Raw genomic sequence first — 95,975 nt, 5'->3', positions numbered from 1 at the left:
GCTGAAGGTCATGCTTGGGGTGCTCCGATATACAATCTTCAGCCTAACTTGCGTCGCCTCGGCGCGCAAACCGCGTACGGCCCGCTTTCGGAAAATAAACGAGACAAAAACCGGAGTTTTGACTAGAAAATATCGACATCGGACAGCTCGTCAGAAGCTTCGAGGAAACATCGGACATGCATATCGATCTGAGCGCCAAACGGGTGATTGTGACCGGCGCGAGCCGAGGAATCGGGCGGGCCACGGCCGCGGCCTTCGCCCGCGAAGGCGTGCGGCTGGCGATCTGCTCGCGCAACCCCGACACGCTGTCGGCCGTCGCTGAAGACATGCGCGTGCTTGGCGCCGCGGAGGTCATCGCAGTCGCGCTCGATGTGCGCAATACCGCCGCCGTTCGCGCCTTCGTCAATCAGGTCGCCGAAACCTGGGGCGGCGTCGACGTGCTGGTCAACAACGCCGGCCAGGGCAAGGGCGGCAGCCTCGAAACCTTGGAGCCCGAGGATATCCTCGACCACGCCAACAACATCCAGATCGCCCATTTCCGGTTCGTCCAGGCGGTCGTGCCTCACATGCGCGCGCAACAGTGGGGGCGGATCATCAACATCAACGCCCTGGCCGGGGCCCTGCCGACGCCGGACGGCATTCCCTCGGTGACCAACCGCGCCGCGGGGATCGCCCTGGCCAAGCTCTTGGGCCAGCAGCTGGCCAAGGACAACATCCTGGTCAACAGCCTGAACATGGGTTGGATCGATACGGGCCAGTGGGATCGCCACTACAAGGAGATGCCCCCGTCCATCTCGCGCGAGGAGTTCCTCGAAATGGTGGTCAAGGTCGTGCCCCTCGGTCGGTTCGGCCGTCCCGAGGAGGTGGCCAATGTCTGCCTGTTCTTGGCCAGCGACCTTGCGACCTTCCTGAGCGCGGCCTCGATCGATGTCTCGGGCGGCCTACAGGGCGCGATCGCCTACTATCCCACCCTCAAGCGCGAAATGCAGGAAATGGGGCTGGAGCGTCAGGCCACTCTCGAAGCGGCCTCCGCCGCCTAGGGCCCCACCGCGCCGGGTCGTCATCCCCGCACCGCCGCGGGGATGACGCATCGCGGCCTTGGAGAGGCCCGGCTTAGTGGGCTTCGCTTTGCGGATAGATCGCCAGGCGCGCGATGGTCGCGTGGTCGGCTGCTCAAGCATGAACCGGATGGCCCGAGCGAATATCTTCGGGATCGAGCGCGACCGGATCTTCAATCTTCGCCGCCGCCATCATCCTGTCGAACATCTCGCTTGAGGTCGAACCCGGCGCGATCGATCCGACCTTGACGCCAGCGCCGGCCAGTTCGATCCGCAGCGATTGGGTGAAGGCCTCGAGCGCATGCTTGAGCCCCCATAGACGCCGCCCGCCCGGGAGATCAGGTAGGCGCTGATGCTCGACACGTTGATGATCGCGCCAGACGACTGACCGCGAAACTCTCGAGCGAACACGTAGGACGAGCGCACCACGGCCTCGAAGTTAACCCGGATCATGTAGCTGACGGCGTCGAGATCGATGGTGTCCATCGTTCCGACGGCCATGACCCCGGCATTGTTGATCACCACGTCGGCGCGCGCCAAATCGCGCCTTGGCCAACGCCAGAAGTTGCTCTGGAACATCGGGCTCGGCGATATCCGCCGCCAGCAAGGCGCTGGGGCCCGGCAAGGTCGCGGCCAGCGCCTCGAGCTTCTCCAGCCGGCGGCTCGTCAGCACCAGATTGCACCGGCGTTGCTCAGATCGAGCGCCGTCGCCGCGCCAATGCCGGCGGAGGCCCCGGTCAGGACGACGGTTTTTCCCTTCAACTCCATTGGCCGGGCGCCTTTCTCATGCCTTCGATAGTGGGCCGCATGTCGGCCACGCTGGGCAGGTGCGCGGTGAACCCGCCGTCGACGGAGAGGATCTGGCCGGTGACGTAGGAGCTGAGGTCGGACGCCAGGAACACCACCATGTTGGCGATGTCGCGCGGGGTCCCCAGGCGCGGCACCAGGCAATGGCTCAGGAAGATGTTCTGGATGTGCGCGGGCAGCCGTTGCTCCATGCCCGGCTGGATAATCAGACCTGCGGCGATGGCGTTGACCCGCACGCCCTTGGGGCTATATGCGGTCGCCAGGTGACGGGTCAGGGCGTTCACCGCGCCTTGCCCGCCGCATAGGCGAAATTGCTGACGTCGCCCGAAAGGGACTGGCCCGACGAGATGTTGACAATCGATCCGCCGCCCCGCGCCAGCATCGACGGGATGGCGTGCTTGCAAAACAGCATCGGCGCGCGGGCGTTGATCGACTGGACCTGATCCCAAAGCTCGACGGGCATCTCAGGGATGTCCAGGTCGCGGGATGAAAAGCCCGTCGCGCCGGCGTTGTTGTCGAGGATGTCGACGCCGCCGAAGGTCGCGACGGCGAACTCGACCACCGCCCGGATGTCGTCCTCGTCGGTGATGTCCCCGACCTTGCAGGCCACCTCGTGACCTTGCGCCTGCAAGCGATCGGTGACCGCTGAAAGCTCCGGAGCCCGAAGGTCGGTCAGCACGACCCGCGCGCCCTTTTCGGCCAGCGCCAGCGCCGTCTCCGAGCCGATAGAGCCGGCCGCGCCGGTGACCAGCGCCACCTTGCCGTCCAGTAAACCCATCTGTGTCTCCCCTTGGACGGCTCTAGCCGCCTTGTTGTTCCATCTCCGCGACGTTCGGCGGTCGCGACTGGTAGCCTGGCATGTGCAGACCGCCATCGACGTTGATCAGTTCGCCGGTCACGAAGCGCGACATCTCCGAGGCCAGGAACACCGCGACGGGCGCGATATCCTCTTCAGGGTCGCCGTTGCGCAGCAGAGGCTTGCGCGAGGCCGCCATCTCGGCGAAGCCCGGCATGGCCTCGGCCATGCGGTGAAAGACCGTGCCCATCGCCGCCGGCGACAGCAGGTTGACCCGGATGTTGAACCGCCCCCACTCGTGGGCGGCGCTGCGCGTGAGGCCGCGGAGCGCCGATTTGGTGATGTTGTAGTCGGCGTTCAGCCAGGCGGCTGTCTCCACGTCGATCGAATAGAAGTTGATGATCGAGCCGCCGCCGCGGGCGGCCATGTGGGGCCGCGCGGCTTGCATGGCCCACCACCCCGCCCAGAGCCCGAATGCAGGGTGCTGTCCAGCATCTCGTCGGTCTTCTGCTCGAGCAGGACCTTGGGGCTGAGGGTGAAGGCGTTGTTGACGAGGATGTCGAGGCCGCCGAACAGATCGACCGCCTTCTGCACCGCGCCCTGGATCTGGTCCTTGACGCGCACATCGGCCTTAATCACTTCGGCCCGCCCGCCCAGCTCCTCGGTCAGCTCCGCCTTGATGGTCGCGCAATAGTCCTCGTTGAATTCGGCGACCAGGACGGTCGCGCCTTCCCGGATGAAACGGCGGGCGATGCCGCGGCCGATGCCGCCGCCGCCGCCCGTGACCAAGGCGACCTTGCCGTCGAGCAGCCCCATCAGCGCAGCTCCTCGGGCGTGCGGATGGTCGTGCCGAGGATGGGCCCGACCAGCTGGTGCCCCCAGTAGCTCAGGCGCTCGGCGTTCAGTTCGAAGGGATCGCCGGGCCAGGGGTGGGTTTCGGCGATCACTTCGACGGCGAAGCCCGAAGGGCTGAAGTGGTAGAAGGAGAAATGCGGGTCCTGGGTGTGTTGCCCCAGGGTCATCTGCACTTGGATCTGGCGCTTGTTGACGATGTCCCAGGTTTCGCCGACATCACGGAAGATCGCCGGTCAACAGGCCGATGTGCTGGATGCCCATCCGACCGGGGGCGTGGCCATAGCCGATGTCGTGGCTGGTCAGGTTGTTGAGCCCGGCGCGATAGAACCCGGTCCGGCCCTTGCCCGCGCCCGATCCATACCATTGGAAGCCCATGATATTGATCAGGAAGTCGTCCAGCTCCGGGCCATATTCCGGGGTCATCACCACGACATGGGCCAAAGCCCCGGCCGTAGGTGTTGAAGCCGCCATGGCGACGGCCCGGCACAAACGAGCCAGGCTCGCCCTTCTGGCCGTAGAACAGCTCGTACTGATAGCCCACGGGATCCTTGAATCGGACCACATCGCGCACCCCGCGGCGAACCTTGAGGTCATCGCCGCCCTGCTCCAAGGCGATGCCCGCGTCCTGGAGCTTCTTGACGGCCTTTTCGAACGCGATCCGGTTGACGCATTCCCAGCCGATATAGGCCAGCTTGTCGATCGGCCCAGGCTGGAAGGCGAAACGATAGCGCCGATCGTCCATCTTCAGATAGAGCGCGTCCGGCTCGTCCTCCGGCGAGGGCGCGATGGCCAGACCCAGGACTTCGGGTCCGTAGCTGCGCCAGGCCTCGATGTTGGGGCTTTCAAAGCCCAGATAGCCGATACCCCGGATATCCATGGTCCAGTTCCTCGTCTTGTCGCTTGGCTAACAGGCGGTCGTGCCGCCATCGATGATGATGTCCGCACCGGTGATGAAGGCCGCTTCGTCGGTGGCCAGGAAGGCGGCCATGCCGACGATATCCTCCGGCTCGCCTGGACGGCCGAGCGGAATATTGGCGGTCAGCTGGGCGCGGACGGTGGGGTTTTCGACAAAGGCGCGCGTTCCCGGCGTGACGACGAAGCCGGGGCTGATGCTGTTGGCGCGGATGCCGACCGCGGCGCCCTCCAGCGCCATCTGCCGGGTCATCGCCACCACACCGCCCTTGGTGGCGTTGTGGGCGATGGTTCCGTTGCCGCGCGAGCCCTGCCATCCCGCCGTGGACGCCACATTGATAATCACCCCGCCGTGCTTGGCCAGATGGGGCCAGGCGAACTTCGTCGTCAGGAAGACGAGGTCGAGCTCGTTTCGCAGGGTGTAGCGCCAGTCCTCGATCGAAAGCTCGGCGATCGAGCCGAACTTCGCGGCCGAGGCGTTGTTGTAGAGAATGTCGATCTTGCCGTAGTCGGCGACGGCCTGGTCGATCCAGGCCCGCGCGCCGTCAGGGTCGCCAAGATCGCAGGCCATGGTGGTCATCCTCCCGTCTGGGCGACCAGCCGCGCGGTCTCGGCGCGCCTCGGCGTTGACGTCGCATCCGCGACCACCGCGCCCTCCGCGACGACCGAAGCGCGGCGGCGGCGGCGGCCTGCCGCCCCCGGTGCCTGAGACGCGACGCGCCCGGCCGGGCGCGCCGCCGCGCCTGAGTCGCCGCGCGCGCCAGCGCCCGCGTCTCCGCTCGCCGCATCACGCGCGTCCAGCTCGAGGCGGATGGCCGCATGCTTTTCGCGCGTCAGCGGATAGGTGAAGGCCAGCCAGGCTCCCAGGAGAAACAGCGCCGCCGAAGGACCCGCGAACACCATTTCCAAGCCGGAGATGGCTTGTGGGGTGTTCGCGCCCAGAAGCGCGGGCTTGTAGCCGACCAGAGCCAGGGCGGCGAAGGCCAGGCCGACCGCCAGGGCGCCGCCCAACTTCCAGCTGCTGATCAACAGCGCATAGAGCACGGCGGTTTGATCCGAGCCGGATTCGAGCCGCAGTTCGTCGCCCGCATCGGCCATCATCGCGCGTGGCAGCAGGTTGAAGGCGCCGAACGACAGCCCCCAGCCCATCATGCCCACCGCCATCGCCGGCAGATTGTGGTCAGGCAGGAAGATGAACGCCACGCTGACGATGGCGGCCAGAAGGCCCGATATTCCAAGCACGAAATGCTTGTCGAGCCGCCGCGCCAGCCAGGCTACGGCGGGTACGGTGATCATGGCCGTGACCACCTGGGCGATCAGAACGACGCCGACGGCGCTGCGCTCCAGCCCCTTGGCGGCGGTCACGAAGAACACCAGCATCGCCGAGGCGGTGCCAAACCCAAGGCCAAACAGAAGGTCGATGGCGGCGATCCTGAAGACGGCTTTGCGGCCGACCACGGCCAGATAGGCTTTGATCCCGACGATATGCCTTTGGGTGACGAGCGTGGTCTCCGGGACGCGCCAGGCGGCCAAAGCCACCGCCGGCGCGGTCAGGACGATGATGATCCACCCCATGAGCTGGGTGGGCGGCAAGCCGGTCCCGCCAAGCTTGGCCGAGATGATGGGAAAACCCATCACGGTCAGAATGCCCAGCAGAGAGGCGAACTGAAGCCAGGCATAGACCCGCGAGCGCTCGTCGTAGCCAGCCGCCAGGCCGGAGGCGAGCGCCAGTTGCGCCAGCGACAGGACAGACCACCCCAAGAAACTGGCCGTCAGGGTCACCAGCAGATAGACGGGTCCCACGCCTGGCTTGGCCATGAACAACAGATAGACGGCCAACATGAGCGCCGGCGCGCCCAGGACCAGCCATGGGCGATAGCGGCCCCAGCGGGTGTGGGTTCGATCCATCGCCGCGCCGAGCAGCGGGTCAACGACGATGTCGAACACGCGCACGCTGGTGAAGATCAGGCCGATCAACGCCAGCGGCAGGCCCAGAACCGTCGCATAGTGTTCCGGAATCATGACGACGAGCGGCAGCGACAGCGCCGTTAGCGGCACGCCCAACAAGGACAGCGACAATAGCCCGGGCAGCCTGGGCCGGCCGGACGCGCGGGCTGGGGCGGCGACCGCGCTGCTCGCGGCGTCTGGGACGGCCGTCATCCCTCAACGGCTTCCACGACGATGGCGCCTTGGGGGCAGGACTCTGCGCCTTCGATCGCCCGTTCCAACAGCTCGGCGGGCACGATGTCGGTGGTCACAACCACAAGCCCCCCCTCGAGCTGATAGATCTCGGGGCAGATCTCCACGCAGGTGCCATAGCCGCAGCAGGCGCTTCGGTCCGCCCTGACGCGATGCGGGGTCGCTTCTGAACTCATAACCTTCCTCCGTGCCGGGCGCCCCTTTGGGGCTTCTCCGGAGGGCCAGCGGCCCGTCGTTCCTCACTGAATCGAACAGTTGCATTTTCTATACAGAAATGCCACCTCTGTTCAAAATTATATGGCGCCTAGCGCTGCGGAGGACACCCATGCTGGACCGGACACGGACGACGCTTTCCGACGGGACGACGATCGACGACTTGATCAACGTGCAGACGCGCGAGGTCCAACTTCGGGCGATCTCGGACCCGGAACTCTACGACATCGAGATGCGCAAGGTGTTCGGGAAGACCTGGCTGTTGCTGGGCCATGAGAGCGAGATCCCGAACTCGGGCGACTTCATCACGCGACTGATGGGCTCGGACCCGGTGCTGATCACGCGTCAGAAGGACGGCTCGATCCGGGTTATGCTCAACGTGTGCCCGCACCGGGGCATGCGCGTGTGCACCAGCGACGCGGGCAACGCCAAGGTTCACACCTGCATCTATCACGGCTGGGCGTTCAAGAACGACGGCGACTTCATTGGCGCGCCCGTCGCCGCCGAGCAGATGCACGGCACGATTCTGCCCAAGGAAAAGCTCGGCCTGACCCAGGCGCGCACCCACCTCTACGGGGGCCTGATCTTCGCGACCTGGAATCTCGACGGCCCCTCGTTCGACGAGTTCCTCGGCGAGATGAAGTGGTACTACGACATGCTGTTCCAGCGCACGGATCGGGGCCTGGAAGTTCTCGGCCCTCCGCAGCGCTTCACGATTAAAGCCAACTGGAAGACCGCCTGCGAACAGTCGGCCGCCGACGGCTTCCACACCCTGACGCTGCACCGTTGGCTTGGCGAGTTCGCCAAGTTCGGCGATGGCGACCTGACCACCTCGATGTACGGCACCGAAGTCAGTTCGCTCCAGGGCCATGCGCTGCGGTGCATGCCCGCCGCCAACAAGTTCAAGCAGGCCGCCGGCTTCCGCGACGGGAACCTGACGCTCGAGGAGAAGCTGGCGATCGTGCCGCCGCCCGGCATCACCAAGGAAATGCTGCCCCAGCTGATCCGCAACCTGACGCCTGAACAGCTGGGCCTGCTGGTCGACAGTCCGCCGCAGGTCGGCGGGATGTTCCCCAACGTCCTGATCGCCTTCATCTATGTGCCTCAGCCCGATGGCGAGATCATCGGCCTGACCTCCCTGCACACCTATATTCCTAAGGGGCCGGACGAGCTGGAGTTCTGCAACTTCATCCTGGCCGAGAAGGACGCCCCCGAAGAGCACAAGCAAAAGGCCCTGCAATTCGCGGTCCGGATGCTGGGCACCTCGGGCATGGTCGAGCAGGACGACTCCGACACCTGGCCCCACATCACCCAAACGGCCAAAGGCGCGGCCGCGCGCAACATCACGATGAAGTATCAGGCCGTCTGCACCACGCCTCCGCGGGCCGACTGGCCCGGCCCGGCCCTGGTCTACGAAGGCTTCACCAAGGACGACACCCAGTGGAACTGGTGGCTGGCCTACCGCGACCTGATGAACAGCTCGCTCTGATCATCGCCGCCATCATCAGGACCTGACCGCCATGACCATCGACGTCACCGCTACCGCCGACACCGCCGTCGCGCCGGACGCTTTCCGAGCCAATCGCGTGCCCGTGGGCTCGCCCGCCTATAATCAAATCGCCGAGTTTCTCTATGAGGAGGCCTGGCTGCTCGACGAGATCCGGCTCGCCGAATGGGTCGAGCGCCTCGACACCGATCTGCGTTACACCTGCCCGGTGCGCCAAACCCGGCCCCTGAGCCAGAACGCGGCCTCCATCGTCCGGACCGTGATGCACTTCGACGAAACCTACGCCTCGATCCGAGGCCGGGTCGGACGCATCACCGACACCCGCAGCGCCTGGGCCGAGGATCCGCCGTCTCGCACGCGACGTCTGATCACCAACATTCTGGTCGAATCGACGGACAATCCCGACGAGTTCGAGGTGAAGAGCTATCTGCTCTGCAGCCGCAGCCGCTTCGAGGAAACCAATCTGCTGTTCCTCAGCTGCGTCCGCCACGATCTGCTGCGACGCCATGGCGCCAGCTTCAAGTTGGCGCGGCGGGAAATCATCGTCGACCAGACGGTGCTGGGCTTCCCGAACCTCGCCATCTTTCTCTGAGCTGACACAGCTCTGATCGGCGGCGGTCTGGCTCACCAGACCGTCGCCGATCTTGGTTCCAAGACCAATCCAGGATTTGCCACATGCGCGCCGCCGTCATCTCCGGCAACGGAGTCGCTCCGGTCCTTCAGGATTTTCCCGAACCGACGGCGCGGGTGGGATCGGTCCTTATCGATGTCGACACCGCCGGGCTCGGAGGCTGGGACGTCCTGGGCGCCTATCGTCTCGGCGTTGAATATCCTTGCGTCATCCGCGGCGAGGGCGTTGGCCGCGCCGAGGATGGACGGCGGGTCTATTTCGGCGAACGCTCGATCGCGCCGTGGGGGGCCTGGGCGGAAAAGACCCTGGTTCCGGCGGCGGAGGTCTGGGATGTTCCCGACGACATCGACGATCGCACCGCCATCACCATGGGCATCGCCGGCACCGGGATTCTGGTGCCGTTGGAAGCGGCTAACATCCAGCCCGGGGAGAGCGTACTGATCCTCGGCGCCACGGGCGTCCTGGGACAGATCGGCCTGCAGTTGGCCCGAAGCCTCGGGGCGGGTCGCATCGTGGCCGCAGCCCGCAACCCAGCCGCCCTGGATCGGCTCGTCGAACGCGGCCTGGCCGACGCCGGCGTCGCCCTGGGCGGTGAGAACGACACCGAAGCGCTCAAGGCCGCCAGCGGCGGGGACGGCTTCGACATCGTGCTCGATCTTGTGTTCGGCAAGCCGTTCTTGTCGGCGGTCAAGGCCACCAAGTGGGGCGCGCGGCTGATCACCATCGGCACGGGCGCGGGCCGGGTGGTCGAACTCAACATCGGCGACCTGCTGTTTCGCACCCTCACCTGCATCGGCACCGGACAACGCCCGCCCGCCGATCGCGAAGCGATCTGGCGGCGGCTGCTGGCGATGCAGAAGGCTCAGAAGCTGATCATCGACTACGTCGACTATGACTTCGCCGACGCCGCGGCGGCCTGGGCCGCCCAGGTGTCAGGCCCCCACGCTAAGATCACCGCGAAGGTGCGCTAGGCGCCATGGCGAAGGGCCCTCCCCCCCTTCGCCATGGGCGGCGGACCTCAGTCCGCCGACAGCGCCTTGTCCACCGCGGTGACCAGACGCGGGTCGGCCGCGTCGATATCCGGCGCGAACCGGTCGATGACCTGGCCATCACGACCGACCAGGAATTTTTCGAAATTCCAGACCACCTCGCCCGGACCGCCCGTGGCGATACCATAGCCTTTCAGCCGCGCGCGCATCGGCCCATCGCCGGTCGCCTCCGGCTTCAAGGCCGTCAGCCCCGCGTACAGCGGATGGATGTCGTCGCCCTTGACGCTGATCTTGGCGTAGAGCGGAAAGGTGACGTCGTAGCTGGTCTTGCAGAAGCTGGCGATTTCGTCGTCGGCGCCCGGTTCCTGGCCGTTGAAGTTGTTGGCCGGGAACGCCAGCACCTCCAGGCCCTCGGCCTGCTTGGCGCGATAAAGCGCCTCGAGCCCCTCGTATTGCGGCGTCAATCCGCATTTGGAAGCGACATTGACGATCAGCAGAACCTTACCGGCGTGGTTGGCCAGCGTGTCCGGTTCGCCGCCGATGCGGGTCAAAGGGATGGCGGTGATCGCGTCGGTCATGGGGACTCCATTGATTGCCTGCGGCGCTTGCCGCCGTCAGCGCGCAGCCTAGCAAAGCGCCATCGGCATCGCGCGTCGAAATTAAATTCCGCCATCAGAATTCTTAAGGAACGCGCCCGATGAGCCGTGCGCCGATCGATATTATCCGGACCTTTCTGGACGCCTGGTCCGAGGGGCCCGAGCGGCTCGAGCAGGCGATCCGCGATCTTTTTCGGGCCGACACGGAATGGACCAATATGGGCCTGTCGCGCACGGTCGGCGCCGACGAGGCGCTGGCGCTGGGCGCGCAGTTCGAGGCCAGCATGGGCTATGCGACAATCATCGTGGAAACACTGCATATCGCCGCGACGGGCAATGTCGTCCTGACCGAGCGCGTTGATCGCCTCCTGGCCGCCGACGGGCGCGAGATCGGCGCCTTCTCGATCGCGGGCGTTTTCGAGTTGGACGACGACGGCCGGCTCGTTCGATGGCGAGACTACACCGACCCGGGCGCCGTCAGCGCGATCCACGGACACTGAAGGACCCAAAGCCAAATTCCCATGGACTTCTCTTCTAGAATACTATTCTGCATTTGAAATAATCTGAGTCCGCACAGCGGGCCGAACTTCCGGGAAGGAACACCGATGAGCACCGCCCAGATGGCTCCCAACAAGGATCTTGCCGACGGCTTCGCCCAGGTCGGCGCCCTGTTCGCGGGCAACGACAAGAACCTCGAGGCGATCTATCGCCACCATCGAAACAACCTGCCCGTGATGGAGGGCGACATCTGCGCCGAGCTGGGCGCGGCCTCCTTCGCGGGCCAAACGGGCCGGCCGATCTATACGATCTTCAAGCACGCCGACGTGATGAAGGTGTTGCGCGACACCAAGACCTTCACGAGCGGGATCCTGATGGAGACGGGCCTGGGTCCGTTCCTCGACGGGCTGATGATCACGGGGCTGGACGGCGATGAGCACCGGCAGCTACGCGGCATCTTGCAACCCTCGTTCACGCCCGCGGTCATGGAAGAATGGCGCGAGACCTATATCCGCCCCCTAATCAAGCGCTCGTTCGTTGAGCCGCTCGTGCCGCTGGGCAAGGCCGAGCTGATCGGCAGCGTCGGCGTGATGTTCCCCATTCACGTGGTCTACGCTGTCCTGGGCTTCCAGGACGACGATCCCGCTGCGCTCGAAGCCTTCGCCACCAAGGCGCTGAAAGTGCTGGGCGGCATGGCCAACGACCCGGAGGCCAAACGCGCGGCGTTCCAGGCCTTCCAGGAGCTCTATGACCCGACCCTGGCCGCCGTCCAGGCCCGCCGGGCTTCCGGCGCCGAGGGCGCGGACCTGATCAGCCGCCTGATCCGGGCCGAGTTCGAGGGTCGAACCCTGAACGATCATCAGATCACCAATTTCGTGCGGATGATGCTGCCCGCCGCGTCGGAGACCACCTCCAGGACCTTCGCGATCATGATGACCCACCTCTTCGACCACCCCGAGGTGCTCGAGCGCCTGCGGGCGGATCGGACCTTGATGCGGAAGGTCTTGGACGAGAGCGTCCGCCACGACGCGGTCGCCACGTTCAAGGTCCGCGAGTGCCAGACCGAGGTCACGCTGCAGGACGTGACCATCCCCAAGGGCGCGATCATTTCGGCCTGCGTCGCCTCGGCCAACCGCGACGAGGCCGTGTTTGACAATCCCGACGCGTTCGACATCGACCGCAAGCAGATGGCGGCCTTCGGGTTTGGTTTTGGCGCCCACATGTGCGTCGGGATGTGGCTGGCCAAGGTGGAGATCGAGGAGGCGGTCGGTCTCCTTCTAGACATGCTGCCCAATCTGCGTCTGGACCCGGCCCACCCCCGGCCGGAGGTGCGAGGCGTCTCCTTGCGCGGCCCGGACGCGGTCCATGTGGTGTGGGACGCCCCGTAGGCGCTCGCACCCCATTTCCCGCTGCGCCGCGGCGCGAAGCGCAGGGCCCCCATCGCGCGATGGGGGCCCTTTTGGCGTCGGCGAAACTCTTTTCGGCCGAACATTGCTTATGAAAAAAGCCGCCGACCGTTAAGCGGTCGACGGCCAGTCAGCCCCGAGCGGAACTGCGGGATTAGAAACGCTTGGTGAGGGAGGCTCCGTAGGTTCGCGGCTCGCCGATGAAGTCCGTCGCAAAGCCAAGACCCGCGGCATAGACGTCGGCGAACTGGCGGACGTTGTATTCCTTCTTGGTCAGGTTCTTCCCGTAGATGGCCAGTTCGATGTTGTGAGCGTCGAATTCGACGGTAAAGCGGGCGTTCAGCAGACCATAGCCTGGCGTGCGGGTCAGGACGTTCGCCGTCGCATAGATGCCCTGGGTCGTGGCCGATTGCTGGGCGGCCGGCGTGACCGGATTATAGAACTGCTTGCCCAGATAGGCGTAGTCGGCGTGCAGCGACACGCGCCCGAACGAGGTGGGCAGGGTCTGGGTGGCGCCCAGGTTGAATTGAACCTTGGGAAGCTGCGGCAATTCCTCGCCGCTCCGGTCCACCGGGCAGATCGACGAGGCGCCCGCGGCCTTGCAGCCCGTCAAGGACGCGCCCGGCACGGACTGCTGCTCGATGAACGATCCGCTCTTATACTTGCCGTTCATCAGGCTGAGGCTGCTGGTCAGCTCCATGCCCGTCCAAGGACGGTAGGCGCCTTCCAGCTCCACGCCATAGACCCGGGCGTCGCCGGCGTTGACGATGAATTGGGTGCTGGCCCCAGCCGGCGTCAGCGCCGCGGCGTTGCGCTGAACGTCCGACTGCCAGGAGTGGAAGACGGCGATGTTCGTGCGCAGGCGGTTTTCCAACCATGTGGCCTTTAGGCCCGCTTCGACGTCCCGCGTGGTCTCGGGCCGGAAGGCCGGAAGGCCGCCGGCGCGCGTGTTCCAGCCGCCAGACTTGGACGCCCGCCGCGTCTGCACATAGGCGAACACATCGTCATTGACCTGCCAGTCGATGCCGAATGTCCAAGCGGGATAGTCGAAGCTGGTCTTCTGGGTCTGGGCGCATACGCCCGCGACATCCGGGTTGGGCAGGTTGCACGTCGTGGCGACGCCCCAAGTGGAATAATTATACAGCTTGGTGTCGCGATCGTCCCAGGTCCAGCGAAGCCCGCCCGCGAGCCGGACGGCCTCGGTCAGCTGATAGTAGCCCTGACCGAAGACGCCGACCGAGCGATTGTGCACGTCGGCGAGGTTTTGCCCGGCCAGGCCGGCATAGGGACGGGTGGTGGCCGAATACGGCAGGAAGCCGAAGTTCTGCGACCGGCTGAATTCCTGGCCCTTCTCATCGGAGAAATAGCCGCCCGCGATGTAGGTGAACTTCTCGCCGACGCCCCCGTTGATCTGGAGTTCCTGCGACCATTGCTTGGAGCTGTAGCCGGCCCAGGTCGTCAGGATCGGGGCGGGCGTGCCGTCAGTGTCGACGACGCCGTCGGTATCGCTGAAGCGATAGCCAGTGATCGACTTCAGGGTCACGCCGCCCAGGTCCACCGAACCGTTGAGGCCAAAGCCATAGGCCTCCAGGCGATTGCCCAGCGGCATCGAGTACATGGCCCGGACATTGGCCGGCAGGCTGGCGAAGTTGGGATTGCTCGTCGGGACGAAGAAGCCCGTCGCGTAACTGTCGTAGAAGCCGCGATTGTGCAGGGAGGCGTTCAAGGTCGAAGCCAGACCGAACGGCCCGAACGAGCCGGTGGGCCCAAACAGCTCCGGCGCATAGGCATGCAGGGCGGTGAACTGGCCGTTGTCCTTGATCTTATTATAGTCGCCCGACAGGATCAGGCGAACCGAACCGTCTTCGTATTTGAGCTTGGCGCGAACGAAATCGCTGTCCTGGGCCCAGATGTCGCGGCCCAGCGGAATGTCCTGGCCGTACCCGTCGCGGCTCTTGGTGTTGGCGACCAGTCGGCCGGAGATCTTGTCGGTCAGGCCGCCATTAAGCACGAGGCTGGCGCCGTACTGACCGTAGTTGCCCGCTTCGATCTTCACCAGGCCGCTGTATTGACTGGTCGGGTCAGCGGACAGGATGTTGACCGCGCCGCCGATGGTGTTGCGGCCAAACAGCGTCCCCTGCGGCCCGCGCAGGACTTCGACGCGCTGCAGGTCGAGCAGGTCGGTGAGCCCTTGGGAGGGCCGCGGAATGTAGACGCCATCGACATAGATGGCGACGGCCGGGTCGTTGGAGACCAGGGCCTGCAGGTTGCCTTGGCCGCGCATAGCCACGAAGGCGAAACCCGACGCGGAAGGCGCGCCGGTGGCGATCGAGAGGCTGGGCGTTGTGCGTTGGAGATCGGTGACGTCGGCCACCTGGGCGCGCTCCAGCGCGGCGGCCCCGATCGCGGTGACCGCGACCGGCGTGCTCTGGAGATTTTCCTCCTGCCGGCGGGCGGTGACGACGACTTCTTCCAGCTGGTCCGACTGGGGCGAGGCTTGAGGCGCGGCGCTCTGGGCGAACGCAGGCGCCGTCAGCGCCGTGCAGGCCAGCAGGCCCAGCGCGCTTCCGCGCCACAGAAATTTGGACACAGGTTGATTGGTCCTGAATGGCATCGAAACCTCCCCTCGGGGGTCTAGCGCCCCGCATTTTTATGGCCGCCAGCGAGCGCCATATTTACAGTCAAACTAAACAGAATTGGAAATCTGTCGCAAGAATAAAAATCTGAGATAAGAAGATCATTCCAAAACGCGACGATCAGTCGCGCGCTCGCCACATGGGCGGCCAAGCCTCATCAAGCGCCCATCAAAGCCCCCACCTCCCCGCATACGGATGACAGACGAGACCGGCATGACAGACACAGCCACCCTTTCGGGAAAGAAGATCATCGTCACGGGCGCGGCGCGCGGCATCGGGGCCAGCGCCGCCAGGGCGTTGACCGCGGCCGGCGCGAGAGTCTGCGGTCTGGATGTTTCGGTCGCCGCGGCCGGCGCGCCTGAGGTCAGGGACGCTGGGCGGCTGACCTTCGATCTGTGTGACGTGTCCTCGCGCACCTCGGCGACGGCGGCCATCAATCGGGCCGTCGAAGAGATGGGCGGCCTTGATGTCCTGATCCACGTCGCGGGGGTCCAGCGCTACACGCCCGCGGAGGCGATCACCGACGAGGAGTGGGACCTGGTGGTTGGTGTCAACGCCAAGGGCACGATGATCGCCAACCAAGCCGCCTTCCCCCACCTCAAGGCGCGCGGCGGCCGTATCGTCAATTTCGCGTCCGCGGCCGGCGCCATGGGCCTGCGCGGCTGCGCACACTACGCCGCGTCGAAGGGCGCGGTCCTGGCCTGGACGCGCACGATCGCCCAGGAGTGGGGACGCTACGGCGTCTCGGTCAACGCGGTCGCGCCCGGCATGTGGACGCCGATGTACGACACGACCCGCGCGGGCATGTCGCCCGAGCAGCTCGAGGCCCACGACCGGGGCATGGCCATGATGATCCCGCTGGGCGGTCGGCTCGGCGACCCGGACGCGGACATGGCGCCGGTGCTGGTCTTCCTGGCCAGCGACGCCTCGCGCTTCATCACCGGCCAGACCCTGGCGGTGGATGGCGGTCTGATGATGGTGCGCTAGCTTTGGTCGCCCGCCCCTGCCCGGGGCGCGTCCACGATCGGATTGACCAGCGTCCCGACGCCCTCGATCTCCACGCGCACCACGTCGCCCGGCGTTAACCACTGGGGGCTGGCCGCCGCCGCCGCGCAGCCGGAAGGCGTTCCGGTGGCGATCAAGTCGCCGGGATAGAGCGTGAAGATCGTCGACATCAGGTGAACCAGGTGCGCGACGTCCCAATGCATTTCGGCGATGTCGGCGCTCTGCCGCAGCTCGCCGTTGACGTGGGTGGTGAGCCGCAAGCCCTTGCAGCCTGGCGGCAACTCGTCAGCGGTGACGATCTCGGGACCGAGCCCGCCGGTGTTGAGGAAGTTCTTACCGGCGGTGACCGCCGAAGGGATGTAGTTGTAGGCGCGGACGCTGCCGTCGTTGTGGCAGGCATAGCCGGCGACGTGCTCGAGCGCGCTTTCGCGCGGGATCATCCACCCGCCCCGGCCAATGACAACCATCAGTTCGCCCTCGTAGTCGAGGGTGTCGGAGACTTCCGGCCGCCAGATAGGCCGGTTGTGGGCGACCATGGAATCGGGCGCGCGCAGGAACATGCCTGGAAACGTCGACGCCTCGGCGTTCATTTCGGCGACGTGCTTCATGTAGGTCTTGCCCAGGCCGATGATCTTGTCCGGTCTAGGGATGGGCACCAGGTGGCGCACGCGCTCGAGCGGGTGACGGGCGTGGCCGGGCGCGGCGGCGGCGGCGCGTTCGGCCGCCGCCAGGGCCTGGGGACCAGCCGCCAGCAGCCCGCGGAGGTCTCGCGGCAAATCCGGCGCGGCGACGCCCAGATCGATCACCTCATCGCCCAGACGCACGCCAGTGGTCGGCGCGCCGTTCAGATCAAAGGACAACAATCGCATCGTGATTTCCTTGCGATCGGCGGGCGAGCCGGGAAGCGCGGTCCGCCCGGATCACCGCGCCGCAGAGTTTGGCGCGAGCCGGGCGCGGTTATCAGAAGGCGTAGGAGACACTGGCCCCGTAGGTGCGCGGCGCGCCGATCACCACCGTGTTGAAGTTGCTGGCGGCGAAGGATCCCGAGCGCGCGCCGAAATATTCGTTGGTGAGGTTCTTGCCGTAGAAGGCCACGGTGACCGGCGCCCGCGCCAGCGTGAAGGACGCCTGGGCGTTCAACAGCCCGTAGCCGCCCTGACGAACGGAATTTCGCTGAAAGTCGGTCAGGGGAACCGGGCCCGCGCCAGTGATGGTGACGGTGTTGAGGAAGTAAACTTCGGAGCGGTGATTGTAGTCGACATGCAGGTCCAACCGCCCGGCCGACAGGTCGACCGGGTAGTCGGCGCTGAGCGCCACGGTCGTCTTGGCCACGGTTGGCACCGCCGATCCCTTGTAGGGCCCGTCGGTGAATTCCGGATGGATCAAGCCCAGCGCCGCGTTGAGGCGCAGGCGGCCCACAAGCGCGGTCGCCTCGAACTCGCCGCCATAGATCTCGGCCTTACCCGAATTCAGCACGGCGATGATCACCGGGCTGGCCGAAAGAATGGCGTTCTGCTGAATTCCCGAGAAGGTCGAGAAATAGCCGCTCGCGCCGATCCTGAGGCGCTTGTCGAAGAAGGTGAGCTTGGCGCCGGCCTCATAGCTTCCCACGCTCTCTTCGCCGAATGGCGTGAAGAAGGCGGCGGTCGTGCCGCTGGCCTGCTGAAAGCCGCCCGACCGGTAGCCCTTGGAGAATTTGCCATACAGCAGACCATCTCCAGGGAGCCGGTAGTCGACGCCGAGCGTGAACGGAACGGTGTTGAAGTGGATGTCGCGCGGCGTGTAGAGGCAGCCGCCGGGCGCGGCGTTGAGGCCGATGGCCGTAAAGGGGCAGGCCGCCGGCGTCACCGCCGAGGCGGGCGGTTCGGGATTGGTCGAATTGGCCGCCGAGACGGCAAAGCGCGCGGGCGTATAGACCATGCTGCGCGTGTCCTTGACCGCCCGCAGCCCGGCGGTGAGACGCAGGCGCGGCAGGACTTCCAGGCCGATCTGGCCAAACAGGCTGACCGATTCATTGGTCGGTCGGATCGTGTTGTCCTGAATGGCGGTGGGCACGCGGGTGATGGGCGAATTGCGGATCTTCTCGCGGAAATAGTACGCCCCGGCGGTCCAGGTCAGCCGGTCGGCGAGGGTGGTCCCATAGAGTTGAAGCTCCTGCGAAACCTGGTGGCCGTCCAATTCGAAGGTGCGGACGTCAGCGGTCGGGAAGGGCGTGCCGTCCAGGTCCGCCGCGCCCTCGAAATCGATGTTGCGATACCCTGAGATCGCCTTGAGGGTGGCGAAGCCGAGGTCGGCGGTGAGCGTGCCGGTCCAGTCGTAGACCTTGGACTGGTTGAGGGGATTGTAGCCCGCGTAGCTGGTGCGCGACTTCGGCGCGGCCACATAGGGCGCATATTGCGCGGCCGTCAGGCCAGGCTGATAGGCGTTGAGCACCCACAGCGGCTGATGGTTGGCGCCGGCATAGTGATCGAAGCTGACGTCAAGCCGCATCCGGGAGGTCAGGTCCGCGCGGAGGCTGGCGCGGATATAGTCGTCGTTCTGATCTGCGACATCGCTCGCGAGCGTGGGATTGTAGCCGTATCCGTCGTGCTCGACGTGGCTGTAGACCAGTCGCGCCGCCAGCTTGTCGGCGATGATCGGCAAATTGACCACGCCGGTGCCGGAGATGGCGTTGTAGTTGCCGTATCCCAGCTTCAGCGACCCGCCAAAGTCGTAGGTCGGCTTGTTGGTCGTGATGTTCAACGCCCCACCGATGGTGTTGCGGCCAAACAGCGTGCCCTGCGGACCGCGCAGGACCTCGGCCGAGGCGATGTCCACCATGGCCAGATTGCTGCCCTCAGGACGGGCGTAGTAGATGCCGTCGACATAGGTGCCTACCGCCTGATCCACGTTGGGCAGGACGCCGCCGGGCGCGACGCCACGGATCGCCAGGATCAGGTCGTTGTTCCCATAGGGCGTGGCCGTGAAGGTGATCGACGGCGCGTTCTCGGTCAGGGCGCGGACGTCCGCGATCTGGCGCCGTTCCAGCTCGCGCGCGCCGAAGGCCGTCACCGCGACGGGCACGTCCGCCAAGCGCTCCTCCCGGCGCTGGGCCGTGACGATCACCTCCTCGAGGCCGGTGGGCGCGGCCTGAGGAGCGGCCTGAGGAGCGGCCTGAGGAGCGGCCTGCGCGCTCGCGATCGAGGGCAGGAAAACAAGCGAAACGCCCGCGCAAAGCGCCGATTTCCAGCTGGAATTGGTCATGGATCGTCCCTCCCTTGCGCGCTATGCGCGGCCGCGATCTGGACGATTTCAACGAACTCGCACGATCGCTTATGAGCGGAAGGGAACTCAGCTCCGCATCTAAGTCAATCGCTTTAGTCTGATGGGAGAATTTAATTCTGCTATCAGGATAAAATACCTCGCGGCTGGCCTCGAGTTATCGGCTTGGCTTGATGTCCGTGGTCTCGATGTCCCAGGTGTTTGGCGTCGCGCCCTCGTCGCGAAGCTGGAATTTCAGCACCCGCCCCTGCGGATTGACCGGCAGCTCCGCGCGAAACTCGATGTAGCGCGGCACCGCGTAGTAGGGGACGCGTTCGATTAGCCAGCGGCAGAGCGCCTCCTCCGACAAGACGGCGCCCGGCTTCAACTTGGCGGTCACCTTGAGATCGTCCTCCTGGAGCTTCGATGGCACGGCGTGCACGGCCACCTGCTCGATCGCTGGGTGGGCCAGGATCGAGGTCTCCATCTCGAAGCTGGAGATGTTCTCGCCGCGCCGGCGCAGGTAGTCCTTCTTGCGATCGACGAAATAGAAGAAGCCATCCTCGTCGAACCGGCCGATATCGCCGGTATGGAACCACATGTTGCCCATGACCTTGAGGGTGTCCTCAGGTCGACGCCAATAACCCTTGAAAATGATGTCCGGCATCAGCGGACGGCACACAACCTCGCCGGACACGCCGACGGGCACTTCGTTGTCGTTGTCGTCGAAAATGCGCACGTCCAGCTCTGGCGCGGCCTTGCCAGACGAGCCTTCCGCGTAGGCGCCGTCGGCCGGCATCGAGGTCAGCAATCCCTCGGTCAGACCATAGACGTTGGATCCGATCTTCTTGGCGCCAAAGCGCTCGCGCCAGATCTGCTTGATGTCTTCGGGAAAAGGATTGCCTTTCACCGTGTGGACCTGGCCAAAGCAGCGCGCCATGGCTTCATGCTCCTCGGCGCGCGCGAGCAAGGTCCCCAGCGAGCCCAGGATAGAGACAACGGTCGCGCCGGACGCTTCGATCGCCGGCCAGAAGCCGGAGACCGAGAACTTGGGCGCGAACGAAATCGTCGCCCCGACCAGCATCACCGACACCACCCCGGTGGCGATGGCGTTCATGTGGAACAGCGGCAGGGGCGTCCAGTAGATGTCGTCCGGTCCGAACGGCGCTGACCGCGTCAGCATGCGCGCGAAGTGACACATCTGATTGCCGGTGATCATGCACCCCTTGGAGGGGCCCGTGGTCCCCGAGGTGTAGATCAGCGCATTGAGCGCTCCGGGATCGGGCAGATCCTCGAACGCGCTGTCGTCGCCACCCCGGTGGTCGTCGAGCGAGACGATCGTCAGGGCCGAACCTGGCGCGGGCTCGAAGGCGCCGCGGACCAACACCGTCTTTAGCGCTGTCAGTTGATCCTCGATATCGAGGACGCGCTGCAGGTAGCGCGCCTCGCAGACCAGCAGGAGCGCGCCAGCGTCCTCGATCTGGTGGCGCAAAAACTGCCCGACCAGCGCGGTGTTCAGCGGCACGCTGATCGCGGAGATCTTGTTGGCCGCGATCCAGGTCGTGACCGCGTCGACATTGTTGTCGAGCATCGAGACGATCGGCGTTCCGGCGGCCAAGCCCAGGGCCTTCAACTCGTGAGCGAAACGGTTGCTCGCCAGATCGAACGCGGCGTAGGTGTGCTTTTCGCCACTGAAGTCCAGAAAGACCTTGTCGGGATGCGCGGCGACGGCGCGGCGCAAAGCGGCGACCGGCGTGTCGCGAGGGCCAGTCCGCCATCCTGCCTCGATCGTCTTGGTCATCTTGATCTTTCCGTCCACCTGGCGATCATCCGCCGCCCGTCGCCACAGCCCAGGCGGCGAAGGAGACAGACATCACGTTCCGTCCCTGGACTTGCGCCAACGCCATTCAGTTGCCCTGAAGGCGGGCCAAACCCGCGCGCTTCGCCATGCGAGGCCACTGGGTCACCCATAGTTGGGTGGGCCTCTTTGGTCCAGCACAATTCTGATATTAGTCTTTCGTTCTGTTTTCAGAACTCGATACGGTTACGACAATCTTGCCGGTCACACCCCGCGCGCCCAGCCGCGCGATCGCCCTTCCACCTTCCTCCAACGCATAGCGCTCGGAGATGCGCGGCCGGATCTTGCCCGCCTGATAGAGGTCCAGCAACGCCTTCATGTCCCGCGCGCCGGATTGAGGGTCGCGCGCCATGTAGGCCCCCCAGAAAACGCCGATGATCTGGGCGGCCTTGAGCAGGACGAGATTGAGCGGGATCGCCGGGATTCCGGCCGCAAAGCCCACGACCAGATACCGCCCCTGCGCGGCGATGGCGCGGAATGCCGGCTCTGCATAGGCTCCCCCGACCGGGTCGATGACGACATTGACCCCTTCCCCGCCGCTGGCGGCCCGCACGGCCTCGGTAAAGGCCCTCGCCTGAGCGACACCCTCGAACGCGCCCGGATAATGCACGAGCGCATCGGCGCCGGCCGCGCGGGCGGCTTCGAGCTTGTCGTGCGAAGACGCCGCGGCGACCACGCGAGCGCCTAGGGCCTTCCCCAATTCCACGGCCGCGAGGCCGACACCGCCGCCGGCGCCCAGAACCAAGAGCGTTTCCCCCGGCCGCATGCCTGCGCAGCCCACCAGGGCGTGAAAGACGGTTCCATAGGTCACCTGCAACGCCGCAGCTTCCTCGATGGGCATGGCGTCAGGCAGAACAGTGCACCGGTCCGCCGCCACGATGGCCACCTCGGCCATCGCGCCGAACGGCAGCGACGCCGAAACCCGATCACCCACGCCCGGCGCGGTGACACCCTCGCCGATCGCGCGCACCACGCCGGCCAATTCGCTGCCCGGCGAAAACGGCCGCGCCGGCCGCAGTTGATACTTATCCTCAATGACCAGCAGATCCGGGAAATTGACCCCGCAGGCCTGGACGGCGACAGCGACTTGACCTGGCCCAGGCGAAGGCTCGTCCACATCGCGGATCTTCAGGGTTTCAGGGCCGCCAGGCTCAAAGCTCGTCAGCGCGCGCACGGGAACCTCGCGTGAATGGCGCGAACGCCTGATGGTCCGCAGGACTCTATCTAGCCAGCGGACCGACGGGAAACAATCGCATTATTCTGATACCAGAAGTGCGTTTCGCTTGCCGAATTGCGTCGGCCGTTCTAGCGTCACCGAAAGAGACGCTGCCCAGACCGCGTCCGGAGGATACCCGTGATCGTCAGCCTACGCACGCCCCCCCAACCTCGTTGCCAACGCATGGCGGGCTCGCGGTCGTGAACGCGTCCCCTCCTCCCGCGCTGGTCAAGGGCGCCTGGTACACCCTTGTGATCCTGACACTCGTCTACGTCTCGAACTCGATCGATCGGACAGCCATGTCGATCCTGATCGAGCCGGTGAAGGCCGAATTCAAGCTCTCGGATGGTCAGCTGGGCCTGCTGACGGGGCTAGCCTTCGGACTAACCTATGCGCTGACCGGCCTGCCGATGGGATGGCTGATCGACCGGGTCAACCGGACCAAGCTGCTGGCGATCGTCGTCGCGGTCTGGAGCCTTTGCACCGCCATGTGCGGGCTTGCGCAAAACTACACCGCCTTGGTCTTGGCCCGGCTTGCTGTCGGTGCCTCTGAATCAGCGGCCGCGCCCACGGCGATGTCGATGATCGCCGACCTCTTTCCCAAGAGCCGCCGCTCCACCGCCATGGGCGTGTTCTGGACCAGCACCGCCTTCGGAACGGCCATCAGCCTCGTGCTTGGCGGCGTGATCGCCGCCCACTATGGCTGGCGAGCCGCCTTCTTCGTCGCCGGCGCACCGGGGCTGATCTTGGCGATCCTGATCATCCTGACTGTTCGCGAGCCGCGGCGGGAACGGGATTTGGCCCAAGGCGGCGCGGGCCCCGCGCCGTCCTTTCTCCAGACCCTGCGGTTTGTCTCCGCCAACCCAGCGGTCTTCCACGCCTTCGTCGGCATTGGCCTGGCCTCCTTGGCCATGTCGGGCGTGCCGGTGTGGGCCGCCTCCTTCCTGGTGCGCACCCAAGGCTTCACCCTCCCTCAGGCCGGCCTGATGGCGGGCCTGGGCGTGGGCCTCTTTGGCGCCTTGGGCTCTCTGGTCGGCGGTCCCGTTGGGGACGCGGTTGTCCGTCGCTGGGGCGTCCAGGCCTTGCCGGCCGCTCCAATGGTCGCGTGCGCTCTGGCTTGCGCTTCGGGTCTCGTCTTCGCCTTGGGTTCTTCCCTAACCGTCGTGGCTGTAGCCTTCATCGTCTTCGAGATCGTCTCGCGCGGGTTTACGGCCCCCGCCTATGCGATCTTGGTCACCGGCGTGGAGCCGCGCATGCGGGGCGTTGTCGTCTCCGCCGTGCAGGCCGTGACCAATCTTGTCGGCTACGGCGTTGGTCCGTTGGTCGTCGGCGTGGTCAGCGATCGCGTTGGCGGTCCCCATTCCCTGAAGATCGGCATCGCCGCGGTGATGGGCTTTAGCCTGTGGTCGGGCGTGCATTTTTTGGCCGCCTGGCTGGCCGCGCGCCGCTCCCAGCGCTTTGCCGTCGAGGCCGCGGCATGAGTTTCCCACCTCGCAATTCCCAGGACAGCGAATGCGGCCGCGCACGGCTGGCCGGTCGCGTCGGAGCATGATGACCATGGCGGATGGAGCCATCGAACAAACCGTCCAGATCGAGCGCGTCAATCGCGTGGGCTGGATCGTTCTGAACCGCCCTGGGCAGATCAACGCCATCAATCCCGCCCTGCGTCTCGAAGTCACCCAGGCGCTGGAGCAGCTGGACAGCGATCCCGAAATGGGCGTGATCGTCATCCGGGGCGCTGGCGAGCGCGGCTTTTGCGCCGGCGCCGACATCAAGGCGCAAAGCGACGCGACCTCCCTGCCGACGCTCAGGGCTGGGATGACTCCCGGCTGGATCGAGGCCTTGGATCGGGTCCGCAAACCGGTGATCGCCGCCATTCACGGCTTTTGCCTGGGTGGCGGCCTCGAGATCGCCATGGCGTGCGATATGAGGATCGCCGCGCCAAGCGCGGTGTTCGGCCTGCCCGAAACCAGCCTCGGCTTGATCCCGGGCGGCGGCGGCACGCAACGCCTGCCGCGGATCGTCGGCCTTGGCCGGGCGCTCGATCTCTTACTGACCGGCGAGCGGATCGACGCGGCGGAAGCCCATCGCATCGGCCTGGTTTCACGCTTGGCGACGGCGAGTGATCACCTGATCGACGAAGTCCAGGTCTTGGCCGAGCGCATCGCCGCCAAGCCCGCCTCGGCTCTGGCCTACGTCAAGGAGGCCGCACGCGATGGTCTTGAAATGGATCTTCGCGCCGGACTGAAACTCGAGAAGGATCTATTCGTCCTCCTGATGTCGACCGACGACCGCCGCGAAGCCGCCGCCGCCTTCAAGGAAAAACGCCAACCCGTCTTCACGGGCCGTTAGATGGCCGCCCTTCAACACATTCGGGAGGCGCGGCGATGAGAAAACTTCCCCTGCTCAACGCCGAGACGCAGCCGTTCTGGACCGGCGGCGAGGTCGGTGAACTGCGGATGCACCGCTGCGGGGACTGCGCGCAATTCTTTCACCCTCCAGCGCCGATCTGTCGCCATTGCTCCAGCCTCAACGTCGCGCCCACGGCGGTGTCGGGACGCGGTCGGGTGTTGACGTTCACCATCAATCACCAGGCTTGGACTCCCGACCTCAGCGAGCCCTATGTCGTCGCCATCGTCGAGCTGGAGGAGCAGGCGGGCCTGCGCTTTCTGTCCAACATCGTGAATTGTCCGCCTCAGGCGGTCGAGATCGGCATGCCCGTGACGGTCGTGTTCGAGAACATCGAGGACGTCTGGGTGCCTCTGTTCGAAAGGGCGCAAGCCTAATGGGCGCTCGAATCCTCGAAAAGGACGTCGCCATCGTCGGCGTAGGGCAGTCCGAAGTGGGCCGCCCATCGTCGCGTTCGGCCATGGAGCTGACGGTGGATGCCGCGCTGGAGGCTATCGCCGACGCCGGCCTCACTCCCAAGGACATCGACGGCGTCTGTTCCTGGCCTGGCGACAACGCCAACGGCAGCAGTTTCTCGCCCGTCGGTCCCTTGGCGGTGTTGAGCATGCTGGGCCTGCAATGCAACTGGTTCAGCGGCGGCTATGAGGCGGCCGGGCCGCTCGCCGGCGTGATGAACGGCGCCATGGCGATCGCCACGGGCCTGGCCAAGAACGTTCTGGTCTTTCGCACCATCACCGAGTCGAGCAACCGCCTGAGCGGCAGCAAGGACCAGAGTCTCGCGGCGAAGTCCGGCGCGCGCGACGGCAATTTCATGTGGCAGTGGTGCACGCCGTTCAACGTGCTGTCGGTGGTCAACATCACCGCCATGTACGCCCACAGCCACATGCGCAAGTACGGCACCACGCCCGAGCAATTGGCCCAGATCGCCCTCAACGCCCGTCGCAACGCCCTGCTCAACCCCAAGGCCGTCATGCGCAAGCCGATGACGATGGACGACTACTTCGCCTCGAAGATGATCTCCACGCCGCTGCGGATGTTCGACTGCGATGTCCACTGCGATGCTTCGACCGCCATCGTCTTGTCGCGCAAGGACATCGCCAAGGATCTGCGCAATCGACCGGTGCGTATCGAGGCGATCGGAGCGGCGATGAACCAGCCCTATCTCTGGGATCAGGTCGATCTCACCGCCAACGCAGCGCCCGACGCCGCCGCGGCCATGTGGGCTCGCACCGATTTCAAGCCCGCCGACGTGGACACCGCCCAGCTCTATGACGGCTTTAGCATTCTGACGCTGATGTGGCTTGAGGGGTTGGGCCTTTGTCCCGTGGGGCAGAGCGGCGCCTTCGTGGAGGGCGGCCACCGCATCGCGCTGGATGGCGAACTGCCCTTGAACACCAACGGGGGTCAGTTGTCGGGCGGACGAACACACGGGCTGGGCTACGTGCACGAGGCGTGCACCCAGCTTTGGGGGCGCGCGGGCGAACGCCAGATCCGCGATCCGCGCGTAGCGGTCTGCGCCGCCGGCGGCGGGCCGCTCGCGGGCAGCCTGTTGCTGGTCAGGGACTGAAGACAACGAACGGCCAGCGCGCCGCGCGGCCGACGCTAAGGGAGAACAAGATGAGCCTCTATGACCTGCTGCTCAGCGGCGATCTGATGGTCCACGACGCCGACAAGACGGCCGAACAGATCGTCAGCAAACTGGAAATCCACGGCCATGCGAACTGGCGCCAGGCCTTTCCGGGTCATCCCTATATCGCCCACTTCCTGAGGGTGCACAAATCGCTGGCGGTGTCGCCCACGCGCGTCGAACCCCAGGGCCACCTGGACTTCCCCAATCAGGGCGATCCGATGTTCCCAGGCTTTCTCAAGAGTCTCGAGGATTTTCAGGGGCCGTTCCGGCCCATCAAGACCCACGCCACGGTCCTGGTCTCCGACAACATCGGCGGCGTGATCGAGCACCTGCAGAGCAAGGGCCAGCCCTTCCGTCTGGCCCAGCTGACGCCGGAAATGCCGTTCGATCGACTGTGGGTCGGCTGCACGCCGGAAAAGCCCGTCTATGAGCCGTCCGTCGATGGCGGGCTGTGCATCGAGGTTATCCCCCTGGCGGCTATTCAAATGCCGGCCGAGGCGTTCAACGTCCCCCCGCCCCGCCCTCGCGACCCCAAGCCTGGCGACATGGTGCGGGTCGTCGGCCGTGGCTTCCTGGTGCGCGACCTCGACGATGTCCTGCGCCGTTTAGACCTGAACCTGGATCTACAACCGGCCGGTTCGGTCGAGCAATTGGACCGCGAGGGCTACAAACGCGCCCGCATCGGCTTCAATCTGGGAACCAGCGCGACGCTCGATGTCATCCAACCCACGAAGTGGGACAGCCCGACGGGCCGCTACCTGCACAATTGGGGGCCAGGGCCGCACTACATCCGCATTTCGGTCAACGGCCTTGAGGCCAAGGCTGAACGCTTGGCCGCCCTGGGCGTGAAATTCGAACACATCGAGGACTGCCAGGCCGTCGGCGGCGCTCTGCTGCGCGTCGATCCGGCCGAACTGGGCGGGGCGATCTTCGAATTCTGCGAAGACGAGGGCTGATCGTGGCCCGCGTCGCGCCCCTGCCCCTGGAGGCCCTGCCAGAACCGCTCAGCGCTTCGATCGAACGGGGAACCGCGACGCGGATGCTTTCCAACACCTTACCGGTGCAGATCTGGGCTCACCGGCCGGCCGCGGCCAACGCCTGGCTCGCGACGATGGCGGAGATTCACGAGCGCGGTGTCTTACCGGACCGCCTTCGGGAATTGGTCCGCCTGAAGATCGCCTCGATCACCACCTGTCCGGTCTGCCAAATCGCCCGCAAGTCCGACGACGTCAGCGAGGCTGACGTCGTCGCCTGCAGCGACTGGTCCGATCCGCGCTTCAGTCCGTCCGAACAGGCCGCCCTGCGTTTCGCCGAACTTTTCGCCGGCGATTATTTTTCGCTTGGCGACGAGGTCTACGACCATTTGCGCCTACATTTCAGCGAAGAGCAGATCGTCGAGCTCCACCTGTTCAGCGGCCTGATGCTGGCTGGCGGCCGCATGACCTATGTGCTGAAGGGTTATGAGGACACATCCGCTTGAAGGGCCCCTTCTCGCGCCTGGCGCCCAACGTTCAGGGCGCCGTGTGGCTGCTGCTCTCGGCCGTTACCTTCGTCGGCATGACCATCCTGGTGAAGCACCTCAGCGGCGACTACCCCTCGCACCTGCAGAACTTCTATAGGCAGACCGGGTCGCTGATCGTCGCCATCCCCTTCATGCTCCGCAGCCCGCGGCAGGTGCTGCTGGTGCCCCGCGCGACGATGCCCGCCCTGTTCGTGCGCTCACTGCTCGCCACGGTGGGCATGGTCCTGCTGCTCTACACCTACGAAGCCATGCCAATGGCCGAGGCCAACGCCCTGTCGTTCACCCGGCCGCTATGGGTCGTGCTGCTGGCGGCGCTGTTCCTTCGCGAAACGATCGGCCCAAGCCGGATCGCCGCAGTGGTGGTCGGCTTCATCGGCGTCGTCATCATCATGCGCCCTTGGGGCGCGGACACCGCCTTGGGCTGGCCTCACCTGGCCGCGCTCGTCTCGGCCCTGTGCTTGGCCGGCACGATCACGGGCGTGAAATCCCTGACCCGGGATCTGTCGGCGAGCTCGATCCTGGTCTGGTCCAGTATCATGGGCGAGTTGCTATGCTTGCCGTTGGCCCTGGCCGACTGGCGCTGGCCCAGCCCCGCCGATCTTATCCCGCTGTTTCTGATCGGCCTGCTCAGCGCCGCCAACCAAGTGCTGTTCATCAAAGGGATGGCGGTCGGCGAGGCCGCCGTCCTGGCCCCGATCGACTATGCTCGGCTGGTGTTGTCGATCATCGCGGGTCTGGTCGTATTCGGCGAATGGCCCGACGCCTTCACCTATGTCGGAGCCGGGGTGATCGTGGTCTCGACGCTCTACATCACGATCCGGGAAATCCAGAGCAAGCGGGCCAAGACGCTGGCCATCGACGCTGGCCAGCCGGACGCCTCGAACCCGCTGGGGCTCGGCGCCGCTGACGACAACCGGGCCGGCTGAAAATCTCCGCCCCTAGGAAACGGCCAGGGTAATGCCGGATCCGTTGATCGCCACGGCGGCGTCAGACAGCAGAAAGGCGATGACCTCCGCCGCGTCGGCCGGCTTGATCCATTCGGCGGGGTTGGCGTCGGGCATATCCTGGCGATTGGTCGGCGTGTCGAGGATCGTCGGCAGGATGGCGTTGACGCGAACGCCCGTGCCGCGAAGTTCGGCCGCCAGGCTCCGGGTCATGGCCATCACCCCGGCCTTGGAGGCGGCATAGGGCGCCATGCCGGTCGCTGGATCGATGGCGCCGGCCGCGCCGACATTGACGATCGCGCCCCCCTGCTTCAGCAGACTGGGAAGCGCCGCGCGGCTGGCCAGGGCGGCCGTCAGAAGGTTAGTGCGGAACATGCGATCCCAGGTGCCGGCTTCGCCACCGACGATTGGCTCCCAAACGAAGCCGCCGGCGATGTTGGCCAACCCGTTCACCGACCCCAAGGTCGACGCCACGGCCTCGAACGCCGCCCCCACCGCCGCGGCGTCGGCGAGATCCACCTTCGGCAGCACCAGATCCGCATCGATCTCCATGACGGGCGCGGCGTCCACGGCCGCGACGGCGAAGCCGTCGGCCTTCAAACGCATGACCACGGCCCGACCCAAGGCGCCGGACGCTCCGGTGACGATGACGACATTGGTCATGGCAGGCCTCTTCGTTGCTCAAGACGGAAATGGCGGCGTCTTCTCGCGCGCCATGGCGCGCTGAACGCCAGGCCGTTCGGCCATGCGACGCGCTAGCGCTGAAAAATGCTTCAACTCGGCCATCGGATAGTCGCCCGCGACGCCCCAGGCGTAGAACACCAGCGCATAGGCGTCGGCGACCGAGAGGCGATCGCCCACCAGCCAGTCTCGACCGGTCAGCAACCCGTCGACCTTCCGCAGATTGGCTTCGAACCGACGTCGCCCCTCGGCGCTCAGCGCCTCATGGGTCGTCTGGTCAGGCGTGAAGCGGAACGGGGCTCTCGCCATCCGGCCAGTGATGTGGACGGTGCTCGCGAACCAGGCGGTCAGAGACAGCGCGCTGGCCTGATCGAACCCATCGTCAGGCAGAAGCTGGGCGTGCGGCGCCAGATGCGCGACATGGTGGAGGATGGCGACGTTCTCAGTCAGCAGACGCTCGTCGCACATCAGCGCGGGCACCCCGCCCGCGGGGTTTGTCCGTCGCCAGATCTCGACCGCCTCGGGATCGTGAAGCCGCACCCGGCTGGCTTCGAACGGCAGCCCCGACTCCTCGAGCGCGACATGGGACGCCAGAGAGCAGGTCGTGGGCGTATAGTAGTAGGTGAGTTTGGGCATAGTCATACGACCGCGGGCGCGGCCGACGCGTCCAGATTTTCGTACACGGTGGCGGTCGCCAGGCCGCCAGCGCAGCAGATGGCCTGCAGCCCGTATCGTTGGCCGGTGCGGCGCAACTCGTGGATCAGGCTGGTGGCGATCCGCGCGCCCGTCGCGCCCAACGGATGGCCCAAGGCGATGGCCCCGCCGTTGACGTTCAGTCGATCGGCGTCCACGCCGGTCGCCTGCATCCACATCATCGGCACGCTGGCGAAGGCTTCATTGACCTCGAACAGCGCGATATCGTCAAACGCGAGACCCGCCAGCGCCGCCGCCTTACGGCTGGCGGCGATCGGGCCCTCCAGCATCAGGGTCGGATCCGCCCCGACGACGGCGACGGAGCGGATTCGCGCCAGCGGAGTCAGGTTGAAGCGTTTGACGGCGGCTTCAGAGGCGAGCAGCACCACCGCCGCCCCGTCGGAGATTTGCGAAGCGTTGCCCGCGGTGATGCGCCCCTGCTCACGGAAGCTGGTTTTCAGCGTCGAAAGTTTCTCGCGGCTGGTGTCGCGGCGGATGGTCTGGTCGGCCTCGAGAGGGTCACGCGGCCCCTCCCAGTCTTTTTCGCAGAGCTCGGCGACCGGAACGGCGACGGTTTCGGCGACGAAGCGCCCGGCGTCCGTGGCGGCGGCGGCGCGGCGATGGGACTCGGCGGCGAAATCGTCCAACACGTCACGATCAAAGCCATACTTATCAGCGATCCGCTCGGCCGCCTCGCCCTGCGAAGTCGTCTCGTAGCGATCCGAAACCATCCAGCCGAACGCCTCGCCATGGATGGCTCGATTGGATCCCATCGGCACGCGCGACATTGCCTCGGCGCCGCCGGCGACGACCAGGTCGCTCACGCCAGCGGCGATCTGAGCCGCGCCGATATGGATCGCGGCTTCCGACGATCCGCACTTTCGGTCCACCGTCATGGCTGGAATGCTCTCGGGCCAGCCCGCGCCGAGCAGCGAGGTCCGCGCGATGTTTGCCGACTGCTCGCCGATCTGGGTGACACATCCGAAGATCACGTCGTCGATGTGTTCTGCGCCCACGCCGGCGCGGGCGACCAGCTTATTCAGCGCGTGGGCGCCCAGGTGGTCGGCGCGCACCCCGGCCAACGCACCCCGGAACCGGCCGATCGGCGTGCGCACCGCGGCGACCACATAGACCGGGTTCACAGCTGGCTCCCGCGCATTCCCGAGCCTGGCACCTTCACGCCATTCTCGTACTTGTAGACGCCCCAGCCGACCTTGCGGCCGTAGCGGCCAGCCTTGACCATCTTGATGATCAGCGGACAGGGCCGGAACTTGTCGCCGAGGGTGGCGTGCAGATAGTGCAGCACCGACAGGCGCGTATCCCAGCCGGTAAGGTCGCCCAGTTCGAGCGGTCCCATGGGGTGGTTGAAGCCCATCCTCAAGGCGGTGTCGATGTCTTCGGCGCTCGCGGCGCCTTCTTGCAGCATCCACATCGCTTCGTTGCCGGCCATGGCCGACATCCTGCTCGTGGTCAGCCCGGGCGTTTCGTTGACGACGATCGCGGTCTTGCCCAGCTGGGCGACATAGTCACGGCATAGCGCCACGGCTTCGTCCGTGGTGGCCAGCCCGCGAACCAGCTCCACCAGCTTCATCTTCTGGACGGGGTTGAAGAAGTGCATGCCGATGACCCGCGTCGGGTCCTGGCAGGCGGCCGCGATCTCGGTCACGCTGAGCGCGGAGGTGTTGGTGGCGATCAGGCCCGTCGGGGCCATGACGGCTTCGGCCTTACGCACCACATCGATCTTGATCGCCAGATTTTCCGAAACGGTCTCGACCAGGAGATCGACGCCGACCGCCCCGTCGGACACGCTCTCGGAGGTCGTCAGCGCCGCCAGGGCGGCGGCCGCGACGCCTTCGTCGACCTTACCAAGCCGAACCCCGTCGGCGAGAATGCCCGCGATCGTCTTTTCGGCCTTGGCCAACTGCTCGGATGAAACATCGATCAGGCGCACCTGGTGCCCCGAGGACGCGAACGCGTGCGCGATCCCCACGCCCATCAGGCCAGCGCCTACCACTGCTACCTTGGCCAAAATGTCTTCCCCTTGTTGAACCGGACCGCTCGCGTTGTCGCGAGCGCCGATGCGCCGATGACCGCCGGCGGCGCCGGTCGCGTCAGACGCTGCTCCTCCCGTGCGCGACGGATTCACCGCCGCATCGCCCGCTGAACAGTAAGGGGAAACTCGACCCAGCCGCAAACAAAATTCTCTGTTCAGAACGATATTCTAGCGTGTATAAGTCCAGTCGCTCCAAAGAGAGCCGATCCAACGTCCCTGGGGAGCCCTCGTGAATCTGCTTGATCAGTTCGGCCCGCCTGTTTTGCCGCCAGGCCTGGAGCCGTTGCGCGCGGAGGTTCGCGACTTTCTGGCAAAATGGGGCGCGACCTATCCGGCGGAAAAACGCGCCCTGTCGTGGATGGGTTTTGATCCCGATTTCAGCCGCGCCTTGGGCGCGAAAGGCTGGCTCGGCCTGAGCATCCCGAAGGAATACGGGGGCCACGACGCCTCGCCTTTTGAAAGGTTCGTGGTCAACGAGGAGCTCCTGGCGGCGGGCGCGCCTGTCACCGCCCATTGGATCGCCGATCGGCAAAGCGCGCCTCTCCTGCTGCGCCATGGCACGCCGGCTCAGAAGCAACGTTTTCTCCCGGCCATATGCGCCGGCGAAATGTACTTCTGTATTGGGATGAGCGAGCCTGCGTCGGGCTCGGACCTTGCTTCGGTGCGCACGAAGGCTGAGCGTCAGGGCGACGGCGCCTGGCTGCTGAATGGCCGCAAGGTCTGGACCACCAATGCCGACCGATGCCAAGCCATGATCGCTTTGGTGCGCACCGACGCCGCCAGCGAACGCCATGACGGCTTATCTCAGTTTCTCGTCGATCTCGCGCTTCCCGGCGTGATGATACGACCGATCAAGGATCTGTCCGGCCACGAACATTTCAACGAGGTCACTTTCGAGGACGTGCGGCTGGACGCCGACGCCCTGATCGGGGTCGAGGGCGAGGGTTGGGCGCAGGCCACCTCGGAGTTGGCGTTCGAGCGGAGCGGTCCGGAGCGCTTTCTAAGCGCCATGACGCTGTTCCGCTGCCTTGTCGCGGCGGTGGGTCCCGAACCGGACGCTCGCCAGGCTTTCGAGATCGGGCGCCTGGCGGCCTGGCTGGTGGCTCTAAGGTCGATGTCGATCTCGGTCACCGCGCAGTTGGCGGCCGGCCACGATCCTGTCTGGGCCGCCTCGTGCGTGAAGGATATCGGCACCGGCTACGAGCAGGACACGGTCGAGGTGGCGATGCGGTTGATCGATTCTCTGCCGCCCGGCGCCAAGACCGCCACGACGCGCCGGGTCCTGGCCATTGTCCAAAGCATGGCGCCCTCGTTCTCGTTGCGGGGCGGCACGCGGGAAATCCTTCGCGGCATTCTCGCGCGCGGCCTGGGGGTTCGGTGATGCGATCCTTGCTTCAGAACAGTATTGAACGGCTCTTGGCCGACGCCGTAACACCGGACGCCCTGCGCGCGGCGGAAGCCGGCGCCTGGCCGGCCGATCTGTGGGCCAAAATCGAGGAACTAGGCCTTCCGCTCGCCGCCGTGCCCGAGGACCAGGGCGGCGCGGGCGCAAGTTGGACCGATATTTTCGTCGTCATTCGCGCTTGCGGCGCCGCCGCCGCGCCCGTCCCCCTGCCCGAGACTATCTTGGCCAACGCCCTGCTGGCCGCGGCGGGGCTGCCCCCTCCCGAGAGCGGGCCCGTCGTCTTCGCCAGCGGCGTGGCCGACGGGCCTTTGGCCGATGTCCCCTGGGGACGCCACGCGCAATGGCTGGTGCTCCATGACCCGCGCGCAGGGCGCATTTCGCTGCACGCCCTGACCGAGGCCGTTGTCGCGCCCGGCAACAATGTCGCGGGCGAACCGCGCGACACGGTCACCTTGGCCGCCAGGTCCAAGGTCGCCGAGGCGGCCGCCTCGGCCGAGACGGATACGGTGATGCTCGGCGGCGCCATGTTGCGATCGGCGCAGATGGCCGGCGCCCTGGGTCGCCTGACCGAACTCAGCGCCGACTACGCCAACGAGCGCGTCCAATTCGGCCGCCCCATCGGCAAATTCCAGGCCGTCCAGCAGCAGCTGGCGGTTTTGGCGACCCAAGCGGCCGCGGCCGTCGCCGCATCGGAGGCCGCCTTCCTGATGGCCGCGCCGAGCGCCCAGCGCGTGACCACCGCCTCGGCCAAGGCCGTGGCCGGCGAGGCCGCGGGCGAGGGCGCAGCGATCGCCCACGCTGTTTTCGGCGCCATTGGCTTCACCCATGAACACAGCCTGCACTTCCTGACGCGCCGCCTGTGGGCTTGGCGCGCCGAATATGGGTCCGACGCCTTCTGGACCGACCAACTGGGACGCATCCTCGCGGCGCGAGGCGACGAGGGCCTTTGGCCGCTCGTGACCGCGGCCTTTTGCGGAGACCACTGATGACCGATTTCCTGCTGAAGTCCCGCGAGGGCCCCGTGGCTATCTGGACCCTCAATCGGCCCGAGGCGCGTAACGCCTTCAGCAAGCCCGAGGACATGTTCGAGATCGAGGACGCCTGCGAGGAGGTTCGCGGCGATCCTTCGGTTCGCGTCGTCGTGCTGACCGGCGCGGGCGCGTCCTTCTGCGCTGGCGGCGACATCAAGGCGATGCGCGACCGCACCGGCATCTTCGAAGGCTCGCCTTACCGCCTGCGCAATCGCTATCGCGACGGCATCCAGCGCATCCCGATGGCGCTGTACGAACTCGAGACGCCGGTCATCGCGGCCGTCAACGGACACGCGATCGGCGCGGGGCTCGATCTGGCCTGCATGTGCGATATCCGCATCGCCTCGCAGACGGCGACCTTCGCCGAGAGCTTCGTCAAACTGGGCATTGTCCCGGGAGACGGCGGCGCCTGGCTCTTGCCCCGGATCGTGGGCATGCCGCGCGCCAGCCATATGGCCTTGACCGGCGACGCGCTGAGCGCTCAGACCGCTCTGGATTGGACGCTGGTGACCCAGCTGACCGAGCCGGAGGCGCTCCTCTCCACGGCGCTGGCGCTGGCCCATCGAGTCGCCAGCAGCCCTGGCCACGCGCTTCGCCTCACCAAACGCCTTCTGCGTGAAGGTCAACATATGCGCTTGGGTTCGCTGCTAGAATTGTCATCGGCCTATCAGGCGCTGGCCCATCATACGTCGGACCATGCCGAGGCGGTCGCGGCGATGATCGAAAAGCGTCCCGCCGCCTATACGGACAACTGACGAGTCATGACCATGCGCAAGGTGTTCCGCGACGACCACGAAATGTTCCGCGATCAGGTCCGGCGGTTCGTCGACACCGAGATCGTTCCACATCACGCTCAGTGGGAACGCGATGGCATCGTGCCCCAATCGTTGTGGCTTCGAGCCGGCGAGCAGGGTCTGCTGTGCGTCACCGCGCCCGAAGAATACGGCGGCCCCGGCGGTGACTTTGGCCACAGTGCGGTCCTGATCGAAGAGCTGGCGCGGGTCAACGCCACGGCCGTCGGCTTTACCACCCACTCCGACATCGCCGTGCCCTATCTGGTCAACTACGGCACCGACGCGCAGAAGGCGCGCTGGCTGCCGCGCCTGATCAGCGGCGACCTGATCGCGGTCATCGCCATGTCCGAACCGCAGATCGGCAGCGACTTGCGCGGCATGAAGACCAAGGCCGTCCGGGACGGCGACCACTACATCCTGTCGGGCCAGAAGACCTTCATCACCAACGGTATCAATTCGGGCTTGGCGATCGTCGCGGCGAAGGTCGAGGGCCAAGCCAACCCAAAGGACATCACCCTGTTCTGCGTCGAGGCGGGAACGCCCGGCTTCGACAAGGGCAAGAAGCTGGAGAAGGTCGGTCTTCGCGGCCAGGACACCTCGGAGCTGTTCTTCTCGGACGTGCGGGTGCCGGTCGAAAACCGCTTGGGCGAGGAAAGCAAGGGCTTCGGCTGTCTGATGACCGAGCTGGCCAAGGAGCGGCTGATCATCGGCATCCGCGCCGCCGCCTCGGTGGAGTCGATGCTCGACAAGACCATCGCCTACACCAAGGACCGCATCGTCTTCGGTAAGCCGCTGTTCGAGTTCCAGAACACGCGGTTCAAGCTGGCCGAAGTGAGAGCGCGGAGCCAGATGCTGCGCGTCTTCATCGACGACTGCCTGCAGAAGCTGTTCGACGGCCAGCTGACGGCCGAGACCGCCGCCATGGCCAAACTGACCAGCGCCGAACTGCACGGCCAGTTGCTGGATGAACTCCTCCAGCTTCACGGCGGTTACGGCTATATGAGCGAATACGACGTGGGACGCGCCTGGGTGGATGCGCGCGTTGCCCGCATCTACGCCGGCACGTCCGAGATCATGAAGGAAATCATCGCCCGCACGCTCTGAGGGCGATCTGGAGCACGCCCATGGACCTTGGCATCGCCGGAAAGCGCGCGCTCGTCTGCGCCTCGTCGTCGGGCCTTGGAAAGGCCTGCGCCATCTCGTTGAGCGTCGAAGGCGTCGAGGTGTGGATCAACGGCCGGGACGCCGATCGCCTGGAGGCGGCGGCCCTCGAGATCGAGACCCTGACCGGGCGGCGGCCGCATACGATCCTCGCCGACATCGACACAGCGCAAGGACGGACGACGGCGCTGATCGCCTGCCCCGAGCCCGACATCCTGGTCTGCAACAGCGGCGGCCCCAAGCCTGGCCGACTGGCGGACTGGACCGAGGCGGCCTGGAGCGATGTCGTCGCGGCCAAGATGATCTCGCCGATCCTGTTGATCCAGGCGGTGATCGGCGGCATGCGCCAGAGGGGGTTTGGCCGCGTGGTCGCCATCACCTCGGCCATGGTCAAGACCCCGAAATTCCCGATGGCCCTGTCCACCGGACCCCGCGCGGGACTGACCGCGTTCTGCAAGGCCCTCGCCGGCGAGGCCGCCAGCGACGGCGTCACCGTCAACTGCATCCTACCCGAAAAGATCGAGACCGATCGACTGGCGCAAATGACCCGATCCCTGGCCCGCGCGCGCCAGGTCGACGAGGCCGCGGCCCGCGCCGAAATGATCGGCGCGATCCCCGCTGGCCGGTTCGGGCGCCCCTCGGAGGTGGGTGACGCCTGCGCCTTCCTGTGCTCGGATCGCGCGGGCTATATCACCGGCCAGAACCTGCAACTGGACGGCGGGGCCTATGGCGGCCTGGTCTAGGCGGGCCTGACAATCCGATTGCGCAGCACGCCGATCCCTTCGACGTCCAATTCGACCTCGTCGCCCGGCTTCAGGAACCGCTGGGCCTCCAGGCCGCAGCCGTTGCCGATCGTGCCCGATCCCAGGAACTCGCCCGGATACAGCGTCTCCGACCGCGAGATATAGGCGATCAGATCCTCGAACTTCCAATGCATCGTACTGGTGTTACCCCGACCCCATTCCTCGCCATTGACCCGCGCGATCATGGTCAGGTCGTAGGGGTTGGGCATTTCGTCGGCTGTGACCAGGCAGGGCCCCATCGCGTTGCCGGTGTCGAAATCCTTGCCCTTGGCCGGCCCCAGCTGACCGATCATTTCAACGGATTGCGCGTCGCGGGCGCTAAAATCGTTGTAGATCGTGTAACCGAAGATGTAGTCGCCGGCCTTCTCCGCCGGAACGTCCTTGGCCAGCTTCTTGATGTAGCAGCCATACTCGAGCTCGAAATCCATACTGCGCGAATAGGAGGGCCAGATCACCGCCTCCTCGGAGCCGACTACCGAGAAGCGGTTGGCCTTGTAATAGATCGGCTGTTTGGCGAAGAGGTCGAGAATCCGTTGTTCGGCTGGCGAGGGCCCGGTGTCTGCGATCACCTCGACGCCCTTGGCCTTGGCCCGCATCTCGCGCGCGGCCGAATAGCATTGGCGCAGGTGCAGCTCAAAGCAACTGCAGTCGCGCATTTGGGGCGGTGGCTGGATGGGCGCCCTCAGCTTGACGTCCGCACGGGCCAGGATCGCCGTCTCCGGCGCGGACTTGACCGCTTCCATCGCCTTGTCGAGCGCGTCGTCTCCCCCTTCGATCAACGCCAGGATATCAGCCAGTTCAGCCGCATGGTCTCCATGCCGCTGCTGATGCGCGGCGGCCAAGTCGACGATCCGGCTATCGCCTTCGATGAAGGCCCCCGCCCGGCGACGGCCCTGGGATTCAAATGTGACCAAACGCATCGGCTTCACCCTCCGTTGGCCTCATTCGGCCGGTTCTAGACGCCTGCGCGGTCCGGCCTGCAAGCCGAACCGCGGCGTGTTCTCCTGCCGCGGGACGGCGCGGCCAGTCCTTTCAGAACGGTCGGACGGTCAGTTGCAGCATGATCTCGCGACCGCGATTGACGTTGCCGCTCAGGTCGGCGAGCCCCCCGGTCAGGGCCGACCCCGTTCGGGTAGAGATCCCGGTCTGGGGCACGTTGGAAGCGACGTCGACCCGATATTTTTCCGTCAAGTTGCGCCCCACCAGCGCCAGCTCCCACCGATGGTCGCTGCGGAACACGCGAACGCCAGCGTTCAGGAAGACCACCCCATCCTGCAGGGCGCCAGGATGAAGTTCAGGATGAGGATTGTATTGGGACTTGTAGAGGCCGTCGACGTTCATGCCCCATTCGATTCCCTTGAAACCGCTCTGGCCGGTGTAGGCCGCGCCCAACGACCCGGTCCACTTGGGCGCGTTCACCATGCGCTGGCCCGCCAATTGTTGGCCTGTGTAGCGCCCAGTGGTCGGGTTGATCAGCAGGTTGCACCCTTCGGCGATGGTCTGGCCGATGTAGCAGGTCGCCAGGAAGTCAGTGTACTTGGCGTCGTTGTAGTTGGCCGCGCCGCGGATCGTCAGACCCGGCGCGCCTGCCGGCCTCCAGGTGAAGTCGCTCTCCACACCCTTTACGGTCGCCGCACCGGCGTTGTTTACGCGGATCACCGGCACGCCGCTAGAGTTGTCGAGGGAGTTCACCTGCAGGTTGGTATAGTCGTAGTCGTATGCGGCGGTGTTGACGCGCAACGCCCCGTCAAACAGAAGCGCCTTAACGCCGCCTTCGACCCCTTCGGCCGATTCCGGCAGATAGAGCGCGTTCAGCGGCGTCGTGAAGGCGGCGCCGGTATTGGTGGCCGCAGCGAAGCCGCCCGACTTGAAGCCCTGCTTGTAGGCCCCGTAGAGGGTGAGCCGTGTGGTCGGCCGCCAGGTCAAGGTCACTTCGGGCGAGGTGTTCTTGAAATCCGCCGAGGCGGGCGACACCGGCTGCGGCGCCCCGTCCCGGGTCACCGCGAAATCCTTGGTCTCCTTGCTCCAGCGCAGACCGCCGGCCAGCTCAAGCTTGCCCGTGATGTCCCAGATCGCCTGGCCGAACACCGATCGGGTCTTGCCGTCGATGTCGTGCAGGAAGAGCGGCGCGCCCGCCAGCACGTTGCGGGTGTAGGTCTGCAGATCGGAGTCCTCGTAGAAGGCTCCGACCAGGAAGTTGACCGGCCCGGACAGGTCCGTGGCCAGACGCGCCTCCTGGGTGAACTGAGTGTAGCCGGTATTGCCGGTGAAGTCGTTGGCCGCCACCGCGTCGGAAGGCGCGACAGCGTAGGTGTCGGCGCGGAAATCCTTGTTCTTGGCCCAGCCGGTGACGGATGTCAGGGTTACCCGATCGCTCGGCCGATAGTTCATTTCCAACGAATAGAGTTGCTGGCTGTAGTCGCCAGCGCCGTCCGGATCCGTGAACCCTTCGGGCGAGCCGACCAGAAAGGCCGGGTTGATGTTGCCATTGGCGTAGGTCGCGTCGGCGCGGCAGTTGTCGACCGACAACGCTGCGGCCAAGGCCGGGTTGGCCGCGCCGCCATTCAGGGCCGTGGCCTGCGGCGCCAGTTGGGGCGCGCCATTGGGGCAGTAGATCCGCTGGAACCCGCCCGCTTGATTGTAGCCGATCCCCTTGTTGTCGGCGTAGCTGAGCTTGAGCCGCGCGTCGAAGGCCTCGGTCGGCCGCCACTTCAGGGTGGCGCGCGTGAAGAAGAATTTTTGCTGCGGTCCTCGGTTCGTCGAGCCGGTCACCGAGCCCGACCGGATCGCGTTCGCAGCGGTGGCGGCGCTGTCGGCAATATTGGTGCGCCAGCCGTCCATATCCGCGCCGTAGACGACCAAGCGCGCGCCGAGCGTGCTGGTCAACGGTCCAGAGATCATCGCCTCAAGCTGACGCTCCCGAGCGTTGAACTCATAGCCGCCGCGCACCTCGGCGTCCAACGTCGAGGTCGGGTCGGCCGTGGTGATCGAGATGACGCCGGCCGGGCTGTTCTTGCCGAAGAACAGCGCCTGCGGTCCCCGAAGAACCTCGATCTTCTCCATGTCGATCTGGCCAATGCGCACCGCCCCGCCGCGCGAGAGCTGGATGCCGTCGACATTGACCGCCACCGTCTGCTCGAAGGTCGGGTTTGATCCCGCCGTCGTGCCGACACCGCGCAACGCCACCGTTCCGCCGACGCCCCCCGACACCTCCCCTACGGTGATGCCGGGCGTCACCGCGCGCAGGTCCTGCAGACTGTCAACAGCGAGAGCTTTGAGCTGCGCCGCGCCCAGGACTGTCACCGAGACCGGCACCGAGATCGGCGCCTCGTCGCGACGGCGGGCGGTGACGACAATACTGTCGAGACCGGTGGCGGACTCCTCGGTCGCCGGAGCCTGCGCCTGAACCTGGGCAAGGGCTGGGGCCGACAACATGGACGCCAAGGCCCAGGCCAGGACTCCGCGCGATACGCTCGCTCTCGCATTGGTCATTCAGATCTCTCCCCCGCTCTCGTCTTCGCATCTGTGGCGAAATCCGTTGGAGCCATTGGATCTGCCCGATCGGGCGATCTGCCGCGATGCTAGTCAGAGGCGGGAGACATCGCAAGAAAAAATCTGATACACGAATTTCATTCTGAGTTCTAAACGGGAAGACTCATTTCGAGTCCATGCGGCGCACCGCGCGCACCTAGACGCCGGGCTCGGGCGTAACCATGCCCACGAGCGTCTCGACCAGATCCTCCAGCGTAGCAGCGCCCCAGAACGCATGATTGGGATGCGCGGCCAGCGCCGCTTCTCGCGCCGTCATGATCGCGCGCAGCCCCAAGCTCAGGAACACCAGCCGGCGCTCGAGCATCTCCTGCGGCAAGGCGGAAAGCCGCCGGATATGATCCAGGCACCGCTGATAGCCCCGGTTCCAGCCATCAGCGACGATGGCGTCGAAAGCCACTCGGTTTTGCAGGCTGAAAGTGCTGATGAACCGCAGGTAGTCCCCCTCCCCTCCGCCCTCGCCGAGGTCGGTGGACGGCAGGATCAGCACCTCCATCACGTCTCGCAGCGCATGAGGCCCGCCATCGGCTTCCAGCGCATCGAGCCGGGCGTTGCGGCGCTCATCGATCAGACGCGCGCCGTCGATGACCAGCTGCTCAACCAAGTCGTCTTTGGACCCGAAATAGTAATGCAGCGACGCGCCGTTGCGATGGCCGGCCGCCGTCAGGATTTCGCGCACGGAGACAGCGTCCACGCCCCGCGCGGCGAATAGGCTCTGAGCGGCCCGCTTGATCGCGTCCCTGGCGATGTCGGCTTTCATGGATTGACGGTTTATCCCAGGCATGAAAAATAAATCAACCGTTTCATTCAATCGTTTTAGGCCTCTCGTGGATCTCGACTTCACCGAAAAGCGCGTGCTCGTCATTGGCGGATCGAGCGGGATCGGGCTGGCCTGCGCGCAAGAGTTCGCCAGGCGCGGCGCGACAGTCGCCATAACGGGCACTCGTGCGAACAAGGCCGCCTATGGCGATGGCGCTTCGGCCCTGGAGCCGTTTGAATTTTCCAGCCTGAATCTGGCCACGCCCGGCGCGATCGACCAATGGACCGCGCCTTTTGAGGCTGTTGACGTCGCGATCCTGTCCCAAGGGGCGGTGGAGTACCGGCGCAAGGAGTTCGAGGCCGACACCTTCCGCCACGTGGTGGAAGTTAACCTGACCAGCCTTATGGCCTGCGCCCAGAAGCTGGCGCCGGCGCTCGAGGCGCGGGCCGGAAGCCTGATCATCATCAGTTCGGTGGGCGGCCTGCGCGCCACGCGCGGCAATCCGGCCTATTCGGCGTCCAAGGCCGGCGCGATCCATTTGACGCGGACGCTGGGCGACGCCTGGGCCGGACGCGCCATTCGCGTCAACGGCATCGCGCCGGGCCTGATCGCCACCAAGATGACCGCGGTCACCACCTCCGACCCCGACCGCCTCCAGGAACGCCTAAGGGGCATTCCCCTCAAGCGCCTGGGCCTTCCCAAGGAGGTCGCGGGCGTGGCGCTGTTCCTGGCGTCTCCGCTGGCCTCCTACATCGTGGGCGAGACGATCGTCGTCGATGGCGGCCGCACCCTGTCCTGACAATCAAGTATGAACGGAGGCGGCCAATGGCCTGGGACTTCGAAACCGACCCCGATTTTGCCGAGCAGTTGGCCTGGATCGACGCCTTTGTCCGCGATGAGGTCGAGCCGCTCGACCTCGTCTTGCAAAGCCCATTCGACGTCGACAACCCCCTGAACCAACGTTTCGTTCGTCCGCTGCAGCAACAGGTCAAGGCGCGGGGTCTCTGGGCCTGTCACCTTGGCCCTGAGCTGGGAGGGCCTGGCTATGGCCAGGTCAAGCTGGCCTTGATGAACGAGATTCTGGGGCGCTCGATCTTCGCGCCGACCGTCTTTGGCTGCCAGGCGCCCGATTCCGGCAACGCCGAAATTCTCGCGGTCTACGGCACCGCCGAACAGAAGGCGCGCTATCTCCAGCCCCTGCTCGCCAATGACATCGTCTCCTGCTTTTCGATGACAGAACCGCAGGGCGGCGCCGACCCGACGACCTTTTCGACCCGCGCGGTCCTGAAGGGCGATCAATGGGTGCTCAACGGCGAGAAATGGTTCGCCACCAACGCCCGCTACGCGAGTTTCTTCCTGGTCATGGCCGTTACCGAGCCCGACGCTCCTCCCCATCGACGCCTTTCGGTCTTCATCATTCCCAAGGGCGCGCCCGGGCTCGAGATCGTTCGCAATGTCGGCTACGGCGATCGCGATCCGGCCCATGCCTATTTGCGCTTCACCGATGTCGCCGTTCCGCTCGATCATATGCTGGGCGGCCGCGGCGACGGCTTTGTCGTGGCCCAGGTTCGATTGGGCGGCGGTCGTATTCACCACGCCATGAGAACGATCGGAAAAGCCCGCCAAGCGTTCGACATGCTGTGCGATCGCGCCCTGTCGCGCATCACGCGCAACGAGCTGCTGGCCGACAAGCAACTGGTTCAGGAGAAGATCGCCGACAGCTGGATCGAACTCGAGCAATTTCGCCTGCTGGTCCTACGCACGGCCTGGAAGATCGATCGCGAGCAGGACTACAACAAGGTGCGTGGCGACATTTCGGCGGTCAAGGCGGCCATGCCCAAGGTGCTCCACGACATCGCCGCGCGCGCGGTCTATGTCCACGGCTGTCTGGGACTGTCGAACGAGACGCCGTTGGCGGCGATGGTGCTGGACTCGTTCCAGGTCGGTTTGGCAGACGGACCGACCGACATTCACAAGGTGACCCTGGCCAAGCAGCTCCTGCGAGGCCGAAAGCGTTCGCCGGGTCTCTTTCCGGATTACCATCTGCCCGCGCGTCGTCAGGCGGCGCTGAGCAAGCTTGGCCTGACCGGCGGCGAGGCGGGTCTGAGGGCGGCGGTCGCATGACCATCGATCGTCCCCACGGTCTCGAGTTGGTCGACCTCGACTCCCTGTCCGCGTGGATGGATGGCGAAGGTTTGGGTTCGGGCCCCATCGTCGACGTCGTTCAATTAACCGGCGGCTCGCAGAATGTCCTGCTACGCTTCAACCGAAGCGGTCGCGGCTACGTCCTGCGCCGTCCGCCCGCCAATCCGCGCCATGACGGCAGCGATACGATGCGGCGCGAGGCGCGCGTGCTCAAGGCGCTCAGGGGATCGGGCGTGCCTCACGCCGGCCTGATCGCCGCGTGCGACGACGCCTCGGTGCTCGGGGCGGCGTTCTACTTGATGGAACCGCTTGAGGGATTCAACGCCGCGGTGGGCATGCCGCCCCTGCACGCCGGGTCGCCCGCGGCGCGGCGCGCGATGGGCCTGTCGGTTGTTGACGGCCTGTCCCGCGTCGCGCTCATCGACTATGCGGCGGTCGGGCTTGCTGATTTTGGCAAGCCGGATGGCTTCCTTGAACGCCAGGCGCGTCGCTGGCTGACGCAGCTTGAAAGTTACGCGGAGTTCCCAGGCTGGCCCGGCGCCGTCGGCCTGCCCGATGTCGGCCCCATCGGCGACTGGTTGGAAGCCCATCGGCCCAGGACCTTTCGTCCCGGCCTGATGCATGGCGACTTTCATCTCAAGAACGTGCTGTTTCGTCAGGACGCGCCGGTCATCGAAGCCATCATTGACTGGGAGCTGTCGACGATCGGCGATCCCTTGGTCGATCTCGGCTGGCTGCTGGCGACCTGGCCGGGTCCGGGCGGAGACATGAGCCAGACGACGATCGTCGTCGAGCCGTGGGAGGGCTTTCCGGAGTCCGAGGAACTGGTTGAGGTCTATGGCCGGCTGACGGGTTCGGATCTGTCGAACCTGAATTGGTACCGGGTGTTTGCTTGCTACAAGCTGGCCTTGATCCTGGAAGGCAGCTACGCGCGGGCCTGCGCCGGCAAGGCCCCGATGGATATCGGCCAACGCCTGCATGGCAACGCCGTGCGCTTGCTCGGGCGCGCGGGGCGCTGGATCGAGGGAAAGCGGACATAAGAACGCCCGCCGGTGGCTGTTCCGGCGGGCGCCTTGATCTCCGGCCGGGCCGTCTAGCGGCGGCCCGAGACCGTCGATTCCGCAGAAGCGTTCGCGAACATCCGGTTGATGTCGCCCGAGGTCACCGGCTTGCCGGCTTCCCGCTTGGGCGCAGCGCCCCCGAGGCCGAGCAGCGGATCAGTATGAACCGGGACGGCCGCGGCCGCCGCCTTCAGGGCGCCGACGGTGCAATCTTCCTTCTTCAGCACCGAGAACGGGTCATAGGAGAATTCGCGCATCGCATTGATGTGGGTGATCTTGTCGATCGTCTCACGCGACAGGTGCTGAACGTCGTTCCACAGCTTCTCGGCCGAGTGCGGCCAGACCGAGTCCGAGTGCGGATAGTCGCATTCGTACATGACCATGTCCTCGCCGATGTAGTCGAGGTTGGCCAGACCGAACTTGTCTTCGATGAAGCAGCTGATGATGTGCTTCTTGTAGATGTCGCTGGGCATCACGCCGGGGCCGAAATTCGAATTGGTCCAGGCATTGTGGTGGCCGTGGGTGAAATCGGCGCGTTCCAGCAGGTAGGGAATCCAACCGATGCCGCCTTCGGAAAGGGCCATCTTCAGCGTGGGGTACTTCTTCCACATCGGCGCCCAGATCCAGTCGGCCGCCGAGTTGGCGATCGAGATCGGCATCGAGGTGATCCAGGCGTCGATGGGCGACAGGTCCGACGCGTGCGCGGCCGCCGAGCCCGTGCCGATGTGGCAGCAGATAACCACCTGATTGTCGGCGCAGGCCTTCCAGAGCGGATCCCAATAGGCGTCATGCAGCGAGGGCCAGCCCGCAAGCGCCGGGTTGTCCGAGAACGACAGGGCGTGGACGCCCAGCTTCGCCATTCGCTCCACTTCGGCGACGGCCGCCTGCATGTCCCAGAACGGCGTCAGCATAAGCGGGATGAAACGGCCGGGCGCGGCGCCGGCCCAGTCATAGAAGTGCCAGTCATTGTAGGCCCGGATCGCCGCCAGGGCGACCTCGGGATCCTGCTTCGAGGCGGTTTGGAACCGAGCGCCGGCGAACCCCGGGAACGTCGGGAAGCAGATCGAACCCAGGATGCCGTTGGCGTCCATATCCTCAACGCGCGCCTTGATGTCCCACGTGCCGCGGCGCATCTGCGCGTAGTTGAGCGGCTCCATGCCGTACTCTTCCTTCGGGCGGCCGACGACGGAATTGAGGCCCATGTAGCCGGAGGCCTTTTCCTCGAACATCCAGACGTCGCGACCGTCGCGCTCTTCGATGTGCGGCTCGCGGCCTTTCAGGTGCTGCGGCCAGTGTGGCGTAAAGGCATTCGGCGGCTCGATGACGTGGTCGTCCACGCTCACAAGGATCATGTCATCGACTGTCATCTGGCTTTCCTCGCTTCCAAAAGGGCGGCTTGTCGCCGCCTCTCAACCGGGCAGGGCTTTTGGACCGCCACCGCCATTCAGAATTTCTTTCTATAACAAAAACCGCAAAAGTGTCTAGAAAATACCTGCCATCGTCATCTCGGCATGGCGGCAAAAAAAGCGGGGTAGTCGATGATCGTCCGCATGGACCACTTCACCGTCATGACGGACCGATTGACCGAGACTCTCGATTTCTACGCCATGCTCGGGCTGACGATGGGGCCAAGGCCCGATTTTGGCGTCGGCGGAGCGTGGCTCTATGTCGGCGATCATCCGCTTTTGCACATCGTCGAGACGACGCGCATGCCCGAGCCGCGGCGAGGGGCATTGGACCACATGGCCTTCTTCGCGCAGGGCTTTCAGGCGGCCGCCGCGCGCATCGCCGCGGCGGGCCTAACCTATCGGGTGATCCGCACGCCCCGCCCGTTCAGCTTCTGGCAGCTGTTTTTGTTCGATCCGAACGGCGTCGAAGTCGAGCTCGATTTCGCCGCCGATGAAGCCCCGCCGCCGGACTGGAAGACCAGAGCCGGCCTAGGCGATCGTTGATGACGCGGCGATCAGGTCAGGGCGCTGGTCAGGCGCCGGCCAGCGTCGCGCAGGGCAGTGCCAATCTCTTCGAGCGCGGCGTCTTCATACTGGCCGAGCAGCATCACCCCAACGATGCTGAAGGCCACATCGCCGGTTCGGTCAAACACCGGCGCGGCGATGGTCTGCACGCCTTTGGTGAAGTAGCCCGGGTCGCTGGCCCAGCCGCGCCTCTCGGCGGCCTCCACCTGTTCCCAGTAGTCCTCGAAGGTCAGGGGTGTCTGCCAACGCAGAGCCTTGAACGCGGTCTTCAGGTCCTTTCGCGTCCAGCCCAGGTGCGGCGCCATGATCCGGCCCGTCGAGGCCATGAGCACAGGCAGTCGCTGGCCTTCGGCCATTTCAATGCGAACGTTCGCCGGGCTCGGCACGCTCTTGACCAGAATGATCTTGTCGGGCCCCAGTCGCTTCCACAGGGTCACGGTGATGTTGAAGCGATCGGCCAGGTCGCGCATCTGCGGCGTGGCGGTCGCCACACGTTGACCCTCGGTCAACAGATTGCCCATCAGCGTCGTCAAACCAACGCCCACGGTATAGGTCTTGGTGAGCGGATCGAACTCGACGACATCCTCCAGCACCAGAGTGCGAAGGATGTTGAAGCAGGTGCTGGCGTTGAGCCCAAGGCTCCGCGAGATGGTCACCGACCGTGTCGGCCCGCCCGATTCGACCAGGAATTTCAGGATACGGATCGCATTGGCCGCGGGTTTGACGATCACCGTCTTTTCGGAAAGGTCGCTCCCCCCTCCGTCAAGGCTCTCCCCATCGTCGCGGGAGACCGTGCCCACTGCTGATCGCGCCATGCGCACTCCATCTTCGACGAACACCGCCAAATTCAAGCAATTCACTATCAGAATCATACTGAAAGCGAAACATCAGCGCTGCGGCGGGACGCTTCCATACATTCTGATATTCAAATGACGTTTCGCATAGCGCGATCCGAAAACCTTTGGAAGGGTAAGCCTTGGTTGATGAACGCATCGCGCTCTGCAGGGGCTGCCGGGTCGGGGACAGAAGCTGCCGGTTCGGGGCCGACCTATTTAACGCCACGTCTCCCGAAGAGGGCGTGGCATTCGTACAATGTCCCGCCGATTTCGACGGCGGTCCGGAAGTTGCGCACGGCGGCTGGATCGCCGGCGTTTTCGACGATGTCCTGGGCCGTTTTCTGACCCATCGCGGCGTCAAGAGTGTGACCGCCACGCTCTCGGTCAGCTTCCTCATGCCCGTCCCGGTTGCGCGGCCGCTCGTCCTAAGGACGCGGGTCCTGTCGCGTGAGGGACGGCGTATCACCATGGCGGGCGCGTTGCGCCTCGAGGACGAGCACCAAGATCGGGCCACGGCCGAAGGGGTCTGGGTCGAGAGGCGACCGGATCACTTCGAGCGGCATCGCGCTCAGATGTCCGCGGATCGTCCCGACCCGCCCTGACGGTTTGTCGATCGAAGGCGATCGGCGCCCTAGAAGGCGTCGCGGAGGGCGTCTTCCATGGCTTGCGGCGGACGCCCAGCAAGTCTTTCGATATCGCCGGTGACAATGTCGAAACCGCCATCGACGAAGCCTTGCCGAATGGACAGCGCGACCTCGACAACATGCGGCGGAAGACCGCTCTGGCTCAGGCCGGCGCGCAACGCCTCGGGGGTCAGCACTGTTGAGGCCAACGGCCTTCCGCTGAGCCTGACGATCAGGTCCAGACGCTCGGCGACCGACCATGTCCGCGGGCCGGTCCCGGTGTAGATGGCGCCCTCGTGTCCGGCCCCTGCCAGGAGTCCGGCCGCGGCGGCGGCAAGGTCCGCGCGCGAGACAAAGGCGACCCTACTTTCACCAAGCCCGACGAGGGCGCCCTGGTCGAACGCGCGCCGCGCCTCGTCCGCGAAGGATTCGATATAGTAGTTCATTCGCAGAACGCTCCAGCGCGCCGCGGTGCGCATCAGATGCTGCTCGGTGGCGAAGTACGAAGCCCAGACGTCCGGCTCGGGCCTGGCCCTCGCGCCGGACGAGGACATGAAGGCGATATGCGCGACACCGGCTCGGTTCGCCGCGTCGATCGCCGCGATATTCTGCCTGGCGCGTTGGCCAGGCGCGAGCGCTGTCGTTGGAATGATCAGCAGACGGTCAAGGCCGGCATAGGCGGCTGTAAGGCTTTCCGGCTGATCATAGTCGCCGAACCGCGTTTCGGGCGCGGAGAGGTTCGACGGCGTGCGCGATATGCCCACGACGTCATGGCCGCCGCGGCGCAGAAGCTCATCCACGACGCCGGCCCCGAGCTTGCCGCCCGCGCCGCTGATCCCGATCTTCATGTGATGGCTCTCCCCACGCATCGCGACGCCGATGCGAGAATTCGATTCTAATATAAGAATTCTATTCCGGCCGAAGCCGAGCTTTCAAGCGCCGGGCGCGGGTGGCGCTAGACTTCTTTGATTGGGATCGAGACGTCAGCCAGGCGAGCGGGATCCACCTCGCGACGCGACGCCAGCCATTGGCGCCCGACCATGAATTCCGGCGGGCTGTTGATCGCCTCCACCGCCTGGACACGACCCTTGGAGAGGTGAAACAGCGAGAACTTGCGCGCCGCCGGATCGCCGCGCAAAACTACCGCGTCGACGTCGAACGGCATGCCGCCGATCTGCAGCTTGATGTCGTATTGATCGGACCAGAACCACGGCGTCTCGGGCTTTGGCTCGGGCGCGCCGACGATGGCGGCGGCGGCTTGGCGCGCCTGTTCCAGCGCATTGGGCACGCTCTCCAGACGCAAGGTCCTGTCGTAGAACGTCATGGGCCGACGCGTCACGTCACCGATGGCGAAGACGCGCGAATCCGAGGTCCGCGCTCGGCCATCCACGATCACGCCATCATCACACGCCAAGCCCGCAGCCACCGCCAAGTCATCGTTTGGAACGGCGCCGACGCCAACCAACACCGCATCGCAATGGAGCGGCGGCCGACCTGAAAGCCTCACCCCCGACACGTGCCCATCCAGCCCCTCGTATCCTTCGACCGCAACGCCAAAGTGAAAACGGACGCCATTCTGCTCGTGAACGTCGCGAAAGAACGACGACATCACTGGCCCCGCGACCCGGGCCAAAAGGCGGTCTTCACGCTCGAGCACGTCGACCTCGGCGCCCAGCTGGCGCGCTGAGGCCGCGACCTCCAGGCCGACATAGCCGCCGCCGATGATCGCAAGCCGAAAGCCCGGACGGAACCAGGCCTTGATGGCTTCGGCGTCCTCGATCGTGCGCAGTTCTAGGAAGCCCTTCAGATCGCTGCCGGGCAACACCAGCTTTCGCGCCCGCGAGCCCGTCGCCAGGATCAAAGTGTCGTAGGAGAGGGTGTCGTCGGTCGACATCGTCAGCTGTCGCGCCTGGCGATCGATGTTCACCACGCGGGTCGAGGTTCGCAGCTCGACTTGATTTTCGGCGTACCACGCGCGGGGCCGAAGCAGCAGACCATCCTCGCCAACCTCGCCCTTAAGCCACCCTTTCGAAAGCGGCGGGCGCTGATAGGGCGGGTGAGGCTCCTCACCGATCAGAATGATGGGCTGGTCATGGCCGAGCTGTCGAAGAACGGCGGCGGCGGCGCCTCCCGCATGACCCGCCCCGATGATAACCGTGCTCATGACTCGCCTTTCATAGTTTGCGCCGCCATCGCGCCGGCGGACGCAAGCGCCCGCGGCGTCTTCGGCGTCCCGACCGGCACGGCGCCTGCTGATGTTCCGAGACGCCTATCTGGACCCATCCTCACGCCTCGCCAAGAAGACGTAGGGCCTGTTTGAGATGAGGCGCATCCAACATGCGTCCGTTCCATTGCACCGCGCCGGCGCCAGGCGTCTCGGCAAAAGCCGCGACAACCGATCGGGCTTGATCAAGCGCCTCGGCGGTCGGCGTGAACGCCAGGTTTATGGCTTCGACCTGAGACGGATGGATCGCCATCATGCCCGAGAAGCCATCGAAAGCGCCCCTTGCGGCGTAGGCGGCCAGGCCGTCCAGATCGCGGATATTTGGATAGACCGTTTCGATCGCCAGGGTTTTGGCGGCGTGGGCGGCGAACAAGCTGAGCGTGCGGACCAATTGGTAGGGCGCGGTGAGCAGCCCCGCGGCGTCGCGGCTTCCAGCAGCCCCTATGGCGGCGGGCAGGTCCTCGGCCCCCCAGGTCAGCCCGAGCAGACGATCGGCGAAGCGGACGTACTCGGCCATTCGGAACACGGCCAAAGGGGTTTCCGTCGCGATCGGCAGGATCGGCGGCAGCGACAGATCCTTTGCGGCCGCATCCAGGCGGTCAAAGGTCTCAACGCCTTCGGCCTTGGGCAGGACCAGTCCCTGGCTTGCCGCCGCGGTTTGCAGGTCGGCTCGGAGCCATGGGCTGTCCACCGGATTGATGCGGACTAAGTGAACGACACCACCGACGGCCGCGGCCAAATAGTCGGCGACCGCCTGCCGGGCGAAGGCCTTTCGCGCCGGCGCCACGGCGTCCTCAAGATCAAGGATGATCGCATCGGCGCCGGAGGCGGCGGCTTTGTCGAAGCGCTCCGGCCGGTCGCCGGGGACGAATAGGAGTGATCGCAATTTCATGGGCGTCGAGCCACGAGAGCCGTGCGCTGGCACGAACAAACAACCTCGTCACGCTGGTTCAGCAGCTTGTGCGCGAAGGTCACCAGACCGGCGAGGGGTCGCGATCGACTGTCCTTGAGCCCCACGACCTCCGTCTCGGCGCGCAGGGTGTCGCCGATGAACACCGGCGCGGGCATGACCAGCGTGTCGTATCCGAGGTTGGCGACAAGCGTCCCCAGCGTCGTGTCGCCCACAGAAAGGCCGACCATCAGGGCGAAGGTGAAGGTGCCGTTGACGAGGATACGGCCAAATTCGCTCGCCCTGGCCGCCTCGGCGTCCAGATGCAACGGTTGCGGATTGTGGGTCATGACCGAAAACAGGAGGTTGTCCGTCTCGGTCACGGTGCGGCGGATGTCATGCGCCATGCGGTCGCCGATGGTCCAGTCCTCGAAGTGGCGCCCAGCCATCAGTCCGCCCCCGTCTCGATGCGCGCCAGCAGCGCCCCCTCCCCGACCTGGTCGCCGGCCTTGACCACCAGCGTGCGAACGACGCCATCGAAAGGCGCGATCATGCCGTGTTCCATTTTCATGGCCTCCAGCGTCAGAAGCTTCTGGCCACGCAACACCGTCTGCCCCGCTTCGACATCAACCGCGATCACCCTCCCAGGCATGGGGCTGAGGATCGCGCCGTCTGACGCGCGGCCGTCGCCGACGCCGTCCACGCGGCCTGGACCGATGGACCAGGCTTCGCCGTCGAGGAACAGGACGTCGCGCCCATCGATCGACGTAACCTGGCCTCTGGCCTCCGGCGCAGGCTCGGCAAGCTGAATAGAGCCCGCCACGTCGACCGCGACGCGGCGCTGAGCTGGCCCATTGGCTCGAAAGCCGGTCAGGTCAATCCAAGGGCGGCCCATGGGCGCCGAAAGGAGCGCCGAGGCGGCTTCCGCCTGGATCGCTGCGGAGGGTTCGGCGGCTGGAACCAGGGCGGACAGGCCGCGCTCGATGAAGCCCGTATCGACTCTGCCGGCCACGAAGTCGTCATCGGCCGCCGCCCGCGCCAGGAAGGCGGCGTTCGTACGGACGGGCCAGACTTGAACCTGACCGGCGGCGGCGGCGAGCTTGGCGGCCGCCGCCTGGCGCGTCGGCGCATGGACGATCAGCTTGGCGATCATTGGATCGTAGAACGGCGTGACTTCACCGCCTTCGTGAACCCCCGTGTCGATGCGGATATCGCCGGGCAGCCGCAGCCTTGTCAGCGGCCCCGTGGAAGGCAGGAAGCCGGCGGTCGGGTTCTCGGCGTAGAGGCGCGCCTCCATGGACCAGCCGGTGATCTGCAGTTCGTCCTGGCGCTTGGGAAGGCGCTCGCCCGAGGCGACCCGCAGTTGCCACTCGACCAAGTCCTGACCCGTGATCGCTTCGGTCACCGGATGCTCGACTTGCAGCCGTGTGTTCATTTCCATGAACCAGATGCGGTCGGACCGCAGGCCGTCCGAGGCGTCGGCGATGAACTCGATCGTGCCGGCCCCAACGTAGTCGACGGCCTTGGCCGCCTTTACCGCCGCCGCGCAGACGGCTTGGCGTACATCGGCCGTCATGCCCGGCGCAGGCGCTTCCTCGATCACCTTCTGATGGCGTCGCTGCAAGGAGCAGTCGCGTTCGAACAGGTGCACGACGTCGCCGTGAGTGTCGCCAAAGACCTGTACCTCGATGTGCCGCGGCGACAGGATGTACTTCTCGATCAGGACCCGATCATCACCGAACGACGCGGTCGCCTCCCGCTTGCATGAGGCGAGCATATCGAGGAACTCGGCGGAGGCCTCGACCTTGCGCATACCCTTGCCGCCGCCGCCCGCGACGGCCTTGATCAGGACCGGATAGCCGATGGCGTCGGCCTGTGCTCTGAGGTGGTCGGGATCTTGGTTGTCGCCCATGTAGCCGGGGGTCACGGGCACGCCAGCGGCGAGCATCAACGCCTTGGCCGAATCCTTGAGACCCATGGCCCGGATCGAAGACGCGGGCGCGCCGACCCATATCAGGCCAGCGGCCTGCACCGCATCGGCGAAGTCGGCGTTCTCAGACAGGAAGCCATAGCCTGGGTGAATGGCCTGGGCCCCGGTCGCTTTGGCGGCGGCGATGATGCGCTCGCCAAGCAGATAGGATTCTCGAGCCGGCGACGGGCCGATATGCACGGCCTCGTCGGCGAGCCGGACATGCAGGGCCGCGCCGTCAGCGTCGGAATAGACCGCGATGGTGCGCACGCCCAACGCCCGGGCCGTCCGGATGATGCGACAGGCGATCTCGCCGCGATTGGCGATAAGCAGGGACTCGATCATGGACGTCACATCCGGAACACACCGAACGCGGGGCGTTCGGGCAGGGGCGCGTTCAGCGTGGCGGCCAAGGCCAGCCCCAGCACGTCGCGCGTTTGAGCCGGGTCGATGATGCCGTCGTCCCACAGCCGGGCGGTCGCGTAGTAGGGGTTGCCCTCGTCTTCGTACTTTTGACGGATCGGCGCCTTGAAGGCCTCGGCCTCCTCGGGCGTCCACTTGGCCGCGTCGCGGTGGACGGTGGCCAGCACGCTGGCGGCCTGTTCGCCGCCCATCACCGAAATCCGCGAATTGGGCCAGGTGAACAGGAAACGCGGACTGTAGGCCCGACCGCACATGCCGTAATTGCCAGCGCCGAACGAGCCCCCGATCAGGACGGTGATCTTCGGCACGCTGGCCGTGGCCACGGCCGTGACCAGCTTGGCGCCATGCTTGGCAATGCCCTCGGCTTCGTACTTGCCGCCGACCATGAAGCCCGAGATGTTCTGCAGGAACAACAGCGGGACTTTGCGCTGACAGGCCAGCTCGATGAAGTGCGCGCCCTTCTGGGCGCTTTCGGAGAACAGGACGCCGTTGTTGGCCAGGATCGCCACGGGCAGGCCCCAGATGTGGGCGAAGCCGCAGACCAGGCTCGCGCCGTACAGCGCCTTGAACTCATGGAACGCCGAGCCGTCGACGATCCGGGCGATCACCTCGCGCACATCGTAGGGGGCGCGCACATCCTGCGGCGTCACGCCATAAAGCTCCTCGGCCGCGTATTTCGGCGGCTGTACGGCCGAAAGGTTGATCGGCGGCGTGGCCTGCGGCGGCAGGGTCGAGACGATGTCGCGAACGATGGTCAGGGCGTGCTCGTCATTGTCGGCGACATGATCGACGACGCCGGATTTGCGCCCGTGGGTGTCGGCCCCGCCCAAATCCTCGGCCGAGATGACCTCGCCCGTGGCCGCCTTCACCAGCGGCGGCCCGGCGAGAAAGATGGTGCCCTGGTTACGGACGATGACCGTTTCGTCGCTCATCGCTGGGACATAGGCGCCGCCGGCGGTGCAGGAGCCCATGACACAGGCGATCTGCGGGATGCCCTTGGCGGACATGTTCGCCTGGTTGAAGAAGATGCGGCCAAAGTGCTCGCGGTCGGGGAACACTTCGGCCTGATGGGGCAGGTTGGCGCCGCCGCTGTCGACCAGATAGACGCAGGGCAGATAGTTCTGCTCGGCGATCTCCTGGGCGCGCAGGTGCTTCTTCACCGTCATCGGAAAATAGGCGCCGCCCTTCACGGTCGGGTCATTGCAGACGATCATCACCTGGCGCCCCGCCACTCGGCCAATGCCGCAGATCATCCCAGCGCCTGGCGCGCCTTCGGCGTCCGCGGCGGTCGCGTACATGCCGTTGGCGGCCAACTGGCCGATCTCCAGGAAAGGCGACCCGGGGTCCAGGAGCCGATCGACGCGGTCGCGCGGCAGCAGCTTGCCGCGAGAGACATGGCGCTCTCGAGCGCGCGCGTCTCCGCCCAGGCTTGCCTTGCCGACAGCGGCGCGGAGGGCGTCGACCAGAGCGCGGTTATGGCGCGCATTGGCCAAGAACGTGTCGCTCTGGGGCGAGAGCGACGATGTCAGGACCGGCGCGCTCACGAGCCCAGCAGCTCCCGGCCGATCAGGAAACGGCGAATCTCGTTGGTGCCGGCGCCGATGTCATAGAGCTTCGCGTCCCGAACGAGCCGTTCGACGGGCCACTCCTTAGTGTAGCCGGCGCCGCCCAAAGCCTGCACAGCCTCCAGGCTGACCTTCACGGCGTTCTCCGAAGCCAGCAAAATCGCCCCCGCCGCGTCGAAGCGCGTGGTCTTGCCCGCGTCGCAGGCCCGCGCCACCGCATAGACGTAGGCTCGGGCCGAGTTTAGGGCGACGTACATGTCGGCGACCTTGGCCTGCATCAGCTGGAATGAACCGATCGCCTTGCCGAATTGCCTTCTTTCGCGGATGTAGGGCAGGACCACGTCGAGGGCCGCCTGCATGATACCGAGCGGGCCGCCGGACAGGACCGTACGCTCGTAGTCGAGGCCGCTCATCAAGATCCCCGCCCCGCCGCCGACGGGACCCATGACGTTTTCCTCCGGGACCTCGCAGTCCTCAAACACCAGCTCGGCGGTGTCCGACCCGCGCATGCCCATCTTGTCGAGCTTCTTGGAAACGCTGAAGCCCTTCATCCCCTTCTCGATCAGGAAGGTCGTGACGCCACCGCTCCCCTCCCCCGTGCGCACATAGACGACCAGGGTGTCCGCGGTCGGAGAATTGGTGATCCAGAATTTCGTGCCGTTCAGCACGTAGCGGTCGCCCCTCTTCTCGGCTCGCGTCCGCATGGACATGACGTCCGATCCCGAACCGGCCTCCGACATGGCCAGCGATCCAAGGTGTTCGCCTGAAATCAGCTTGGGCAGGTATCTGCGCTTCTGTTCGGGCGTGCCCCAGCGCCGAATCTGATTGACGCAGAGATTGGAGTGAGCGCCGTAGCTCAGTCCGATCGAGGCCGAGGCGCGCGACACTTCCTCCATGGCCACGACGTGCTCGAGATAGCCTAGGCCCAGGCCGCCGAACTCTTCCTCGACCGTGACGCCATGCAGGCCCAGCGCGCCCATCTCGGGCCACAGGTCGCGCGCGAAGGTGTTGGTTTCGTCGATCTCGGCGGCGCGCGGCGCCAGCCGGTCGGCGGCCCAGCGCGCGGTCGTATCGCGGATCATATCGACGGTTTCGCCCAAACCGAACTCCATCGACTGGGGCGCGAAGGGAATGCTCATGATCAGGTTCCGGGCGTCAAATGTGAATGGCGTGACCGAGCGCCTTAAGGGCGCTCTCGTGGATGGCCTCGCCCAGGGTGGGATGGACATGGATGACGCCGGCGACGTCCTCCAGGACGCCGCCCACTTCCATCAGGGTGGCGAACTCCCCGGCCAATTCCGAACAGTGGCGGCCGACGGCCTGAATGCCGAGGATCCGATGATCGGACTTGCGCGCCAGGATCCGAACAAAGCCGCCATCGTCCCCAGCCTGCATCGACAGCGCGCGGCCATTGGCCTGGAACGGGAATTGACCCACGACGGTCTCGACGCCTTCAGGAGCCTGATCGGGCGTCAGCCCAACGCTGACGATCTCCGGCTCGGTGAAACACACCGCCGCGATGGCGACCGGTTCGAACCGGCGCCGGCGGCCCGCGATGATCTCGGCGACCATCTCGCCCTGGGCTGACGCCTTGTGGGCCAACATGGGCTCCCCGACCAAATCGCCGATCGCCCAGACGTTGGTGGTGGACGTCGCACAGCGCTCATCGACCCTTACGAATGGCCCGTCCATCGCCAGCGCCATTTGGTCGAGCCCCCAGCCCTCGGTTTGGGGCTTGCGGCCCACGGTCACGAGGATGCGCTCGGCCGGCACGACCAGTTGGCGCTCGCCCCCCGCCGTCTGGATCAGCAGGCCCTCCTGGTCCTGACCCAGGGCCTTCGCGCCGAGATAGACCGTGACGCCATGCTTTTCGAGCCAACGCGCCACGGGCGCAGTCAACTGGGCGTCGTAGAGAGGTAGGAGCCGATCCATTGCCTCGATGATCGTGACCTTCGAGCCCAGCTTGGCGAACGCGATCCCCAGTTCCAGGCCGATATAGCCGCCCCCGACCACGGCCAGGGTCGCTGGGACCTCGGGCAGCGACAGCGCCTCGGTCGAGGAGATCACCCGGCCCCCAAAGGGCAGGAACGGCAGCTCGACGGCGGTCGCACCGGTCGCCAGGATCACGTGCTCCGGCCGGATCGTGACCGGCCCTTCGGGGGTTTCGACGGTGCAGGTCTTGGCGTCGGAGAAACTCGCCCAACCGACCACGGACTTCACCTTGGCCTTGCGCAGCAATCCGCCGACGCCGCCGCTGAGCCGATCAACGATCGCGTCCTTCCACCCGACGGTCTCCTCGAACCGCAAGGTCGGCGCCTGATTCAAGTGAATGCCGAACCTCCCCGTCTCGGCGCTCGCCATTACCGCCTCTTCATAGAGACCGGCCGCATGGATCAGGGCCTTGGACGGAATGCAGCCCCGCGTCAGGCAGGTGCCGCCCAACCGACCGCTTTCGACGAGCACCGTGTCCAGCCCCAGCTGGCCGGCGCGGATGGCCGCCACGTAGCCGCCCGGGCCGCCGCCGATGACCAGGACCTTGGGTCTGAGAGTCTCGGTCATCGCATCAGTCCATGAAGATCAGGGCGGGATGTTCGAGCAGCCGCTTCACGCGCTGGACGAACAGGGCGGCGTCGTAGCCGTCGACGATGCGGTGATCGAAGGCCGAGGAGAGGTTCATCATCTTGCGGATGGTGACGAACGAGCCTTGAACCATCGGTCGATCCACCAGCTTGTTGGGATTGAGGATGGCGACCTCGGGATGGTTGATGACCGGCGTCGAGACGATGCCGCCCAGGGGTCCCATGCTGGTGAGCGTGATGGTCGATCCAGAGAGCTCGTCGCGCGACGCCGAGCCGTCGCGGACGGCCTTGGCCAACCGGGCGACCTCACGGGCGCAATCCCAAAGGTCTCGCGCTTCGGCGTGGCGCACGACCGGAACAATCAGGCCGTTCGGCGTCTGGGTGGCGATGCCGATGTGCACGCCCTGGTGAGCGCGCAGCACGCCGTTATCGTCGTCATAGAGCGCGTTGACCTGAGGAAAATCCGGCAATGCCTTGACCATCGCTCGCATGATGAACGGCAACAGCGTCAGCTTGGGCTGATCTTCAGCGCGGTGTTCGTTGAGGTCGAGCCGCAGCGCCTCCAGCTCCGTCAGGTCGCATTCCTCGACATAGTTGATGTGCGGAATGCGGCGCTTGGCCTCTTGCATCTTCTCAGCGATCTTGCGGCGCAGACCGATGATACGCGTGTCCTGGACGCCGGTGCGGGCAACCAGACCCGAGGCGCCGACGCTCTTTCCATCGGACGCCAGGAAGGCGTCCAGATCGTCGGGCGTGATCCGGCCGCCAGGGCCGCTGCCAGGCACTTGGGCGAGCGTCACGCCCAGATCGAGCGCGCGCCGGCGGGTCGAGGGCGCGGCAAGCGGCGCCTCTCCAGCCGGGCGGCCGGACGAAGCGGCCGGACGCGGCGGCGCAACCGGCGCGGTCCGCGTGGGTTCGGGGGCGGACGGCGCGCTCGCCTTGGCGGAAACCGGCGCGGCGGGAGAAGCCGCTGGAACGGCGATAGGCTCAGCCTCGCCTGCCTCGCTGTCGAATTCGATCAGTACGGCGCCGACGGGCATCATGCCGCCAATGTCGCCATGAACGGCGGTTACAACGCCCGCGACGGGCGAGCTTAGTTCGACCGTGGCCTTGTCGGTCATCACCTCGGCCACGTTCTGGTCTTCCTCGACCTTGTCCCCGATCTTGACGAGCAAGGCGACGATCTCGGCCTCGGCGACGCCTTCGCCGATATCGGGCAAGCGGAACAGATAGCGCCCCATGGCCTAGTCCTCCATCGCGCTTTTGAGCGCCGCGGCCAGTCGCGCCGGTCCCGGGAAATAGTCCCACTCGAACGCGTGCGGATAAGGCGTGTCCCAACCCGCGACCCGGCGCACGGCGCTCTTGAGGTGGTAGAAGCAGCGCTCCTGAACCAGGGCCGACAGCTCTCCGCCGAAGCCCCCGAACCGCGAGGCCTCGTGAAGGATGACACATCGTCCGGTCTTCTTGACCGAGGCCACGATCGCCTCAACGTCGAGCGGCACGATGGAGCGCAAGTCGATCAGTTCGGCGTCCACGCCGCTGTCTTCGATCCCGGCCAAGGCGACGTGGACCATCGTGCCATAAGCCAACACGGTGGCCTCGCGTCCCTCGCGCACGATCGCGGCCTTGCCGAGTGGCACGGTGTAGCGTTCGGCGGGGACCTCGGCCTTCGGATCGCCGGCCCAGGTCTTCAGCGCCTGGTCGTGACGTCCGTCGAATGGTCCGTTGTAGAGCCTCTTCGGCTCCAGGAAGATCACCGGATCATCGTCCTCGATCGATGCGATCAAAAGACCCTTGGCGTCGTAGGGATTGGACGGGATGACGGTCTTCAGGCCGGTAATATGGGCGAAGATCGCTTCGGGCGACTGGCTGTGGGTCTGGCCGCCAAAGATCCCGCCGCCATACGGCGAGCGCACCGTGATCGGAGCCCAAAATTCGCCATTCGAACGATAGCGCAGGCGCGCGGCTTCCGACACTAGCTGATCGAAGGCTGGTAGAATGTAGTCGGCGAATTGAATTTCGGGGATTGGGCGCAAGCCATAGGCCCCCATGCCGATCGCCGCGGCGACGATGCCGCCTTCGGATATCGGGGCGTCAAAGCAGCGGGTCAGGCCGTGCTTCTTCTGAAGCCCGTCGGTGACGCGAAACACGCCACCGAAATAGCCGACGTCCTCGCCAAAGATCAGGGTGTCGGGGTCCTCGGTCAGGACGACGTCGAGCGCGGAGTTCAGCGCCTGGATCATATTCATGGTGGGCATGGCGTCAGATCCCCAGCTCGCGGCGCTGTTCAGTGACGCGCCAGTCGGGGTCCTTGAAGACGCCCTCGAACATTTCCTTCACGCTCGGCTTGGACTTGCCGAGCGTGCCGACCGCCTCTGCCTCCTTGACCGCTGCGCGCACCTCGGCGTCCAGTTCGGCCGCCAGGGCCGCGTGGCGCTCCTCGTCCCAGGCGCCGAGCGCGATGAGGTGCGTCTTCAGGCGGTCGAGCGGGTCTCCCAGAGGCCAGGCCTCGGCTTCGTCGGCCGGTCGATATTTGGTCGGATCGTCCGAGGTCGAATGGCCAGACGCGCGATAGGTGTAGAGCTCGATCAGCGTGGCGCCGAGGTTCTGGCGCGCCCGTTCGGCCGCCCATTCAGTGGCCGCCCAGATGGCCAGAAAGTCGTTGCCGTCGACCCGAAGCCCCGGCAGGCCATAGGCAAGCGCCTTGGCCGCGAAGGTGGTTTCATTGGCCCCGGCGATGCCCGAAAAACTGGAGATAGCCCATTGGTTGTTGGTCACGCACAGGATGACCGGCGCCTTGTAGACACTGGCGAAGGTCAGGGCCTCATGGAAGTCGCCTTCGGCCGTTGTGCCTTCGCCGATATAGGCCAGCGCGATGGAATCGCCGCCCTTGAACGCCGAGGCCATGGCCCAGCCGACGGCGTGACCAAAGCGGCTGCCGACATTGCCTGACAGGGAATAGAACCCGTATTTCCGCGCCGAATAGAGGATCGGAAGCTGGCGCCCCTTCAGCGGATCCTTCTCGTTGGAGAAGATCTGATTGCACAGATCGATCAGCGGGTAGTTGCGCGCCATCAACCAGCTGAGCACGCGATAGGTCGGGAAACACATGTCGTCACGGTCCAGGAACAAGGACTGCGCCGCACCGATCGCCTCCTCCCCGGTCGACTTCATGTAGAAGCTGGTCTTGCCCTGACGATGCGCGCGAAACAGTCGCTCGTCGAACACACGCGTCAGCAGCATGGCGCGAAGTCCCGCCAGTAGCGTGCTCGTCGAGAGATTGGGATTCCAGGGCCCCGTGGCCTCGCCCGCATCGTCGAGGACACGAACCAAGCCGAAGGGCAGATCGCGCATCTCCGCTTCGAGAGCGTTGGTCTCGGGCCGTCGCGTGGCTCCGGCCGACGGGATCAGCGCACGATCGAACGAGGGCGCATCGCCAGGCCGGGCGGCCGGTTCTGGGATGTGTAGGCGGAGCGTGGGGCGATTTTTCATGACGGGCCACTGAATGAGGTGCCCCAATCTGCCTTCTGATGTCAGAAATTGGATTATCTATTTGGAACGATATGTCGACCCAAACGCATTGGCGGATGCGCGATCGAGCATTTTTTCCGCTTCGTATTGCGAAACTCGCCACAAGATTGGATCAATGACGTCGAACGATGATTGCCTAGCCGCGAGATTCTCATGGCCTTTCTGAACGACCTCGATGAAACCGATCTGAAAATTCTGGACACCATCCAGCGCAATCCGCCGATGACCACAGCGGAGCTGGCCGAGCATGTGGGCATGTCGCAATCGCCCTGCTGGCGCCGCCTCACCCGTTTGAAGGAGGAAGGCTATATCGTCGATCAGGTCACCCGCCTTTCCGCGGAAAGGCTCGGCCTGCGCACGAACATCTTCGCCAACGTAAAGCTCTCCGCCCACGGCCAGAGCAATCTCAACGAGTTCATCGAGGCGGTGTCGCGCATCCCCGAAGTGATGGAGGTCCATCCCACGATGGGACCGTTCGACTTCTTGCTGCGGATCGTCACGCGGGATGTCGAGGACTACCGCGAACTGGCGTTTGGCAGGCTTTTGACCCTTCCGACCGTTCAGGAGATCAACTCCACCATGTCCTTGGGTCCGGTTAAGATGACGACGGCCCTTCCGATCCGATAGGCCATCGACGCTACGGTCACGCAATCCCCATCAGCAGCTCCAGGTCAAGGAGGCCTTGATCCATCGGACCCGCCGCGTGCATCGGCCTCAGGTCCAGGTCCTGGAACAGCTTTGAGTCCTCGTCCAGGCCCGGCAGCGGGGTGGTCAGCAGCTTGCCGCCGACGAAGATCGAATTGGCGCCGGCCATGAAGCACAGGGCCTGCAGCTCGCGGCTCATGCCCTCGCGACCGGCCGACAGGCGGACCATGGACTTCGGGCAGACGATGCGGGCGACGGCGATGGTGCGGATGAACTCGATGGCGTCGATCGCCTTGCCTTCGCTGAGCACCTTGTCGCCCAGCGGCGTGCCGCTGACCGGCACCAGGCCGTTGATCGGCAGGCTGTCGGGATGAGCCGGCAGGGTGGCCAGCTGATGCAGCAGGCCGGCGCGGTCGCGGCGCTGCTCGCCCATGCCGACGATGCCGCCGCAGCAGGTGCTCATGCCGGCGTCGCGGACATGGGCCAGGGTGTCGAGGCGCTCCTGGTAGGTGCGCGTGGTCACCACGTCCTTGTAGTAGTCCGGACCGGTGTCGAGGTTGTGGTTGTAATAGTCGAGGCCGGCGTCCTTCAGGGCCTTGGCCTGATCGGCGGTCAGCATGCCCAGGGTGGCGCAGGTCTCCAGGCCCAGGGCCTTCACCTCGCCGATCATCGAGGCCAGCTTGGGCAGGTCGCGATCCTTCAGCTCCCGCCAGGCCGCGCCCATGCAGAAGCGCTGGGCGCCGCCGTCGCGGGCCGCGCGGGCCTTGGCCACCACGTCGTCGGCGGCCATCAGCTTCTCGGCCTTGAGGCCCGTCTTGAAGTGGGCCGACTGGCTGCAATAACCGCAGTTCTCGGCGCAGCCGCCGGTCTTGACCGACAGCAGCTGCGACAGCTGCACTTCCGACGGGTCGAACCAGGCGCGGTGAACACTCGCGGCCTGGAACACCAGCTCCATGAAAGGGAGGTCGAAGAGAGCCTCCGTCTCGGCGAGCGTCCAGTCATGGCGGGGGTGCGGCGTTCCGGTGAACATCGTCGACTCCGGCGAAATGAAGGGGCTAGCCCCGAGAGCAGCCCGCGACGATCGCTCCCGCGATCGAGCGCGCGCGCGCGGCTTCGCTTTGGGCGAGGCGCGCCTGGAGGGCTTGGCGCATCTGCGAAACGGTCGGCGGCAAGGTGTCGGAAATCCAAGTGATCTCCTTGACCGAGAAGCCGGCGCGCCGAAGCTCGATCACCATGGCCAGGCTCTCACGCATGGCGTCGTCGACCACGACGCGTCCGCCTTGGCGTGCGAAGGCGACGACACCGGCATTTTCCCAATGCTTGACGACGGTCAGGCTGAGGCCAAAGGCCTTGATGGTCTCGCGAAACGCCGACCCGAGCTGGGTCGACGGCTTGCTCACGGTTTGAGCTTGGCGGGCCGCAAGCGCGTCACGCATCTGCTTGATGGTCGGCGGTAAGGTGTCGGAGATCCAGGCGATTTCCTTGACCGAGAAGCCGGCGGCGCGAAGTTCGATGACCGTGGCCAAATGCTCTCGCGTCGTATCGTTGACAACGACGCGCCCACCTTGCCGCTCGAACGCGACAAGGCCGGCCTCTTCCCAACGCCTGATGATGGTCGGACTGAGGCCGAAAGACGTGATGATCTCACGCAGCGCCGACGGCGGCGGGGCAGTGAGTTTGCGAGCTATCGTCTTGCGTTCGGCGCGAGCGAACATGGCTTCGGCCGACTTGGTGATCGGTCCGACATAGTCGGCGCGAGCAGTCATCCCGGATATCCTTTGTTTGGCGGTCGTCAGGTCAGGGCGTCCATCAGCTCCGGCACGGCCGTCTTGTAGTCGGCGACCAGGCCGAAGTCGGCCACCTGGAAGATCGGCGCGTCGGCGTCCTTGTTGATCGCGACGATCACCTTGGAGTCCTTCATGCCGGCCAGGTGCTGGATCGCGCCCGAGATGCCGATGGCGACGTACAGCTGCGGGGCCACGACCTTGCCGGTCTGGCCGACCTGGTAGTCGTTCGGGGCGTAGCCGGCGTCGACGGCCGCGCGCGAGGCGCCGACGGCGGCGCCCAGCTTGTCGGCCAGCGGTTCGATCACGCGCTGGAACTCCTCGGCCGAACCCATGGCGCGACCGCCCGAGACGACGATCTTGGCCGCGGCCAGTTCCGGACGGTCCGACTTGACCATCTCTTCGCTGACGAAGCGGGTCTTGACCGCATCGGCGCCCGAGACGCTCTCGACCGAGGCCGAGCCGCCCTCGGCGGCCGCCGCGAAGGCGGTCGGACGGACGGTGATCACCTTCTTGGAGTCGCCCGACTGGACGGTCTCCAGGGCGTTGCCGGCGTAGATCGGGCGCACGAAGGTGTCGGCCGACACGACCTCGACGATGTCGGAGATCGGGGCGACGTCCAGCTTGGCGGCGACGCGCGGGGCGAAGTTCTTGCCGCCGGCGGTGGCCGGGACCAGGATCGCGTCGTAGCTGCGCGCGAGCGCCAGGACGGCGTCGGCCTGCGCTTCGGCGATGCCGTGGCCCAGGGCGTCGGACTCGGCCAGCAGCACCTTGCGGACGCCGGCGATCTTGGCGGCGGCGTCGGCCACGGCCTTGGCGCCCTTGCCCAGGACCAGGACGTCCACGTCGCCCGAGATCTTCAGGGCGGCGGTCACGGTCTTGTGGGTGCCATCGCGCAGGTGCGCGTTGTCGTTATCGGCGACGACGAGAACAGCCATTACAGCACCCCCGCGGTGTTGAGCTTCGAGACCAGATCGGCGGCGGTCTCGACCTTGATGCCGGCCGAACGCTTGGCCGGTTCGGTGACCTTCAGGACCTTGAGGCGCGGGGCGACGTCGACGCCGTAGTCGGCGACGGCCTTGCTCGCGATTTCCTTCTTCTTCGCCTTCATGATGTTGGGCAGCGAAGCGTAGCGCGGCTCGTTGAGGCGCAGGTCGGCGGTGACGACGGCCGGGAGGTCGACGTCCAGGGTCTGCAGACCGCCGTCGACTTCACGGGTGACCTTGGCGGTCGAGCCCGAGATGTCCACGGCAGAGGCGTAGGTGGCCTGCGGCCAGCCCAGCAGGGCCGACAGCATCTGGCCCACGGCGTTGTTGTCGCCGTCGATGGCCTGCTTGCCCATCAGGACCAGGTTCGGATTTTCCTCGGCGACCACGGCCGCGAGCAGCTTGGCCACGGCCAGCGGCTCGAGGTCGGCGTCGGAGGTGATCAGGATCCCGCGGTCACCGCCCATGGCCAGCGCCGTGCGGATGGTTTCCTGGGCTTGCGCCGGACCAATGCTGACGATGACGACCTCGGTCGCCACGCCCTTCTCCTTGAGACGCACGGCTTCCTCGACCGCGATCTCGCAGAAGGGGTTCATCGACATCTTGACGTTGGCAAGGTCGACACCCGTCTGGTCCGCCTTCACGCGGGCCTTCACGTTGTAATCGATAACCCGTTTGACCGGGACCAGGACCTTCATCGGACTTCCCTAGGACTGCGACTGGCTTGGGCGCTGGCCGTGAAGACGGTTTTCAAGTCGCCGAGCAGCTGCCGAATCATCGCCAGTTCACGCGTTTTCTGATCTTGGGCGGACAAGAGCGCTTCACGCACCGCACGCAGATAGGCGGCCTCGTCAGGCCGAAGCGACATGATCGCCCGGATGGTGGCGATCGGGACGTCCGCCTTTCGCAGAAGCGCTATGACGGTTAGACGATCGACGGTTTCAGGATCATAGCTACGAGCGCTCTTGTAGAGACGGTACGACTGGATAAGACCGACCGCCTCGTAGTGGCGCAGAGCGCGTTGCGACACACCCAGTCGCGCGGCCATCGCGCTGATCGACAGAAACATGTCGGTGGAGGAGACGTCCGGCGTCATGAGAACTCCACCAGCACCTCGTCGGCCGCGACCGGATCGCCGCCCTTGGCGTTGACGGCCTTCACGACGCCATCGCGCTCGGCGCGGATGATGTTCTGCATCTTCATGGCCTCGAGCACGCAGACGACCTCACCCTCGCGGACCTGCTGGCCGGCGGCGACGTCCATCGAGACCACCAAGCCCGGCATCGGCGAGAGCACCAGCTTGGAGGTGTCCGCGGCCTGCTTCTCGGGCAGCTTGTTGTGCAGTTCGGCCGAGCGCGGCGTCAGGACCAGCACCCGGGCCTTGGTGGCGCGGTGGCGGATGTCGAAACCCTCGGCGGCCGGTGCGACCTGGACGGTGAAGGCCTTGCCGTTCAGTGCGGCGCGGAACACCGGCTTGCCTGGACGCCAGTCGATGTCGGTCAGGGTCAGGGCGCGGTTCTCGTCAAGAAGCGCGACGATCACGTCGGCCTCGCCGGAGACCTTCACGGAACGCTTGGCGTGGCCAACCGCGACCACCCACTCGTCACGCGCCGGCCCGATCAGGCCCGAGGCGTAGGAGCGGGCTCGCGTGGCGTAGACCCGCTGCATCGCCGCGCCGACGGCGGTCAGGATGTCGATCTGGTCGGCCGTCGGCTCCGTGCCCTGGAAGCCGTCCGCGAACTCGTCCTTGATGTAGTTGGTCGAGATCTTGCCCGAGCGGAAGCGCTCCTGGTCCATCACCGCCGCCAGGAACGGGATGTTCTGGCCCAGGCCCTCGATGTGGAAGTCCTCCAGCGCCCGGCCCATGCCGTCGATCGCCGCGATGCGGGTCGGCGCCCAGCTGCACAGCTTGGAGATCATCGGGTCGTAGTACATCGAGATCTCATCGCCCTCGCGGACGCCGGCGTCGTTGCGGATCGTGTAGGCGCCGTGCTCGCCCTCTTCCGGCGGGTCGTAGCGGACCAGGCGGCCGATGCTGGGCAGGAACTTGCGGTAGGGATCCTCGGCGTAGATGCGGCTCTCGATGGCCCAGCCGTTGATCTTCAGGTCCTTCTGCTCGAAGGCCATCTTCTCCCCGTAGGCCGAGCGGATCATCTGCTCGACCAGATCGAGGCCCGTGATCAGCTCGGTGACCGGGTGCTCGACCTGCAGGCGGGTGTTCATCTCCAGGAAGAAGAAGCTCTTGTCCTGGCCGGCGACGAACTCGACCGTGCCGGCGCTATCGTAGTTCACCGCCTTGGCCAGGGCGACGGCCTGGGCGCCCATGGCGGCGCGGGTGGCCTCGTCCAGCAGGGGCGACGGGGCCTCCTCGATGACCTTCTGGTTGCGGCGCTGGATCGAGCACTCGCGTTCGAACAGGTGGACGACGTTGCCGTGCTTGTCGCCCAGCACCTGGATTTCGATGTGGCGCGGGCTCTCGATGAATTTCTCGATGAAGATGCGGTCGTCGCCGAAGCTGGCCTTGGCCTCGGCGCGGACGGCAGGGAAGCCCTCCTCGACGTCCTTGCGGTTCCAGGCCACGCGGATGCCCTTGCCGCCGCCGCCGGCCGACGCCTTGATCATCACCGGATAGCCGATCTGCTCGGCGATGGTGACGGCCTCGGCGGTGTCGGCGATCTCGCCGATGTGGCCGGGCACGCAGGACACGCCCGAGGCCTGGGCGAACTTCTTGCTCTCGATCTTGTCGCCCATGGCCTGGATGGCGCCGGGGTTGGGACCGATGAAGACGACGCCCTCGTCGGCGCAGCGCTGGGCGAAGCCGGCGTTCTCGGACAGGAAGCCGAAGCCCGGGTGCACCGCTTCCGCGCCCGTCTGCTTGCAGGCGGCGATGATCTTGTCGGCGACGAGATAGGACTGGGCGGCCGGCGAGGCGCCGATGTGCACGGTCTCGTCGGCCATCTCGACCGCGAGCGAGCCGGCGTCGGCGTCGGAATAGACCACCACCGTCTTGATGCCCAGGCGGCGGCAGGTCTTGATCACGCGGACGGCGATTTCGCCACGGTTGGCGATCAGGAGTTTTTCGAACATGGACCCCGCTCGCTGACAGGCATTGGAGGTGGGATTGAGGACTGATCGTCAGCGCCGACTTCGACCGTCATGACGACGTCGCCATAGTCATCGATGACCAGCACGCGGTTGTTAATCATCAGTACTTGGCTGTTGATCTCATCGACGAATGTTGGCGGAGACGCGCCGCTATGCTTCCACCACACGCCGAGACGAAAGAGCCGACCGCACCGTGCGTCGAGCATTCCCGGCCAACGGCCATCGCCATATCCTGCCAGGATCCAGCCGAGCGCGTCCCGTTCTGAAGGATCGGTCGTTTCAGTCACGGCGAAGCCCCGCCGCTCCCGCCAGGCGTCTGCGACCCACTTGAGTTTTGAGATCCGCCTCGCGGGAGATTTTCGGCCCGATCGTCCCGCTGATGATGCAAGACCTGTCGACCGCCAACGCCCCGCTTCTCATCGAGGCGCCAGCCGAATAGCGCCATCAAGCCGGATCGCCGCCGCGTTCAAGTAGGCGTTGCTGCAGATTTCGACGACCAGTGAGGCGTATTCAGCGCCCGTTCCCAGCCGCGCCGGGAACGGTACGCTCGTTGCAAGGCTTTCGCGTACGGCCGGTGGCAAGCTCGCCATCATCGGCGTTTCGAAAAGTCCCGGGAGAATGGTGTTGACTCGTATGCCCTCACTGGCCAAGTCGCGGGCGATGGGAAGGGCCATCCCTTGAACACCCGCCTTCGACGCCGCATAGGCGGCCTGTCCGATCTGCCCGTCCTCGGATGCGATGGACGCCGTCGAAACGACCACTCCGCGCTCGCCATTTGCCAGGCGCTCAAGCGACACCATTCCCAAAGTCGCCAGTGCGATACATCGAAACGTGCCGCCCAGATTGACGCGAAGAACACGATCGAAGTCATCCGTCGACGCGGCCGTCAGCGCCCCATCGCTTCTTCGCCGCGACACGGTCTTGGCGCCGATCACGATGCCCGCGCAGTTCACGAGGATGCGCTCCTGACCGTGACTTGCGCGAGCCTCCGCGAGGCCCGCGATCACGTCCGCATCGCTCGTGACGTCAACTCGACAGGCGAGGCCGCCGCATTCGGCCGCGACCATCTGAGCCCGCTCTAGATTCATGTCGAAGATCGTCACCTTCACGCCTTCGGCCGCCAAGCGTCGCGCCGTGGCTTCGCCAAGGCCGGAAGCGCCCCCCGTCACAATGGCCGCGATGTCGGAATTGAGTTGCATGGAGTTCCCCGGCCCTAGAGCGGAATGTTGTCGTGCTTCTTCCAGGGGTTCGACAATTCCTTCCCCTTCAGGCTCTTGAGCCCCCGCACGATCCGGCGGCGCGTGCCATGCGGCATGATCACGTCATCCACATAGCCGCGCTGGGCCGCCACGAACGGATTGGCGAAGCGGTCCTTGTACTCGGCCTCGCGGACGGCCAGGGCCTCTGGGTCCTTGGCCTCCTGGCGGAAGATGATCTCCACCGCCCCTTTGGCCCCCATCACCGCGATCTCGGCCGTCGGCCAGGCGTAGTTGAGGTCGCCGCGCAGGTGCTTGGAGCTCATCACGTCATAGGCCCCGCCATAGGCCTTGCGGGTGATGACCGTGATCTTCGGCACCGTGGCCTCGGCATAGGCGAACAAGAGCTTGGCGCCGTGCTTGATCAGCCCGCCGTACTCCTGCTTGGTCCCCGGCATGAAGCCCGGCACGTCGACCAGGGTGATGATCGGGATGTTGAAGGCGTCGCAGAACCGCACGAAGCGCGCGGCTTTCCTGGAACTGTCGATGTCCAGCACCCCGGCCAGCACCTGCGGCTGGTTGGCGACGATGCCGACGGTCTCGCCGTCCATGCGGGCGAAGCCCACGATGATGTTCTTGGCCCACTCGCTGGAGATCTCGAAGAAGTCGGCCTCGTCGACCATCTTCAGGATCAGCTCCTTCATGTCGTAGGGCTTGGTCGGATCGGCCGGGATCAGGGTGTCCAGGCTGGGCTCGTCGCGCAGCGCCTCGTCGAAGCTCTCTCGCTCGGGGGCGGCCTCGCGGTTGGACGAGGGCAGGAAGTCGACTAGGCGGCGGACCTGGGTCATGGCCTCGAGATCGTTCTCGAACGCGCCCTCGGCCACGCCCGACTTGGCCGCGTGGACCCGGGCCCCGCCCAGTTCCTCGGCGGTGACGACCTCGTTGGTGACGGTCTTCACCACGTCCGGGCCGGTGACGAACATGTAGCTGGTGTCCTTCACCATGAAGATGAAGTCGGTCATCGCCGGGCTGTAGACGTCGCCGCCGGCGCAGGGGCCCATGATCACGCTGATCTGCGGGATCACGCCGCTGGCCAGGGTGTTCTCCAGGAAGATGTCGGCATAGCCGGCCAGGCTGTCGACGCCCTCCTGGATACGGGCGCCGCCCGCGTCGAACAGGCCTATGATCGGCGCGCCGACCTTCATGGCCTGGCGCTGGACCTTGATGATCTTCTGGGCGTGGGCGTTCGACAGGCTGCCGCCGAACACCGTGAAGTCCTTGGAGAAGACGTAGACCACCTTGCCGTTGATCGTGCCCCAGCCGGTGACCACGCCATCGCCGGGGATCTTCTGGGTCTCCATGCCGAAGTCGGCGCAGCGGTGCTCGACGAACATGTCGAACTCCTCGAAGGAACCCTCGTCCAGCAGCAGGTCGATGCGTTCGCGCGCCGTCAGCTTGCCCTTGGCGTGCTGGGCTTCGACGCGCTTCTCGCCACCGCCGGCCTTGGCCTGGGCGCGACGACGGTCGAGTTCCTCGAGAATGTGCTGCAAGGCGACGGATCTCTCGCAATGGGATCGCAAAGAACCGGCCGCCAAGCCGACAAGCGGCTCGGCGGCCTAGGTTTCCGGAGGTGGGCTCCGGCTGGGTGGGAGGAACGCTGTAAAAACATCGCTCTATTGCAAAATGCGATTTTTGCGCTTGCCGGCAACAAAAACCGGATCAAAATCAAGCTTTGAAGCCAGATTGAGTGAGCGAAATCTGTAAAGCTGCAAAGTTGTGAAAATGCGAGATAAACTGTTCATCGGCCCCAAGCTCCGCCTGCTGCGCCAAGCGAAAGGCTGGAATTTGGAGGCCTGCGCCACACGGCTTGGCTTGTCGGCAAGCTATCTCTCGCAAATCGAAGCCAATCAGCGGCCGGTGACCGCGCGGGTTGTGATCGATGTGATGCGGGTCTTCGAGGTCGAGGCCGCGACCCTCGATGTCGCCGACGACCAACGGATGGTCGCGGATCTACGCGAGGCTACGGCCGACACGATCCCCGGCGGCGAGCCTCCGGGGCTGCAGGAACTGAAGTCGGCAGTCGCCAACACGCCGAACCTGGCCCGGGCCTTCCTGGCGCTACATCACGCCTATCGTCGACTTGATGAGCGCCTCAAGACGACCGAGGAAGCGGTATCCCTGGACGAGCGGGGCGCGGCCAGCGCCCTCCTGCCCTATGAGGAAGTCCGCGACTTCTTCCACTACAAGAACAACTACGTTCATAGCCTGGACGTTGCCGCTGAAGCCCTCTCGGCCGAACTCGGCTTGGATGGCCCCGAGCCTGTCGAGACGGTGCTGGAGCGCTGGTTGAGGGAAAAACAGGGCATAGGCGTGACACGATCAGCCGAGCCGGATCTTCTACGCCGGTTCGATCCGGCAGCGGGCCTTTTGACCCTCGGCGCGCCCCAGGGCCCCGCCACGCGATCGTTCCAAATGGCCTATCAGATCGTCGCCGCATCGCTCTCTGATACGGTCGAAATGGAGTTGGGGGCGGCGGGCTTTCGTAGCGAGGGCGCGGCCAAGGTTTGCCGCACCGCGCTGTTGAACTATGCGGCGGGCGCGATGCTCTTGCCGTATGAGCGTTTCCGCGAAGCCGCACTCGCAACGCGACACGACACTGAGCGCCTGAGCCTCATGTTCCAGACGAGCTTGGAACAGGTTTTCCATCGGCTCTCGACGCTCCAGCGACCCGGCGCGCGGGGCGTGCCGTTCTATTTCGTGCGTGTCGATCAAGCCGGCAACATCACCAAGCGCCACAGCGCCACACGGCTTCAGTTCGCCCGCTTTGGCGGGACCTGCCCGCTGTGGAACGTGCACGACGCCTTCGCCACCCCCGACAAGTGGCTCGTACAACTGGCCGAAATGCCGGATGGCGTCGGCTATGTCAGCATCGCCAAGGGCGTCGTCAAACCCTCGGGCGCTTACCTACAGCCCGATCGGCGCTACGCGCTGGGTTTAGGTTGTGAAGTGCAGTACGCTGACAGTCTCGTCTATGCACAAGGCTTGGACCTGAAAGGTCCGCCGGCCCGGATTGGGGTTAGCTGTCGGATTTGCGAGCGTAACGACTGCTCGCAACGGGCTTTCCCGCCCGTGGATCGAGCCTTCGAGGTGCTCGAACATGAACGCCGCTCGGTGCCTTTCTCTCTTGAAACTTAGGGCGTTGCGGCCGGTTCGGTCGACATGACGCTGCAGCGCCGCCAAGTCTGGCTAGCGCACGGCGACGGACACCGCCGTCACCGAGCGCTAGCTGGCGACGATCCTTTGCATCAGGCCTTCGCGGGCAAGGTCGCGTTCTTGTCGAAGAGACCCACGCCCCAACCGGGCGTGGCGCCGACATAGAGGGTGTTGACGAGCACAGCTCGGCGCGCCGCTTCGGGATCTTGATTGATCAGCGCCACGAAGGTCGCCAATCCCATGGCTTCAAGACCAAAGTTGAGCACCGAACTCCAATGCAAGGCGCCTTCGAAGTAGGCGTCGGACCACTTGTCGTTGGATTCGCCGCCCCATGTCTTCAGGCCCAGCAACACCGCCCGCTTCCAAAGATCGCGCAGATTTTCCTGCCCAGGCTCGCCGCGAATGATCTTCTCGTAGGCGTCCGGATTGCCGGTCACGGCGCCTTCGAATTTGGAACGCCAGACCTTCAGGTAGAGCGGCGACGGCAGATCGTAGTCGACCCGCATGAAATCCCGAACATTGATCCGTACGGAACTGGGCTTGGCCGGGCGTTGCGGACGACGGCGGCCCACCGGGGGATCTTCGGTCTTCACCACCTGCACACCGGCATTATAGGCCATGCCGTGCACCGGCCCGGTGGTGGAGTCATCGCGGATCAGGGTTGGCAGAATGCTGAGGCAGCTGGCGGGACCGCCGGCCAGGGCGTTTAGGCGCAGAGTCATCTTTTCGGCCATGTCTTGCTGGCTCCTGGCCAGGCGGGCCGCGGCCTGCTGAACGACAGCGTCGGGCATGGCGGGCGCGCTGTCCCACTTTTCGCGTAAACGCCGCAGCTCAACCCCACCCCAGACGCTGGAAGCATAGATCGCCCAGGCCTGGGGTCCGATATCCTTGGCGTCCAAGGTCCCATCCATGATCGAGGCCGACAAACGGTCCGTCATCCAGCCGTTGAATCCCAGCCAGTAGATGTCCTGGCTCTGCAACCGGGCCGCAGTCGGAGCGAACTCGGCCGCAAGGGCCTCCATCAACGCCGGAGACTCCGGCATAACCTTGGCGAGCTCAGGACCGAGGGGCGCGGCGCCGGCGAACCGGGCGGCCCCGGCGCTAGTCACTGCCTGCGCCGCTGCCGGGAGGCTCATCGCCAGCGCCGCGGAGCCTGCTCCGGCGAGAATGGTGCGCCTGTCGTATTGCATGTTTGTCGCCTTATGAATTTGATCGCTGTGTCCGCCAAAGCCGATCGCTAAGCCGTCACGGTGGGAAGGTGCGCGCCCGTGTCGATAAGGCCGAGCAGCCAGCCCGGGGTCGCGCCGAGGTAGAGGGCGTTGCCCATTACGGCGAGCTTGGCCGCCTCGGGATCCTGATTGATCACAGCCGCGATCGCGGCGAGGCCGACGGCCTCCATGCCGAAGGTCAGGATCGAGCTCCAGCGAATGGTTTCGTCGAAATAGGCGTCGGTCCAATTGTCCTGAGAATCCCCGCCCCAGGTGGTGTTCCCGAACGCAACGCCTTTGCGCCATAGGTCGCGCAGGTCAGTCTGACCGGCTTCGCCGACGATGACCCTCTCGTAGGCCTCGGGATTGGCGGTGACCGCGCGCTCGTAAGCCGAGCGCCAGACCTTCAGGTAGTGCGGCGTCGGCAGGTCGTAGTCGACCCGCATGAAGTCACGACCGTTGATGCGTAACGCCGCGGGCTTGGGCTGGCGGTGCGGTCGTCGTTGACCGATCGGCGGATCCTCGGTCTTCACCACTTGGACGCCGGCATTGTAGGCGATGCCATAGACTGTGCCGGAGGTGCCGCCTTCACGCATCAGGGACGGCAGTAGGGCAAGGCACGCCTCGCCGCCGGCATTCACCGCCGCCATGCGCTGACGCATCTGGGCCAATATGCCCATTTGCACGTCGGCGAACGGCGGCGAGAACTTGATCCCCATCTTGGCGATCACCGGGGGCATGCCCCAATGTTCGCGCAACTCCAGCCCGCCCCAATAGCTGGACGCGTAGATGGCCCAAGCCTGGGCGCCGAGCTGCTCGGGGCTGACCTTCCCCTCCATGACCGGACCGGAAAGACGGTCGGTCATCCAGCCGTTCAAGCCCGCCCAATAGGCCTGGGGCGTCGACAGGGTCGTCGCCGTCGATGCGAACTCCGTCGCCAGGGCGTCGGCCAAGGCCGGATCGGCGGGCATCACGTCCGCCAGATCGGGCAGCAGGGGCGGCGCGCCGCCCGCGAGGCGGACCTTGGCCAATTGCGGGTGCTTGGTGGTGTCACTCATGACGTGTCCCCAATCTTCCATGGTCAAGAGCCGAAGGCGTAGCGCAGGGACACGCCAAAGGTGCGCGGGTCGCCGTAGATGTTGGAGGTGAAGCCGAGCGACTTGGACTGGTCGCTGATGTTCACGATGTAGTCCTTGTCGGCGAGGTTCTTGGCCCAAACCCCGGCGGTGATCGGGCGGCCGCCGATGTTGCGAACCTCGATATTGAGATCGAGCAGACCGTAGCCGTTGGTAAAGGCGTAGGGTTGGCCGATATTGCTGTCCGTGAAGGTCACATCACCGACGTAGGCGTAGCTTAGGCTGGCCGACAGCTCGCCGAACGACAGGTCGTGGTGGAAGGTGCCCGAGAGGTTGTAGGTCACCTTTGGCGCTTGGGCGAAGCGATTGCCGGTGGCGCTGCCTGAGATCGCCGTGGCGTCGAACCGATCGTACACCGTGTCTAGCAGGCCCAACGAGCCATTGACGTCGAACATCGAACTGGGCCGCGCCTGGATCTCGAGCTGGGCGCCTTTGATGGTCGCTTCTGCGGCGTTGAACGTGCCCGCGATGGTCACGTTGTTGACGAAGCGCACCACGCTGCGCTGGATGTCTTTGTACTTGCCTTGGAAGGCCGCGAGGTTGGTCCGCACGGGCATGTCACCCAGATGCCAGTCGGCCTTGACACCCACCTCGTAGTCCGTGAGGTGCTCAGGGGCGTAGCTGCCAAGGTCGGTGTTGATGATCCCCTGGTTGAAGCCCCCGGCGTTGTAGCCCGTCCGCGTCGTGGCGTAGACCAGCAGGTCCGGCGTCACTTGATAGTCTAGTGAGACCAGATAGGTCAGCGCATCGAACTTCGCCGCTTGGCGCTGCTGGCACGCTGCGAAATTGACGCCCGGCACGGCCGGATTCAGCCCGCATTTCAGGCCCGGCAAGATGCTGGATGCGACGTTCTTCTGATCATCGTTGGTTTGCCGCAGGCCGGCGGTGAGGGACAACCGGTCGGTCAGCTTGAAGTTGCCTTGGGCATAGAAGGCGGTTGAGCGGTTGTCGGCGTGCGAGGGCGAGGTCTGCGCCGTCGCCGGACCGAACGGAGCGCCGACCGGGTTCAGGATCTGCAGCGAGTTTTCGTTGTTGGAAATCACATGTCTTAGGAACACGCCCCCGACGAGGTCGAGCCGACCGTCCAGCAGCTTGGCCCGCCCCTGGACTTCCTGGATCCACTCGTGGGTCCGATTGTAGTCCTGACCATAGACGAACGGGACGTTGAACGAAGTCTTGTTGGAGAGGTTCTTGCTCTGGCTCTTCCGATAGGATGCGATGTACTTCAGGCTCAGGTCGTCGGTCAGGTCATAGGTCAAGACGTTCTGGAAGCCGACCTCTTCGCCGTGCGAATAGGCCGGAAACGCGCTGGCGATCTTACGTATGCCGAATGCTTCCTGTTGCTGCTGGAGGCCAACCAGCAGGGTGGGGCCGTAGACGCACGCCGCGTAGGTCGCAGGACAAGCGCCGCCGGGATAGTGGTAGGTGATGGCCGCGAAGAGATGGCCGCCGGTCTTGCCGTAGTCCGCCAACGTGTAGTTGTTGATCTTGTCGGTAGGCGTGAACAGCACGCCAACCCGATAGGCTTGGCGAACAATGTCTTGGGCGTCATCGCCGAGCGTGTTTTCCACCACGCCGCCGCGATCGGTGATCTGGGCCCCCAGGCGTACCTTCAGCATGTCGCTGACCGGGATGTTCAGCACGCCGGTGAACTGGCGCCGATCATAGTTGCCCAGTTCGCCAGCGACCGAGCCTTCGAAGACGTCGGTCGGCTTTTTGGGCGTGAAGAGAATGGCGCCGCCCGTCGAGTTGCGGCCGAACAGCGTCCCTTGCGGACCTGAGACGGCCTGGACGGAGGATAGGTCGTAGAGCTGCAGGTTCACCGCCGAGGCGCCTGCCTGGCCGCTGGGTGTGGGCACCTCGTTGAGATAGGTGACGACCCCGGTGCGGATCCCCCGCAAGGAGTAGGATGCGCCATTGGCCTGGGTGCCCATCACGACGCTGAGCGTCGGCACCATCTTTTGCAGATCCAGGCCGGACTGGATAACATTCTTCTGCAGGCTCTCAGCGGAGATGGCGGTCACAGTGACCGGTACGGACTGGGCCTGCTCCTCAGCCCGGCGGGCGGTGACGACCACCTCCTCCAACTCGTTGTTCTGGGGCTTGGCCTGGGCAAATGCAGCCCCGGCGAAAGCCGAGGTCCCCATCGCGAGCGCCAATAGGCTGGCCGCCTGCAACCATTGCTTCGTCATCGTTTCCCCCTGACGCACCTTGGACGGCCCGTCTTATGCTTCGTAAGTCGATCGCCTTAGGCGTCTGTCCTTGATAGCCCTGCGCCGGGGTCCGCGGGGGCAAAATCGTAAAACCCATATTTCTTTTTATCTATTGCCTGAGCGCGCCCTAGCGGACCCATTGCCGCCGACATCATCAGGGATTGCCCATGCCCGCACGAGCCGAAGACACCGTCGCCGAGTTTCTGTCCCAATTAGATATGGAGCAGCCGGACTTGGCGCGGCTGATGGCCTACTTCAGCGCCGACGCGCGTTATTTTAGCCGCGTAAGGCACGCCGAGCCCCTGCGGGGGCGGGCGGCGATCGAAGAGGAACTGCGCAGTCAATTTTCACGCTATCGCGATTGTCGCTGCCAAATCCTGTCCGTGGCGTCCAACGGCGCGCAAGTCTTCACCGAACGGGCCGACACCGTGACCATGCGCAAGGACGACCGTAACGTGACCGTGCTGGTCTGCGCTGTCTTCGATATCGACGACAACGGGAAGATCCACTATTGGCGCGAATACTGGGATCTGGCGGATATCGAAGCGCAGATAACGGCAAGCGCACCGTAAAGATAGAACGACATCGAAGTATCGCGAAATACGATAGCGCCAGCCCAACGCGATCAACTCGTCAGATATTCTCGCGCCGTCCGTCAGGTCTTGTGCGTTCGCGTCCAAGGTCTATCGTGGGGTAATAGCTGAAGCGGCCACAAGAGCCGCGAGGCGAGGAAACAGCGTGGTCGCCAATGTCGGACAAAAAAGTTCGGTCGCTGCAACGCGTCATCGAGGTGGCTGGCGAGGCCTTCGCCTGTCGCAAGTTCAACGATGTCTCGATCAGCGAGATCTCAGAGGTCGCGCGGTGTTCGACCTCCACCATTTACGCGGTCTTCGGAAACAAGGAGGCCTTGTTTCTGAACGCGATGTCTCATCTGCTGAAGACCACCGCCCCTCGCCCCTCCCCTGAGCAGCGGCCGTCACTCCATATTCTGCTGAGCTTCGCCGAAGCCCGCATCCGAGCCTTGGCCAATCCGGTCCGGCGCGGCGCGGTCAGAGCGATCAGTTCCCAGATCGATCTGGCATCGCCCCTGATCGACATGTTGGCGCACCAACAGTGCGGCGAGGTCGCCCGGCTCCTACAGGCCGAGGTCGTTCATTGCGTCGAGAGCGGGGTCATTCGCCCCCTCGAGCCGCATCTGATCGTCTACACCGTCATGGCGGTGACCGCCTACGAGCCGGTGGTCTATGGCTTGCTCTACGGCGACGAAAAGGCGGTGGACGTGATGAAGCTGGTTGAACGCGCCTTCCTGCCGCTTGTCTCGGCCGAGGGCGCCAGACAGCTGGCCACTTATCTTGGGAAAGCGCCGGTCGAGGCCGATGCCCCCCGCGAGCGCCTTCGCGCCGCGGGTTGATCACGGTCAGATCTCCGGAAAGCCAGCCTTTATCGAGGCGTTACGATCAGTGTGCTCGTGCATCTCGATGATCTTGCCGCCGCGCACGATCGCCACGCAGTGAAAGCGATTGATGTAGTCGTAGGTGGGGTAGATGACGTCGGTGTTGATCAGGACCGACGCCCTGTCGCCTTCAACCGTCATGCCTGAAATCACCTTGCTGTAACGCACCGGGGAGACCGGCGGGCCCATGGCGGCCATTTTCGGCATCAGCTTGGCGAAGAAATCGAACATGTCGTCATAGCCGCGGCCGTTCACCCACCAACGGAAGCCGGGTGCGGTGAGCTCCCGCGCCAGGTTGGTCGGACCTGGGGCGAGAAAAGCCTCGGCCACGGCGCGGGTCTTGGCCTCATCGATATCGTCGGGACGGGCCGCGGGCCAGGGATCAAGGCCGGGAGGAACCGCCTGGGAGACCTTGAAACGCGGGGCCGCGCGCGCGGATCGGTCCACTCGCGCACCGAGACGATATGGTTGTCCCGCACCTGGAACAGGTGGTGATAGACGATGAAGATGGGCTCGCCGTTTTCCACGGTCGCGGTCTCATACTCGACCGCGACCCGGTCATCCTGCGCCGCCATGCCAAGGATCGAAGACTTGCGGCTGATTGCCTGGTCGAAACGGCGACGATTGATGGCCATGATCGTCGCTCGGTCGAAGTCGCCACGCGAAACGATCCACCATTTGACTTCTGGAGACACCAGGGCTTCGACGGCCGCTATATCACCGCGATCGGTGGCTTCGATGTAAGCCTTCACCAGAGCCTTGTTGCGGGAGCGGGGCTCCGCCGCCTCGGCCAGCGCCTGTCCTGCGAGCCCGAGAACCGGCGCGGAGAGGCTGGTTTGCAGCAGCTGTCGCCGGTGCGGATCCATGGATTTCCCCCTTAAAAAATCCGAGCCTTTCGATTCGCTCGGCGGCCACTGCTGCCGGTGGCGCTTTCCCAATGTCTAATCCTATATACCAATTAGTCAATTCAACCCTCGTCTGGCGCCGACTTCTCGGTTATGCGAGGTTTGCAAGGGCGATGAGGACTTATGGCTGACATTGGCCGCTCAGCGGTGCTACGGGCCCTCCCCGTACTGCGCGACATTATCTTGCGGCTTCCGGCCGGCGCTTTTATCGGCTCGGAAACCGAATTGATCGCCCGCATCGGCGTCAGCGCGCCAACGCTGCGACAGGCCGCGCGACTGCTCGAACATGAGGAACTGCTGGTCATTCGTCGGGGCGTCGGCGGCGGCTTCTTCGGCCGTCGCCCCAGCGCCGAAACAGTGGCGCGCTCGGCCGCCCTGTTCCTCAACCTACAGAACACTCCGATCGAGGAGGTCTATAGCGCCGCTCAGGCCATCAACGCCGAAGTACTGAAGCGCGCGGCTCTCTCCGACAATGATGCGGAACGGGCCCGCCTGGGGGAGATGCTGGAAGAGTGGCGCGGTTCTGAGGAATCTCTCGGCCGCGACGCCTTCATCGTTGTGGCCGAACGGCTCACCGATCAGATGGCGACCTTGGCCGGAAACGCTCCCTTGGCGCTGTTCTTGCGCGTATTCCGCTACATCTCGCTCTCGGAGCCCGGCGTGCTGAGCCGATACGACTCCAATCGCGAGGAGTGGAAAACCGCGTATATCGCGCTCGCCCAGGCCGTATTTGACCGCGACGCCCGTGCGGCTATCGCCGCTGCTGAACGATTGTCCGGCTTGGCAGCCAGTTCCGTCGAAAGCACCGATCGATAGCCGTTGCGCGACCAAGTCGGATGCGATCCGAGACATGAGCGCGGCCTCCCTGAACGGATCCTAAGCTTGGCGCAGGCTAGGCCAGGTGAGCGTCCACAGCGGCCACACCCCGTTTGCGGTCGAGATCGGCCATGTTGATGTACTCGCGCCATCGGCTGATGCGGCCGTCTTCATTCAGCTCGTAGACGGCGACCATCTGATGGGGACAGGCGCCGCCGCGCATCACCGCCCAGTCGGAGCGTTCCTGCAGCACGACCCTGGGGGTCGAGACCGCCCGCAGCGTGTTACACTTGTTGTTCGAGGCGTATCGCATCTGGCGCAGGATTTCCGCGCGGAGGGCTTCGCGCCCCCGGACCACCGGACCACCGGGCATCCAAAGACGCCACTCCGCGTCGGGCGCCATCATCGCTACGATGCGTTCGACGTCAGGCCTGCTGGCGTCCGAACCATCGCCCCACGCATCACAGAAATCCTGCACGAACCGCTGTTCGGACGTGGCGGGAGACTGCAGGGACGCTGTGATCGCGCCGCCCTCGCTCGCCTCGGGAACCGGGCGATAGCTCTCCGCCGCACCTTCTAGGCCTGATACGGCGTCGATATTGGCGCCCGTATGCTCGACGAAATCCTTCAGGTCGAAATAGTCGCGGTAGGCGGTGATCAGATTGTCCTCATCCACCTCAAACACTCCAGCGATGTATTGCGTCAGAGGCTTGCCGTTGCGGATGAAGGAGTCCTCGCGTTCGGCGATGACGGTGTCCTCGCTCGACGCGATATGGAGGATCTTGCACATGAAGCCTCCGACGTACTGCAATTGCCGCTCGATCTCTTGGCGAATGGCCTCCCGCCCGCGGATGGAGGGACCGTCGGGCATGTAGAGGGTCCACACCGCTTCGGGAGCAAAGCAGGCGACGATCCGGTCAACATCCGGCTCGTAGGCCCCTTCACCCCATGCGCCCAGCATCTCCCGCACCACGGCTTCCTGTTTCGCGCCCATGTCGTCCTCCTATCGTTCGGGGTGGTTGCCGACCCCGCCAGCGACCGCAGGGCGCGCCAGCCAGGGCGGAGGCGCCGTCGCTTGAGCGCTCGTGAAGCGCTGGTGAATGATCGGAAGGTTCCATGTCGCCCGATCACCGACAACGCCACCTGCGGCGGCTCGGCTTGACCGCGAGTCAACCTGGGCTCGGCTGCGCGGAAGTGACGTCGGGCCTCATCTGGAAAACAAACGACGCCCCACCCGGCGCGCCAGACACAGAACAGGAAGACTCATGGCCGCACCTTCCAGCAGCGATCGTCCCTACCCCGCCCGCGAGGGGCGCTTGCCGCGCCACCTGGAAGAAGTGACGGCGCCCTGGCTCACCGGCCTGATGTCGCACCGTTATCCCGGTCTCGTGGTCGAGGCCGCCAAAATCGTCGAGGTCAGGAACGGCCACACCACCAAGCTGCGCTTGGAGCTGCAGCTGAACGCTGTCGGGCGGGCGGCCGGTGTCCCTCGCCAGGTCTGCCTTAAGTCAAACTGGTCTGAGGGTTTCGAGAGCGGGAACATTTGCGAACTGGAAGCCCGGTTCTACTATTTCATGCGCGAGCAGCTCAGCGCACCCGTCGTACGGAGCTACTATGCCGACTGGGATGGCGACGGTGGCGGGCGCGGCCTTGTCATCATGGAAGACCTGGGCGCGTCCCCCGGGCAGTTCGGTCACAGTTCGCATCATCTAGGCGTCGATGGGGTCGCCAAGGCCTTGGAAAGTCTTGCCATATTGCACGGCGCCCTGTGGGACAGCCCCCAGCTGGACGAGCAGGCCTGGCTGCATGCCTCCATGGACACTCCAGTCGATACCGACCAACTCCTGCGCATGTACAACTACATCGGGCTGAACCTCCCAAAGCCCGAGTACAGGGCCGTTTTGCCTCATTGGCTGTACGAGACACCCGAGCTGTTCAGCCACGCCTATGATGAACTCGCGGCCTTCGAGAGGGCCCAGACGACGCCCCGCTGCCTGGTTCATGGTGACGCCCACCAAGGCAACAGCTTCCTTCGGACCGATGGCGAACGGGTCTGGCACGACTGGCAGCTTGTTCGGAAGGGCCGTCCCTGGCGCGACGTCACCTATCTCATGTTGGGCGCCTTGACCGTGGAGGAACGGCGGCGATGGGACCGCGACCTGGTGACCCACTATTGTGAAGCACTCACGGCCACGGGCGCTCGCGGCGTGCTCGCAAAAGACGCCGCGTTTGAACAAGTGCGGCGCTGGCCGGTCTACGGCGCCCAGGCTTGGCTGGCCAATGTCGATCAATGGGGCCAGGGGGGCCTCGCCATGGTGGAGCGCTTCTTCAGCGCCATGGAGGATTACGGCACGATCGAGGGGCTGACACGTGGCAAGGCCCCGCGCCGTCAGGTCAAGCTGGGAGAAGGCGCCCGCGAGATCGCCTCGGGTCTGCGTGCTCTGCTGTAAGGCGGAGCTTAGCCCAGGTCTCGTCCACGCCGGCTGGGGTGCGGTCGGCGATATATCCGACCGTCAGGCCATGCCCGCCCGCTCGCCAGTAAAGCGCATGGCCGCGTCCGATTGGGCGTCCCCCGCCAGGAGCCGGGCGAGGCCCGCTTGACTGCCAGTCAAACCGCGATCGTTGCCGGTTCAAGGCGATCCCCTTACGCCAAAGACCGAAACAAGAGCCGACCGAAGCCGGCGAGGGGGAGGACAGTGCGAGGCTGCGGCTTCGCCGACCGCCGATCTTCCGCGCCGCCCGTACTTGAAGGACAGCCGGTGAGCCCCTCCGAACGCGACGCGAAATTCCTTGAACGCTACGGACCGTGGGTGCTGGTTTCCGGCGCCTCGGAAGGCACCGGCGCCGCGTTCGCGCTACAGGCTGCGTCCAGGGGCGCCAACGTCATCCTCGTCGCTCGCCGCGTGGACAAGCTCGAGGAGTTGGCCGCGACGATACAAGACACTTACGGCGTCGAAGTCGCCATCCAGTCCATCGACCTATCGCTACCGGGGGCAGCGGCGTCGCTTCAGGCGGCGGCCGCCGGCAAGGATTTGGGTCTCGTGGTCTTCAATGCGGGCGGCGATAGTGTCGGCGGGCGCTTTTTGGACAGCAGCTATGAGCAGTGGCGCGTGCTGCTTCAGCGCAACATCGACCTTCTGACCGAGGCTTGTCACCGCTTCGCGAGCTACTTTGTCGACCGCGGCCGAGGTGGCATTGTTCTGGTCGGCTCGGAAGCCGCCCTTCAGGGGATCGGCCGTTTGGCGCTCTACACCGCCACCAAGGGCTATGCCCTGAACCTCGGCGAAAGCCTGTGGCGCGAGCTCAAGCCCAAGGGCGTAGACGTGCTCAACCTCCTGATCGGCGCCACGGACACGCCCAAACTGCGCACCGTCTTCGCCAAGAATGGCTTGGCCCACGACGCCGTGCCGCTGACCCCGCCTGCGGAAGTTGCTCGGGTGGGGTTAGGCGCTCTGGGCGATGGCCCCACCGTGGTGCTGAACGCCTTGGACGATGACGACAACCCTCTTCTCTCTCGCCGCCTGCGCCGCGAGCGAGTGGTTTGGCAGAGTGAGTTTCTCAACAATTTCTACGGACCGGAATAGCGCGCCATGAGACGGCTCGAGCGCAAGATCGCCATCGTGACCGGAGGCGCTGGTGGTATCGGCGTCGCCACCGGGCGCCGGCTTGCCGACGAAGGCGCCGTGGTGGTTTTGGCCGACATTGATCTTGCCAGGGCCGAGGCGGCCGCCGCCAAGATCGGCGGGGACGCCAGCGCGCTTTTCTATGACGCCGAAAAGGTCGAAACGATCGAGGCCATGGTGGCCGAAACGGTGCGGCGGCACGGTCGTGTCGATATCCTTCTCAACAACGCCGCCATCACCACGCCGCAGATTCAACGCGAGGACACCACCGCCGCCGACATTACCTTCGAGACCTGGGACAGGGTCATGGCGGTAAATCTGCGCGGCTATCTGGCCGGGTGCAAATACGTCATCCCGGTCATGCTAAGAAATGGCGGCGGGGCGATCATCAACACCGCGTCGGGGTCTGGCCTCACCGGCGATCTCAGCCGCATCGCCTATGGCGCCTCCAAGGCGGGGGCCGTGGCCATGACCCGCCACGTCGCTACCCAGTACGGTCGCCAGGGGATCCGATGCAACGCCGTCGCTCCCGGACTGATCCTCACCGAGGCGTCTAAGCAGGGCGTCCCCGAACTGATCAGCATGATCTCCAATCACGTGTTGACGCCGCGTTTGGGCACACCCGAGGACGTCGCGGCGGTCGTGGCCTTTCTGGCGTCGGAGGACGCCGGCTTCATCAACGGCGAGACCATCTGCTGCAATGGCGGGTCCTTGGCCCACCAGCCGCATACCCACGACCTTGCCCAGTACATTCAATCGCAACTCTGAGATCACACCCATGGCCGTTCCCACCGAAGACGAGATCCGCCACTTCCTCCATGAGCAGATCGAACTGTGGAACGCTGGAAAGCGCGAGGAGCAGACTGCTCTTTACCGCCGCTTCGCCGCGAAGGAGCTGGTGATCGAATATGTCGGCCAGCCCGTCGGCGATGGTTGGCGGACCTTCGAACACATGTGGGACACCTTCGGCGGCAAGGTCCGTGTCGAGGTAGATCTGATGCTGGTCAACGGTTCGGAAGGCGCTTGCCACCACCGCAACCTTCGCCTCGCCAGCGGCGTGGTCAATCCCAGCATCGAGACCTATCGCTTCGAAGAAGGCCGGCTTTTCATTCGCTATTTCTACGTCCCGACGCCGGTTCAATGACGTGCAATCTGTGATCGGTGGAGAACGCTAGTGACCTTGGAGGCCACCCCGGACGGAAGCGCCGCGAGCCGGGGCATGACCAACCGCTGGTGGGCGCTGGCGGTGCTTACCGCCGCCCAAGCGTGCCATCACATCGATCGCAACGTCATCTCGGTGGTGGCCGAGCCCATCCGCGCAGAGTTTCACCTCACCGATTCCCAGGTGGGTCTGATGGGCACCCTGGCCTACGCCATCGCCTTCGCGGTCGCAGCCCTGCCCATGGGCTATCTCGTGGACCGCGTCAGTCGTCGCAACCTGCTGGCCGCGATTCTGGCGATTTGGAGCGGCATGACGGCGCTGGGCGGGGGGGCCAACAACTTCGCTCACCTGGTGTTTGCGCGCATGGGCGTCGGCGCCGCCGAAGCCGGAGGCTCACCCACGGCCATGTCGATGGTGTCCGACTTCTTCGGCCCCAAGAACCGCTCCACGGCGCTGGGCATCTGGTATCTCAGCGCTGGCGTCGGCACCGGCATCATATTCCTTGCCGGTGGCTTCCTGGCCAAGACGTTCGGTTGGCGCACGGTGTTTTTCGTCGCCGCCCTACCCGGTTTCCTGGTGGCCCTCATCCTGCTCCTGAGCGTGCGTGAGCCCCGTCGCGGCGCGGCCGAGACGCTTAAGGTCGAGGCCTCGCCACAGCCGGGAGACGAGGCGCCGGCCACGCCCCGCGAGTCCCTGCTATTCGTGCTGCGTCGGCCGTCAGTTCTCTGCGCCATGACGTCCATCGTCATGGGTGGTGCGATGAGTTCGGCGTTCGGCCTCTGGTCGGTGTCCTTTCTGGTCCGCGTCCACCATGTCGATCTGCCGGTCGCGGCGATGTGGATCGCCCTGGCCTTCGCCGGGTTCGGCACGGTCATCCCCCTCGCGGCGGGCATCTTCGGCGACCACTTCGCCGCGCCGAAGGCGGGGTCCCGGCCGGGCCGGCTCCCGCTGCTCAGCGCCTGCACGATGACCGGCGTGGTCATTTCCGGATCACTCGCCGCCCTAAGCCCCAACCCTGCCGTGGCGATCGGCGCCATGCTGCTGTGGTGCGGGCTCATGCTGGCGCATAACGGTCCAGCCAACGCCTTCATCGTCACCTTGCTTCGTCCACGCATGCGCGGCCAGGTCGTGGGAGGGCTGCAGATGATCGCCTCCCTCGTCGGCGCCGGCCTCGGGCCCTTTCTGGTGGGGATGCTCAGCGACTTCTACGGCGGTCCCAACTCCTTGCGCTGGGCAATCCTCACGGGCATGTCGCTCAATGCCCTGGCGGTCGTCTTTTTCCTGATCTCGGCTTGGCGCGCTCCACGAGACATCGCTCTGGACCTCTAGCGGGCCTACTAGGCCTTGCGGCGGATGGCTTCGAGGACAAACTCGCTGGCCATGCGCCGCCAAGCTTCCCTACCCTCACCTGTCGCGGTGTCTCTCTCGAGGATGACCGACAACAGGTAGCTGTTGGTGAAGCCTCCTGTCATGACGAGCGAAATCAAGGCGAGGGTCGCGCGCACATCCAGGTCTTGGCGGAAGTCGCCGCACGCCTCGCCCCGCCGCAAAATGCCTTCGAGCTTTTGCGCTAGGGCTGGCTTCAGCTGGATGAACCGATTGTGGGACGAGTGGTGATCTTCGTGGAAGCCCAATCCCTCGCGGGCCAGGCGGCCCAGCAGCGGGTCCACGCGATATTGATCAAACACCGCGTCGGTGAAAGCCTGCAGCGCCTGTACCGGCGGTAGATCGTCAAAATTGGTGGCCAGCAACTCGGTCATGACCACACCCGAGGTCTGATCAAGCACTGCGGAGAACAGGTGGTGTTTGCTCTCGTAGTATTGGTAGAGGAGCTGTTTGGTCACGCCCGCTGAGCGGGCGATGGTTTCCATGTTCGCGCGCGCGATGCCGTTGATGGCGAACTCACGCCGCGCGGCCTCCAGCAGCCGCGCGATGGTGTCGGCCTTGCTCGAAGATCGCCCCCGCGCCTTCACTCCCAGATTGATGTTGTCGGTCGTCACCAGACGGTCGCCGTACATTGTTTGGTGCGCAGAGATGCACGCGGTTTGACCCGCGGTCAAATGGAACAGGTTGCTGCGGTTAGTGACGACGGGGATGGTGCCGGCCCAGAAACAAGGCCGGTTCGCGGCCGGTCAGAGGAGCAGAGCCAGGATGCGTTATCATCGCCAAATTCCGCCGCGCGCGGATTTCGGCTACCAGGTTCTGGTTGGGCCTCACAAAGTCAGCGGCGAAGCGCTCAATAGCGTCCGGGGCTACTTTGGCCTGGTCTTGAACAAGACCATTCCGTTCGGCTGCCTGCGCGACGACGAAGGCCACATCTACGCTGCGGTTCGCTCTGTCATGTCGCCCAGCGGCACGCCCAACCCCACGACCTTCTTCTACCAGTCCACACGGCTTGACGGCGCGAACTTGAAAATGGATCGGCCGCGGATGGCCGCCCAGGCCCAAACCGCCCGCCCCATTCAAACCTTGGAAGGCGATATCTGCACCTGGCGGTCACAGCCCGAGGACGCCGGCGCGCCTTGGCGACTTTCGGCTTCGGGCGCGCGCATGGACTGGGTCGAAGAAGGCCTGTTCGAGGTCGGTGGCCGCCTGCTCGGTAGCGGCATGCAATGGTACCTTCCGGGGGTGGATTGGGGCACCTTCTATGTGGCTCAGATGTACGAAGTCACCGGTCATTGCCTCGGCAGACCGGTCAAGGGCGTCATCTCGATCGACCAGGCCTATCTGGCCGAGGGCGGGGCGATCCACTACCAGAAGGATCTGGTGGTGAATAACGGGATGCACGTCATCTGGTGGAACTTCGCCACCGTTTACGATGACGGCAGCTACGACGTGGGCTCCTTCATCGTCGGTCACCAGAACCTCGGCTACGCCATCTTCCAGAATGAGAAGGGCGAGGTGCGCACCACCACCAAGATCGAGGGCGTCTCACGACATGCGCCCGACAGCTATTTCGCCGAGGACGCCCGTATTGTCCTAGAGGACAACGAGGAGTGGGAATTCCTGCCCGATCCTAAGGGGCGTATGGTGGACTTCATCGGTGGCTTTCCCATCACGGCCCAGCAGGAGGGCCGGTGGCGGCGGGTCGGCGACACGCGCACGCCTTCGCATTGGATGGCTTGGGGCGAAACCGATCGCCGCAACGGTAACACCCGTAACGGACCTGGATCCGACATTTCATGAGCCTCATCGCTGGGCAGGACTTGTCGATCCCCTACGACGCCGTATCGCACAAGCCATGACCGATAAGTACGACGTCATCATCGTTGGCGGCGGTCACAATGGTCTGGTCGCCGGCAGTTATCTGGCCAAGGCGGGCCGCAAGGTGGTGGTGCTCGAGCGCAGCGCCGTCGCCGGCGGTTTGTCACGCTCCGATCCCGTTATTCCTGAAGCGCCCGGCCATATGATCAACACGGGGGCGGTGGAATTGATCCATATCCGCGCCTCGCCGGTGATGCACGAATTGGACCTGCGCCAACACGGCTGGAACACGGTCGAGACCGATCCGACCTATGCCTACCTGGCGCCGGACGGCGGCTCGATAGCGCTGTTCAGGGATCCTAGGCGCACAGCCGAGGATATCGCGCGGTTTTCAAGGAAGGACGCGAAGGCCTATCTTGAATTTATCGGCCTCATCGACGCTTTGCTCGACTTCGCCGGAGCGATGAACAAAGGCGATCCCGGCGTCACGAAACCAAGCAAATATCTGGACATCGCCAAGGCGGCCATCCGCAATCGTCGATTGAAGGATAAGTTGCAGCTAATCAGCGCCGCGCCCGCCGACCAGCTCGCGGCCGAGTGGTTTGAGAGCGACGCGGCTCAGGCCCTGCTGCTGGGAGTGGTCGCCGGCGCAGGTCCCTTCGACACCGATGGCAACGCTGTGGCCTATGCCTTGTTCGGGCTGTTGCACCGCGTCGGTGTCTCCAAGCCGATCGGCGGCATGCGTATGCTGGCCGACACGCTCGTCCGAGCCTACGCCGCCAGCGGCGGAGAGTTAGTTCTGGACGCGGAGGTGACCGAGATAATTATCGGCGACGGCGAGGCGCGTGGCGTCCGCCTGGCGGACGGGCGCCGCCTTGAAGCCATGGCCGTCATCGCTACCTGCGACCCTCAGACGGCGGCGCGACTGACCACGCCAGGCGGTTTGGATCGCGTCACCCGGACCCGCCTAGAATACGCCCCGGCGCACCGCGCCAATGTTGGACCCTCTCTGATCAACCTGGCTTCGTCCCGCCCCTTCCGCCTGAAACGGCACCAAGATCAACGTCATGATGGCGTCGATCTTAACCAGGCGGTGGGTCTGATCGGAACCGCCGACGAACTTCGCTTAGCGTTGGCGCAGGCCCGGCGTGGCCTTACCCCTTCGTCGCCCGTCTTCTCCGTCTCGGCCGCGACCAATTGGGACCCGAGCCAGGCGCCTGCGGGACAGGGAACCGCCTACATCTACCTGCCCATTTTTCCAGTGGAGGTGAACGAGGGGTGGGCGGTCGCCAAGGCTCCCGCGGCCGAAGCCATCATCGCGCGCGCGGCGGAATTCTATGACGGCTTCGAAAGTGAGCTGGGCCGCTGGTTCGAAACCTGCCCAGAACGTGCGGTGCGCGCCAACGTCACCAAAGGCTGCGTCACCCATGTCGACTTCGGCGCCCTGCGCAGTGGTAGTCGCCGACCGGCGGTGGGCCTTGGCGGCCCCGCACCTCTCGTGCCGGGCTTCTTCCTGGGCGGCGCGGGCATCCACCCCGGCGGCGGCGTCTCCGGCGGCCCCGGCCGCCTGGTCTCACAGCGGGTCTCGACCTATCTCCGCTCGAGGAACTGATGACTTCCCAGACCTTCACCGATGCGGATCGCCGCCTGACCCTGGCGGCGCTGATGATCGTGTTCCTGCTCAGCGCGCTGGACCAGACGATCGTCTCGACGGCCATGCCGCGCATCATCTCCGAGCTGAACGGCCTCAACCTCTATTCCTGGGTGACGACGGCCTATCTGCTGAGCTCGACGGTGATGGTGCCGATCTGGGGCAAGCTGGGCGACATCTTCGGCCGCAAGCCCGTGCTGATCACCGGCATCAGCCTGTTCCTGGCCGGCTCGTGGCTATCGGGCCTGTCGGGCGAGTTCGGGACGATCCTGGGCATGCCCGGCATGGTGCAGCTGATCGTCTTCCGAGCCCTGCAGGGCATCGGCGGCGGGGCGCTGTTCACCACCGCCTTCGCCATCATCGCCGACCTCTATCCGCCGCGCGAGCGGGGCAAGTTCGCCGGCATCTTCGGCTCGGTGTTCGGCCTGGCCAGCGTGCTGGGGCCCATCATCGGCGGCTATTTCACCGACCACGGCACGGTGCAGATCGGGACCCACACGGTCGCCGGCTGGCGCTGGGTGTTCTACGTCAACCTGCCGCTCAGCTTGCTGTCGCTGTTCATGGTCATCGTGAAGATGCCGCCGCTGGAGCATCGCCGCTCCGGCAAGATCGACTTCCTGGGCGCGGCCCTGCTGATCGCCGCCTTCGTGCCGCTGCTGCTGGCGCTCAGCCTGGGCGGCCACGACTTCGCCTGGAGTTCGCCGCAGAGCCTGGGCCTCTTCGCCCTCGCCGCCGTGTCGCTGATCGCCTTCGTGATCGCCGAGACCAAGGTCAGCAATCCGATCCTGCCGATGCACCTGTTCCAGAACCGGGTGTTCACCACGGCGAACCTGGCCGGCTTCCTGATCTCCATGGCCTTCATGGGCGTGGTGACGTTCCTGCCGCTGTTCCTGCAGCTGGGTCGGGGCGTGCCGGCCACGGTCAGCGGCATGACCATGCTGCCGCTGATGGCCGGGCTGATCGCCGGCAGCACCGTCGCCGGCCAGATGGTCACCAAAACCGGCCAGTACAAACCGTTCATGATCGGCGGCGCGGTCATTCTGCTGATCGGCGTCTTCATGCTGCACGACCTGTCGAAGATCACCAGCCTGCCGCTGCTCTGCGTGCTGCTGGCCTTCGTGGGCCTGGGCCTGGGCCCCGGCCAGAGCCTGTTCAACATCGCCACCCAGAACGCCGTCGACCCGCGTGACATCGGCGTGGCGACCAGCTCCAACCAGTTCTTCCGCCAGATCGGCTCGACCGTCGGTGCGGCCCTGGCCGGGACGATGCTGACCGCGCGCCTGGCCAACCTGCCGGGCGGCGGCCTGGACCTGGGCAAGCTGGAAGGCATGGCGGTGAAGGCCGCGGCCTCGGGTCAGGCGGCCCACGCCGACCCGGTGCTGCAAGGCGCGCTGATCAATGCGGTGAGCGGCGTGATGGTCGCGGCCCTGTTCGTGATCGCGGCGGGCCTGGTGGTGATCCTGATGATCCCCGCCCTGCCCCTGCGCTCGCACCAGCCCGCGGCCGGCGCGCCGGTGCTGGAGAAGGCGGAACCGACGAACTGAGGCTCAACGGACACTCGCTAAGCTGAAGCTGTTGCCGCGCATCGCACGCCTCAACGACAGGATGGTAGGCTGTGCCAGTCAACACCGTCTGGGACTGGAAGTCCGCGCGCCAGCGTTGCCGCTCCGGCCTAGCGTCGGCGGCAAACCGTTGCATTGGCCTGCGGCATCGGCTCGCCCGATGGTTCTTGATGGCCCGCTCGCCTCGGGAGCACCCTAGAGCCTGATCCGGGCCACCCTTCTTGGTCACGGCCTGTTGGCGAGCGCGGACCAGATGCTGTCGATCGTCAGATGGCGGTTCTCGGGTCCTTGATCAGGTCGGCGAGCACCCGGTCACGGACGCCGGCCTTGGACCCGCGCCAAGTCTTGATAGGCGCGTTCCAGAGGCCGTCGTGCAGGCCAAGCTTAATCTGGCCGGCACAGCGGCGAAACCTGGATGATGGCCGAGCTGGTGGCCCCGCAGGAGGGATCGGTGCGCCGAGCCGCCCACGCCGCCATGGAGATCCACAAGCTGATCGCCGTGGAGTCCAGCTCTGCCGCATGGGCCGCCCGCGAGGCGTTGTCCGCCAGCCTGGAAATGGGTCCGGCTGCCCGGGAACAGGCCATCTATCAAGGTCTGCTGCTCGAGCGCCTATGGCGGGAGATCAAGGACACGCCGGCCGCCCGCCTCTCGCAGGTCACCTATCCCTACGAGGATTGATCCTGCCGGGCTTCGTCGGCGGCCATGGTCGTTCGGGACGGATCGAGAACCGGGGGCCAGGTACGCACGCCGTCGCGGTCGATGGCCGCCACGATGGCGTCCTCCCGCCAGACCTCGATTGTCTCGGCGCTGGCGTGCTCTCGCAGCAGGCCGAAGGCATGAGCCCGAACCGCGTCGCGCGTCAGGGCCTGGATATCGACGTGCGTGGCTTCTTGTTTAGGAGCCAGGCAGACGAAGGTGAAGGTCTCCACGGAAGCCATGCTTGAGCTTAGCAAAGGTCCGAAGCTTCATCGGTCACGTTTACGACAGACCGGTGGTTAAGGCCGGAACGTCTGGCCTGCCTTGCGATTTAGGGGGCGTGCGCATCGCCACCTTCAACATCAACAACGTCCGCAAACGGCTGGACAACCTGATCGACTGGCTGGCCGAGTCCGAGCCCGACATCGTCTGTCTGCAGGAGTTGAAGACCGAGGACAAAGCCTTTCCAGCTGAGCCGCTGGAGCAGCTTGGCTATCACGCGGCCTGGAAAGGTCAACCGACTTGGAACGGCGTAGCGATCCTGGCGCGCGGCGCCGCGCCGGTCGTGACCCGGACCGCCCTGCCCGGCGACCGCGCCGACAACCAGGCTCGCTACATCGAGGCGGCGGTGAACGGCGTGCTGGTCGCCTCGATTTACTTGCCCAACGGCAATCCCAGGCCTGGCCCCAAGTACGACTACAAGCTGGCGTGGTTCGAGCGCCTTATCGCCCACGCCGCCGAGCTAAGAGCGACCGGCGCCCCGGTGATCCTGGCCGGCGACTACAATGTCGTGCCCACGGAGGCCGACATCTACCAGCCGCACCGCTGGCAGGACGACGCCCTGTTGCAGCCTCAAGTGCGGGCCGCCTACCAGCGCCTCCTGGACCAGGGCTGGACCGACGCGCTTCAGGCCCAGCACCCAAAAGCCCCGCCCTGGACGTTCTGGGCCTATCTGCGCAACCGCTGGCCCAACGACCAGGGCCTTCGCCTCGATCACCTCCTGCTGACCCCTGACCTGGCCGATCAGCTGGCCGACGCCGGCGTCGATCGCTGGGTCCGCGGGCAGGAAGACGCCAGCGACCATGCGCCCGCCTGGATTCATCTGGACCGATAGCGGTGGCGTCGGTCTGGACGAGACTCGCCCTCTGAAACATTTTGTTCTATATTTGTTCCACGGAACACGTCCGCCATGTCACCGCCGAGCCGCTGACCGCCGTGGAGCTTGAAGCGGCCTCGGCGATCCTCGATTTCTCACCACCCACCCGTGGGTGCGCCACGTCGAGGCCCTCGTCGACGGTGGCTTTATGGTCTTCATCGACGACGCCATCGACGCACCTCTGACGCGCATCGCCCAGGCGCCAGAGCGGCCGCCGGAGGTCGAGCTGCATGGACCGGGCAAACCGTGCCAGGCCTTGACCGAGCATCCCCGGGCCGAGTGTGTGGAGATGTTCGTCGACGCCGTGGGTCATCCCGAGGCCGCGCCACGCGGCTGGTGGCATGCCAGGATCTGGTTGAGGACCGAGAACGGCGTCAGCGCACCCGCCGGAGAATCCTGACCGGACCCGCTGGTTGCGACTGCAGGTCGGTGGATTGCTGACCCATGAGCGTCGCTGCGGCAATTCGCCGGTCCCCAGCCCCTGGTCCGCCGGTTCAGATTTCCTATCTAAGTGGCTCACCACAAAGAGGATTTCGACGACCATGGCGACCGGTTGGACGCATGCCGACGGCGTACTTGACCAGATTACCGACACGATCACCGACGGCGTCCTGTCGGCGCGCGCGCGTCTGCCGTCCGGCGACGGCGCGGCGTTCTGCGACGAGTGCGGTGAACCGATCCCCGAGGCGCGGCGCAAGGCCCTGCCCGGGGCGCGCACCTGCGTGGAGTGCCAATCAGGACGCGACGCTCGTGTGGTGTTCAGCGCCATCAACCGTCGGGGCAGCAAGGACAGCCAGCTGCGGTAGGCGCTGAACGGCGCGCTAGCGCGGGCGTTATCCCGCCATGCCGCGCACCTCGCCACAATGAAGAAGCCGTCCGCCGCCAGCCTCAAGAAGGTCACGCCTGAGAACCTCATCGGTCTTGGGGCCGAGCGCCTGGCCGAAATCCTGGCCGAGGTGGCCGAGACGCGCGTCGACCTCAAGCGCCGGCTGCGCATGGAGCTGGCCGCCGATCTTGGTCCCGAACACCTCGTTCCCGAGATCGACAAGCGGCTGCAGGCTTTCGAGACCAGCAAGGGCCAGATCACCTGGCGCCAGAAGCCGGCCTTCATCCGCGACCTCGACGCCCTGCGCGCGCTGATCGTCCGTCTGGCGCGCGGCGAACCCGACGCCGCCGCCGAACGCTTGTGGCGTTTCCTAGCCGCCGAGCCCCAGGTCGGACGCCGCCTTCGCGAGCGCGAGGACGCCGTGGAGGCCATCTACCTTCGGGCGGCCGCCGACCTTGGCCACCTGTTGGCTCTGCGCGATCCCCAACTGACCGCCAACGCCCTGGTCGAAGCCGCCGCGGCCCGCCCCCAGGGCTGGGCCCGATGGCTGCCCGCCGCTCTCGAACCGGTGCTACCCGCCACAGCCGCCTTGGCGCTCGTCGAGGCCCTGGCCCTGGCCCTGAAGGTCAGTGCGCCGGGCTGGTCCTTGGTCCTGCGCCATCTCGCCGACGCCGCCGGCGACATCGAGGCGGTCAAGTCGACCTATAGTCCCGCCGCCCTGAAGACCCCGGCGGTCGCGGTCCAGATCGCCCGACGCCATCTCGCGGTCGGCGAGCTCGACGACGCCGGGGAGGCGTTGCGCCAAGCCGCGCCCAAGCCGGGCCTTCTGGGTCGGCTCCCTGCGCCGGACTTCGACTGGGAGACCGCCTGGATCGACTATCTTCAGGCCGCCGGCCAAGCCGAAGCCGCCCAGGCGATCCGCTGGGCCTCGTTTCAGAGAACCCTCGACATCGGTCGGGCCAAGGCCTTCGCCGGGGCGCTCGACGATTTCGACGACGTGGCGGCCGAAGCCCAGGCCTTTGATTACGCCGCCCAGCACGCCGACTTCGAGCGGGGCCTGGACTTTCTGATGCAATGGCCTGCCTTGGCCGAGGCCAGCCGCATGATCCTGAGCCGGCCCGACGACATCAAGGTCGACGCCGAAAAGGCCGAGCTTTGGGCGGGCAAGCTGCGCCGTCGTTTTCCGGTCGCCGCGCATCAGTTGCTGCGCCGAGCGGCGACGGCGGCGTTCAAGCGCCGCGAGTTTAAGACGTCTGAACGCCTGGCCCAGGAAGCCGACTCCATCGACCTGCCCGCCTGACCGCATCGGCGGCGAGCCTCGTTGGGCGCCCTCGGGTGCTAGGCGCAGGGGGCTTCGTCAAGGCGCATCGCCACCAGGAAGGCTTCGAGCAGCGGCTTGGCCAAGGTCTCGAACCGGCCGACCGCCGGCATCGGCACGCGAGCGATCAGGCCGCCGGGAAACTTCGCGACCGCCCCGCCGGTCAGGGCCACGACGAGCTGCAGTTGGTCGCGCGCGTCACGCAGCTGGTCAGGCGCGCCGACCGCCGCCACAACGGCCTCGTTGGGCAGCTTCAGTTCATAGGTCACGACTTGGCGGGTGGCCGCCGCATAGCTCTCGAAACGCTCGCGACGGGCGGCGATCTCGAACTGCAGGATCTGCGCGGCCGACGGGGTGTCTTCCGCTGCGGACTCGACGGGTCGCGTCGCTGGTTTGGCCATGGCTTGGATATTGGGATGATCTTCGCTCAAGCGACGGCGG

General features: G+C 65.5%; 93 protein-coding genes and 2 pseudogenes. 42 read left to right on the top strand and 53 right to left on the bottom strand.

Features of this window, described 5'->3' with window-relative positions:
- Positions 1 to 176 precede the first annotated feature (176 nt).
- Positions 177 to 1,040, top strand: a complete 864-nt coding sequence (locus CSW62_RS26010) for an SDR family oxidoreductase (protein WP_099582464.1) — start codon at positions 177 to 179, stop codon at positions 1,038 to 1,040.
- A gap of 210 nt (positions 1,041 to 1,250) precedes the next feature.
- Here CSW62_RS26010 and CSW62_RS26705 read toward each other — a convergent pair whose 3' ends face one another.
- From CSW62_RS26705 to CSW62_RS25975, 9 genes and pseudogenes are all read right to left on the bottom strand, one after another.
- Positions 1,251 to 1,637: an SDR family NAD(P)-dependent oxidoreductase gene (locus CSW62_RS26705; protein WP_199170762.1), complete on the bottom strand. Its 387-nt coding sequence runs from the start codon at positions 1,635 to 1,637 to the stop codon at positions 1,251 to 1,253.
- A 179-nt stretch (positions 1,638 to 1,816) separates the two neighbouring features.
- A pseudogene (locus CSW62_RS26000) lies at positions 1,817 to 2,643 on the bottom strand (SDR family NAD(P)-dependent oxidoreductase).
- 22 nt (positions 2,644 to 2,665) lie between these two features.
- The gene (locus CSW62_RS27325) at positions 2,666 to 3,088 is read right to left on the bottom strand and encodes an SDR family NAD(P)-dependent oxidoreductase (protein ID WP_199170761.1); all 423 of its coding nucleotides are present in this window, start codon (positions 3,086 to 3,088) and stop codon (positions 2,666 to 2,668) included.
- Positions 3,019 to 3,477, bottom strand: a complete 459-nt coding sequence (locus CSW62_RS27320; RefSeq protein ID WP_199170760.1) for an SDR family NAD(P)-dependent oxidoreductase — start codon at positions 3,475 to 3,477, stop codon at positions 3,019 to 3,021. Before CSW62_RS27320 ends, CSW62_RS27325 begins: the two co-directional genes overlap by 70 nt.
- Positions 3,477 to 3,683: a hypothetical protein gene (locus tag CSW62_RS26690; protein WP_199170759.1), complete on the bottom strand. Its 207-nt coding sequence runs from the start codon at positions 3,681 to 3,683 to the stop codon at positions 3,477 to 3,479. The genes CSW62_RS27320 and CSW62_RS26690 overlap by 1 nt, the downstream gene beginning before the upstream one ends.
- A gap of 49 nt (positions 3,684 to 3,732) precedes the next feature.
- Complete coding sequence (locus CSW62_RS26685) at positions 3,733 to 3,987, bottom strand: hypothetical protein (RefSeq protein WP_199170758.1); 255 nt, start codon at positions 3,985 to 3,987, stop codon at positions 3,733 to 3,735.
- A gap of 433 nt (positions 3,988 to 4,420) precedes the next feature.
- Entirely contained in the window at positions 4,421 to 4,999 is a 579-nt protein-coding gene (locus CSW62_RS25985) for an SDR family NAD(P)-dependent oxidoreductase (protein WP_369827568.1), read from the bottom strand.
- A gap of 5 nt (positions 5,000 to 5,004) precedes the next feature.
- Positions 5,005 to 6,588: an MFS transporter gene (locus CSW62_RS25980; RefSeq protein WP_099582598.1), complete on the bottom strand. Its 1,584-nt coding sequence runs from the start codon at positions 6,586 to 6,588 to the stop codon at positions 5,005 to 5,007.
- Positions 6,585 to 6,803 (bottom strand): ferredoxin, encoded by a 219-nt coding sequence (locus CSW62_RS25975; RefSeq protein ID WP_062097838.1) that lies wholly within the window; start codon positions 6,801 to 6,803, stop codon positions 6,585 to 6,587. Before CSW62_RS25975 ends, CSW62_RS25980 begins: the two co-directional genes overlap by 4 nt.
- 149 nt (positions 6,804 to 6,952) lie before the next feature.
- On the opposite strand from CSW62_RS25975, the gene CSW62_RS25970 reads away from it, so the two are divergent.
- From CSW62_RS25970 to CSW62_RS25960, 3 genes are all read left to right on the top strand, one after another.
- Positions 6,953 to 8,329 carry an aromatic ring-hydroxylating dioxygenase subunit alpha gene (locus CSW62_RS25970; RefSeq protein WP_062097840.1) on the top strand — a complete coding sequence of 459 codons (1,377 nt, stop codon included), beginning with the start codon at positions 6,953 to 6,955 and terminating at the stop codon, positions 8,327 to 8,329.
- A gap of 31 nt (positions 8,330 to 8,360) precedes the next feature.
- Entirely contained in the window at positions 8,361 to 8,939 is a 579-nt protein-coding gene (locus CSW62_RS25965) for a 3-phenylpropionate/cinnamic acid dioxygenase subunit beta (RefSeq protein WP_099582459.1), read from the top strand.
- 83 nt (positions 8,940 to 9,022) lie between these two features.
- Positions 9,023 to 9,949: a zinc-binding dehydrogenase gene (locus tag CSW62_RS25960; protein WP_062097844.1), complete on the top strand. Its 927-nt coding sequence runs from the start codon at positions 9,023 to 9,025 to the stop codon at positions 9,947 to 9,949.
- 47 nt (positions 9,950 to 9,996) lie between these two features.
- Here CSW62_RS25960 and CSW62_RS25955 read toward each other — a convergent pair whose 3' ends face one another.
- A complete protein-coding gene (locus CSW62_RS25955) occupies positions 9,997 to 10,545 on the bottom strand; it encodes a glutathione peroxidase (RefSeq protein WP_099582458.1) in 549 nt (182 codons plus the stop codon).
- A gap of 119 nt (positions 10,546 to 10,664) precedes the next feature.
- Between CSW62_RS25955 and CSW62_RS25950 the strand changes: the two genes are divergently transcribed.
- Positions 10,665 to 11,063: a limonene-1,2-epoxide hydrolase family protein gene (locus CSW62_RS25950; RefSeq protein ID WP_099504304.1), complete on the top strand. Its 399-nt coding sequence runs from the start codon at positions 10,665 to 10,667 to the stop codon at positions 11,061 to 11,063.
- Positions 11,064 to 11,168: 105 nt separating this feature from the next.
- Positions 11,169 to 12,449, top strand: coding sequence for a cytochrome P450 (locus CSW62_RS25945; RefSeq protein WP_099582457.1), 1,281 nt, complete (start codon positions 11,169 to 11,171; stop codon positions 12,447 to 12,449).
- Positions 12,450 to 12,621: 172 nt separating this feature from the next.
- Here the strand turns inward: CSW62_RS25945 and CSW62_RS25940 are convergent, their stop codons facing one another.
- Positions 12,622 to 15,057 (bottom strand): TonB-dependent receptor, encoded by a 2,436-nt coding sequence (locus CSW62_RS25940; RefSeq protein WP_199170744.1) that lies wholly within the window; start codon positions 15,055 to 15,057, stop codon positions 12,622 to 12,624.
- Between the two features lie 259 nt (positions 15,058 to 15,316).
- Between CSW62_RS25940 and CSW62_RS25935 the strand changes: the two genes are divergently transcribed.
- A complete protein-coding gene (locus CSW62_RS25935; RefSeq protein ID WP_099582599.1) occupies positions 15,317 to 16,090 on the top strand; it encodes an SDR family NAD(P)-dependent oxidoreductase in 774 nt (257 codons plus the stop codon).
- Here the strand turns inward: CSW62_RS25935 and CSW62_RS25930 are convergent.
- From CSW62_RS25930 to CSW62_RS25915, 4 genes are all read right to left on the bottom strand, one after another.
- Positions 16,087 to 16,977: a fumarylacetoacetate hydrolase family protein gene (locus tag CSW62_RS25930; RefSeq protein ID WP_099582597.1), complete on the bottom strand. Its 891-nt coding sequence runs from the start codon at positions 16,975 to 16,977 to the stop codon at positions 16,087 to 16,089. The two genes, CSW62_RS25935 and CSW62_RS25930, sit on opposite strands and share 4 nt — an antisense overlap.
- Positions 16,978 to 17,068: 91 nt before the next feature.
- Complete coding sequence (locus CSW62_RS25925; protein WP_062099285.1) at positions 17,069 to 19,351, bottom strand: TonB-dependent receptor; 2,283 nt, start codon at positions 19,349 to 19,351, stop codon at positions 17,069 to 17,071.
- Between the two features lie 175 nt (positions 19,352 to 19,526).
- A complete protein-coding gene (locus tag CSW62_RS25920; protein ID WP_062099286.1) occupies positions 19,527 to 21,149 on the bottom strand; it encodes an AMP-binding protein in 1,623 nt (540 codons plus the stop codon).
- Positions 21,150 to 21,357: 208 nt separating this feature from the next.
- Positions 21,358 to 22,380, bottom strand: a complete 1,023-nt coding sequence (locus tag CSW62_RS25915; RefSeq protein ID WP_099582596.1) for an NADPH:quinone oxidoreductase family protein — start codon at positions 22,378 to 22,380, stop codon at positions 21,358 to 21,360.
- 242 nt (positions 22,381 to 22,622) lie between these two features.
- On the opposite strand from CSW62_RS25915, the gene CSW62_RS25910 reads away from it, so the two are divergent.
- From CSW62_RS25910 to CSW62_RS25880, 7 genes are all read left to right on the top strand, one after another.
- A complete protein-coding gene (locus CSW62_RS25910; RefSeq protein WP_099582595.1) occupies positions 22,623 to 23,903 on the top strand; it encodes an MFS transporter in 1,281 nt (426 codons plus the stop codon).
- Between the two features lie 76 nt (positions 23,904 to 23,979).
- Positions 23,980 to 24,774, top strand: coding sequence for an enoyl-CoA hydratase/isomerase family protein (locus tag CSW62_RS25905; RefSeq protein ID WP_099582613.1), 795 nt, complete (start codon positions 23,980 to 23,982; stop codon positions 24,772 to 24,774).
- A gap of 35 nt (positions 24,775 to 24,809) precedes the next feature.
- Positions 24,810 to 25,208, top strand: coding sequence for a Zn-ribbon domain-containing OB-fold protein (locus tag CSW62_RS25900; protein WP_062099292.1), 399 nt, complete (start codon positions 24,810 to 24,812; stop codon positions 25,206 to 25,208).
- Positions 25,208 to 26,398, top strand: a complete 1,191-nt coding sequence (locus CSW62_RS25895; protein WP_062099299.1) for a thiolase family protein — start codon at positions 25,208 to 25,210, stop codon at positions 26,396 to 26,398. Before CSW62_RS25900 ends, CSW62_RS25895 begins: the two co-directional genes overlap by 1 nt.
- A 50-nt stretch (positions 26,399 to 26,448) precedes the next feature.
- Entirely contained in the window at positions 26,449 to 27,417 is a 969-nt protein-coding gene (locus CSW62_RS25890; RefSeq protein ID WP_062099301.1) for a hypothetical protein, read from the top strand.
- 83 nt (positions 27,418 to 27,500) lie between these two features.
- Entirely contained in the window at positions 27,501 to 27,941 is a 441-nt protein-coding gene (locus tag CSW62_RS25885; protein ID WP_233206821.1) for a carboxymuconolactone decarboxylase family protein, read from the top strand.
- A complete protein-coding gene (locus tag CSW62_RS25880; protein WP_233206820.1) occupies positions 27,938 to 28,909 on the top strand; it encodes a DMT family transporter in 972 nt (323 codons plus the stop codon). The genes CSW62_RS25885 and CSW62_RS25880 overlap by 4 nt, the downstream gene beginning before the upstream one ends.
- Positions 28,910 to 28,921: 12 nt before the next feature.
- Here CSW62_RS25880 and CSW62_RS25875 read toward each other — a convergent pair whose 3' ends face one another.
- From CSW62_RS25875 to CSW62_RS25860, 4 genes are read right to left on the bottom strand one after another with little or no spacing between them, the layout of a single operon-like run.
- The gene (locus tag CSW62_RS25875) at positions 28,922 to 29,590 is read right to left on the bottom strand and encodes an SDR family NAD(P)-dependent oxidoreductase (RefSeq protein WP_099504298.1); all 669 of its coding nucleotides are present in this window, start codon (positions 29,588 to 29,590) and stop codon (positions 28,922 to 28,924) included.
- 18 nt (positions 29,591 to 29,608) lie between these two features.
- Positions 29,609 to 30,244, bottom strand: coding sequence for a glutathione S-transferase family protein (locus tag CSW62_RS25870; RefSeq protein WP_062099307.1), 636 nt, complete (start codon positions 30,242 to 30,244; stop codon positions 29,609 to 29,611).
- Positions 30,245 to 30,246: 2 nt separating this feature from the next.
- The gene (locus CSW62_RS25865; protein WP_062099309.1) at positions 30,247 to 31,443 is read right to left on the bottom strand and encodes a thiolase family protein; all 1,197 of its coding nucleotides are present in this window, start codon (positions 31,441 to 31,443) and stop codon (positions 30,247 to 30,249) included.
- Complete coding sequence (locus tag CSW62_RS25860; RefSeq protein WP_082749720.1) at positions 31,440 to 32,330, bottom strand: 3-hydroxyacyl-CoA dehydrogenase; 891 nt, start codon at positions 32,328 to 32,330, stop codon at positions 31,440 to 31,442. Before CSW62_RS25860 ends, CSW62_RS25865 begins: the two co-directional genes overlap by 4 nt.
- Before the next feature lie 253 nt (positions 32,331 to 32,583).
- Here CSW62_RS25860 and CSW62_RS25855 point away from each other — a divergent pair, with 253 nt between their 5' ends.
- The 5 genes from CSW62_RS25855 to CSW62_RS25835 are packed head-to-tail and all read left to right on the top strand — an operon-like array spanning position 32,584 to position 37,488.
- Positions 32,584 to 33,735: an acyl-CoA dehydrogenase family protein gene (locus CSW62_RS25855; protein WP_082749721.1), complete on the top strand. Its 1,152-nt coding sequence runs from the start codon at positions 32,584 to 32,586 to the stop codon at positions 33,733 to 33,735.
- Positions 33,735 to 34,745, top strand: coding sequence for an acyl-CoA dehydrogenase family protein (locus tag CSW62_RS25850; protein ID WP_099582594.1), 1,011 nt, complete (start codon positions 33,735 to 33,737; stop codon positions 34,743 to 34,745). Before CSW62_RS25855 ends, CSW62_RS25850 begins: the two co-directional genes overlap by 1 nt.
- Positions 34,745 to 35,545, top strand: a complete 801-nt coding sequence (locus CSW62_RS25845) for a crotonase/enoyl-CoA hydratase family protein (RefSeq protein ID WP_062099316.1) — start codon at positions 34,745 to 34,747, stop codon at positions 35,543 to 35,545. Before CSW62_RS25850 ends, CSW62_RS25845 begins: the two co-directional genes overlap by 1 nt.
- Positions 35,546 to 35,551: 6 nt before the next feature.
- A complete protein-coding gene (locus CSW62_RS25840) occupies positions 35,552 to 36,688 on the top strand; it encodes an acyl-CoA dehydrogenase family protein (protein WP_099582593.1) in 1,137 nt (378 codons plus the stop codon).
- A 20-nt stretch (positions 36,689 to 36,708) separates the two neighbouring features.
- Positions 36,709 to 37,488, top strand: a complete 780-nt coding sequence (locus CSW62_RS25835) for an SDR family oxidoreductase (protein WP_062099318.1) — start codon at positions 36,709 to 36,711, stop codon at positions 37,486 to 37,488.
- Here CSW62_RS25835 and CSW62_RS25830 read toward each other — a convergent pair.
- The 3 genes from CSW62_RS25830 to CSW62_RS25820 all read right to left on the bottom strand — a co-directional run bounded on the left by CSW62_RS25830 (position 37,485) and on the right by CSW62_RS25820 (position 41,857).
- The gene (locus CSW62_RS25830; RefSeq protein WP_062099374.1) at positions 37,485 to 38,468 is read right to left on the bottom strand and encodes a fumarylacetoacetate hydrolase family protein; all 984 of its coding nucleotides are present in this window, start codon (positions 38,466 to 38,468) and stop codon (positions 37,485 to 37,487) included. The two genes, CSW62_RS25835 and CSW62_RS25830, sit on opposite strands and share 4 nt — an antisense overlap.
- 112 nt (positions 38,469 to 38,580) lie before the next feature.
- Positions 38,581 to 41,040, bottom strand: a complete 2,460-nt coding sequence (locus CSW62_RS25825; protein WP_099582592.1) for a TonB-dependent receptor — start codon at positions 41,038 to 41,040, stop codon at positions 38,581 to 38,583.
- A gap of 196 nt (positions 41,041 to 41,236) precedes the next feature.
- The gene (locus tag CSW62_RS25820) at positions 41,237 to 41,857 is read right to left on the bottom strand and encodes a TetR/AcrR family transcriptional regulator (protein WP_158235513.1); all 621 of its coding nucleotides are present in this window, start codon (positions 41,855 to 41,857) and stop codon (positions 41,237 to 41,239) included.
- Positions 41,858 to 41,924: 67 nt separating this feature from the next.
- Between CSW62_RS25820 and CSW62_RS25815 the strand changes: the two genes are divergently transcribed.
- From CSW62_RS25815 to CSW62_RS25805, 3 genes are read left to right on the top strand one after another with little or no spacing between them, the layout of a single operon-like run.
- The gene (locus tag CSW62_RS25815; protein ID WP_099582590.1) at positions 41,925 to 42,656 is read left to right on the top strand and encodes an SDR family NAD(P)-dependent oxidoreductase; all 732 of its coding nucleotides are present in this window, start codon (positions 41,925 to 41,927) and stop codon (positions 42,654 to 42,656) included.
- Positions 42,657 to 42,682: 26 nt separating this feature from the next.
- Positions 42,683 to 43,981 (top strand): acyl-CoA dehydrogenase family protein, encoded by a 1,299-nt coding sequence (locus tag CSW62_RS25810; protein WP_099582589.1) that lies wholly within the window; start codon positions 42,683 to 42,685, stop codon positions 43,979 to 43,981.
- The gene (locus CSW62_RS25805; RefSeq protein WP_099582588.1) at positions 43,978 to 45,042 is read left to right on the top strand and encodes a phosphotransferase family protein; all 1,065 of its coding nucleotides are present in this window, start codon (positions 43,978 to 43,980) and stop codon (positions 45,040 to 45,042) included. Before CSW62_RS25810 ends, CSW62_RS25805 begins: the two co-directional genes overlap by 4 nt.
- A 53-nt stretch (positions 45,043 to 45,095) precedes the next feature.
- Here the strand turns inward: CSW62_RS25805 and CSW62_RS25800 are convergent, their stop codons facing one another.
- Positions 45,096 to 46,430 carry an amidohydrolase family protein gene (locus CSW62_RS25800; RefSeq protein ID WP_062099327.1) on the bottom strand — a complete coding sequence of 445 codons (1,335 nt, stop codon included), beginning with the start codon at positions 46,428 to 46,430 and terminating at the stop codon, positions 45,096 to 45,098.
- A gap of 171 nt (positions 46,431 to 46,601) precedes the next feature.
- Here CSW62_RS25800 and CSW62_RS25795 point away from each other — a divergent pair, with 171 nt between their 5' ends.
- Positions 46,602 to 47,015 (top strand): VOC family protein, encoded by a 414-nt coding sequence (locus CSW62_RS25795; RefSeq protein ID WP_062099329.1) that lies wholly within the window; start codon positions 46,602 to 46,604, stop codon positions 47,013 to 47,015.
- A gap of 11 nt (positions 47,016 to 47,026) precedes the next feature.
- Here the strand turns inward: CSW62_RS25795 and CSW62_RS25790 are convergent, their stop codons facing one another.
- Positions 47,027 to 47,875, bottom strand: coding sequence for an IclR family transcriptional regulator (locus tag CSW62_RS25790; RefSeq protein WP_233206826.1), 849 nt, complete (start codon positions 47,873 to 47,875; stop codon positions 47,027 to 47,029).
- A 137-nt stretch (positions 47,876 to 48,012) separates the two neighbouring features.
- On the opposite strand from CSW62_RS25790, the gene CSW62_RS25785 reads away from it, so the two are divergent.
- Positions 48,013 to 48,474: a hotdog domain-containing protein gene (locus tag CSW62_RS25785; RefSeq protein ID WP_199170755.1), complete on the top strand. Its 462-nt coding sequence runs from the start codon at positions 48,013 to 48,015 to the stop codon at positions 48,472 to 48,474.
- Positions 48,475 to 48,503: 29 nt separating this feature from the next.
- On the opposite strand, the gene CSW62_RS25780 is transcribed toward CSW62_RS25785, so the two are convergent.
- From CSW62_RS25780 to CSW62_RS25730, 11 genes are all read right to left on the bottom strand, one after another.
- Positions 48,504 to 49,343 (bottom strand): NAD(P)H-binding protein, encoded by an 840-nt coding sequence (locus CSW62_RS25780; protein ID WP_099582586.1) that lies wholly within the window; start codon positions 49,341 to 49,343, stop codon positions 48,504 to 48,506.
- A gap of 107 nt (positions 49,344 to 49,450) precedes the next feature.
- Positions 49,451 to 50,659 (bottom strand): NAD(P)/FAD-dependent oxidoreductase, encoded by a 1,209-nt coding sequence (locus CSW62_RS25775; protein WP_099582585.1) that lies wholly within the window; start codon positions 50,657 to 50,659, stop codon positions 49,451 to 49,453.
- A gap of 121 nt (positions 50,660 to 50,780) precedes the next feature.
- Positions 50,781 to 51,611, bottom strand: coding sequence for a CoA ester lyase (locus tag CSW62_RS25770; protein WP_099504283.1), 831 nt, complete (start codon positions 51,609 to 51,611; stop codon positions 50,781 to 50,783).
- Positions 51,608 to 52,057, bottom strand: a complete 450-nt coding sequence (locus CSW62_RS25765) for a MaoC family dehydratase (RefSeq protein WP_099504281.1) — start codon at positions 52,055 to 52,057, stop codon at positions 51,608 to 51,610. Before CSW62_RS25765 ends, CSW62_RS25770 begins: the two co-directional genes overlap by 4 nt.
- Positions 52,057 to 53,922 carry a biotin carboxylase N-terminal domain-containing protein gene (locus CSW62_RS25760; protein ID WP_099582584.1) on the bottom strand — a complete coding sequence of 622 codons (1,866 nt, stop codon included), beginning with the start codon at positions 53,920 to 53,922 and terminating at the stop codon, positions 52,057 to 52,059. Before CSW62_RS25760 ends, CSW62_RS25765 begins: the two co-directional genes overlap by 1 nt.
- Positions 53,923 to 53,927: 5 nt before the next feature.
- On the bottom strand, positions 53,928 to 55,529 hold the full coding sequence (locus CSW62_RS25755) for a carboxyl transferase domain-containing protein (RefSeq protein ID WP_199170763.1): 1,602 nt from the start codon (positions 55,527 to 55,529) through the stop codon (positions 53,928 to 53,930).
- A gap of 11 nt (positions 55,530 to 55,540) precedes the next feature.
- Positions 55,541 to 56,704 carry an isovaleryl-CoA dehydrogenase gene (locus tag CSW62_RS25750; protein WP_062099353.1) on the bottom strand — a complete coding sequence of 388 codons (1,164 nt, stop codon included), beginning with the start codon at positions 56,702 to 56,704 and terminating at the stop codon, positions 55,541 to 55,543.
- Positions 56,705 to 56,720: 16 nt separating this feature from the next.
- Positions 56,721 to 58,124, bottom strand: a complete 1,404-nt coding sequence (gene lpdA / locus CSW62_RS25745) for a dihydrolipoyl dehydrogenase (RefSeq protein ID WP_099582583.1) — start codon at positions 58,122 to 58,124, stop codon at positions 56,721 to 56,723.
- A 4-nt stretch (positions 58,125 to 58,128) separates the two neighbouring features.
- Positions 58,129 to 59,385 carry a dihydrolipoamide acetyltransferase family protein gene (locus CSW62_RS25740; protein WP_099504273.1) on the bottom strand — a complete coding sequence of 419 codons (1,257 nt, stop codon included), beginning with the start codon at positions 59,383 to 59,385 and terminating at the stop codon, positions 58,129 to 58,131.
- 3 nt (positions 59,386 to 59,388) lie between these two features.
- On the bottom strand, positions 59,389 to 60,402 hold the full coding sequence (locus CSW62_RS25735; protein WP_062099359.1) for an alpha-ketoacid dehydrogenase subunit beta: 1,014 nt from the start codon (positions 60,400 to 60,402) through the stop codon (positions 59,389 to 59,391).
- 4 nt (positions 60,403 to 60,406) lie between these two features.
- Positions 60,407 to 61,636, bottom strand: a complete 1,230-nt coding sequence (locus CSW62_RS25730; protein ID WP_062099361.1) for a thiamine pyrophosphate-dependent enzyme — start codon at positions 61,634 to 61,636, stop codon at positions 60,407 to 60,409.
- 192 nt (positions 61,637 to 61,828) lie between these two features.
- On the opposite strand from CSW62_RS25730, the gene CSW62_RS25725 reads away from it, so the two are divergent.
- On the top strand, positions 61,829 to 62,302 hold the full coding sequence (locus CSW62_RS25725; protein WP_062099363.1) for an Lrp/AsnC family transcriptional regulator: 474 nt from the start codon (positions 61,829 to 61,831) through the stop codon (positions 62,300 to 62,302).
- A 16-nt stretch (positions 62,303 to 62,318) separates the two neighbouring features.
- Here the strand turns inward: CSW62_RS25725 and bioB are convergent, their stop codons facing one another.
- From bioB to CSW62_RS25685, 9 genes are all read right to left on the bottom strand, one after another.
- A complete protein-coding gene (bioB, locus tag CSW62_RS25720; protein ID WP_099582582.1) occupies positions 62,319 to 63,350 on the bottom strand; it encodes a biotin synthase BioB in 1,032 nt (343 codons plus the stop codon).
- 25 nt (positions 63,351 to 63,375) lie between these two features.
- The gene (locus tag CSW62_RS25715) at positions 63,376 to 64,035 is read right to left on the bottom strand and encodes a MerR family transcriptional regulator (protein WP_158235511.1); all 660 of its coding nucleotides are present in this window, start codon (positions 64,033 to 64,035) and stop codon (positions 63,376 to 63,378) included.
- A gap of 77 nt (positions 64,036 to 64,112) precedes the next feature.
- On the bottom strand, positions 64,113 to 65,042 hold the full coding sequence (locus CSW62_RS25710; RefSeq protein ID WP_099582581.1) for an electron transfer flavoprotein subunit alpha/FixB family protein: 930 nt from the start codon (positions 65,040 to 65,042) through the stop codon (positions 64,113 to 64,115).
- Positions 65,042 to 65,788: an electron transfer flavoprotein subunit beta/FixA family protein gene (locus CSW62_RS25705; protein ID WP_099582580.1), complete on the bottom strand. Its 747-nt coding sequence runs from the start codon at positions 65,786 to 65,788 to the stop codon at positions 65,042 to 65,044. The genes CSW62_RS25710 and CSW62_RS25705 overlap by 1 nt, the downstream gene beginning before the upstream one ends.
- On the bottom strand, positions 65,785 to 66,186 hold the full coding sequence (locus CSW62_RS25700; RefSeq protein ID WP_099504263.1) for a MerR family transcriptional regulator: 402 nt from the start codon (positions 66,184 to 66,186) through the stop codon (positions 65,785 to 65,787). Before CSW62_RS25700 ends, CSW62_RS25705 begins: the two co-directional genes overlap by 4 nt.
- A complete protein-coding gene (locus CSW62_RS25695) occupies positions 66,183 to 68,177 on the bottom strand; it encodes an acetyl/propionyl/methylcrotonyl-CoA carboxylase subunit alpha (RefSeq protein ID WP_099582579.1) in 1,995 nt (664 codons plus the stop codon). Before CSW62_RS25695 ends, CSW62_RS25700 begins: the two co-directional genes overlap by 4 nt.
- A complete protein-coding gene (locus CSW62_RS26290; protein ID WP_127846917.1) occupies positions 68,159 to 68,482 on the bottom strand; it encodes a hypothetical protein in 324 nt (107 codons plus the stop codon). The genes CSW62_RS25695 and CSW62_RS26290 overlap by 19 nt, the downstream gene beginning before the upstream one ends.
- Positions 68,483 to 68,611: 129 nt before the next feature.
- Complete coding sequence (locus tag CSW62_RS25690; RefSeq protein WP_062095590.1) at positions 68,612 to 69,394, bottom strand: SDR family NAD(P)-dependent oxidoreductase; 783 nt, start codon at positions 69,392 to 69,394, stop codon at positions 68,612 to 68,614.
- A 14-nt stretch (positions 69,395 to 69,408) separates the two neighbouring features.
- A complete protein-coding gene (locus CSW62_RS25685; RefSeq protein WP_099582578.1) occupies positions 69,409 to 70,941 on the bottom strand; it encodes an acyl-CoA carboxylase subunit beta in 1,533 nt (510 codons plus the stop codon).
- A 232-nt stretch (positions 70,942 to 71,173) separates the two neighbouring features.
- Between CSW62_RS25685 and CSW62_RS25680 the strand changes: the two genes are divergently transcribed.
- Positions 71,174 to 72,586 carry a short-chain fatty acyl-CoA regulator family protein gene (locus tag CSW62_RS25680; protein WP_099504255.1) on the top strand — a complete coding sequence of 471 codons (1,413 nt, stop codon included), beginning with the start codon at positions 71,174 to 71,176 and terminating at the stop codon, positions 72,584 to 72,586.
- Positions 72,587 to 72,696: 110 nt separating this feature from the next.
- Here CSW62_RS25680 and CSW62_RS25675 read toward each other — a convergent pair whose 3' ends face one another.
- Genes CSW62_RS25675 through CSW62_RS25665 form a run of 3 tightly spaced genes read right to left on the bottom strand, consistent with a single transcriptional unit; the run spans position 72,697 to position 77,140 of the window.
- Positions 72,697 to 73,794: a hypothetical protein gene (locus CSW62_RS25675; RefSeq protein WP_199170754.1), complete on the bottom strand. Its 1,098-nt coding sequence runs from the start codon at positions 73,792 to 73,794 to the stop codon at positions 72,697 to 72,699.
- Between the two features lie 47 nt (positions 73,795 to 73,841).
- Positions 73,842 to 74,870: a hypothetical protein gene (locus CSW62_RS25670; protein WP_099504253.1), complete on the bottom strand. Its 1,029-nt coding sequence runs from the start codon at positions 74,868 to 74,870 to the stop codon at positions 73,842 to 73,844.
- A 23-nt stretch (positions 74,871 to 74,893) separates the two neighbouring features.
- Positions 74,894 to 77,140, bottom strand: coding sequence for a TonB-dependent receptor (locus CSW62_RS25665; protein ID WP_099504251.1), 2,247 nt, complete (start codon positions 77,138 to 77,140; stop codon positions 74,894 to 74,896).
- A 188-nt stretch (positions 77,141 to 77,328) separates the two neighbouring features.
- Here CSW62_RS25665 and CSW62_RS25660 point away from each other — a divergent pair, with 188 nt between their 5' ends.
- On the top strand, positions 77,329 to 77,733 hold the full coding sequence (locus CSW62_RS25660) for a limonene-1,2-epoxide hydrolase family protein (RefSeq protein ID WP_099504249.1): 405 nt from the start codon (positions 77,329 to 77,331) through the stop codon (positions 77,731 to 77,733).
- Positions 77,734 to 77,909: 176 nt separating this feature from the next.
- Positions 77,910 to 78,572 (top strand): TetR/AcrR family transcriptional regulator, encoded by a 663-nt coding sequence (locus CSW62_RS25655; protein ID WP_099504247.1) that lies wholly within the window; start codon positions 77,910 to 77,912, stop codon positions 78,570 to 78,572.
- A gap of 6 nt (positions 78,573 to 78,578) precedes the next feature.
- Here the strand turns inward: CSW62_RS25655 and CSW62_RS27210 are convergent, their stop codons facing one another.
- The gene (locus tag CSW62_RS27210) at positions 78,579 to 79,061 is read right to left on the bottom strand and encodes a hypothetical protein (protein WP_233206819.1); all 483 of its coding nucleotides are present in this window, start codon (positions 79,059 to 79,061) and stop codon (positions 78,579 to 78,581) included.
- Positions 79,062 to 79,129: 68 nt separating this feature from the next.
- Positions 79,130 to 79,480 (bottom strand): annotated as a pseudogene (locus CSW62_RS27570) (nuclear transport factor 2 family protein); the annotation flags it as partial.
- A 162-nt stretch (positions 79,481 to 79,642) separates the two neighbouring features.
- Between CSW62_RS27570 and CSW62_RS25640 the strand changes: the two are divergent.
- Positions 79,643 to 80,335: a GntR family transcriptional regulator gene (locus tag CSW62_RS25640; protein WP_099582575.1), complete on the top strand. Its 693-nt coding sequence runs from the start codon at positions 79,643 to 79,645 to the stop codon at positions 80,333 to 80,335.
- A 76-nt stretch (positions 80,336 to 80,411) separates the two neighbouring features.
- On the opposite strand, the gene CSW62_RS25635 is transcribed toward CSW62_RS25640, so the two are convergent.
- Positions 80,412 to 81,329, bottom strand: a complete 918-nt coding sequence (locus tag CSW62_RS25635) for a nuclear transport factor 2 family protein (RefSeq protein ID WP_099582574.1) — start codon at positions 81,327 to 81,329, stop codon at positions 80,412 to 80,414.
- Between the two features lie 271 nt (positions 81,330 to 81,600).
- Here CSW62_RS25635 and CSW62_RS25630 point away from each other — a divergent pair, with 271 nt between their 5' ends.
- The 5 genes from CSW62_RS25630 (at position 81,601) to CSW62_RS25610 (ending at position 86,449) form a co-directional block, all read left to right on the top strand.
- Entirely contained in the window at positions 81,601 to 82,785 is a 1,185-nt protein-coding gene (locus CSW62_RS25630) for a phosphotransferase (RefSeq protein WP_199170753.1), read from the top strand.
- A gap of 309 nt (positions 82,786 to 83,094) precedes the next feature.
- Positions 83,095 to 83,919 (top strand): SDR family oxidoreductase, encoded by an 825-nt coding sequence (locus tag CSW62_RS25625; RefSeq protein WP_158235509.1) that lies wholly within the window; start codon positions 83,095 to 83,097, stop codon positions 83,917 to 83,919.
- Between the two features lie 6 nt (positions 83,920 to 83,925).
- Entirely contained in the window at positions 83,926 to 84,726 is an 801-nt protein-coding gene (locus CSW62_RS25620; RefSeq protein WP_099504236.1) for an SDR family NAD(P)-dependent oxidoreductase, read from the top strand.
- A 10-nt stretch (positions 84,727 to 84,736) separates the two neighbouring features.
- Positions 84,737 to 85,102 (top strand): hypothetical protein, encoded by a 366-nt coding sequence (locus CSW62_RS25615; RefSeq protein ID WP_099504233.1) that lies wholly within the window; start codon positions 84,737 to 84,739, stop codon positions 85,100 to 85,102.
- 75 nt (positions 85,103 to 85,177) lie between these two features.
- Positions 85,178 to 86,449 carry an MFS transporter gene (locus tag CSW62_RS25610; protein WP_127846916.1) on the top strand — a complete coding sequence of 424 codons (1,272 nt, stop codon included), beginning with the start codon at positions 85,178 to 85,180 and terminating at the stop codon, positions 86,447 to 86,449.
- Between the two features lie 8 nt (positions 86,450 to 86,457).
- Here the strand turns inward: CSW62_RS25610 and CSW62_RS25605 are convergent, their stop codons facing one another.
- Positions 86,458 to 87,120 (bottom strand): TetR/AcrR family transcriptional regulator, encoded by a 663-nt coding sequence (locus CSW62_RS25605; RefSeq protein WP_199170752.1) that lies wholly within the window; start codon positions 87,118 to 87,120, stop codon positions 86,458 to 86,460.
- 151 nt (positions 87,121 to 87,271) lie between these two features.
- Between CSW62_RS25605 and CSW62_RS25600 the strand changes: the two genes are divergently transcribed.
- The 4 genes from CSW62_RS25600 (at position 87,272) to CSW62_RS25585 (ending at position 92,216) form a co-directional block, all read left to right on the top strand.
- Positions 87,272 to 88,306: a hypothetical protein gene (locus CSW62_RS25600; protein ID WP_099504227.1), complete on the top strand. Its 1,035-nt coding sequence runs from the start codon at positions 87,272 to 87,274 to the stop codon at positions 88,304 to 88,306.
- A gap of 55 nt (positions 88,307 to 88,361) precedes the next feature.
- Positions 88,362 to 89,936: an NAD(P)/FAD-dependent oxidoreductase gene (locus tag CSW62_RS25595; protein ID WP_099504226.1), complete on the top strand. Its 1,575-nt coding sequence runs from the start codon at positions 88,362 to 88,364 to the stop codon at positions 89,934 to 89,936.
- Positions 89,936 to 91,519, top strand: a complete 1,584-nt coding sequence (locus CSW62_RS25590) for an MDR family MFS transporter (protein ID WP_099582572.1) — start codon at positions 89,936 to 89,938, stop codon at positions 91,517 to 91,519. Before CSW62_RS25595 ends, CSW62_RS25590 begins: the two co-directional genes overlap by 1 nt.
- Positions 91,520 to 91,988: 469 nt before the next feature.
- Positions 91,989 to 92,216: a hypothetical protein gene (locus tag CSW62_RS25585; RefSeq protein ID WP_143324485.1), complete on the top strand. Its 228-nt coding sequence runs from the start codon at positions 91,989 to 91,991 to the stop codon at positions 92,214 to 92,216.
- Here CSW62_RS25585 and CSW62_RS25580 read toward each other — a convergent pair.
- Positions 92,204 to 92,476: a hypothetical protein gene (locus tag CSW62_RS25580; protein WP_099582571.1), complete on the bottom strand. Its 273-nt coding sequence runs from the start codon at positions 92,474 to 92,476 to the stop codon at positions 92,204 to 92,206. The genes CSW62_RS25585 and CSW62_RS25580 overlap by 13 nt on opposite strands.
- A 98-nt stretch (positions 92,477 to 92,574) precedes the next feature.
- Between CSW62_RS25580 and CSW62_RS25575 the strand changes: the two genes are divergently transcribed.
- The 4 genes from CSW62_RS25575 to CSW62_RS25560 all read left to right on the top strand — a co-directional run bounded on the left by CSW62_RS25575 (position 92,575) and on the right by CSW62_RS25560 (position 95,516).
- Positions 92,575 to 93,348 carry an exodeoxyribonuclease III gene (locus CSW62_RS25575; RefSeq protein WP_099582570.1) on the top strand — a complete coding sequence of 258 codons (774 nt, stop codon included), beginning with the start codon at positions 92,575 to 92,577 and terminating at the stop codon, positions 93,346 to 93,348.
- 190 nt (positions 93,349 to 93,538) lie between these two features.
- Positions 93,539 to 93,790 carry a hypothetical protein gene (locus CSW62_RS25570; RefSeq protein ID WP_099582569.1) on the top strand — a complete coding sequence of 84 codons (252 nt, stop codon included), beginning with the start codon at positions 93,539 to 93,541 and terminating at the stop codon, positions 93,788 to 93,790.
- Between the two features lie 142 nt (positions 93,791 to 93,932).
- Positions 93,933 to 94,196, top strand: a complete 264-nt coding sequence (locus tag CSW62_RS25565; RefSeq protein WP_099504214.1) for a DksA/TraR family C4-type zinc finger protein — start codon at positions 93,933 to 93,935, stop codon at positions 94,194 to 94,196.
- Between the two features lie 57 nt (positions 94,197 to 94,253).
- Positions 94,254 to 95,516 (top strand): DUF6880 family protein, encoded by a 1,263-nt coding sequence (locus CSW62_RS25560; protein WP_099582568.1) that lies wholly within the window; start codon positions 94,254 to 94,256, stop codon positions 95,514 to 95,516.
- A 38-nt stretch (positions 95,517 to 95,554) separates the two neighbouring features.
- On the opposite strand, the gene CSW62_RS25555 is transcribed toward CSW62_RS25560, so the two are convergent.
- A complete protein-coding gene (locus CSW62_RS25555) occupies positions 95,555 to 95,935 on the bottom strand; it encodes a hypothetical protein (RefSeq protein WP_099582567.1) in 381 nt (126 codons plus the stop codon).
- Positions 95,936 to 95,975: the final 40 nt, after the last annotated feature.

The organism is Caulobacter sp. FWC2 (assembly GCF_002742625.1).
In the GTDB taxonomy this organism is placed as follows: Bacteria; Pseudomonadota; Alphaproteobacteria; order Caulobacterales; family Caulobacteraceae; genus Caulobacter.
This window is presented reverse-complemented; position numbering and strand designations above follow the sequence as displayed.

What these genes read in the sequence shown, in the direction of transcription:
- CSW62_RS25665 (WP_099504251.1), bottom strand. Translation starts at nt 77,140, where the DNA reads ATGACGAAGCAATGGTTGCAGGCGGCCAGCCTATTGGCGCTCGCGATG.
- CSW62_RS25960 (WP_062097844.1), top strand. Translation starts at nt 9,023, where the DNA reads ATGCGCGCCGCCGTCATCTCCGGCAACGGAGTCGCTCCGGTCCTTCAG.
- CSW62_RS25980 (WP_099582598.1), bottom strand. Translation starts at nt 6,588, where the DNA reads ATGACGGCCGTCCCAGACGCCGCGAGCAGCGCGGTCGCCGCCCCAGCC.
- CSW62_RS25600 (WP_099504227.1), top strand. Translation starts at nt 87,272, where the DNA reads ATGCGTTATCATCGCCAAATTCCGCCGCGCGCGGATTTCGGCTACCAG.
- CSW62_RS25955 (WP_099582458.1), bottom strand. Translation starts at nt 10,545, where the DNA reads ATGACCGACGCGATCACCGCCATCCCTTTGACCCGCATCGGCGGCGAA.
- CSW62_RS25835 (WP_062099318.1), top strand. Translation starts at nt 36,709, where the DNA reads ATGGACCTTGGCATCGCCGGAAAGCGCGCGCTCGTCTGCGCCTCGTCG.
- CSW62_RS25730 (WP_062099361.1), bottom strand. Translation starts at nt 61,636, where the DNA reads ATGAAAAATCGCCCCACGCTCCGCCTACACATCCCAGAACCGGCCGCC.
- CSW62_RS25770 (WP_099504283.1), bottom strand. Translation starts at nt 51,611, where the DNA reads ATGAAATTGCGATCACTCCTATTCGTCCCCGGCGACCGGCCGGAGCGC.
- CSW62_RS25875 (WP_099504298.1), bottom strand. Translation starts at nt 29,590, where the DNA reads ATGACCAATGTCGTCATCGTCACCGGAGCGTCCGGCGCCTTGGGTCGG.
- CSW62_RS25840 (WP_099582593.1), top strand. Translation starts at nt 35,552, where the DNA reads ATGACCATGCGCAAGGTGTTCCGCGACGACCACGAAATGTTCCGCGAT.
- CSW62_RS25610 (WP_127846916.1), top strand. Translation starts at nt 85,178, where the DNA reads ATGACCAACCGCTGGTGGGCGCTGGCGGTGCTTACCGCCGCCCAAGCG.
- CSW62_RS25760 (WP_099582584.1), bottom strand. Translation starts at nt 53,922, where the DNA reads ATGATCGAGTCCCTGCTTATCGCCAATCGCGGCGAGATCGCCTGTCGC.
- CSW62_RS25985 (WP_369827568.1), bottom strand. Translation starts at nt 4,999, where the DNA reads ATGGCCTGCGATCTTGGCGACCCTGACGGCGCGCGGGCCTGGATCGAC.
- CSW62_RS25950 (WP_099504304.1), top strand. Translation starts at nt 10,665, where the DNA reads ATGAGCCGTGCGCCGATCGATATTATCCGGACCTTTCTGGACGCCTGG.
- CSW62_RS25705 (WP_099582580.1), bottom strand. Translation starts at nt 65,788, where the DNA reads ATGAAGGTCCTGGTCCCGGTCAAACGGGTTATCGATTACAACGTGAAG.
- CSW62_RS25750 (WP_062099353.1), bottom strand. Translation starts at nt 56,704, where the DNA reads ATGAGCATTCCCTTCGCGCCCCAGTCGATGGAGTTCGGTTTGGGCGAA.
- CSW62_RS25580 (WP_099582571.1), bottom strand. Translation starts at nt 92,476, where the DNA reads ATGGCTTCCGTGGAGACCTTCACCTTCGTCTGCCTGGCTCCTAAACAA.
- lpdA (WP_099582583.1), bottom strand. Translation starts at nt 58,124, where the DNA reads ATGACCGAGACTCTCAGACCCAAGGTCCTGGTCATCGGCGGCGGCCCG.
- CSW62_RS25715 (WP_158235511.1), bottom strand. Translation starts at nt 64,035, where the DNA reads ATGTTCGCTCGCGCCGAACGCAAGACGATAGCTCGCAAACTCACTGCC.
- CSW62_RS25970 (WP_062097840.1), top strand. Translation starts at nt 6,953, where the DNA reads ATGCTGGACCGGACACGGACGACGCTTTCCGACGGGACGACGATCGAC.
- CSW62_RS25695 (WP_099582579.1), bottom strand. Translation starts at nt 68,177, where the DNA reads ATGTTCGAAAAACTCCTGATCGCCAACCGTGGCGAAATCGCCGTCCGC.
- CSW62_RS25590 (WP_099582572.1), top strand. Translation starts at nt 89,936, where the DNA reads ATGACTTCCCAGACCTTCACCGATGCGGATCGCCGCCTGACCCTGGCG.
- CSW62_RS25620 (WP_099504236.1), top strand. Translation starts at nt 83,926, where the DNA reads ATGAGACGGCTCGAGCGCAAGATCGCCATCGTGACCGGAGGCGCTGGT.
- CSW62_RS25735 (WP_062099359.1), bottom strand. Translation starts at nt 60,402, where the DNA reads ATGCCCACCATGAATATGATCCAGGCGCTGAACTCCGCGCTCGACGTC.
- CSW62_RS25890 (WP_062099301.1), top strand. Translation starts at nt 26,449, where the DNA reads ATGAGCCTCTATGACCTGCTGCTCAGCGGCGATCTGATGGTCCACGAC.
- CSW62_RS27325 (WP_199170761.1), bottom strand. Translation starts at nt 3,088, where the DNA reads ATGGCCGCCCGCGGCGGCGGCTCGATCATCAACTTCTATTCGATCGAC.
- CSW62_RS25595 (WP_099504226.1), top strand. Translation starts at nt 88,362, where the DNA reads ATGACCGATAAGTACGACGTCATCATCGTTGGCGGCGGTCACAATGGT.
- CSW62_RS25975 (WP_062097838.1), bottom strand. Translation starts at nt 6,803, where the DNA reads ATGAGTTCAGAAGCGACCCCGCATCGCGTCAGGGCGGACCGAAGCGCC.
- CSW62_RS25725 (WP_062099363.1), top strand. Translation starts at nt 61,829, where the DNA reads ATGGCCTTTCTGAACGACCTCGATGAAACCGATCTGAAAATTCTGGAC.
- CSW62_RS25570 (WP_099582569.1), top strand. Translation starts at nt 93,539, where the DNA reads ATGGTCTTCATCGACGACGCCATCGACGCACCTCTGACGCGCATCGCC.
- CSW62_RS25615 (WP_099504233.1), top strand. Translation starts at nt 84,737, where the DNA reads ATGGCCGTTCCCACCGAAGACGAGATCCGCCACTTCCTCCATGAGCAG.
- CSW62_RS25935 (WP_099582599.1), top strand. Translation starts at nt 15,317, where the DNA reads ATGACAGACACAGCCACCCTTTCGGGAAAGAAGATCATCGTCACGGGC.
- CSW62_RS25700 (WP_099504263.1), bottom strand. Translation starts at nt 66,186, where the DNA reads ATGACGCCGGACGTCTCCTCCACCGACATGTTTCTGTCGATCAGCGCG.
- CSW62_RS25850 (WP_099582594.1), top strand. Translation starts at nt 33,735, where the DNA reads ATGCGATCCTTGCTTCAGAACAGTATTGAACGGCTCTTGGCCGACGCC.
- CSW62_RS25710 (WP_099582581.1), bottom strand. Translation starts at nt 65,042, where the DNA reads ATGGCTGTTCTCGTCGTCGCCGATAACGACAACGCGCACCTGCGCGAT.
- CSW62_RS25920 (WP_062099286.1), bottom strand. Translation starts at nt 21,149, where the DNA reads ATGACCAAGACGATCGAGGCAGGATGGCGGACTGGCCCTCGCGACACG.
- CSW62_RS25805 (WP_099582588.1), top strand. Translation starts at nt 43,978, where the DNA reads ATGACCATCGATCGTCCCCACGGTCTCGAGTTGGTCGACCTCGACTCC.
- CSW62_RS25655 (WP_099504247.1), top strand. Translation starts at nt 77,910, where the DNA reads ATGTCGGACAAAAAAGTTCGGTCGCTGCAACGCGTCATCGAGGTGGCT.
- CSW62_RS25690 (WP_062095590.1), bottom strand. Translation starts at nt 69,394, where the DNA reads ATGCAACTCAATTCCGACATCGCGGCCATTGTGACGGGGGGCGCTTCC.
- CSW62_RS25635 (WP_099582574.1), bottom strand. Translation starts at nt 81,329, where the DNA reads ATGGGCGCGAAACAGGAAGCCGTGGTGCGGGAGATGCTGGGCGCATGG.
- CSW62_RS26705 (WP_199170762.1), bottom strand. Translation starts at nt 1,637, where the DNA reads ATGTTCCAGAGCAACTTCTGGCGTTGGCCAAGGCGCGATTTGGCGCGC.
- CSW62_RS25780 (WP_099582586.1), bottom strand. Translation starts at nt 49,343, where the DNA reads ATGAAGATCGGGATCAGCGGCGCGGGCGGCAAGCTCGGGGCCGGCGTC.
- CSW62_RS25775 (WP_099582585.1), bottom strand. Translation starts at nt 50,659, where the DNA reads ATGAGCACGGTTATCATCGGGGCGGGTCATGCGGGAGGCGCCGCCGCC.
- CSW62_RS25870 (WP_062099307.1), bottom strand. Translation starts at nt 30,244, where the DNA reads ATGCCCAAACTCACCTACTACTATACGCCCACGACCTGCTCTCTGGCG.
- CSW62_RS25670 (WP_099504253.1), bottom strand. Translation starts at nt 74,870, where the DNA reads ATGAGTGACACCACCAAGCACCCGCAATTGGCCAAGGTCCGCCTCGCG.
- CSW62_RS25900 (WP_062099292.1), top strand. Translation starts at nt 24,810, where the DNA reads ATGAGAAAACTTCCCCTGCTCAACGCCGAGACGCAGCCGTTCTGGACC.
- CSW62_RS25965 (WP_099582459.1), top strand. Translation starts at nt 8,361, where the DNA reads ATGACCATCGACGTCACCGCTACCGCCGACACCGCCGTCGCGCCGGAC.
- CSW62_RS25630 (WP_199170753.1), top strand. Translation starts at nt 81,601, where the DNA reads ATGGCCGCACCTTCCAGCAGCGATCGTCCCTACCCCGCCCGCGAGGGG.
- CSW62_RS25565 (WP_099504214.1), top strand. Translation starts at nt 93,933, where the DNA reads ATGGCGACCGGTTGGACGCATGCCGACGGCGTACTTGACCAGATTACC.
- CSW62_RS25675 (WP_199170754.1), bottom strand. Translation starts at nt 73,794, where the DNA reads ATGCAATACGACAGGCGCACCATTCTCGCCGGAGCAGGCTCCGCGGCG.
- CSW62_RS25930 (WP_099582597.1), bottom strand. Translation starts at nt 16,977, where the DNA reads ATGCGATTGTTGTCCTTTGATCTGAACGGCGCGCCGACCACTGGCGTG.
- CSW62_RS25885 (WP_233206821.1), top strand. Translation starts at nt 27,501, where the DNA reads ATGCTTTCCAACACCTTACCGGTGCAGATCTGGGCTCACCGGCCGGCC.
- CSW62_RS25820 (WP_158235513.1), bottom strand. Translation starts at nt 41,857, where the DNA reads ATGAAAGCCGACATCGCCAGGGACGCGATCAAGCGGGCCGCTCAGAGC.
- CSW62_RS25925 (WP_062099285.1), bottom strand. Translation starts at nt 19,351, where the DNA reads ATGACCAATTCCAGCTGGAAATCGGCGCTTTGCGCGGGCGTTTCGCTT.
- bioB (WP_099582582.1), bottom strand. Translation starts at nt 63,350, where the DNA reads ATGTTCACCGGAACGCCGCACCCCCGCCATGACTGGACGCTCGCCGAG.
- CSW62_RS26010 (WP_099582464.1), top strand. Translation starts at nt 177, where the DNA reads ATGCATATCGATCTGAGCGCCAAACGGGTGATTGTGACCGGCGCGAGC.
- CSW62_RS25825 (WP_099582592.1), bottom strand. Translation starts at nt 41,040, where the DNA reads ATGACCAATGCGAGAGCGAGCGTATCGCGCGGAGTCCTGGCCTGGGCC.
- CSW62_RS25740 (WP_099504273.1), bottom strand. Translation starts at nt 59,385, where the DNA reads ATGGGGCGCTATCTGTTCCGCTTGCCCGATATCGGCGAAGGCGTCGCC.
- CSW62_RS25765 (WP_099504281.1), bottom strand. Translation starts at nt 52,057, where the DNA reads ATGGCTGGGCGCCACTTCGAGGACTGGACCATCGGCGACCGCATGGCG.
- CSW62_RS25800 (WP_062099327.1), bottom strand. Translation starts at nt 46,430, where the DNA reads ATGACAGTCGATGACATGATCCTTGTGAGCGTGGACGACCACGTCATC.
- CSW62_RS25905 (WP_099582613.1), top strand. Translation starts at nt 23,980, where the DNA reads ATGGCGGATGGAGCCATCGAACAAACCGTCCAGATCGAGCGCGTCAAT.
- CSW62_RS25555 (WP_099582567.1), bottom strand. Translation starts at nt 95,935, where the DNA reads ATGGCCAAACCAGCGACGCGACCCGTCGAGTCCGCAGCGGAAGACACC.
- CSW62_RS25895 (WP_062099299.1), top strand. Translation starts at nt 25,208, where the DNA reads ATGGGCGCTCGAATCCTCGAAAAGGACGTCGCCATCGTCGGCGTAGGG.
- CSW62_RS25810 (WP_099582589.1), top strand. Translation starts at nt 42,683, where the DNA reads ATGGCCTGGGACTTCGAAACCGACCCCGATTTTGCCGAGCAGTTGGCC.
- CSW62_RS25845 (WP_062099316.1), top strand. Translation starts at nt 34,745, where the DNA reads ATGACCGATTTCCTGCTGAAGTCCCGCGAGGGCCCCGTGGCTATCTGG.
- CSW62_RS26685 (WP_199170758.1), bottom strand. Translation starts at nt 3,987, where the DNA reads ATGGCGGCTTCAACACCTACGGCCGGGGCTTTGGCCCATGTCGTGGTG.
- CSW62_RS26690 (WP_199170759.1), bottom strand. Translation starts at nt 3,683, where the DNA reads ATGACCCTGGGGCAACACACCCAGGACCCGCATTTCTCCTTCTACCAC.
- CSW62_RS27320 (WP_199170760.1), bottom strand. Translation starts at nt 3,477, where the DNA reads ATGGGGCTGCTCGACGGCAAGGTCGCCTTGGTCACGGGCGGCGGCGGC.
- CSW62_RS25640 (WP_099582575.1), top strand. Translation starts at nt 79,643, where the DNA reads ATGGCTGACATTGGCCGCTCAGCGGTGCTACGGGCCCTCCCCGTACTG.
- CSW62_RS25830 (WP_062099374.1), bottom strand. Translation starts at nt 38,468, where the DNA reads ATGCGTTTGGTCACATTTGAATCCCAGGGCCGTCGCCGGGCGGGGGCC.
- CSW62_RS25680 (WP_099504255.1), top strand. Translation starts at nt 71,174, where the DNA reads ATGCGAGATAAACTGTTCATCGGCCCCAAGCTCCGCCTGCTGCGCCAA.
- CSW62_RS25660 (WP_099504249.1), top strand. Translation starts at nt 77,329, where the DNA reads ATGCCCGCACGAGCCGAAGACACCGTCGCCGAGTTTCTGTCCCAATTA.
- CSW62_RS25945 (WP_099582457.1), top strand. Translation starts at nt 11,169, where the DNA reads ATGAGCACCGCCCAGATGGCTCCCAACAAGGATCTTGCCGACGGCTTC.
- CSW62_RS25795 (WP_062099329.1), top strand. Translation starts at nt 46,602, where the DNA reads ATGATCGTCCGCATGGACCACTTCACCGTCATGACGGACCGATTGACC.
- CSW62_RS25560 (WP_099582568.1), top strand. Translation starts at nt 94,254, where the DNA reads ATGAAGAAGCCGTCCGCCGCCAGCCTCAAGAAGGTCACGCCTGAGAAC.